Annotated in this window: 109 protein-coding genes, 3 tRNA genes, 1 other RNA gene, 1 pseudogene and 1 riboswitch (1 of these 115 only partly in view); of the genes and pseudogenes, 58 read left to right on the forward strand and 56 right to left on the reverse strand. The window is 64.7% G+C overall.

Annotation, left to right across the window (positions count from 1 at the left end; translation table 11 throughout):
- Positions 1–999: hypothetical protein (locus tag AOP74_RS12205; protein ID WP_236683713.1), on the reverse strand; the 999-nt coding region annotated here is incomplete at its 3' end.
- 605 nt (positions 1,000–1,604) lie between these two features.
- Here AOP74_RS12205 and AOP74_RS04205 point away from each other — a divergent pair.
- The gene (locus tag AOP74_RS04205) at positions 1,605–2,492 is read left to right on the forward strand and encodes a hypothetical protein (RefSeq protein WP_061961087.1); all 888 of its coding nucleotides are present in this window, start codon (positions 1,605–1,607) and stop codon (positions 2,490–2,492) included.
- 673 nt (positions 2,493–3,165) lie between these two features.
- Here the strand turns inward: AOP74_RS04205 and AOP74_RS04210 are convergent.
- The 4 genes and pseudogenes from AOP74_RS04210 to AOP74_RS04220 form a co-directional block, all read right to left on the reverse strand.
- Complete coding sequence (locus AOP74_RS04210; RefSeq protein ID WP_061961089.1) at positions 3,166–4,290, reverse strand: variant leucine-rich repeat-containing protein; 1,125 nt, start codon at positions 4,288–4,290, stop codon at positions 3,166–3,168.
- A gap of 60 nt (positions 4,291–4,350) precedes the next feature.
- Positions 4,351–4,575 (reverse strand): annotated as a pseudogene (locus AOP74_RS12415) (hypothetical protein); the annotation flags it as partial.
- A 164-nt stretch (positions 4,576–4,739) separates the two neighbouring features.
- Positions 4,740–5,351, reverse strand: coding sequence for a helix-turn-helix domain-containing protein (locus AOP74_RS04215; protein WP_236683714.1), 612 nt, complete (start codon positions 5,349–5,351; stop codon positions 4,740–4,742).
- A gap of 7 nt (positions 5,352–5,358) precedes the next feature.
- On the reverse strand, positions 5,359–5,955 hold the full coding sequence (locus AOP74_RS04220; protein ID WP_010534181.1) for a recombinase family protein: 597 nt from the start codon (positions 5,953–5,955) through the stop codon (positions 5,359–5,361).
- Positions 5,956–6,148: 193 nt separating this feature from the next.
- Here AOP74_RS04220 and cmtR point away from each other — a divergent pair, with 193 nt between their 5' ends.
- From cmtR to AOP74_RS04250, 6 genes are all read left to right on the forward strand, one after another.
- Positions 6,149–6,508: a Cd(II)/Pb(II)-sensing metalloregulatory transcriptional regulator CmtR gene (cmtR, locus tag AOP74_RS04225; RefSeq protein ID WP_061961091.1), complete on the forward strand. Its 360-nt coding sequence runs from the start codon at positions 6,149–6,151 to the stop codon at positions 6,506–6,508.
- Positions 6,505–7,107, forward strand: a complete 603-nt coding sequence (locus AOP74_RS04230; RefSeq protein WP_061961093.1) for a cadmium resistance transporter — start codon at positions 6,505–6,507, stop codon at positions 7,105–7,107. The genes cmtR and AOP74_RS04230 overlap by 4 nt, the downstream gene beginning before the upstream one ends.
- A 213-nt stretch (positions 7,108–7,320) precedes the next feature.
- A complete protein-coding gene (locus AOP74_RS04235; RefSeq protein ID WP_061961095.1) occupies positions 7,321–7,917 on the forward strand; it encodes a recombinase family protein in 597 nt (198 codons plus the stop codon).
- Positions 7,918–8,240: 323 nt separating this feature from the next.
- On the forward strand, positions 8,241–13,058 hold the full coding sequence (locus AOP74_RS04240; RefSeq protein ID WP_061961097.1) for a DEAD/DEAH box helicase: 4,818 nt from the start codon (positions 8,241–8,243) through the stop codon (positions 13,056–13,058).
- Between the two features lie 3 nt (positions 13,059–13,061).
- Entirely contained in the window at positions 13,062–13,733 is a 672-nt protein-coding gene (locus tag AOP74_RS04245) for a DUF6308 family protein (protein ID WP_061961099.1), read from the forward strand.
- A 49-nt stretch (positions 13,734–13,782) separates the two neighbouring features.
- Positions 13,783–14,421 (forward strand): hypothetical protein, encoded by a 639-nt coding sequence (locus AOP74_RS04250; protein WP_152649159.1) that lies wholly within the window; start codon positions 13,783–13,785, stop codon positions 14,419–14,421.
- 34 nt (positions 14,422–14,455) lie between these two features.
- Here AOP74_RS04250 and AOP74_RS04255 read toward each other — a convergent pair whose 3' ends face one another.
- From AOP74_RS04255 to AOP74_RS04265, 3 genes are all read right to left on the reverse strand, one after another.
- On the reverse strand, positions 14,456–14,635 hold the full coding sequence (locus AOP74_RS04255) for a hypothetical protein (RefSeq protein ID WP_061961103.1): 180 nt from the start codon (positions 14,633–14,635) through the stop codon (positions 14,456–14,458).
- A complete protein-coding gene (locus AOP74_RS12125; protein WP_152649160.1) occupies positions 14,635–15,288 on the reverse strand; it encodes a hypothetical protein in 654 nt (217 codons plus the stop codon). The genes AOP74_RS04255 and AOP74_RS12125 overlap by 1 nt, the downstream gene beginning before the upstream one ends.
- A 541-nt stretch (positions 15,289–15,829) precedes the next feature.
- Positions 15,830–16,015, reverse strand: a complete 186-nt coding sequence (locus tag AOP74_RS04265; RefSeq protein ID WP_061961107.1) for a helix-turn-helix transcriptional regulator — start codon at positions 16,013–16,015, stop codon at positions 15,830–15,832.
- Between the two features lie 437 nt (positions 16,016–16,452).
- Between AOP74_RS04265 and AOP74_RS04270 the strand changes: the two genes are divergently transcribed.
- The 3 genes from AOP74_RS04270 (at position 16,453) to AOP74_RS04280 (ending at position 18,879) form a co-directional block, all read left to right on the forward strand.
- Positions 16,453–17,259 carry a hypothetical protein gene (locus tag AOP74_RS04270; protein ID WP_061961108.1) on the forward strand — a complete coding sequence of 269 codons (807 nt, stop codon included), beginning with the start codon at positions 16,453–16,455 and terminating at the stop codon, positions 17,257–17,259.
- Positions 17,260–17,329: 70 nt separating this feature from the next.
- Complete coding sequence (locus AOP74_RS04275) at positions 17,330–18,067, forward strand: hypothetical protein (RefSeq protein WP_152649161.1); 738 nt, start codon at positions 17,330–17,332, stop codon at positions 18,065–18,067.
- Between the two features lie 8 nt (positions 18,068–18,075).
- Entirely contained in the window at positions 18,076–18,879 is an 804-nt protein-coding gene (locus AOP74_RS04280; protein WP_061961112.1) for a hypothetical protein, read from the forward strand.
- Here the strand turns inward: AOP74_RS04280 and AOP74_RS04285 are convergent.
- The 4 genes from AOP74_RS04285 to AOP74_RS04295 all read right to left on the reverse strand — a co-directional run bounded on the left by AOP74_RS04285 (position 18,870) and on the right by AOP74_RS04295 (position 21,364).
- Positions 18,870–20,006: a MarR family transcriptional regulator gene (locus AOP74_RS04285; protein ID WP_061961114.1), complete on the reverse strand. Its 1,137-nt coding sequence runs from the start codon at positions 20,004–20,006 to the stop codon at positions 18,870–18,872. The genes AOP74_RS04280 and AOP74_RS04285 overlap by 10 nt on opposite strands.
- A 92-nt stretch (positions 20,007–20,098) precedes the next feature.
- A complete protein-coding gene (locus AOP74_RS04290; protein ID WP_061961116.1) occupies positions 20,099–20,593 on the reverse strand; it encodes a helix-turn-helix domain-containing protein in 495 nt (164 codons plus the stop codon).
- Between the two features lie 363 nt (positions 20,594–20,956).
- Entirely contained in the window at positions 20,957–21,055 is a 99-nt protein-coding gene (locus AOP74_RS12025) for a 30S ribosomal protein bS22 (protein WP_005504750.1), read from the reverse strand.
- A 69-nt stretch (positions 21,056–21,124) separates the two neighbouring features.
- Positions 21,125–21,364, reverse strand: coding sequence for a helix-turn-helix domain-containing protein (locus AOP74_RS04295; RefSeq protein WP_061961118.1), 240 nt, complete (start codon positions 21,362–21,364; stop codon positions 21,125–21,127).
- Between the two features lie 183 nt (positions 21,365–21,547).
- On the opposite strand from AOP74_RS04295, the gene AOP74_RS04300 reads away from it, so the two are divergent.
- Together AOP74_RS04300 and AOP74_RS04305 are read left to right on the forward strand one after the other, a co-directional pair.
- A complete protein-coding gene (locus AOP74_RS04300; protein ID WP_061961120.1) occupies positions 21,548–22,921 on the forward strand; it encodes a TrkH family potassium uptake protein in 1,374 nt (457 codons plus the stop codon).
- Positions 22,914–23,579 (forward strand): potassium channel family protein, encoded by a 666-nt coding sequence (locus AOP74_RS04305; protein WP_061961122.1) that lies wholly within the window; start codon positions 22,914–22,916, stop codon positions 23,577–23,579. Before AOP74_RS04300 ends, AOP74_RS04305 begins: the two co-directional genes overlap by 8 nt.
- A 46-nt stretch (positions 23,580–23,625) precedes the next feature.
- Here the strand turns inward: AOP74_RS04305 and AOP74_RS04310 are convergent, their stop codons facing one another.
- From AOP74_RS04310 to AOP74_RS04335, 6 genes are all read right to left on the reverse strand, one after another.
- Positions 23,626–24,378, reverse strand: coding sequence for an anti-sigma factor (locus AOP74_RS04310; RefSeq protein WP_061961124.1), 753 nt, complete (start codon positions 24,376–24,378; stop codon positions 23,626–23,628).
- Positions 24,365–24,955 carry an RNA polymerase sigma factor gene (locus AOP74_RS04315; RefSeq protein WP_236683715.1) on the reverse strand — a complete coding sequence of 197 codons (591 nt, stop codon included), beginning with the start codon at positions 24,953–24,955 and terminating at the stop codon, positions 24,365–24,367. Before AOP74_RS04315 ends, AOP74_RS04310 begins: the two co-directional genes overlap by 14 nt.
- Positions 24,952–25,674, reverse strand: coding sequence for a class F sortase (locus AOP74_RS04320; protein WP_082095982.1), 723 nt, complete (start codon positions 25,672–25,674; stop codon positions 24,952–24,954). The genes AOP74_RS04315 and AOP74_RS04320 overlap by 4 nt, the downstream gene beginning before the upstream one ends.
- An 87-nt stretch (positions 25,675–25,761) precedes the next feature.
- Positions 25,762–26,565: a DUF4397 domain-containing protein gene (locus AOP74_RS04325; RefSeq protein ID WP_061961126.1), complete on the reverse strand. Its 804-nt coding sequence runs from the start codon at positions 26,563–26,565 to the stop codon at positions 25,762–25,764.
- A 126-nt stretch (positions 26,566–26,691) separates the two neighbouring features.
- Positions 26,692–28,035 (reverse strand): NADP-specific glutamate dehydrogenase, encoded by a 1,344-nt coding sequence (gene gdhA, locus AOP74_RS04330; RefSeq protein ID WP_061961127.1) that lies wholly within the window; start codon positions 28,033–28,035, stop codon positions 26,692–26,694.
- 78 nt (positions 28,036–28,113) lie between these two features.
- On the reverse strand, positions 28,114–28,524 hold the full coding sequence (locus AOP74_RS04335; protein ID WP_061961128.1) for a GreA/GreB family elongation factor: 411 nt from the start codon (positions 28,522–28,524) through the stop codon (positions 28,114–28,116).
- Between the two features lie 162 nt (positions 28,525–28,686).
- Here AOP74_RS04335 and AOP74_RS04340 point away from each other — a divergent pair, with 162 nt between their 5' ends.
- Positions 28,687–29,682, forward strand: a complete 996-nt coding sequence (locus AOP74_RS04340; RefSeq protein WP_061961129.1) for a DUF4349 domain-containing protein — start codon at positions 28,687–28,689, stop codon at positions 29,680–29,682.
- Positions 29,683–29,764: 82 nt separating this feature from the next.
- On the opposite strand, the gene AOP74_RS04345 is transcribed toward AOP74_RS04340, so the two are convergent.
- Positions 29,765–32,188, reverse strand: a complete 2,424-nt coding sequence (locus tag AOP74_RS04345; RefSeq protein ID WP_061961130.1) for a glycoside hydrolase family 94 protein — start codon at positions 32,186–32,188, stop codon at positions 29,765–29,767.
- A 327-nt stretch (positions 32,189–32,515) separates the two neighbouring features.
- Between AOP74_RS04345 and dcd the strand changes: the two genes are divergently transcribed.
- Positions 32,516–33,091 carry a dCTP deaminase gene (dcd, locus tag AOP74_RS04350; protein ID WP_061961131.1) on the forward strand — a complete coding sequence of 192 codons (576 nt, stop codon included), beginning with the start codon at positions 32,516–32,518 and terminating at the stop codon, positions 33,089–33,091.
- Between the two features lie 137 nt (positions 33,092–33,228).
- Here dcd and AOP74_RS04355 read toward each other — a convergent pair whose 3' ends face one another.
- Positions 33,229–33,783 carry a TetR/AcrR family transcriptional regulator gene (locus AOP74_RS04355; protein WP_061961132.1) on the reverse strand — a complete coding sequence of 185 codons (555 nt, stop codon included), beginning with the start codon at positions 33,781–33,783 and terminating at the stop codon, positions 33,229–33,231.
- A 76-nt stretch (positions 33,784–33,859) separates the two neighbouring features.
- Here AOP74_RS04355 and AOP74_RS04360 point away from each other — a divergent pair, with 76 nt between their 5' ends.
- The 4 genes from AOP74_RS04360 (at position 33,860) to AOP74_RS04375 (ending at position 37,941) form a co-directional block, all read left to right on the forward strand.
- Entirely contained in the window at positions 33,860–34,216 is a 357-nt protein-coding gene (locus tag AOP74_RS04360; protein WP_061961133.1) for a DsrE family protein, read from the forward strand.
- A 136-nt stretch (positions 34,217–34,352) separates the two neighbouring features.
- Positions 34,353–34,492: riboswitch (TPP riboswitch) on the forward strand.
- A 25-nt stretch (positions 34,493–34,517) separates the two neighbouring features.
- Complete coding sequence (locus AOP74_RS04365; RefSeq protein WP_061961134.1) at positions 34,518–35,627, forward strand: thiamine ABC transporter substrate-binding protein; 1,110 nt, start codon at positions 34,518–34,520, stop codon at positions 35,625–35,627.
- 29 nt (positions 35,628–35,656) lie between these two features.
- On the forward strand, positions 35,657–37,294 hold the full coding sequence (locus AOP74_RS04370) for an ABC transporter permease (protein WP_061961135.1): 1,638 nt from the start codon (positions 35,657–35,659) through the stop codon (positions 37,292–37,294).
- Positions 37,291–37,941: an ABC transporter ATP-binding protein gene (locus AOP74_RS04375; RefSeq protein WP_061961136.1), complete on the forward strand. Its 651-nt coding sequence runs from the start codon at positions 37,291–37,293 to the stop codon at positions 37,939–37,941. The genes AOP74_RS04370 and AOP74_RS04375 overlap by 4 nt, the downstream gene beginning before the upstream one ends.
- Before the next feature lie 98 nt (positions 37,942–38,039).
- Here the strand turns inward: AOP74_RS04375 and AOP74_RS04380 are convergent, their stop codons facing one another.
- Positions 38,040–38,507 (reverse strand): rhodanese-like domain-containing protein, encoded by a 468-nt coding sequence (locus AOP74_RS04380; protein ID WP_061961137.1) that lies wholly within the window; start codon positions 38,505–38,507, stop codon positions 38,040–38,042.
- A gap of 381 nt (positions 38,508–38,888) precedes the next feature.
- Between AOP74_RS04380 and dnaK the strand changes: the two genes are divergently transcribed.
- The 5 genes from dnaK (at position 38,889) to AOP74_RS04405 (ending at position 43,271) form a co-directional block, all read left to right on the forward strand.
- The gene (dnaK, locus tag AOP74_RS04385; RefSeq protein WP_061961138.1) at positions 38,889–40,760 is read left to right on the forward strand and encodes a molecular chaperone DnaK; all 1,872 of its coding nucleotides are present in this window, start codon (positions 38,889–38,891) and stop codon (positions 40,758–40,760) included.
- Positions 40,761–40,827: 67 nt separating this feature from the next.
- Positions 40,828–41,430, forward strand: a complete 603-nt coding sequence (locus AOP74_RS04390) for a nucleotide exchange factor GrpE (protein WP_061961139.1) — start codon at positions 40,828–40,830, stop codon at positions 41,428–41,430.
- Positions 41,431–41,448: 18 nt separating this feature from the next.
- Entirely contained in the window at positions 41,449–42,417 is a 969-nt protein-coding gene (locus AOP74_RS04395) for a DnaJ C-terminal domain-containing protein (RefSeq protein ID WP_061961140.1), read from the forward strand.
- A gap of 34 nt (positions 42,418–42,451) precedes the next feature.
- Positions 42,452–42,871, forward strand: coding sequence for a heat shock protein transcriptional repressor HspR (locus tag AOP74_RS04400; protein WP_061961141.1), 420 nt, complete (start codon positions 42,452–42,454; stop codon positions 42,869–42,871).
- Positions 42,872–42,902: 31 nt separating this feature from the next.
- The gene (locus tag AOP74_RS04405; RefSeq protein WP_061961142.1) at positions 42,903–43,271 is read left to right on the forward strand and encodes a VOC family protein; all 369 of its coding nucleotides are present in this window, start codon (positions 42,903–42,905) and stop codon (positions 43,269–43,271) included.
- Positions 43,272–43,454: 183 nt separating this feature from the next.
- Here the strand turns inward: AOP74_RS04405 and AOP74_RS04410 are convergent, their stop codons facing one another.
- Positions 43,455–44,216, reverse strand: a complete 762-nt coding sequence (locus tag AOP74_RS04410; RefSeq protein ID WP_061961143.1) for a hypothetical protein — start codon at positions 44,214–44,216, stop codon at positions 43,455–43,457.
- Positions 44,217–44,393: 177 nt separating this feature from the next.
- Between AOP74_RS04410 and AOP74_RS12030 the strand changes: the two genes are divergently transcribed.
- On the forward strand, positions 44,394–47,540 hold the full coding sequence (locus AOP74_RS12030; RefSeq protein WP_082095984.1) for a sigma-70 family RNA polymerase sigma factor: 3,147 nt from the start codon (positions 44,394–44,396) through the stop codon (positions 47,538–47,540).
- Positions 47,541–47,623: 83 nt separating this feature from the next.
- Here AOP74_RS12030 and AOP74_RS04420 read toward each other — a convergent pair whose 3' ends face one another.
- The 5 genes from AOP74_RS04420 to AOP74_RS04440 form a co-directional block, all read right to left on the reverse strand.
- A complete protein-coding gene (locus tag AOP74_RS04420; protein ID WP_061961144.1) occupies positions 47,624–48,229 on the reverse strand; it encodes a DJ-1/PfpI family protein in 606 nt (201 codons plus the stop codon).
- Between the two features lie 63 nt (positions 48,230–48,292).
- On the reverse strand, positions 48,293–49,549 hold the full coding sequence (locus tag AOP74_RS04425) for a multidrug effflux MFS transporter (RefSeq protein WP_236683716.1): 1,257 nt from the start codon (positions 49,547–49,549) through the stop codon (positions 48,293–48,295).
- Positions 49,550–49,756: 207 nt separating this feature from the next.
- The gene (locus AOP74_RS04430) at positions 49,757–50,743 is read right to left on the reverse strand and encodes a ribonucleotide-diphosphate reductase subunit beta (RefSeq protein WP_061961145.1); all 987 of its coding nucleotides are present in this window, start codon (positions 50,741–50,743) and stop codon (positions 49,757–49,759) included.
- 33 nt (positions 50,744–50,776) lie between these two features.
- Positions 50,777–53,656, reverse strand: a complete 2,880-nt coding sequence (locus AOP74_RS04435) for a ribonucleoside-diphosphate reductase subunit alpha (protein WP_061961899.1) — start codon at positions 53,654–53,656, stop codon at positions 50,777–50,779.
- Between the two features lie 537 nt (positions 53,657–54,193).
- Complete coding sequence (locus AOP74_RS04440) at positions 54,194–55,819, reverse strand: sulfatase family protein (RefSeq protein WP_061961146.1); 1,626 nt, start codon at positions 55,817–55,819, stop codon at positions 54,194–54,196.
- A 213-nt stretch (positions 55,820–56,032) separates the two neighbouring features.
- Between AOP74_RS04440 and AOP74_RS04445 the strand changes: the two genes are divergently transcribed.
- Complete coding sequence (locus AOP74_RS04445; RefSeq protein ID WP_061961147.1) at positions 56,033–56,701, forward strand: TetR/AcrR family transcriptional regulator; 669 nt, start codon at positions 56,033–56,035, stop codon at positions 56,699–56,701.
- Here AOP74_RS04445 and upp read toward each other — a convergent pair.
- Positions 56,698–57,339 (reverse strand): uracil phosphoribosyltransferase, encoded by a 642-nt coding sequence (gene upp / locus AOP74_RS04450; RefSeq protein WP_061961148.1) that lies wholly within the window; start codon positions 57,337–57,339, stop codon positions 56,698–56,700. The two genes, AOP74_RS04445 and upp, sit on opposite strands and share 4 nt — an antisense overlap.
- Positions 57,340–57,438: 99 nt before the next feature.
- Between upp and tadA the strand changes: the two genes are divergently transcribed.
- The 5 genes from tadA to AOP74_RS04475 all read left to right on the forward strand — a co-directional run bounded on the left by tadA (position 57,439) and on the right by AOP74_RS04475 (position 60,786).
- Positions 57,439–57,870, forward strand: coding sequence for a tRNA adenosine(34) deaminase TadA (gene tadA, locus AOP74_RS04455; protein ID WP_061961149.1), 432 nt, complete (start codon positions 57,439–57,441; stop codon positions 57,868–57,870).
- Positions 57,867–58,970 carry an FUSC family protein gene (locus AOP74_RS04460; protein WP_061961150.1) on the forward strand — a complete coding sequence of 368 codons (1,104 nt, stop codon included), beginning with the start codon at positions 57,867–57,869 and terminating at the stop codon, positions 58,968–58,970. Before tadA ends, AOP74_RS04460 begins: the two co-directional genes overlap by 4 nt.
- A 33-nt stretch (positions 58,971–59,003) precedes the next feature.
- Positions 59,004–59,094: transfer RNA gene (locus AOP74_RS04465), tRNA-Ser, on the forward strand.
- 106 nt (positions 59,095–59,200) lie between these two features.
- On the forward strand, positions 59,201–60,202 hold the full coding sequence (locus tag AOP74_RS04470) for a DUF2804 domain-containing protein (protein ID WP_061961151.1): 1,002 nt from the start codon (positions 59,201–59,203) through the stop codon (positions 60,200–60,202).
- Between the two features lie 71 nt (positions 60,203–60,273).
- Positions 60,274–60,786: an LURP-one-related/scramblase family protein gene (locus AOP74_RS04475; RefSeq protein ID WP_061961152.1), complete on the forward strand. Its 513-nt coding sequence runs from the start codon at positions 60,274–60,276 to the stop codon at positions 60,784–60,786.
- Between the two features lie 12 nt (positions 60,787–60,798).
- Here the strand turns inward: AOP74_RS04475 and AOP74_RS04480 are convergent, their stop codons facing one another.
- From AOP74_RS04480 to AOP74_RS04535, 12 genes are all read right to left on the reverse strand, one after another.
- The gene (locus AOP74_RS04480) at positions 60,799–62,223 is read right to left on the reverse strand and encodes an aldehyde dehydrogenase family protein (RefSeq protein ID WP_061961153.1); all 1,425 of its coding nucleotides are present in this window, start codon (positions 62,221–62,223) and stop codon (positions 60,799–60,801) included.
- Between the two features lie 60 nt (positions 62,224–62,283).
- Positions 62,284–63,144 carry an SDR family oxidoreductase gene (locus AOP74_RS04485; RefSeq protein ID WP_061961154.1) on the reverse strand — a complete coding sequence of 287 codons (861 nt, stop codon included), beginning with the start codon at positions 63,142–63,144 and terminating at the stop codon, positions 62,284–62,286.
- Positions 63,141–63,572: a MarR family winged helix-turn-helix transcriptional regulator gene (locus AOP74_RS04490; protein WP_061961155.1), complete on the reverse strand. Its 432-nt coding sequence runs from the start codon at positions 63,570–63,572 to the stop codon at positions 63,141–63,143. The genes AOP74_RS04485 and AOP74_RS04490 overlap by 4 nt, the downstream gene beginning before the upstream one ends.
- 1 nt (position 63,573) lies before the next feature.
- Positions 63,574–64,203, reverse strand: coding sequence for an NAD(P)-dependent oxidoreductase (locus AOP74_RS04495; RefSeq protein ID WP_061961156.1), 630 nt, complete (start codon positions 64,201–64,203; stop codon positions 63,574–63,576).
- A 44-nt stretch (positions 64,204–64,247) separates the two neighbouring features.
- Positions 64,248–65,438, reverse strand: coding sequence for an MFS transporter (locus tag AOP74_RS04500; protein WP_061961157.1), 1,191 nt, complete (start codon positions 65,436–65,438; stop codon positions 64,248–64,250).
- The gene (locus tag AOP74_RS04505) at positions 65,431–66,060 is read right to left on the reverse strand and encodes a DUF624 domain-containing protein (protein ID WP_061961158.1); all 630 of its coding nucleotides are present in this window, start codon (positions 66,058–66,060) and stop codon (positions 65,431–65,433) included. Before AOP74_RS04505 ends, AOP74_RS04500 begins: the two co-directional genes overlap by 8 nt.
- Complete coding sequence (locus AOP74_RS04510) at positions 66,057–68,024, reverse strand: DUF4962 domain-containing protein (RefSeq protein WP_152649164.1); 1,968 nt, start codon at positions 68,022–68,024, stop codon at positions 66,057–66,059. The genes AOP74_RS04505 and AOP74_RS04510 overlap by 4 nt, the downstream gene beginning before the upstream one ends.
- Positions 68,021–69,814 (reverse strand): heparinase II/III domain-containing protein, encoded by a 1,794-nt coding sequence (locus AOP74_RS04515; RefSeq protein WP_061961159.1) that lies wholly within the window; start codon positions 69,812–69,814, stop codon positions 68,021–68,023. The genes AOP74_RS04510 and AOP74_RS04515 overlap by 4 nt, the downstream gene beginning before the upstream one ends.
- Positions 69,811–70,575, reverse strand: a complete 765-nt coding sequence (locus AOP74_RS04520) for an SDR family NAD(P)-dependent oxidoreductase (protein ID WP_061961160.1) — start codon at positions 70,573–70,575, stop codon at positions 69,811–69,813. Before AOP74_RS04520 ends, AOP74_RS04515 begins: the two co-directional genes overlap by 4 nt.
- 43 nt (positions 70,576–70,618) lie before the next feature.
- Positions 70,619–71,554: a carbohydrate ABC transporter permease gene (locus AOP74_RS04525; RefSeq protein WP_082095985.1), complete on the reverse strand. Its 936-nt coding sequence runs from the start codon at positions 71,552–71,554 to the stop codon at positions 70,619–70,621.
- 3 nt (positions 71,555–71,557) lie between these two features.
- On the reverse strand, positions 71,558–72,514 hold the full coding sequence (locus AOP74_RS04530) for a carbohydrate ABC transporter permease (RefSeq protein WP_061961161.1): 957 nt from the start codon (positions 72,512–72,514) through the stop codon (positions 71,558–71,560).
- A 63-nt stretch (positions 72,515–72,577) separates the two neighbouring features.
- A complete protein-coding gene (locus AOP74_RS04535; protein WP_160297452.1) occupies positions 72,578–73,900 on the reverse strand; it encodes an extracellular solute-binding protein in 1,323 nt (440 codons plus the stop codon).
- A gap of 273 nt (positions 73,901–74,173) precedes the next feature.
- Here AOP74_RS04535 and AOP74_RS04540 point away from each other — a divergent pair, with 273 nt between their 5' ends.
- On the forward strand, positions 74,174–75,277 hold the full coding sequence (locus AOP74_RS04540; protein WP_082095987.1) for a LacI family DNA-binding transcriptional regulator: 1,104 nt from the start codon (positions 74,174–74,176) through the stop codon (positions 75,275–75,277).
- Between the two features lie 79 nt (positions 75,278–75,356).
- Here AOP74_RS04540 and AOP74_RS04545 read toward each other — a convergent pair whose 3' ends face one another.
- Together AOP74_RS04545 and AOP74_RS04550 are read right to left on the reverse strand one after the other, a co-directional pair.
- Positions 75,357–76,049: a LytR C-terminal domain-containing protein gene (locus AOP74_RS04545; protein ID WP_061961163.1), complete on the reverse strand. Its 693-nt coding sequence runs from the start codon at positions 76,047–76,049 to the stop codon at positions 75,357–75,359.
- Positions 76,050–76,088: 39 nt separating this feature from the next.
- Positions 76,089–76,178, reverse strand: a tRNA-Ser gene (locus tag AOP74_RS04550).
- Positions 76,179–76,250: 72 nt separating this feature from the next.
- Between AOP74_RS04550 and ffs the strand changes: the two genes are divergently transcribed.
- The 8 genes from ffs (at position 76,251) to AOP74_RS04590 (ending at position 84,486) form a co-directional block, all read left to right on the forward strand.
- Positions 76,251–76,347, forward strand: an RNA gene (gene ffs / locus AOP74_RS04555) — signal recognition particle sRNA small type.
- 183 nt (positions 76,348–76,530) lie between these two features.
- Entirely contained in the window at positions 76,531–77,562 is a 1,032-nt protein-coding gene (gene adhP / locus AOP74_RS04560; RefSeq protein ID WP_061961901.1) for an alcohol dehydrogenase AdhP, read from the forward strand.
- A gap of 103 nt (positions 77,563–77,665) precedes the next feature.
- On the forward strand, positions 77,666–79,822 hold the full coding sequence (locus tag AOP74_RS04565) for a DNA polymerase III subunit gamma and tau (protein ID WP_061961164.1): 2,157 nt from the start codon (positions 77,666–77,668) through the stop codon (positions 79,820–79,822).
- Positions 79,823–79,874: 52 nt separating this feature from the next.
- Entirely contained in the window at positions 79,875–80,498 is a 624-nt protein-coding gene (locus AOP74_RS04570) for a TetR/AcrR family transcriptional regulator (RefSeq protein ID WP_152649165.1), read from the forward strand.
- A gap of 60 nt (positions 80,499–80,558) precedes the next feature.
- Positions 80,559–81,155, forward strand: coding sequence for a recombination mediator RecR (gene recR, locus AOP74_RS04575; RefSeq protein WP_061961166.1), 597 nt, complete (start codon positions 80,559–80,561; stop codon positions 81,153–81,155).
- A gap of 363 nt (positions 81,156–81,518) precedes the next feature.
- Positions 81,519–82,061: a TetR/AcrR family transcriptional regulator gene (locus tag AOP74_RS04580; RefSeq protein WP_061961167.1), complete on the forward strand. Its 543-nt coding sequence runs from the start codon at positions 81,519–81,521 to the stop codon at positions 82,059–82,061.
- 119 nt (positions 82,062–82,180) lie between these two features.
- Complete coding sequence (locus AOP74_RS04585) at positions 82,181–83,452, forward strand: aspartate kinase (RefSeq protein WP_061961168.1); 1,272 nt, start codon at positions 82,181–82,183, stop codon at positions 83,450–83,452.
- Positions 83,449–84,486: an aspartate-semialdehyde dehydrogenase gene (locus AOP74_RS04590; RefSeq protein WP_061961169.1), complete on the forward strand. Its 1,038-nt coding sequence runs from the start codon at positions 83,449–83,451 to the stop codon at positions 84,484–84,486. Before AOP74_RS04585 ends, AOP74_RS04590 begins: the two co-directional genes overlap by 4 nt.
- Positions 84,487–84,566: 80 nt before the next feature.
- Here the strand turns inward: AOP74_RS04590 and AOP74_RS04595 are convergent, their stop codons facing one another.
- Complete coding sequence (locus AOP74_RS04595; protein WP_061961170.1) at positions 84,567–85,760, reverse strand: ROK family transcriptional regulator; 1,194 nt, start codon at positions 85,758–85,760, stop codon at positions 84,567–84,569.
- Between the two features lie 123 nt (positions 85,761–85,883).
- Between AOP74_RS04595 and xylA the strand changes: the two genes are divergently transcribed.
- A complete protein-coding gene (xylA, locus tag AOP74_RS04600) occupies positions 85,884–87,077 on the forward strand; it encodes a xylose isomerase (protein ID WP_061961171.1) in 1,194 nt (397 codons plus the stop codon).
- A 3-nt stretch (positions 87,078–87,080) separates the two neighbouring features.
- Entirely contained in the window at positions 87,081–88,505 is a 1,425-nt protein-coding gene (gene xylB / locus AOP74_RS04605) for a xylulokinase (protein WP_061961172.1), read from the forward strand.
- A gap of 93 nt (positions 88,506–88,598) precedes the next feature.
- Here xylB and AOP74_RS04610 read toward each other — a convergent pair whose 3' ends face one another.
- From AOP74_RS04610 to AOP74_RS04625, 4 genes are all read right to left on the reverse strand, one after another.
- Positions 88,599–88,982: a hypothetical protein gene (locus AOP74_RS04610; RefSeq protein WP_061961173.1), complete on the reverse strand. Its 384-nt coding sequence runs from the start codon at positions 88,980–88,982 to the stop codon at positions 88,599–88,601.
- Positions 88,983–89,106: 124 nt separating this feature from the next.
- Positions 89,107–89,183: transfer RNA gene (locus AOP74_RS04615), tRNA-Pro, on the reverse strand.
- A gap of 41 nt (positions 89,184–89,224) precedes the next feature.
- Positions 89,225–90,127 (reverse strand): metallophosphoesterase, encoded by a 903-nt coding sequence (locus AOP74_RS04620; RefSeq protein ID WP_061961174.1) that lies wholly within the window; start codon positions 90,125–90,127, stop codon positions 89,225–89,227.
- A 45-nt stretch (positions 90,128–90,172) separates the two neighbouring features.
- A complete protein-coding gene (locus AOP74_RS04625) occupies positions 90,173–92,791 on the reverse strand; it encodes a transglycosylase domain-containing protein (protein ID WP_160297453.1) in 2,619 nt (872 codons plus the stop codon).
- Between the two features lie 118 nt (positions 92,792–92,909).
- Between AOP74_RS04625 and sp36 the strand changes: the two genes are divergently transcribed.
- The gene (sp36, locus tag AOP74_RS12130) at positions 92,910–93,062 is read left to right on the forward strand and encodes a Sp36 family protein (RefSeq protein ID WP_152649166.1); all 153 of its coding nucleotides are present in this window, start codon (positions 92,910–92,912) and stop codon (positions 93,060–93,062) included.
- Positions 93,059–93,535 (forward strand): RidA family protein, encoded by a 477-nt coding sequence (locus AOP74_RS04630; RefSeq protein WP_061961176.1) that lies wholly within the window; start codon positions 93,059–93,061, stop codon positions 93,533–93,535. The genes sp36 and AOP74_RS04630 overlap by 4 nt, the downstream gene beginning before the upstream one ends.
- Before the next feature lie 49 nt (positions 93,536–93,584).
- On the opposite strand, the gene AOP74_RS04635 is transcribed toward AOP74_RS04630, so the two are convergent.
- Positions 93,585–94,313 (reverse strand): Crp/Fnr family transcriptional regulator, encoded by a 729-nt coding sequence (locus AOP74_RS04635; protein WP_236683717.1) that lies wholly within the window; start codon positions 94,311–94,313, stop codon positions 93,585–93,587.
- Positions 94,270–94,671 (reverse strand): hypothetical protein, encoded by a 402-nt coding sequence (locus AOP74_RS04640; RefSeq protein ID WP_152649167.1) that lies wholly within the window; start codon positions 94,669–94,671, stop codon positions 94,270–94,272. Before AOP74_RS04640 ends, AOP74_RS04635 begins: the two co-directional genes overlap by 44 nt.
- 98 nt (positions 94,672–94,769) lie before the next feature.
- Between AOP74_RS04640 and nth the strand changes: the two genes are divergently transcribed.
- The gene (gene nth, locus AOP74_RS04645; protein ID WP_061961903.1) at positions 94,770–95,468 is read left to right on the forward strand and encodes an endonuclease III; all 699 of its coding nucleotides are present in this window, start codon (positions 94,770–94,772) and stop codon (positions 95,466–95,468) included.
- A 143-nt stretch (positions 95,469–95,611) separates the two neighbouring features.
- Here the strand turns inward: nth and nhaA are convergent, their stop codons facing one another.
- Positions 95,612–96,994, reverse strand: a complete 1,383-nt coding sequence (gene nhaA, locus AOP74_RS04650) for a Na+/H+ antiporter NhaA (protein ID WP_082095990.1) — start codon at positions 96,992–96,994, stop codon at positions 95,612–95,614.
- A gap of 46 nt (positions 96,995–97,040) precedes the next feature.
- Positions 97,041–97,772 carry a winged helix-turn-helix transcriptional regulator gene (locus tag AOP74_RS04655; protein ID WP_061961178.1) on the reverse strand — a complete coding sequence of 244 codons (732 nt, stop codon included), beginning with the start codon at positions 97,770–97,772 and terminating at the stop codon, positions 97,041–97,043.
- A gap of 59 nt (positions 97,773–97,831) precedes the next feature.
- On the opposite strand from AOP74_RS04655, the gene AOP74_RS04660 reads away from it, so the two are divergent.
- From AOP74_RS04660 to dtd, 9 genes are all read left to right on the forward strand, one after another.
- Positions 97,832–98,566, forward strand: coding sequence for a hypothetical protein (locus AOP74_RS04660; protein ID WP_061961179.1), 735 nt, complete (start codon positions 97,832–97,834; stop codon positions 98,564–98,566).
- A gap of 12 nt (positions 98,567–98,578) precedes the next feature.
- Positions 98,579–99,013: a thioredoxin family protein gene (locus tag AOP74_RS12035; protein ID WP_082095991.1), complete on the forward strand. Its 435-nt coding sequence runs from the start codon at positions 98,579–98,581 to the stop codon at positions 99,011–99,013.
- A gap of 14 nt (positions 99,014–99,027) precedes the next feature.
- The gene (locus tag AOP74_RS04670) at positions 99,028–99,486 is read left to right on the forward strand and encodes a DUF4395 domain-containing protein (protein ID WP_061961180.1); all 459 of its coding nucleotides are present in this window, start codon (positions 99,028–99,030) and stop codon (positions 99,484–99,486) included.
- Positions 99,487–99,615: 129 nt separating this feature from the next.
- On the forward strand, positions 99,616–100,176 hold the full coding sequence (locus AOP74_RS04675) for a heme-binding beta-barrel domain-containing protein (RefSeq protein ID WP_236683718.1): 561 nt from the start codon (positions 99,616–99,618) through the stop codon (positions 100,174–100,176).
- 57 nt (positions 100,177–100,233) lie between these two features.
- Positions 100,234–101,376 (forward strand): CAF17-like 4Fe-4S cluster assembly/insertion protein YgfZ, encoded by a 1,143-nt coding sequence (ygfZ, locus tag AOP74_RS04680; RefSeq protein WP_061961181.1) that lies wholly within the window; start codon positions 100,234–100,236, stop codon positions 101,374–101,376.
- Between the two features lie 165 nt (positions 101,377–101,541).
- Entirely contained in the window at positions 101,542–101,802 is a 261-nt protein-coding gene (locus tag AOP74_RS04685; RefSeq protein WP_061961182.1) for a type II toxin-antitoxin system Phd/YefM family antitoxin, read from the forward strand.
- Between the two features lie 3 nt (positions 101,803–101,805).
- On the forward strand, positions 101,806–102,237 hold the full coding sequence (locus tag AOP74_RS04690; RefSeq protein ID WP_061961183.1) for a type II toxin-antitoxin system VapC family toxin: 432 nt from the start codon (positions 101,806–101,808) through the stop codon (positions 102,235–102,237).
- A gap of 30 nt (positions 102,238–102,267) precedes the next feature.
- Positions 102,268–102,609, forward strand: coding sequence for a DUF2516 family protein (locus AOP74_RS04695; protein ID WP_061961184.1), 342 nt, complete (start codon positions 102,268–102,270; stop codon positions 102,607–102,609).
- A 5-nt stretch (positions 102,610–102,614) separates the two neighbouring features.
- On the forward strand, positions 102,615–103,040 hold the full coding sequence (gene dtd / locus AOP74_RS04700) for a D-aminoacyl-tRNA deacylase (protein WP_061961185.1): 426 nt from the start codon (positions 102,615–102,617) through the stop codon (positions 103,038–103,040).
- Positions 103,041–103,112: 72 nt separating this feature from the next.
- Here dtd and AOP74_RS04705 read toward each other — a convergent pair whose 3' ends face one another.
- Positions 103,113–104,078, reverse strand: coding sequence for a DUF4190 domain-containing protein (locus AOP74_RS04705; protein WP_061961186.1), 966 nt, complete (start codon positions 104,076–104,078; stop codon positions 103,113–103,115).
- A 187-nt stretch (positions 104,079–104,265) separates the two neighbouring features.
- Here AOP74_RS04705 and AOP74_RS04710 point away from each other — a divergent pair, with 187 nt between their 5' ends.
- Together AOP74_RS04710 and AOP74_RS04715 are read left to right on the forward strand one after the other, a co-directional pair.
- The gene (locus AOP74_RS04710) at positions 104,266–105,528 is read left to right on the forward strand and encodes a sensor histidine kinase (protein ID WP_061961187.1); all 1,263 of its coding nucleotides are present in this window, start codon (positions 104,266–104,268) and stop codon (positions 105,526–105,528) included.
- Positions 105,525–106,187: a response regulator gene (locus AOP74_RS04715; protein WP_061961188.1), complete on the forward strand. Its 663-nt coding sequence runs from the start codon at positions 105,525–105,527 to the stop codon at positions 106,185–106,187. The genes AOP74_RS04710 and AOP74_RS04715 overlap by 4 nt, the downstream gene beginning before the upstream one ends.
- On the opposite strand, the gene AOP74_RS04720 is transcribed toward AOP74_RS04715, so the two are convergent.
- Both AOP74_RS04720 and AOP74_RS04725 read right to left on the reverse strand, forming a co-directional pair.
- Complete coding sequence (locus AOP74_RS04720; protein ID WP_061961189.1) at positions 106,184–106,417, reverse strand: helix-turn-helix domain-containing protein; 234 nt, start codon at positions 106,415–106,417, stop codon at positions 106,184–106,186. The genes AOP74_RS04715 and AOP74_RS04720 overlap by 4 nt on opposite strands.
- Entirely contained in the window at positions 106,414–107,025 is a 612-nt protein-coding gene (locus AOP74_RS04725; RefSeq protein WP_061961190.1) for a hypothetical protein, read from the reverse strand. Before AOP74_RS04725 ends, AOP74_RS04720 begins: the two co-directional genes overlap by 4 nt.
- 218 nt (positions 107,026–107,243) lie before the next feature.
- Here AOP74_RS04725 and AOP74_RS04730 point away from each other — a divergent pair, with 218 nt between their 5' ends.
- Positions 107,244–109,823: an ATP-dependent Clp protease ATP-binding subunit gene (locus AOP74_RS04730; RefSeq protein WP_061961191.1), complete on the forward strand. Its 2,580-nt coding sequence runs from the start codon at positions 107,244–107,246 to the stop codon at positions 109,821–109,823.
- Between the two features lie 150 nt (positions 109,824–109,973).
- Here the strand turns inward: AOP74_RS04730 and AOP74_RS04735 are convergent, their stop codons facing one another.
- Positions 109,974–110,357 (reverse strand): DoxX family protein, encoded by a 384-nt coding sequence (locus AOP74_RS04735; RefSeq protein WP_061961192.1) that lies wholly within the window; start codon positions 110,355–110,357, stop codon positions 109,974–109,976.
- Positions 110,358–110,546: 189 nt separating this feature from the next.
- Here AOP74_RS04735 and AOP74_RS04740 point away from each other — a divergent pair, with 189 nt between their 5' ends.
- Positions 110,547–111,560: an aldo/keto reductase gene (locus AOP74_RS04740; protein WP_061961193.1), complete on the forward strand. Its 1,014-nt coding sequence runs from the start codon at positions 110,547–110,549 to the stop codon at positions 111,558–111,560.
- 92 nt (positions 111,561–111,652) lie between these two features.
- On the opposite strand, the gene AOP74_RS04745 is transcribed toward AOP74_RS04740, so the two are convergent.
- Positions 111,653–112,561 carry an iron-sulfur binding domain-containing protein gene (locus AOP74_RS04745; RefSeq protein WP_439645050.1) on the reverse strand — a complete coding sequence of 303 codons (909 nt, stop codon included), beginning with the start codon at positions 112,559–112,561 and terminating at the stop codon, positions 111,653–111,655.
- Positions 112,562–112,623: 62 nt separating this feature from the next.
- Between AOP74_RS04745 and AOP74_RS04750 the strand changes: the two genes are divergently transcribed.
- Positions 112,624–113,111 carry the 5' portion of a hypothetical protein gene (locus AOP74_RS04750; RefSeq protein WP_061961194.1) on the forward strand. Its footprint extends 139 nt past the window's final position, so 488 of the gene's 627 nt are visible here — the first part of the coding sequence; its start codon is at positions 112,624–112,626; the stop codon falls past the right edge of the window.

Here is a 113,111-nt window from a genome sequence, read left to right on the forward strand (position 1 = left end):
GGTATTGCCGACATTCGGAGCTGGAAGTAGTGGTAAGCAGAGCTGAGCGCCTGCAAGCTCAGTTGTGATCTGTACTAGAGCCTCTTTGTGACGGTGGCGCGGAGCAGTTGGCCGCCTGTAATTCCCCTGGCCGAAACAGTCAAAAACCACCACCTCGGCTCGGTCCGCAAGCAGGTCGGGAACCGCCCGCGCAAAGGTGCTCTTCCCAGCGCCACCTTCAGCTGTCACTACCATCGGCACCGATGACTCCATGATTGCGTCCGCCAGGTCGCGGTAGGACTCGCGAGGTGAGTAAGGAGTGCTCTCTAGCATGTTCGGGGCGGGATGAAGGTCTTCATGCTGAGCGCCAAACGCCGCCAGTACGTCCGCAACGACGATCACACCATCTCTCTCAGTGCTCGCCCGTTCCGCGACGAGTTCGATCAAGTTTGCGCCGACTCGAACATCGGCGTCGACCGCAAGACTTCGCGCAACAATGTCGAGTTTGGGCCGCAACTCCGCGAGGCCTTCCACCTCTCCGCGCACCTCAGTGCGCTTGCAAAGTTCGACGGCGGCGGCACGCTGACCACCGATGCGTCTGAGCAAGTCTGCGGCACGTGAGCCTTTTGGCAGCTGGTCTCCCGCGGCGATGAGTTCCACAGCCTCGATCACGTCGCTGGCGATGGGACGGTTAGTCAGCACTGAGAACTCAAGTTCGGCGCCAACGTAACGAGAACGGAGTGTGCCGTCCACGGCGTCCAGCAGAGCGAATTTCGAAAGGATCCTTCCGGCTTCAGCGATCGTGATGTTGTCGCCAGCATTCATCGTCGAATGCTTGAACTGCCTAATGAGCACTTTTGAAGGTGGCTCATCTTCATGACCGTAGTACTCAACGAGATCGATGACTTCGGATCCATCAGGCTCAGGCTCACCAGGGTTGGCTGCGTCGCCTTCAACCGCAATTCCTCGAAGCCCAGTCGCGGGACTCAACATCCCTAGCAAGCGGGTCGCGGCCCACACATAGTGGAAGCGATCACCGTCCCTTGACGCACGTACCCGCCGTGAGGAGTTCGAACTCCCAGTCTCTGAGTCAGACACGAAAGCACTCCCCGACGCACGTCGCAGCTGCGGCAAATTGTCGCTCAGGGAGGCGCATCTGACGAAGCAGCATTTCAAGCGCGCCCCCGTAGCAACTTCCCGGGGACGGCATTAGAACCCTAGCTGCCGCGCGCGAGACGTGCTAGCGAACCGCCGACGAGTGGACTCAAACTCGTCGCCACACTCGACGAGATGGCGCCCCAGTTCGCAGTGGAACTCACGGAACTGATGAGCTAGCCCGCCCTCTCGCGCGAACAGCTCGAGAACACCAAGCCCACGGCCGTGACCGTCAGGCCGCGGCCGTGGGCTCGTCGCGTGATCGCAAAATTTTCTATGAGTCCACGTCGACTTTCTGGCACACTACGTAGGTAGGCGCCCTGGAGCGCCACTCTCCGAGTCTGCCCACCACGCGGGTCGGACAACGAGGACAACGGCTGCCGATCCAGGAATCAGTACCTGTAGGACCCCCGTCTGTCGACACCACGGTCCCGCGGGCGTGGACGCGCGACCGGAGAGTGAAGACTGACATGTACGACAACAACCGCGACGATCGCGGGATTCAGCAGGACGCCCGGGCCTGGGCAAAATACACAGGCATCAACTACACCCAAGCTCTGCGCCTCATGCGACACCCGCTCGCGCAGGGGGTTCTCGGTCCGAGGATCAGCGCGCGCAGTCTGATCGCGGTGCTCGATGAGCATCCTGTGGTGGGACATGCCGCCGGCGTGACTCTCAGCCCGTCGGGCCTCGACCGTTCTGACTCGTTCGCCGATCAGCCAGAACGCTTCATTGACGTGGTTCTGGCCGCCGAGGTGCAGCGGATGTTCCGTCCCGTCGAGATCACAAACGTCGGCAGCTACGGCATGAAGCACCGGGCCGAGGACTTCCTCGGAGGCGAGCACTCATACATCTCCAACGGAGAGACGATTTGGGCCGCCGCAGTCCTGGGACTCAAGCTCAAACGTGAAGATCCCGAGAGCCTGAACGTGCTGATCGGCGTCGACGAGCACGAGGTTGGCTATCTCCGTCGCCTCCAGCAGAACCCGCACGCATTGGTGGACTCGCACCACCGCCCCCCAGGCTGGGAGCACCTTCAGGCCGCGCTTGACGCCTACAACGCCGAGGGCACGACACCAACGCAGTGGGACGAATCTGCACCGGACAAGCGCACCAGCGACTTCCACGAATGGATGCTCGAGCAGGTGGGCGACGATGGCGCGGTGGGCAACTTCGCGAGGTTGGCGCACGACTACGAGTACGGCGTCTCTGTTGGCGACCACGGCATCGCCATGTCTCCCGAGGACCTAACCGCGATCCTCGAGAGCGCAGCGGCGGACGAAGCGTTCTTCGAGGCCGCCTATGAAGCGGGGGTAGCGTTCCGGTCACTCGAGGGGGAGCGTCGCCGCGCCGGTTAATGGAACCTGAGACAAGGCCCCGCGCCGGCGCCCGCGAAACGGGACCGGCGCGGGGCCCTCGTAGGCCAGGCGTGGTCAGCGCCGTGGAAACAGGAGCCGGTCATGACACCAAGCGAAGTCAAGTGCAGCCAGGGGCACTTGTCTGCACAGTTAGTAGGTCACGAACGAGAGACGCCAGGCAGTTCTGACGGCGATTTCCCGGTACGCCGCATCGTTGGATTCCGCCGTAGTCTGTCACCGCCTGGGATGAGACGCGCTCTTGACGGGACATCTGGCCCGGGCAAGAGTTTGGCACCAAGCAACAATCGAACGTGGCTAGTTCCTACGCCCCTGTGCATTATTAGCCGAGATGCCCCTCGAGTACTGCGGACAAGAGCCGGCCTTCTCGCTCTGAGATCAATTCTTGCGATACCGATCGACCCCAATAGGCCCCCGTAAGAGACAATCATGACCACCAACGTGGCAACTGCCGCTTGTCTAGCCGCTGTCCCCTATCGGTCCAGCAGAACCGTTCCCGATGCCGTGTGGATGGAGTCGCGAGTGGCGTCGTCGCCCGGGGCCATCCGCCCCAAGCACCCCCAGCGCTCACGCCCAGTACGGCGACGAGCACACCACGCGAGCACCCACTCGGACCTCACGAACGACGCGCCCCAAGATCGGCCGCAAGGTTGAGTCACAAAGATGTGCCGAAGCGCATGTACGCGGGAGACATCCTGTTAGCTTGCACGGCTTCGCGGACCTTGAAATCAGCGTCACGGGTAAGTTGCTCGAGCACGTCGACTGGCGTTGACTCGTTTTGTGCAACAGCGGCACGGACAATGGGTTCTGGGTCATTCGCCAAGCCGGCCAGCAAACTCGCAGGAGCGCGGAGATGCCAGGCGATGTCGTGTCGCACTGCGGAACTCGCGTCGCGGGCGAGCACCTCCAAGGTTGCGATGGATGCCGACGAGTTGGCACCGACCGCTGTCCTTACAGTCGCGTCCGCGTCGAATGCGAGCCGGTGAAGCGTTGGGGCGGGCAGTGCAGGGTTCCACGCGGCGTCTTGCCTAACGAAACGAGATGGATCCGCCGAGAGTCGTTCAATCACCGTCACGAGCACATGCGGGCAGCCCGCCACTGCGGAGCGGACTAACTCATGGGCATCTGCTGCCAGCGCTTCGACTATGTCCTCACTGGCGGTGGGGTTGCCAGCTACTTTCGCCCGTACGTGCCACTCGTCGTCGAGCGAGAGGTACTCGATGAGCTCTTGACTACATGCTGGGTTCGCCGCGACTCCCGCGCGCACTTCATCCGCGTCGTCAACCGCAAGCTGCTCGAGTGTCTCTTGCGGGGTACTCAGGTTGGATGCGACTTCGCTCCGGACGAGATCGGAACGGCTGTGGGCAAGCCTCTCCAAGAGCACCGGCGGTGCTGAGGGATTACTTGCCACCGAACCCTGCTCCAGCTCGCCGGGGTCAAGCCAACCGAGGTTTGGCAACGCAAACTTCTCGAGTACCTTGATCGGCGTATGGGGATTTGCCGCAACCGCTTGATCAACGCCCTTGCCCACTAGCCGTTCTAATAGGTCGGCGGGACTCGAAGGATGGGTGGCGACTCTCCAACGCGTGTCGATGTCGTGTGAGTCCGCCAAGTTCTCCAGAACGTCCACCGGGGCTTGTGGATTCTCAGCAACCCGACGCGCGACGCTGGTGTCGCTGTCCTGGCCCAACCGCCTGAGCACAGAAGCTGGACTCGCCTCGTTGCGTGCGACGATGTACCGGACGCCAACATCTGCGTCCTCAGCCAGTTCGGCAAGCACCTCTTCCGGACAAAGCGCCCGCACCGCCAAACCGCGCCGTACCTGGCGATTCGAATCATGAACAAGTGTGCGGAGGGCCCCATACGGCGTCGAAGGATTACGGGCTACGTAAGCGCGAACAGCCGGATCATGGTCCCCAGCCAACTCCGCGAGTAAATAAGTCGATGCTGCGGCGTCACAGGCGAGCAATAGCCGACCACTCGGGTTCGTGGAAGTAGCCCCTTCGGGCTGCCCGTCGCCGACGAAACTCTCGTCAAACGCATCCGCGCACACAATGCCCCTCACAGACTGGTGGCTCTCGAAGAGCCATGAAGGTTGCCCCAACCGGCTTGAGCCAGGACTGCCTCAACCCTGCCACTCTAGCCGTCGTCCCCTATCCAAGCGACGTCTGACCGCACGACTGCGAAGACTTGCGAGAACGGGATTGGCATACCGCAACTCCCCACTAGTCAAGGAGTCCGCAGGTTGGGTAGCGTGCCCGCCTTCCGGACGGGCACAGCACCGCGACCAGTTGCTCGTGCCCCCCCGGACTCACACCGCCGATGAGCGTGCGTGAACCCCCGTGAGGCCGTGATGTGCCTCGCCACGTTTGACGTGTAACAGAGCGTGTGATCGGATTGCCACATCGCGTTGGGTAGCTCTGCTTGCCGGCGGAGCACCAGCTCGTGCTTGTCGCGGTAGGACGCTGCACCCTCCAGGGCGAGGGTGACCATGCCGGGATCCAGGGTCCGCACGATGTCCCACACCACCGAGTAGGAGGGGACCGGCCATCTCCGGGTGGCGCAGATGCCGGTGACTTTGCGATGGATCGTAGCGATGGCCGGCCGCGGCTTGCTCAGTGCCAGGCCCTCGATCAGGTCGACGAGGTCGGGCGGAAGGCGGCGGGTCCCGGTGTCCGCCCGTGAGGCTGTCTCCAGTCCGGCGTAGCCGTCAGCGCGGTAGCGGGCGTGCCAGCGCTCCAGGGTCCGTAGCCCAACTTCGGTCTCGCGAGCTAAGCGCGCGAGGGGCACCTGGTCCTCGACGTGGAGCCTGAGGATTCGCCACCGCGCTCGAGCGTCCACGATGCACCTACTGCAAGGCGTTCTCGCGCCCGCGCTCGGCGCGCTGAAGGGCGCGGTAGACCGTGGAGCGGCCCACGCTGAACAGCTCTGCCAGCTCGCCCACGGTGTGCTCGTCGGCGGCATGTAGCTGGACGAGGTGAGCTTCTTGCCGGGGGGTGAGCTTCGGTGACTTCCCGCGCAGCCGGCCCTTGGCCTTGGCGACCTTCATCCCCTCGCGGGTGCGGGCACGGATGAGGTCTGCTTCGAACTCGGCGACCATTGCCAGCACGTTGAACAACAGTTTCCCCATCGGGTCGGTCGGGTCATACACCGATCCGGCGATGCTCAGCTTCACTTCCCGCGCCGCGAGGTCGTCGGCGATCTGGTGGGCATCACGGACCGAACGCGCCAGCCGATCGAGCTTGGTGACCACGAACGTATCGCCGTCCCGACAGGCAGCCAGCGCCTGCCGCAGGCCCTCACGGTCGGCGTTGCGGCCCGTGAGCCCGTGATCGACGTAGATGCGCTTGGGATCGACGCCGAACGCCGCGAGTCCGTCACGCTGCGCGGTTAGGTCCTGCTCGTCTGTGGAGACTCGGGCATAGCCGACCTTCAAGGGGGACATGCTCCCCAGTGTGTCACATAGCCTCCCTTCACCGGACAGTTCACCGGACGGGTCTTACGGGACAGGCCGCCAGGCGTGCCGTCGTGCCTCTCGATGAGTAACGGTGGTGTCCGGTGAGGGATCCCCTTGCGGGCATGCGGTCTGGCCTGGCGCCTGCGCGAGAGTGTTCAGTGCCTGCTGTATAGTTCAGTCCATGCTGACTATTGCTTCGCGTCTCGACGTGATGAACCGCCTGGGTCGCGCACTGGCCGACCCCACTCGATCCCGGATCATCCTGACCCTGCTCGACCATCCCGCTTACCCGGCGGAACTGGCCCGAGATCTGGACCTGACACGCCCGAACGTGTCCAACCACCTGGCATGCCTGCGCGATTGCGGGATCGTCGTCTCCGAGCCCGAGGGTCGCCGGACACGGTATGAGATCGCCGATTCGCACCTGGCGCAGGCGCTGACGGCGCTGGTCGATGCCACCCTGGCAGTGGACGAAGACGCCCCGTGCATCGATCCCGCCTGCTCGCTTCCCGGATGCGACGCAACTGGGGAGGGCGCATGATCCTCACCTCGGTCTTGCAGGCGATGGGCCTGTTCGTAGCGACCAACATCGACGACATCATCGTGCTCTCCCTCTTCTTCGCTCGAGGGGCCGGCCAGCGCGGCACCACCGCCCGTATTCTGGCCGGGCAGTACCTCGGGTTCGCCGGCATCCTCGGTGCCGCGGTCCTGGTGACCATCGGCGCCGGAGCGTTCCTGCCCTCGGAAGCGATCCCATACTTCGGTCTCATCCCTCTGGGCCTTGGCCTATGGGCCGCATGGCAGGCCTGGCGCGGAGACGATGACGACGATGACGACGAGGCCAAGGTTGCCGGCAAAAAGGTCGGCGTGTGGACAGTCGCCGGCGTCACCCTTGCCAACGGCGGCGACAACATCGGGGTCTACACCCCTGTCTTCCTCAGCGTGGAACCTCTCGCAGTGGCCGCCTACTGCATCGTCTTCCTCGCCCTCGTCGCGGCCCTGGTAGTCCTGGCAAAGTTCGTCGCCACCCGCCAACCGATCGCCGAAGTGCTCGAACGCTGGGAGCACATCCTCTTCCCCATCGTTCTCATCGGCCTCGGTGTCGTGATCCTCGTCAGCGGCGGAGCCTTCGGACTCTGACGTAGCGGCAGCGACCCAAACGGCCCCGACCGGGCACACCCCTCTCGGTTCAGATCGCGACACCTGCCCGCAGCCAGTCCGGTGTGATCGCGGCGACCAGGCCGCCACGGAGCGCTGCAAAGATCCCGCCACCAAGCGAACGAAGTCACAGCCTCCAACGTAAACGAGGGTCTGTCAGACCCTCCTTGTACAAATCTGTTGGGAGGTCTTGAGATGACTGGACGGTTTGGCCAAGTAGTCGGATATTGCCGTGTGAGTACGGTCGATCAGAATGAAGCTAGGCAGGTCGCCGCGCTTGGAAAGGTCGATCGGCTGTTCGTGGACAAGGCAAGTGGAAGTAGCACTGACAGGGCAGAGTTGAACGCAATGCTCGCCTACGTGCGCGATGGCGACACTGTGCGCGTGAAATCGCCGGACAGGTTGGCGAGATCCACAACGGATCTTTTGGCTTTGATCAAGTCCCTCAGGTCCGAGGGAGTTGAAGTTGAATTCACGGATAGTCCGGGCCTGAGCACTACCTCCGACCAGGGGGAGTTCATGCTGACGATTCTGGCCGCCGTGGCGCAGCTTGAGCGGGCGACGATCCGCGAACGTCAGATGGAAGGCATCGCGCTTGCGAAGGCTCGCGGCGTCTATCAGCGCCAACCGAAGCTCACCGCAGAACAGGTGGCAACAGCACGCGACAAAATCGACCGTGATGGCGTGCCAGTGGCGCGCGTCGCGCGAGATCTCGGAGTTTCGCGGCAGACGGTCTACTCCGCGCTGAGAGGCGAAGGTCCGTACGCCCGCACGGGAGGCAGCCCCCAATGATTCAGGGCGGCCTGGTCCGACACGCGCTCGCGGGCGAGGCGCCGGACTAACTCATGCGACCGTTGGGACGGTATGACGATGGCGATCCCTGAGGTCCGCGCTTAGCTCGGGCTGCGAAGCTCTCACCGGCTTCAACCCTGCCTTTGTTCCGTTGCATGTCTCGCTGTGCACGCTCGATCTCTCTGGCCCAGTCAGGCGCGGCCGACGCTTTCGCGGCATTCTTGTTTCGTTTCCCTGCCATGCGCTTCACCGTATCTAGTGGGGCCGCCGCGCGCGGTGAGGCACACGGCAGAAGTCCCGCCACATACGGCAGACTACGGGGCATGGCTTCTACGGTTGAAGATCTTCTGGATAAGTTTCTGTTTGAGTCGCAGTCGACTGCCGAGCAGGGCAGCAAGTTTGAGCGGTTGATTAAGGCGTTTCTCCTCAATGATGTGGAGTGGTCTGCGCGTTTTGATGCGGTGTGGGAGTGGATGGAGTGGCCTGGCCGCGACGGCAAGCGTGACACCGGTATCGATCTGGTAGCCCGCTATCGCGAGTCTGGTGATCTGGTCGCGGTCCAGTGCAAGTTTTATGACCCCGAGACTCTGCTGCAGAAGCAGCACATTGACTCCTTTCTGTCCGACAGCGGTAAGGATCCGTTTGCTGAGCGTCTGGTGGTGTCGACGGCGCTGCGGTGGGGTCCCAATGCTGAGGCTGCGATTAAGGGGCAGTCCAAGCCTGTGCACCGTATCGGTCTGCACGACCTGGTGGAGTCCTCGATTGACTGGGAGCAGTTCGATATCTCCACCCCGGAGATCTTGGAACTGAAGGAACGCAAGCAGCTGCGTGCCCATCAGCGTGAGGCTCTGGATAAGGTGCGTGCCGGGTTCGAGACACACGATCGCGGCAAGTTGATCATGGCGTGTGGCACCGGCAAGACGTTCACGTCTCTCAAGATTGTCGAGGAACAGGTGCCGCTGGGTGGGACGGTGTTGTTCCTGGTCCCCTCGATCGCGCTGTTGTCGCAGACTTTGCGTGAGTGGTCGATCGAGGCTGAGCATTCGCTGCGCACGTTCGCTGTGTGTTCAGACACCAAAGTTGGTCGCAACGACGACTCCCCTGAAATCTCTGTCGTTGACCTGTCGATTCCGGCCACGACCGATCCGGTCAAGCTTGCCGCGGAAGTGGCCAATCCTGATGTGGCGCAGAGCCGGATCACGGTGGTGTTCTCGACGTATCAGTCCATCGATGTCGTAGCGAAGGCTCAAAAGGATGCGGGCCTTCCTGCGTTCGACATGATCATCTGTGATGAGGCTCACCGCACCACGGGTGCGACGTTGGCGAACACCGATGAGTCGGCGTTCGTGAAGGTCCACGATGACTCGTTCATCAAGGCCGCCAAGCGCCTCTATATGACGGCCACCCCAAGGATTTACGACGACAACTCCAAGGCCAAGGCCGGACAGTCCAACGCCGTCATCGCCTCCATGGACGACGAAGAACTGTATGGACCGGAGTTTCATCGCCTCGGCTTCGGTGAAGCAGTCTCACTGAACCTGCTGACCGACTACAAGGTGCTGGTGCTTGCCGTCGATGAGGGCTCAGTGTCGCGCACGTTCCAAGGCACGATGGAGGCCAACTCTGAACTCAAACTCGACGATGTTGCCCGCATCGTCGGGTGTTGGAATGGGTTGGCGAAGATTGGTCAGGCTGAGCACGACTTCTCTGTCGACCCTGAACCGATGACGCGTGCGGTCGCGTTCTCCCGCGACATCAAGGCATCCAAGCAGTTCGCAGCCATGTTTGATGAAGTCATCGGTGACTACGTGCGCAACCAAGGCATTGGTGAGAACGACGAACGCGCACCGTTGGATGCGTCGGTGCATCACGTTGACGGCACGATGAACATCCTCACCCGCAATGAGGAACTGGACTGGCTCAAGACCGACCCCGGTGCCGACGCGTGCCGGATCCTCACCAACGCCAAATGCCTGTCCGAAGGTGTCGACGTTCCCGCGCTGGATGCGGTCATGTTCCTCAACCCCCGCAAGTCCGTCGTCGACGTCGTCCAGTCGGTGGGGCGTGTCATGCGACGTGCACCGGGCAAGAAGTATGGCTACATCATCCTGCCTATCGGCATCCCCGCCGGGATGAGCCCCGAAGAAGCACTGCGCGACAACGACCGCTACCGCGTCGTGTGGGATGTCCTGCAGGCCTTGCGTGCGCATGATGAGCGCTTCAACGCGATGGTCAACAAGATCGAGCTCAACAAGACCCGTGACAAGCGCATCAACGTCATCGGTATCGGCGGTGGCAAAGACGACGACAGCGACAACGACGACTCGACGCCGTCGGACAAGCCCACCGAGACTCAGCTCGCTTTCGACCTGACTGCACTCGAGGAGTGGCGTGACGCGATCTACGCCCGCATCGTGCAAAAGGTCGGCACCCGTCGCTACTGGGAAGACTGGGCCAAAGACGTTGCCGAGATCGCCGAGAATCACCGCACGCGCCTGATCGCGATCCTCGAGTCCGGGCACGCCGCGGACGAGTTTGAAGCGTTCCACACGGCTTTGAAGGCGAACCTGAACGAGTCGATCAGCCGCGACGACGCCGTCGACATGCTCTCGCAGCACATGATCACCAAACCCGTGTTCGACGCACTGTTCTCCGACTACGCGTTCGCTGAACACAACGCGGTGTCCAAGGTCATGCAGACCATGCTCGAGACCCTTGAAGGGGCGAATCTCGAGGCCGAGACCGAGCCGCTGGAGAAGTTCTACGAGTCCGTGCGCCTGCGCGCGGCAGGGATCGACAACGCTGAAGGCAAGCAGCGCATCATCACCGAACTGTACGAACGGTTCTTCAAACTCGCCTTCCCCCGCGCAGCCGACGCCCTCGGCATCGTTTACACCCCCACCGAGATTGTCGACTTCATCATCCGCTCGGTGGACCACCTGAGCCGTGAACACTTCGGCAAGGGACTCACGGATGAAGGCGTCCATGTCCTGGACCCGTTCACCGGCACCGGCACCTTCATCACCCGCCTCATTGCCTCCGGACTGATCGAACCGCATGACCTGGCACGCAAGTATGCATCCGAGCTCCATGCCAACGAGATCATGCTGTTGGCGTACTACATCGCCGCCATCAATATCGAAACGACCTTCCAACAGCAGATGGCCGATGCCGGTGTTCAGGCTCCGTACAAGGCGTTCGATGGCATCGTGCTCACCGACACGTTCCAAATGACCGAGAAGGACGACATCGACGATCTGATCGTCTTCACCAACAACAACGCACGCGTCGAAGCCCAACGAGCCCTCGACATCCGCGTGATTCTCGGAAACCCTCCCTACTCCGTCGGGCAAACCAGCGGCAACGACAACAACGCCAACGTCAAGTACCCGCACCTGGACACGTCCATCGAGACCACGTTCGCCGCGAAATCAACCGCGACCAACAAGAACAGCCTCTACGACTCCTACATCCGTGCCATCCGATGGTCCGCCAACCGCATCGGGGACGCCGGCCTCATTGGATTCGTCACCAACGGCGGCTTCATCGACGCCAACACCACCGACGGCCTACGCAAAACCCTCGCCGACGAATTCACCGACATCTACATCTACAACCTCCGCGGCAATGCACGCACCGCAGGCGAACAGCGCCAGAAGGAACGCGGCAACGTGTTCGGTGGTGGAGCCCGCACGACAGTCGCCGTCACCTTCCTGGTCAAGAACCCCACTAGCTCGCGCGACCGCGCCGTCGTCCACTACCAAGACATCGGCGACTACCTCACCCGCGAAGACAAACTCACCATCATCAACGACGCACACATCGACGCTCTTGAGTGGGAATCGATTGAACCCAACGACGCCGGAGACTGGATCAACCAACGCTCCGACCAATTCGAAACCTGGCAACCCATCGGCGGAGAGCGTGACGGGGTCTTTCGTACATACTCAGGTGGGCTCAAGACCAACCGCGACGCCTGGGTCTACAACTACTCCGCCACCGCGCTCGAAGCCAACGTCACACGCATGGTCGACTTCTACAACTCACAAGTCGACGACTTCGCTACGCACCTAGCCGCGAACCCCGGCAGCGACGCCAAGAAGACCGTCGACGACTTCATCGACTACGACACCAAGAAAATCAGCTGGAACCGTGCCGACAAAGCCAACGTCGCCCGCGGACGCAAGTACCAGCACGACCCGGCGCGCACCTTCGTCAGCGCATACCGTCCATTCACCAAGCAGGCCGTCCAGTTCCAGCCGGAACTCAACGACATGGTCTACCGGATGCCGTCGACGTTCCCCACCCCCGACCACCCCAACTACGGGTTCATGGTCATGGCGCCACGAACCGGAGTGAACTTTGGGGCGCTCGCTGTCGACTCGTTGCCCGACTTGTCCTATTTCACGTATACAGGCCAGTTCTTCGCTCGCTACACCTACGAGCCAGTCGAGGACGACACGCTCGAACTGTCTGACGACGTCATCGACGGCTACCGCCGCATCGACAACATCACTGACGCCACGCTCAAGCAATACCGTCACTGGTACGGCGATGACGTCACGAAGGACGACATCTTCGCCTTCATCTACGGCTTCCTGCACTCCCCCGACTACCGGACCCGCTTCGCAGCGGACCTGAAGCGTTCGTTGCCACGCATCCCGCGCATCGGCGCTACACAGTTCCCTGCCTTCCGTGACGCGGGCGAGCAGCTGCTGGACTTGCACATCCGCTACGAGGACGTCGACCCCTACCCGCTAGTCATCGAAGGTCTGCCAGAGGGACTCGAAGGAGACGGGCTCTACGAAGCGCTGCGAGTGCAAAAGATGAAGTACGGCAAGCAGGGGAAGACGCAAGACAAGACGGTTATCCACTACTCACCAGCAATCACGGTGTCAGGCATCCCAGCGGAAGCTCAGCGCTACATGCTCGGCTCGCGCTCAGGGTTGGACTGGATCATCGACCGCTACCAAGTCAAAACCGACAAGGCATCCGGCATCGTCAACGACCCCAACGACTGGTCCCGCGAAGTCGGCAACCCTCGCTACATCCTCGACCTCATTGCGAAGGTCACGACTGTGTCAGTTGAGACGATGAAGGTTGTCGACTCGTTGCCCGACCTAGAGATCGTGGACGGCTAGAGCGTGGATGACGTGATTCGAGCTGGAGGCGCAGTCGTCGACATCGAGGTCGCCGAACACTGGGTAAGCCGGTACACGGACCCGAGTGCCCGCACCAGTGCGTCGCCGTTCTCGTATCCCGCGTACGACTTGTTTGAGCGTGATGCCGATCCGTTCAAGCTCTCGGACGCGGATTTGCTTGCTCCGGGACTTCTCAACGTGCCAGTCAAGTTACGCGCCTACTACGTACTTCAAGACATGCGCCCATCCCTTGAGAAAGCACTCGCGGGCATCCCTCGAGATGCAGACGCATGCCGCATGGACTCGCAGCATGTTGAGGACCTTGTGGCCGCTGTGTACAGCCCTCTCGACGAACCGCGGTTCCAGGACCGCGGAGTGCGCCGCACAACATTGTCGAAGGTCCTGCACCGTAAGCGCCCCGCTCTCTTTGCGTTGCACGATGAAAAAGTCAACAAGTGTTACTTCCGCGACGACGTGATCCCTAAGGACACATCCCGCTCGTGGGCTCGTTCAATGGCGGTGTTCAACGCCCGGGTGGCGAGTGATGTGCGCGAGCAGCCGTCTCAGCTAGAGCGCTTGGCGGCTGCGGTGGCTGGGAAGGCTCAACTTTCGCACCTCCGTCTCCTTGACATAGTGGCGTGGCATGCGGCTGGGAAGTCACACCGCCGGGCCTGAGTGGTTTCCCGGCGTTGGCCGTGTCAGATGCCGGAGATAACGTCCGAGTATGGCGTTAGAGACTTGGCAGTATCCGGAGTGGCTGGGAAGCCTTCGTGTCGCATACCGAAGCGACCCCGAGAATATGGTCTTGCCGCTGGTGCGAGCACTCAACGCCGCTGGCCTCGACAAGCTCGCGACCGATGGACCGAACATCCCGTTTGACGAGGCTGAAGCGCTGCTCGAGGAGGTCATCGAGAACTTCGGTGCCACACCCCCGCGCGTGCACCATCTGGTGATGATCTTGATCAACGACGCACAGACCAACGCATTCAGTTCTGGACCTTGGGATCCAGACCTGGGCCGTGCGCTCGACTGCGCCGAACGGGCAGTCACGTCGCAACTCGAGTTCCAGGCCTACGCCCGATCGGTCGCGCCCGACTATCTCGAATCACCGGTCACGTCCGGCCTGGTGAACGCCTATCTCACCCTGGCGCGCACACAGGCCGCGTGTGCACTACAAGACGAAGCAGAGCAGTCACTTGCTACCGCCTGGGGACACTTCTCGGCCGACGACCACGAAGACGAGTGGGGCTCCGTGCTCCGCGGTGTCGAGCGCGAGATCCGCCCGCGAACAGAACACGCGAGCAAGCGCACCGACGACGACCGCGTTGACATGTGGCTTTGGTACGGCCCGAGCCACCAATAACGCGACTGCGCCAGGAAAGCACAAGCGCCTCGACTCACAGTGCCTGCACTGCCACACGCACGCCGAGGCCGTCGCAAATAGCCCTAGCCTCGCGTTGGTCGTGTGCATCTAAGAGCAGCTGCTCCAGGAGCGCCTGGACCTCGGGCCGCCGGGCGATGTCGTCCTCGAAGTGCGTGAAGTACAGGTCCTCGGCCAATGGCTGACGTGAGCTCATCAACGGCTTCCCTCCGCTTCTCCGGTGCATCTGTCGTTGCCGCGAGCATCGGTCGCGCGTCTCAGCTTCTCGATGAGGGCGCGTGGGATGTGGGTGGATTGGCGCTTGGTGTGAATCATGACCCTGAGCCACTCCTGGAGGGGTTTGGCGGCCGAGGGGTCCTCTCGTAGTGCGTAGTCCTCGATCAGTTGCCAGCCTGACCGGCTTCCGTCGTGGTCTGCTCTGCAACGCAGAATCTCCTCGTCTACTGTCGTGCCGAGCTCGATCTCTTCGAGTGCTTTGGTGAAATACCGGGCCACGCGCTCGCGGTCGTCTTGGGCGCGTTCAACGAGTCGGTGGACCTGCGCCATCGGGACGGCCTTGCAGTTGTGCTTGTCAGCGATTTCTTGCCAGACGGATTCCTCAACCCGTGCGAGTTCGTCGACTTCCGTCCGGGCGACACTACGGTCTAGGACGTAGAGCAGGTGAAGATGGGCGTGCCAGCCGCTGCGTCCGTGGACGAGGTGGAGGAACTTCACTTGGCCGGCCTTGCCGACGCGCTTGCGTGCCGTGGCGGCCCGCTTGCTCTTCGATAGCGCTGTGAGCATCGCCGCCAGAGTGTCCCAGCGTTCCATCAGGGAACTCGCGGAGAACTTCACCGATAGCGACACCATGATCGCGTCTCCCCCGGTTGCGTGAGCACCGCGCAAGAGCTCGGTGATGTCTGAGCGTTGTTCGCGGAGCTTGGCTCGTGCACATCGGGGACAGAACCGGTGGCGGCGGCATTCGGCCACACCAGTCAAGATCACTCGTCCTGCACGTCGCAAGAAGCCCACGCGCTGACCAGGGCGTGGTGTGATCCCACAGTTCTTGGCAGCGTGTGGTGCGAGTTGACCAATCGCCTGGGTCATCGTGAACAGTCGGGTCAACAGAGCAGCGCGAGGACCTGTTTCGTCCGAAGGGCTGTCGGGGTCGTCGGCGGCGATCGGCTCTGTTGAGAAAGGGGAGAAAAGTGATGTGGTACCTAGATCGAGAGTGGATCGGGCGCGCAGGCGGCGGCGGGACGCGCGTGCGCGGTTGACGGCTTTCATGGGCTCGGTTGACATTGGGGTCCTCTCTAGGGCGTGCGGGCAGGCGTGAGTACCCGCCCGGACAGGCGGGGTGAAACAAGGTGTGAGGCTGGCCGCTACGGGTTTCTAGCGGCGGTACGTGGCGCTACTCGATGCGCTGGGGCTCTGTGTGAGCGTCAAGCCAAGCGGTGACATCGCTGCGAAGGAACAGCAGCCTTCTCGAAAGCTTGATGGCACGCGGGCCGCGCCCTTCGGCGCGCAGGTGGTAGATCGTTGACGGGCTTGTGCGCAGCAGTGTCGCGAGTTCGTCGATGGTCATCAGGTCAGACACGACTTCTCCCTGGCGGGTCGGCGTGAGGACCGCGGGTGCGGCGCTCTGCCTTCCCCATCGACTGCAGTCTCACGGTTGTTAGCCGTTTGCCCCGAGAACTTTCAGAAATCTACGACTGTCCCTAGCACTCATCCAGTCTTGCCATTCGAAGAGCGGGCGTCGGTCCGGTCGTCGCGGCCTGGCGTCGGCGCCATATATAGGACCCATGGCGGTGGTATGCGGGACGCCTGGATGAGACGCCAGCACTGTCGTGCTGGGCGCGAAACAGACCATCCCTATGGGAGGGGCGCACCCCGGCACAGTGGGCAGAGTTGACCCAACTCCCGCACAAAACCTGTCGATTCCACCTGTAGCTGGCGTGAGAGAACTTTCAGCGGCCCCCATGGCTGTCAGACCGGGCCGGTAGGTTCCCCACAAGGGCCTGGGAGGGGATCACGATGCAGGAGTTTGTCGAGTTGTGGCGACGGATGCCAGGGTGCGAGCGGCTCGACGACAGCAGCTGGTATCAAGGGTCGCTCGAGGTGACGTTCTGGTGCGATGAGGACGGCTTCCTTCATCGCGACAGCGATCTCCCGGCGGTGGTTCACGACGACGGGCTTCAGGAGTGGCACCGGCATGGGGTACTTCATCGTGACGGGGCACCAGCCTTGGTGGCGCCGATGCCGAGCCGGATCGCGTACGCGACACCCAACGACAACGGTGCCGCGAACGCGGGTGACGATATGCGGGCCGTCAGGCGCTTGCGTCCCAGGTCCTGGTCGATGCCGGCAACCGCTCACGGGCAGCTTGTCGAGGCTTGGTACACCGATGGTGTGCTGACACGCGAGGACGGACCGGCGATGACGTGGGCCGATGGCGCTCAGGAGTTCTGGGTCGATGGACGGCTTCACCGTGACGGCGGGCCTGCAGTTCAATACCCGCAGCCCTACGGCGGCTATGACGAGGGGCCCGACGAGTATTGGGTGCAGGGGCGACTTCACCGCACGGACGGACCCGCGCGTACCGCGTTTCGCAGTTCGAAGGATCCGGCCCTAGGGCACGGGGAGTACTTTTTCGACGGACGCAGGGCAGGCGCGCATTGGCCGGTGTTGCGGCATCACTGTGCCGACTCGCCGCGCGGCCACATCAGCCCCGACAACGCCGATCTGTGGGATGCGCTCGAGGCCGCAGGAGCCATCGACCACAAACACGAGACTGTCGATCCGGACGCTCTTGCCGTCATGGCGCGCCTGTACCCGAACTAAACCGACCCAGTGCGTATCGGATGCCGTTGGGTCGCGATACACAACACCTGGGAGCCGAGTGAGGAGAACGATGAGACGCACAGTGAGGACTGCGTGGGAGCCGCAAACGGACGCCGATCGGTTCCTGACTCCTCTGACCAGTGATCCGATCTACGACTACTTTGGCTGCACTGCGGCGGGATTCCACGCCGATGACGCCGAAGCTACAGCGTGCAAGCGATGCTCCTACACGCCCGACACTGCACAAGCAGAGGCTGTCCCGTTTACTGGTGACCGCTTTCACCGCGGGTCGTGGTTCCGCAAAGGGGCGCCGGACCGGGTACACACTCGCTGGCTGGACCCACACGGGCGCCTGCACCGCGATGAGCGGGACCTACCCGCAATCGAGTCTGACGACCTTCAGGTGTGGGCAACGAACGGATTGGTGCGTCGCCGAACAGATAGGCCCTCTGTCGTGCGGGGTGACGACTGGGCATACACAGATGAGCACGGCGTTTTGCACCGCGAGGGTGGTCCGGCAGCCCACTGGAATGGCTTTGACGAGTACTGGCAACACGGCAAACTCACGCGCCGCGACGGACCGGCCTTCAGCAATGAGTGGGTCTCGCATTACTTTCTTGATGGCCGCCGCACCACACGCGAGGAACTGTGGGCGGCATGGCTAGAGCCGCTGGGCGTCGCGATCGACAACGTCGACGCACACGAGCACCTGTACACCGTCTGCCAAGTCTCCGACGATGAGCGCGATCCTTTCCCCACTCCAATGCCGGCAGAGCTGATGCTCGCTCTCGCGGTGTGCCGTAACTAGGAGCAACCATGATCACCACGACAGTTCCTGCCGCTACTGACCGCTCTGCGACGACAACAGCGAGCCCCGGTTCGTCACAGGTTTTGCCGGCATGGTTTGACCCCCGCCAGGTGCTTCCATCAACGCCGTTGCCCACGGTGCGTTACGACGTTCGTACAGTCAGACGACACCTCGGCCGCAGCGGCATCGCCCCCGCTCGCTTTCTTGTCGACGAGGTCGTGCGTGACCTGTGGGCACCCGACCTGCAAGTCCGCACCTGGTGGCATGCCCCCGGACACGCACACATCGACGCCGACCTAAGGCTTGACCCGACGGCACTGGCTTTTGCGGTCCAAGGCCCCGGTTTCGAGATCCTTGAAGGGCGCAACACTGCCCTGGACCCGTATGACGTGGTGCAGCGGCGCGCAGAGTGGATCCGTGCGGTCCACCGGGCCGGCATTGTCATGACAGTCGCGCATCACAGCACCGGTGGCGTGCCCGCCATGGCATGCCGCACCACCCCTGATGCGTCGATTGAATGCGTCTATGAGCGCGCCTTCGGGTTTGCGGCACGTGCCATCGCTGGCGGTGTCGATGACGTCGTGGCTCGCACATGGGCCCACTCCATCATCGTCGCGCACGGCCTACCCCGGCCGCCATGGACACTGGCCTCGGCACGCGCTTGCGATCCCGGCGACTCTCATGGCCTGTATCCCCCGCAAACCCACCTTGTGGGTTTCTACGAGCGTGCTCTCGAAGATCTGCGAGTGCGCGGTGACGGCACGCGCTTCATGACACTGGCCGCACGTGTGGCAGCCGAGTCCTACTCGTAAGTTTCGGGCTCACCCGGCAGCGAATACCAATACACGGCTTCAGGCCAAAACTTCGGGCCACGTCGGCACACCCAATAGTCAGTGCCCGAGCGCGTGCGGCGCTGTTGAAGCGCCCCACCATCCACAAGAGCTTTTAGGCAGCGGCGTACGCCCCTCGGTGTGAGGCCCCCAAACCGTGCGGCCTGCACCGCGTTGACACCGGGCAGACCAACGCAGGCATCGAGGATCCGGCGCTGAGCACGCGTGTAGTCCCCCTTCCACCGCCCTCCGGCCTCTTGGAAAGCGGTCCGTCCCGCAGACTCCACAAAATACGCAGTCGTGATGGCAGCGTGTCCAGTCGCGACAAAGATCAATCGCAGAGCGTCATCGACCGCGGCCGGGTCCGGCTCCCCCTCGACCGCCAGCGCCGACGAGACAACATCCCACGACTCAGGGTGACGCAAAAAACCCCACGAGATCGGTGGTGCGGACCACCAGTCCACGCCACGGGAATCCTCAAGGACCCGCATGAAAATCTGTCTAGCGACGATCCCCACATCAACACCACCGGGCACGACCGCGGCAATCGACATCATCGCAAGCGCAGCCTGTACCAACGCGGGTTCGGTGCTGGATTCGCGCCATGCCGCGGTATCCCGAGGCCACTCGTCGGTGAAACGATCTGGCACCACGGACGGCTCAAAATCCAGAGGCGACGGCCACCCGCGCAAGATCGACGCATAGTGCGAAGACGCCGACCATCCAGGCACACCATAGCCAGGCACGAGCCCGGCGTAACTACGCATCAAAGCCGCCGTGCGCACCGCACGGCCCCCATCTGGATCGAGCTCTCCCTCGCGGACGAAGGCATCCCGAACCGCAGCATGTCGTGCTGGCTCCCCCGACATCGCCATCGAAGCTTGAGCTTCGATACTCAACGAGGCAAAGATCCCCGCGTTCGAGCCGGCCACATCGCGGTAGGCACCCTCGAGACGCCCCAGCGCCCGCGAAGCCTTCTCCAGCGCAGTGAGTGTTGCCCCTGAGCGCTGGGACCAACGCACCTGCGACGGAAGTTGCGGCACGAGCACGCTTACCCCCGACCAGTCACCATCAACCGGACTCGGCGCCGCCGTCAACAACGTCCCCATGCCACACTCCCTCGCCTCATACACCGACCATGCCCCACACCACCGACATCAAACGGACCGGCGGCATCGTGCGGAGCGCTCAGCACTGCGCTTCAGTCCGTCTCGAGCGCGCGAGCGCCCAACACGTGAAGCGCAGGAGCGTCACAGTGGCCGAGAGCCTCTGAGCGGCCGTGTTCGGCCTGTAGGACGAGCTCCCCCACCGTGTGAGCAATCGAGTCACGACAGGGGCGCGTAGATCGCTTGTTGCCGCGGGTGCGCTGAAGCGCAACCACTCCGCCCTCAATGAAGGCGACGATGCGGCGTCGGACAGTTTCAGTCGCGACCCCCAACTGACGGGCGGCCTCAACACGGGTGATCTCTCCACTCATCGTCCGCACGATCACAGCAACCTCAGGGTCCGCGCTCGACGCCTGTGAGATCGAGCCGCGATTCCGGGCGCGCGTCGCTGTCGACTTGCCGCTGCCCTTCGATGCGGGTGAAGAAAGAGCCGGGATGGTCTCGGACTGCTGGGGCGATGGAGGGACCCTTGGCTCCTCGCCGGGAGCTAGTGCGTGTGTGCGTTGAACGTTGGTGGCCGCGTGACTCATGTGCTCTCCAAGTAGCATGCAGCCGCGGAGTTGCGGCCGACGCGGGCACAGTATCCACGCACCCCAAATCGCAGGCGGCAACAACCTTCTATCGCGAGTTTGCACGTTGTGCCGGTCGCCCGAGGCGTCCATTGCGCGCCCGCACGCCCACGCTATTGAGGTGCGCGGCCCACCAACTCGACACCAAACCCTCTCGAATCATGTCTTCGAGCGTGCCGCGGGGCCTGCGCGTTCGCGCGGCGCGATCTGAGCCTCATGTGGCAATATTGCAGGTCCAGACGCACTGAAGCGGGCCGCTGGATTGCATGCCAATTGCACGCACCCTACGACCCGCTTCAGCGGCTGGGGATAAAACCCCTGGTATTACTTCTTGTTGCGGCGCTGGTGGCGCGTCTTACGAAGAAGCTTGCGGTGCTTCTTCTTCGACATACGCTTGCGGCGCTTCTTGATGACGGATCCCATGGAACCTACCTCGAATCGATCAGGGTGCTTTCGAACGTCCAGTACGCGCTGGACGCGACAGACAAGGATCTATCCTACCGTGCCTGAGCGGCGACCCTCGTCCTCGGCCCCAAAACCACCCTGGAAGCCGGCCTCTTCCATGAACTGATCGACTGCCGTGCGGGGCACGCGATACGAGCGTCCGAACTGGACTGCGGGGATCTCACCGGCATGGATCCAGCGATACACGGTCATGCGAGACACACGCAGAAGTTGCGCCACCTCAGCTACCGTGAGGAACGTGGTACGTGAACCGCCGTTGTCTGCCATGAAGTCATTCTCCCTCGGAATTGCCCATCCGGCAGGTCTATCGGCCGAACACTCCCTTTACTGTAGAGGCAGAAGTGACAGTTGTGAAGAGTGTGAAACCTGCCGATGATGTCTAAGGCAGGTCTTTCACTGTCCCTAGAGCCCAGCTAGCGCCGCACCCGGACGGCGCTTCTAAGGAGTTGCATGGACACGCTGCGTGAGACGCGTGCCGCCTTTGGCGAGTGGTTCAGCCACGTCGCCTTGCGCTCCCCCGCACGCCTGGCGCTCCTGTCATTCGGACTCGTGATCTTCCTGTTCACGGCGCTCCTATCGTTGCCGGCGGCCACCAGCTCCGGCACTCGCGCCCCCTTCATCGACGCACTCTTCACGGCGACTTCCGCAGTGTGCGTGACGGGCCTCGTCACCGTCGACACGGGCACCTACTGGTCCGCATGGGGCCTGACGATCATCGCCGTCGCCATCAAGGTGGGCGGCCTCGGCATCATGACCCTGGCCTCACTCATTGGCCTGGCGGTCTCCCGGCGCCTCGGACTCACCCAGCGTCTACTCGCCGCTGGCGAGGCGCGCGCGACCGGCCTGGGCGACCTTCGCTCGCTCCTGCGCACCGTGCTGATCGTGTCCTTCTCGGTCGAGGCCGTGATCGCCGCAATACTGCTGCCGCGCTACATCATGCTCGACTACGGTTTCTTGAAGTCGCTCGGCTACTCCGTCTTCTACGGAATCTCCGCGTTCAACAACGCAGGCTTCACGCCGGACCCTGTGGGGCTGTATCCGTACTCCAAAGACTTCTGGATCCTGATTCCCATCGGCCTCGGCGTCTTCATTGGCGGGCTGGGCTACCCGGTCTACCTCAACCTCATCCGCCACTGGCGCCGTCCACGCACCTGGTCATTGCACACCAAGCTCACGCTCGTCACGGTGTCCGTACTCGCTGTGGCCTCTGCCGGGCTGCTGGCCATCTTTGAATGGTCCAACCCCAACACGCTCGGCGACCATAATGCTGCGGAAACGGCCGGCAATCTATTCTTCCAATCGATCAATCAGCGCTCTGGCGGCTTTGCGTCCTTCGACATTGGCGAAGCCCGCGAGCAGACATGGCTCATGGAAGATGTCCTGATGTTCATCGGTGGTGGATCCGGCTCAACCGCGGGCGGCATTCGCGTCACGACACTGGCAGTCCTTCTCCTCGCCATTTGGGCCGAGGCGCGTGGTCGGCGCGACATGGAGGCCTACGGCAAGCGCATCGGCACCGAGGTTCTGCGCGGCGCGGTCGCGATCACCATGATCGGAATCGCCATCGTGATCGTCGGCACCGGCGTCTTCATGGCCCAAACAGGTATCCCCTTGGACCGTGCGCTCTACGAGGTCATCTCCGCGTACGCGACGTGCGGACTGTCGACCGGCATCACGCAAGACCTGCCAGACAGCGCCAAGACCACCCTCATCGTCCTCATGTACGTGGGGCGTGTGGGATCGATGACCATTGCCGCCGCGCTAGCGTTGAACAAGCAGCGCCGCGTTATCCGTTACCCGTCAGAGAGGCCGATCATTGGCTAACAACGACTCCACAGCATCGGGCGTCCTCGTCATTGGCCTGGGCCGCTTCGGCTCCGCCCTCGCCGACAACCTGGACGCCATGGACGTCGAGGTCCTCGCCGTCGAGCGCGATGCCGACCTCGTCGAGCGCTTCTCCAAGCGCATCCCCGTGGTCGAGGCCGATGCTGCCGACCCGCGAGCGCTCGAACAATTGGGCGCCAAGGACTTCAGTGCCGCAGTCGTGGGCGTGGGCACCTCGCTTGAGGCCTCCGTGCTCATCACGGGAAACCTGGTCGACATCGGCATGAAGGAGATTTGGGCCAAGGCCATCTCCGACGAACACGCACGCATCCTGCGCCGCATTGGCGCACACCACATCGTGCTGCCCGAGTCCGACGCGGGTGTCCGCGTCGCGCACTCCGTAGGCGGCCGCATGCTCGACTACATCGAGATCGACGAGGGCTTCACGATCGTCAAGATGAGCCCGCCCAAGGAGACGCACAACTTCTCCCTCGCGGAACTCAACTTGCGAGAGAAGTACGGCATCCAGGTGATCGGCGTCATGAGCCCCGGCGAGGACTTCGAGTACGGCTCAAAGCAGACCGTGATTCACGCCGACGACCTGCTGGTCATTGGCGGCGACGGTGACCTCGTGGAACGGTTCGCCCAGCGTCCGTGAGCCCCCCACGGGCCGTTTCAGCGGGGAAGCATCTCGCGGTACGCGTTTACAGGTCCAGGATCCCTCGCGTCACCGAGTCACCCGAGTGGGTCGGGATTCCATCCACGGGCTCGATCGAGATGTCCACGATCGGGAACACGGTGATGTCGAAGCCTTCGGGCAACGTGAACTCCGTGGTATCACCCGTGAGGTGGCCCAAGCTGACCATGCCTTCGATGTTCTCGTCGATGAGCCACACCTCGTAGTAGGCGTCCACGAGCTCGTCGTAATCCGTCTCGACCACGAGAACGCGCGTGCCGTCATCCAGCACCTCGACGTCGGCCGTACCTGCGGAGCTCTCCGTCTGCAGTTGCGACAGCGGCGCACTCGCGACCACTTCTGCCGAACGCTCATCGCCACCGGACACGGCGGAGACACCCACGCCGCCGATCACCACGCCGGCAGCAGCGGCCGCGGTCAGCGCCCACCAGGATGGGCGAGAAGAACGGCGCTCGCGACGCGCTGCAAGCTCGTCACCACCGGAATCCCCGGCACCGGCCTCACCCACAGTGTCAGGCGCACCGGCAGCGTTACTCAACCGAGCATCGGCCGCTGTCTCCGAGGCAATCGCGGCCCAGACGTACGCGGGCGGAGTCTCCATGCGCGGCGCCTGGTCGATCGAGCCCAAAGACTCGGTCAGACGGGTGTACTCAGCCAAGGCGTCAGCACACACCCCACACTCAGCGACATGGGCGGCGTCGTCCTGCGTGCCGTCCCCAAGCGCGAGCGCGGCGAGCGCAGCGTCATCAAGATGCGACATCAGACACCTCCCATCGGTGGCGCAGTTCTTGGAGACTGCGGCGTACGTGACTCTTGACGGTACCGAGTGGCATGTCCAGCCTCGCGGCAATCTGTTCGTGTGTAGCGCCTTCGTAGTACGCGAGGGCGATGATGGTCTTGCGGGGATCGCCGAGCGCTTCGACCTCATAGGCCAGCAGCACCGAGTCGGCGTCGTCTCCGCGAATCGACGTAACGTTCTCTTGGGCTGCTTCTGCACGGCGGACTTCCCGAGCACGCGCGGCGAGAGCATCAGCAATGCGCCGCTTCGCGATCCCGACAGTCCAACCGCGCAGGTCACCCTTGTCGGGGTCAAAGCTCTCGCGAGCCTTCCAAGCGGACACAAACGTCTGCTGAGTGACATCGTCGGCATCAGCGGACGAGCCCAGGGACCGCACCGCCATCGTGTAAATCAGCGAGGACACGTTCTTATACAGATCTTCGAGCGCGCCGTGGTCTCCGGCTGCGAAGGCGTGCGCGAGCGCGGCGTCATGCACTGGGGGTGAGCCAGCACTCATCGATGCGCCTCCAGGAATCGTCGCCACAGCCGTGGCAGTCACGGTACGTCATCTACCACGGTAGCCGTCACCACGACGTTGTCATCGTAATGACCCCGGCCAGCGTCCCAGTTTCCTCCGCACGTCACCAGGATCAGTTGGGCGGGGCCATCTTCGGCGAAGACTGCTGACAGGTCGACCTCGTTCTTGTCCGTCTGCTCGACGTCCGTCACCTCGTAGGTGAGGCTGCCGCCCCCGGCCGATGCCACGGTCACAACGGCCCCAACGGTCACCCCAGGGAGGCGCCCGAATGGGCCGAGGCCCTGAGGCGAGTCCACGTGAGCGGCGATCACGGCATTGCCCTGAAGCTCGGATGGTGCAGGACCAAACTTGTACCAACCTGCATCGCCAGCATCCTCGGGGATCTCCATCGCGCCGTCCGGCTCCACGCCGACCGGCACGACCGGCATGTCGATATTGAGACTTGGCACCGCGACCGAGACCGGCTCGTCGACCTCGATTTTCTCTTGGTCGTCCGGAGCGGAGGAGCGGATGGGCACCTCATCGACCACGGGGCGGGCCGATGCTGACACAGCTGGGAGCGGCGAAGAAACGCTTGGGGAAGTGGTCGGGACGGGCGCGGCGTCCACGTCGGAGGCCCCGGCTCCTGACATCCCGCCGGCGACGCACCCACTGACCACCAGCCCCGAGGTGACGACGAAGCCAAGCATGCGCCGCCAAGGCGAGCGAGCATCGGGCCGATGCTGTGGCTTGGCATTCATGACGGCTCCCGTCGATCTGGAGTTGCAAATGGAAAGTGCGGGGAGGGCGCGTAGCGACAACGCACCCTCCCCGCGGGTCAGGGACAGTTAGCGGCGCGCGAAGCGCAGTCCGAGTCCGGCGAGGCCCAGGAGGGCGAGGGCGCCGGCAACGGCAGTTAGCGGCGACGTACCTTCGTCAGCGAAGCCGTACTGGCCGGCCTCGACGGCGGTGGGAGCGGCCGAGTGGATGTCGACCATCTGCATGGCGAGCGCGAGGTTGTCGTCCTCGGCGGAGCCCCAGGCGTACACGATGGTGTTCACGCCTTCGGAGACGTCAACGTCTGTGGGGCCAAGCACCGGGTCGGTTTCGCCGGTCAGCGACACGGCGGCCTCGTAGGTGCCTGCGGGCACGTCACCCATCATCTCGTCAGGGTTGGCGAGGTTCTCGAACAGGACCGAGCCATCGGCCCAAATGTCCACTGCGGGGGCAGCTGCCACGTGACGGACGGTCAGGCGTCCTTCGCCGGCTGCGGCCTCGGAGATGTCGTTCGTGAACAGATTGGCGGTGGCCATCCCGTCGGCGTCGAGATGAGCGACGGCCGTGTAGCTCATGTCGGCCTCGAGGGTGAGGTCGATGGGTCCGAGTACTGGCTCCGAGTCGTCCTCGGCGTCCGCTGCGGTCAGCGCGACCGAGTAGGTGCCGGGCTCGAGGTCGAGGGGGCCGGCCAGGTCGCCGGGCTCGAAGTCGTCGATGGTGTTCTCACCGTTGACGTATACGTCGACGGGAGTGTCGGGGATGCCGTGCAGGACGGATAGCTCCGACATTCCGTCCTCAACAGCGAGGGCGGGGGCCGCGAGTCCGGCCGCGAGGAGCGTTCCGGCTGCGGCGCCGGCGATCAGTGACTTGCGCATGATGCTCTCCTTCTTGTGGTTCAGTCCGAGGCCGCGGTTGCGACCTCTCATGAACCACTTCCGACGGAAGGATGCGTTTGGATGCAGCGATTGTCAGATTATGCTCACAGCGAACGCACGCCCTCGCTAGATCACCCCAAACGCGAGCATGGCGTCCGCCACTCGAGTGAAGCCAGCAATGTTGGCTCCCGCGACGTAGTCGCCCGGAACGTCGTAGTCATCAGCGGTAGCGACACAGCGGTCGTGAATCTCGGTCATAGTGGCCCGCAGTCGCTCGTCCGTATGCGCGAACGTCCAGGAGTCGCGGGATGCGTTCTGCTGCATCTCCAGCGAGCTCGTCACGACGCCACCAGCGTTTGCCGCCTTGCCCGGCGCGAATGCCACACCCGCGTCGCGGAACACCTTCACCGCGTCTGGCGTGCACGGCATGTTCGCACCCTCTGCGACAACTTCGACACCGTGGGTGACCAACGTTTTCGCTTCAGCGTCGCGGATCTCGTTCTGCGTCGCACACGGAAGCGCAACATCACACGGCACGTCCCAGACAGAACCGCCATCGACGTATCGAGCTTCACGCTCGCGCGCGTATTCCGAGATGCGCGCGCGCCGGACAGTCTTGACGTCTTTGAGGAGGTCAATGTCTAGACCGCGCTCGTCCACAACGTAGCCACCCGAATCGGAACATGCCACTACGAGCGCGCCCAGCTCCTGGGCCTTCTGCGCCGCATGGATCGCGACGTTGCCCGACCCTGACACCACAACGCGCTTGCCTTCAAGGTCCTTTCCCTTGGTCGCCAACATGCTCTCCACGAAATAGACGGCGCCAAAGCCGGTCGCCTCGGTGCGCACCTGCGAGCCGCCCCAGGTCAGTCCTTTACCCGTGAGGACACCCGACTCGTAACGGTTGGTCAGGCGCTTGTACTGACCGAACAGGTAGCCAAGCTCCCGCGCCCCCACCCCAGTGTCGCCAGCGGGCACATCGGTGTACTCCCCAATATGACGGTGGAGTTCCGTCATAAACGACTGGCAAAACCGCATCACTTCACCATCGGAGCGGCCCTTGGGGTCAAAGTCGGAGCCACCCTTGCCCCCACCCAGCGGCATCCCGGTGAGCGAGTTCTTGAAGATCTGCTCGAACCCCAAAAATTTCACGATTCCCAGGTACACGCTGGGATGGAAGCGCAGTCCGCCCTTGTAGGGACCCAGCACAGAGGAATACTCGACGCGGAAGCCACGGTTAACCTGCACCTGTCCGGCATCATCCACCCACGGCACACGGAAGATGATCTGCCGCTCGGGTTCGCACAGCCGCTGCAGCACCTGTGCATCGGCGTATTCGGGATGCTTCGCTACGACCGGGCTCAGAGTCTCGAAGACCTCTTTGACGGCTTGGTGAAACTCAGCCTCGGCGGGGTTGCGCTTGATGACCTCGTCGTACACGGGGGCCAAGCGGGGGTGTAACGCAGTCATGCGGGGGAACCTCTTCCGGTGGTACCGGGGTGGGGTTCCTGGCGAGGTGTGCCGGGTCCCAACCCCGGCGAGTGGGGATCAGGTGGCGGGGAACGCCTTCACGATGGTGAAGGCGCGCGGTCCGCTGGGCGCAGTGAAGGTGCCGGTATCACCCGGGAACATACCGGTGATAGCGGTGCCCAGGGGCGAGGAGGGAGAGAACACAGGGAGGTCAATCGAGGGGTCGAGCGCGAGCATGGCACGGTCACCAAGAATGAACTCTGACGTTGAGCCATCGTCATCAAATCGAACTGTGACGCACATACCCGGTTCAACCAAACCGTCGTCGGGCATCTGAGAAACCTCGACACGCGACAGCACGTCACGCAACTCCGCCACTCGGACTTTGTCGGCCGCGCTCAACTCGCGCCCTTCCCGCGTCAGACCCTCGAGTTCGTCCACCAGCCGCTGGTGCGCGGCGCCTGTCATCCACACCACGTCCGTGGTCATGGGGCATCAGTCTTTCTCCTCGAACCTCCGCCCTCTTGGCGGGAGGTAATCCGGAGAATCCTACGCACCCTGCCAGCGAATGGCCACCACAACCCTTAGATGCGCTCCACCGCGCCCGGCTCACCCACCCAACGCTTTGGCTCCGTAGTGCGTCGTACTTGTATGAATACCTTCAGCCCCGCCCTCACGGTCCAGCGCCCAGCACAAGGACGTGCCCGCCTTTTCGCCGCCGTCGTCGCGATCTTCGCGCTGGGATGGCTGCTGGCCGGCTGTTCGTCATCGGACGCTTCCGACTCCGCAGGCGAGGCCGACTATGGCGGCCGGGAGGAGGCTGCCTACGACCAGGCCATCGACTCGGAGGAAGCCATCGCCTACGAGGACGGAGACGCTGCAACGACCTCGGGCGAAGCCCCCGCCCCCACCGCCGACCGGTCCGTCATCATCACCGGATCCGTCTACATGACAGTCGACGACCCCGTCGCGGCAGCGGACCAGGCGGCGAGCATCGTCAACGGCGCTGGCGGCCGCATCGACGCACGGAGCGAGACCGCACCCACCGAGTACGACGGCGGCTCCGCGTGGCTGACGCTGCGCATTCCGTCCGACCGCCTGGATGCGGTTGTGGAGGATCTTCGCGAACTGGGCACCGTGGACGAATTCAATACGAGTTCGCAGGATGTCACCCGCGAAGTCACCGACTTGGATGCCCAGATCTCCACCCTGCAAGCCTCCACGGAGCGCATCGAAGGATTGCTTGATCAGGCCGAGGACATGGAAGACATCATCGCGCTTGAGAACGAGCTCGACCGCCGCCGCGCGGAGCTGGAGAGCCTCGAAGCCCGCCAGCGCGCACTGGACGACCAGGTGTCGATGTCCACGATCGACCTGTCACTGACGACAGAGCCGGTCGTGATCGTCGACGACGAGCCCACAAACTTCCTCAGCGGCCTCGAGACTGGCTGGAACGCGCTCACCGGCTTCCTGTCAGGCGTGCTCGTTGCGACCGGAGTGGTCCTGCCCTGGCTCGCAGTCGGCGCCGTGATTGCGCTCGTCGTCATTGCCGTGGTGCGCAGCCGTCGCTCACAGCGCACCGCACCCGCGAGCGCTCAGGAGCCGGCAGCGGACGAGACCGCGCAGGCACCGCAGTCTCGCGACTGACGCCGTATGACAGAGGGCCGATGCCCGCCTTACGTGAGGCGGGCATCGGCCCTCTGTGCGTGTCGTCTTGGAGCGGGTGGGGTCAGACGGTGACGTCCACTTTCACGATGCTTCCGGCGGGCGCATAGGGGACCTCAGTGCCGTCGATGGGGGTGCCATCAACGACGAGCGAGGCCTCGGAGCCACCCGAGTTCGTCACGGAGATCTCGTAGGTTGCGCCGCGGATCACGCGGGTCACGGTGTACGAGCCGATCTCGGCGCCAATACGCGGGTCGACGATCAGGCCGTCGTAGCCCGGACGCACGCCCAGGAGGTACTGGGAAACGGCCACGAAGTTCCACGACGCGGTTCCGGTCAGCCAGGAGTTCTTGGCCTCGCCGTGACGGACCGCGTCCTTGCCGGCGATCATCTGCGCGTAGACATAGGGCTCCGTGCGGTGGACCTCGGACTGTTCCTCGCGGAACGCGGGGGCGATCTGCTTCCAGTACTCCCACGCGTACTCGGTGCGGCCCAGCATGGCCTCGCCGATGATCACCCACGGGTTGTTGTGGCAGAAGATTCCTGCGTTCTCCTTGTACCCCGGCGGGTAGGTCGTGACCTCGCCCAGCTCCACGTGGTACTCGGTGTAAGCGGGGTTCAGCAGCACGATGCCGTGAGGGGTGTTGAGGCGCTCGCGCACCGAGTCCAACGCGGCCACGGCCTTGCCGTCCTCGACACCAACGCCACCCATGACGGCCCAGCCCTGCGGCTCGATCCAGATCTGACCTTCGGCGGTCTCGTGGGTTCCGACCTTGTCGCCAAAGTAGTCGTAGGCCCGCAGGAACCACTCGCCGTCCCAGCCGTGCTCGGCGGTGACCTGCTGCATCGCGGTGACCGCAGCATCGGCCCTATCCGCCTCTTGCGTCTCGCCACGGCGACGCGCAAGCGCGGCGTACTCGGGACCGATCGCGCAGAACATCGCGGCGATCATGATCGACTCAGCTGCGCCACCCGTGCGGTTGCCGGTGGTCTGGAAGGACTCGCCAGGCTCGGTCGAGAAGCAGTTGAGGTTGAGGCAGTCGTTCCAGTCCGCGCGGCCAATCAGCGGCAGTCCGTGAGGTCCGGCCTTCTCGAGCGGGTGGTTGAACGAGCGGCGCAGGTGCTCCATGAGGGTGTCTGCCTGCGACTCGTCGTTGTCGAACGGGACCATCTCATCGAGGATCGACTCGTCGCCGGTCTCCTTGATGTAGGCCGCAACGCCAAGAATGAGCCACAGCGGGTCGTCGTTGAAGCCCGAGCCCAGCGTGTGATTTCCGCGCTTGGTCAGCGGCTGGTACTGGTGATACGCGCTGCCGTCGGGGAACTGCGTGGCCGCGATGTCGAGGATGCGCTCGCGGGCGCGCTCGGGCACGAGGTGCACGAATCCGAGCAGGTCCTGGCTCGAGTCGCGGAAGCCCATGCCGCGCCCCATGCCGGTCTCGAAGTAGGACGCCGAGCGCGACATGTTGTAGGTCACCATGCACTGGTACTGGTTCCAGATGTTGACCGAGCGGTCCAGGCGCTCCTCGCTCGAGGTCACCGTGTAGGACCCAAGCAGCCCGTCCCAGTACTCCTGGAGCTTGGCGAACTCGGCGTCGGTGGCCTCCGAGGTGGAGAAGCGGTCCAGGAGTTCGCGTGCGCCGGTCTTGTTGACCACGCCGGGCGACTCCCACTTGTCTTCGCGGTCGTTCTCGAGGTAGCCGAGCGTAAAGACAAACTGCTTGGATTCGCCGGGCGCGAGCTCGACCTCAAGGTGGTGCGAGCCGACCGGGTACCAACCGGACGCGACCGAGTCACCGCTCTTGCCCAGGTGTGGCACGGCGGCCTCGTGGAAGCCGTTGCCGAATCCGAGGAACGTGTCGCGGTCGGTGTCGAAACCTGCGACAGGGGCGTTCACGCCGTAGACCGCGTAGTGATCGCGGCGCTCGCGGTATTCGGTCACGTGATAGATCGCGGAACCGTCGACCTCAACCTCGCCGATCGAGAGATTGCGCTGGTAGTTGATCTGGTCGTCCTCGGCGTTCCACAGGCAGAACTCGACGAAGGAGAACAGCGAGATGTTCTTCGCCGCGTCCGAGGTGTTGGTCAGCGTGACGTGGTGGATCTCCGCGTGTGTGTCGACCGGAACAAACATGAGGACCGATGCTTCAAGGCCTCCGCGTTCACCGGTGATCCGCGTGTAACCAAGCCCGTGACGGGTCTCGAAGCGGTCAAGTTCCGTCTTGTAGGGACGGTAAGAGGGGCTCCAGACATCGCCGCCATCGTTGATGGAGAAGATGCGGCCGCCGTCGTCGACGGGGGTGTTGTTGTAGCGGTAGCGCGTGAGGCGGCGTAGCTTGGCGTCGCGGTAGAAGGCGTAGCCGCCGCCGGTGTGCGAGACCAGCGAGAAGAAGTCCTGCGTACCGAGGTAGTTAATCCAGGGGTACGGAGTGTGGGGTGTCGTGACCACGTACTCGCGCGCTTGGTCGTCGAAGTGACCGAACTTCATGGGGCTGCCTTCCGAAAATGAGCTGAATGTGCCCATAGTAGCCACGGAATCGAAACGTTGCGAGTTGCGCTTCGGAACGTTTCGAGGAAGCGTGGCGGGACGTGGTGCCCATTGTCACCCGGTCGCCTCCTGCTCGCAGTCCGAACGCGGCCGGGGTGTGGCCTGATGGCGCCAGAACTTCGCGCCCCTTCGTGCGGCTCCTCCTTGCACCCCGCGGCGCGGAATGCTCATTCTTGGATTTCCAAGAATGAGCAGATCAACCACATACCCCCGGAACTTAAACGGCCACCACTAGGCAGCATCGGCCCTCCCCGGTAGCGTGTCCCCATGCTGCTCTCCGACGGTGATATCCGCGCTGAAATCGACAACGGCCGTGTGGCCCTCGATCCGTACGAGGAGAACATGATCCAGCCGTCGTCCATCGACGTGCGCTTGGACAAGTTTTTTCGCGTGTTCGACAACCACAAGTACGCGGCGATTGACCCCGCAGCCGAGCAGCCAGAGCTCACACGCCTGGTTGAGGTCGAGGGCGACGGTCCGTTCGTGCTGCACCCCGGAGAGTTCGTGCTGGGATCGACCTACGAGTCCGTGACTCTCCCCGACGACATCGCAGCGCGCCTTGAGGGTAAGTCCTCGCTAGGGCGCCTGGGACTCCTGACCCACTCCACCGCCGGATTCATCGACCCCGGCTTCGAGGGCAACGTCACGCTGGAACTATCCAACATGGCAACGCTGCCCATCAACCTGTGGCCGGGCATGAAAATTGGGCAGTTGTGCTTCTTCCGCCTGTCCTCGCCCGCCGAGCACCCCTACGGATCTGACAAGTACGGCTCTCGGTATCGCGGCCAGCGCGGCCCCACCGCGTCCAAGAGCTTCCAGAACTTCCACCGCACGGACGTGTAGGCGCCCGCGTCAAACGCCTGCGGTCACCCGGATCAGGTTTGTGGATCCTCGCACGACGTCACGCACCCGGTACGTCTGACCGCAGGGTTTTAACGGGCGCCCAGAGCGGAGTTCGTCCGCGCCGGCGCTCACGCGACTTAGCTGGCGATCAGTCGTAGTGCCGCGGCCTTGGCGCGTGCCATCGGCTCCGCGGTCCCAGACGCCTTTGCCGCGAGCATGCCGCCGTCGTAGATCATCGCGATGGTCTCGGCAGTCGTGCGGTCACCCGTGACATCTGTGAAGTGGGCGATTACGTCCGCGTAGTGCTCCTGTACCACCACCATCGCCTCCGCGTTCCCGGGGACCTCTACGGCGGCCTTCGAGTACGGGCAACCATGGAATGTGCCGTTCGCGATGGCGTGTTCAACCTCTTCGAAGAAAGCAGCGACCCGCCCAGCCGGCGCTTGCGCGGGGTCGTCGAATCGCGCGCGGTTGCGGCGCGAGGACTCAAGCCTGCCGCGAAGGTACTCCGCGACCAACTGGTCCTTGGACCGGAAGTTGTTGTACAGAGTCGCTTTGGTCACGCCCGCGCGCGCCGCGATGGCCTCGACCCCGCTCGTGTTGATGCCCTCGCTGTAGAACAGTTCACCGGCCGCCACGAGGAGCCGTTCACGGGCGGTGCCGCGGCGGGCAGGGGCAGGTGCGTCAGTCATGGATTTGATTATACCGACCGGTTCAGTTACTGTCACTTCTATACCGACCGGTATGGCAAACAACGGAAGGAACACCATGTCTGACAACAAGATTGCAGTTGTGATTTACGAGCCCGCCTCCGGCGACCTCTCGCGCGTCTTCCGCGGCCTGCGCGTCGCAGCAGAGTTCAAGGCAGCCGGCGACGACGTCGCCATCGTGTTCGACGGCTCGGGCGTCGAGTCGCTCGCCGAACTCAGCTCGAGCGACCACAAGCTCAACTCTCTCCTCGAGTCGCTGCGCGACAACGTTCGCGGTGCATGCGACTACTGCGCCAACGGCCACGGCGCCAAGGACGCGATCGAGGCCGCCGGCTTCGCCCTGAAGGCTGACGCTGACGGCGAGATCTCGATCCGCGAGCTCGCACTCGAGGGTCGCCAGATCCTCAACTACTAAGCGCTTGTGCGCTCGGACTGCACCAGCAGGGCCGAGTACCAAGTAGACCGAAAGCGGGTCGGCTACCTTCCCCGGGGCCGGCCCGCTTTCGTGCGCCTGGCCGTTCCAGACCGCTGGTGCAGCGCGCTATGCTGGCCGGACACGACAGGGGAGCGCTTCCCGTCGGCCGGTTTTCGGACAGGCCACAAGGACAAGAGCGCTGAGAGTGCGGATCCGCCGCAGACCCTCGAACCTGATCCGGGTGATACCGGCGTAGGGAGTCGAGTCTCGTCCCCTCCTTTGCACCACGGGAGGAATCCTTATGCGCGCAATGCGCACCGTCGCCGTCACCACGGCAACCGTCACGGCCCTCACCCTCGCGGCCTGCTCCACCGATGCAGACAGCGACTCCGAGGACACCACCTCGGCCGCGAGCACCACCACCGAGTCCAGTCCTGCCGCTAGCGAGTCGACTGACTTGGACGGCCGGGAAGTCACCGTCGTCACCCACGACTCCTTCAACGTCCCGGACGAGGTTCTCGCCTCCTTTGAGGAAGAGACCGGCCTGACCGTTGAGTTCGTCGCTCCCGGCGACGCGGGCAGCCTCGTCAACCAGCTCGTCCTTACCAAGGACGCTCCCCTGGGCGACGTCGTCTTCGGCGTCGACAACACCTTCGCCTCGCGCGCTATTGAGGAGGGCGTGTTCACGGACTACACCTCCGAAGCCCCCGCGGCAGCCGACGCCGCCGCCTACGCAGTCCCAGGTTCCGGCGCGCTCACCGCGATCGACTACTCGGACGTGTGCCTCAATTACGACATCGCCACGTTCGACGGCGACGTTGAGCTGCCCGAAGAGCTCTCCGACCTCACTGACCCCGCCTACGCAGGCATGCTGTCGGTCTCTAACCCGGCGACGTCCTCGCCCGGACTCGCCTTCCTGCTGGCCACTGTCTCTGAATTCGGCTACGACTGGGAGCAGTACTGGAGCGACCTGACCGCTAACGACCTCCGCGTCACGGCGTCCTGGTCGGACACCTATTACACGGACTTCGCAGCCCCGAACTACGGCGGCGATTACCCCATCGTCCTGTCCTACGCGTCATCCCCGCCGTTCGAGGTCATTGACGGCGAGCCCACCACCGCCGCACTTCTCGACACCTGCTTCCGCCAGGTCGAGTACGCAGGCGTCCTGGAGGGTGCACTCAACCCCGAGGCCGGCCAAGCCGTGGTCGACTGGATGCTCTCCGACGAGTTCCAGGCCGCACTGCCGACCAACATGTACGTCTACCCGGTCTCCGAGCAGGTAGAGGTCCCCGCCGAGTGGGCCGAGTACGCACCTCTCGCCGAGGACCCCCACTCCCTCACCCCCGAGGAAATCACCGAGGGCCGTGACGAGTGGATCGAAACCTGGAACAGCATCGTCCTGGGTTAACCCCTCAGGACGACAGCCGGGGAACGCCAGTGACCAGCCGCACGCGCCTCCACCTTGGGTGGTGGGCCGCCGCAGCGCTGCCACTGGCGTTCCTCGGCTTCTTCTTTTTGTGGCCCTTGGCGACCGTGCTGGTGCGGGGCCTATGGGATGGCGGTTTCGACTGGGCAGGCACCTGGGCCGTGGTCGTCGATCCGCGCACGGTCGATGCCTTTGTCACCACGGCGGGTCTCGCCACCTTGGGAATGGTGGGGTCGCTGGCACTCGGGATCCCGTGTGCGTACGTGCTGTATCGCCTGCGGTGGCGCGGCCAGGTCACGGTGCGCGGGATTGCAGCCGTGCCATTCGTGCTGCCGACGATCGTGGTCGCCACCGCGTTCACCGCGCTGCTGGGCCGCTCCGGCCCCCTCGGCTTTCTGGGCTGGGACCAGACCGTGTGGGCGATCGGCTTGGCGATGGTCTTCTACAACACCTCGGTCGTGACACGCATCGTGGGTGGCAGCTGGGCGTCGCTTGATCCGCGCACGGCCGATGCTGCCCGCACCTTGGGCGCCAATCGTCGCCAAGCATGGCGCCACGTGACCCTTCCGGCGCTCATGCCAGCCATCGCATCGGCCGCCTCTGTCGTCTTTCTCTTCTGCGCCACGTCTTTTGGCGTGGTGCTCGTGATGGGCGGCACCCGCATCAACACCCTTGAGACCGAGATCTGGTTGCAGGTCAATCAGTTCCTGGACATGCGTGCGGCCGCGGTGCTGTCGATCCTGCAGCTCGTGTTCGTGGCGGGCATCCTGGCAGTCTCCGCGTGGGCGCGACGCCGCCGCGAGCGCGTCCTGGGCAACCGCACGGTCGACGGCACGCGCCCCATCAACCGCCGGGACCTGTGGGTGACGGTACCGACCATGACCGTGTTGGGCCTGCTCCTTGCGGCCCCCATGTTCACGCTCGTGTCGCGCTCGCTGCGGATCCCCGGCGGCTGGGGATTCGACAACTACGCCGCGCTCTTCACCGATCCCCCGCGCTCCGTGCTTCCGGTGAGCGTGTGGCAAGCGACCCTGAACTCTCTGGTCACCGCGGTGATCGCTGCGACCATCGCGACCGGGCTAGGGCTGATCGTCGCATCGCTCCTCGCGCGTCGCGGCAAGCGAGCGGCCGTGCTCGATGGGTTCGTCATGCTGCCACTTGGAGTCAGCGCTGTCGTCGTGGGCCTCGGCATGCTGCTCACGCTGAACCGCACTGTGCTTGGCGTGGACCTGCGCGGGTCGTGGTGGCTGGTCGCGATGGCGCAGGCTGTTGTTGCGTTGCCCCTCGTGGTGCGCACGCTCGTGCCACCCGCGAAGGCGATTGACCCGCGCATGAAGGCGGCGGCGGGGACGCTGGGTGCGGGCCCGCTGCGAGTCTGGACTCAGGTGGAATGGCCGATGCTGCGGCGACCCTTCGGACTGGCCCTCGGCTTCGCGTTCGCGATCTCGTTGGGCGAGTTTGGTGCGACGTCGTTCGTCGCGCGGCCGGACCGCCCCACGCTCCCGACCGCGATCTACCGACTGCTGGGGCGCCCCGGCGCTGAGAACTTGGGCATGGCGTTCGCGGCCGCGGTGCTCCTTGCTGTGTTGACCGCGTCCGTGATGATGGTGTCCGAGCGCATGAGAACTCCCTTGGGAGGAGACCTATGAGTGGCTTGCAGGTAACTGACCTCGTGGTGAAGTACGGGGGCGCGCATCCCGTGACTGCGGTCGATAGCGTGTCTCTGTCCGTGGCTCCGGGTGAGACCGTCGCGCTCCTGGGACCGTCCGGATGCGGCAAGTCGTCGCTGCTGGGAGCCGTGGTCGGCATTGTCGACGTCGACTCCGGGTCCATCTCGTGGGACGGCGACCACATGACCGGGGTGCCCGTGCACCAGCGCGGATTTGGGCTCGTGTTCCAGGACGGCCAGCTCTTTCCCCACCGCTCCGTAGCGCGCAACGTCGCATTCGGGCTCGAGATGGCTGGCGTGCCCGAGCCCGAGCGCCGCGAGCGCGTCGACGAACTGCTGGAGTTGGTCGGCCTGGCCGGGCTGGGATCTCGGCCAGTGACGGACCTGTCGGGCGGTCAGCGTCAGCGCGTCGCGCTAGCGCGGTCCCTGGCGCCCAGACCACGCCTGCTCGCACTCGACGAGCCGCTGTCCGCGCTGGATGCCGAATTGCGCGGCCGCCTCGCAGTCGAGGTCCGCGACATCCTCGCCGCTTCCGACACCGCCGCCCTCGTCGTCACCCACGACCCCGCGGAGGCGGAAGTCATGGCCTCGCGGGTCCTGCGAATGCGCGAAGGCCAACTCGTCTAACTCCCCTGGCCGTACATACACGGCGGGGATTTGGACTCGCCAACCTCAGGGCCGTACATCTGCGGGGTTGTCGACGCGAGCCAGCGCCGTAGCGGCGGTCAGCAAGCGCAGGAAACTGGCCCCCCGGCGCTTGGCAGCGGAGAAGTCAACGGGTCCGGCGAGCGCGTGGCGTCAACTGTGACCGCACGCTCCTCGGAATCCGTGGTCACGACGTCGACGGGCAATCCCTCGCGAGCCCAGTACTCGAAGCCGCCAATCATCTCTTTCACGGCATACCCAAGCTCGGAAATGATGAGCCCCGCACGGGTCGCGCCGTTGCAGCCCGGACCCCAGCAGTACACAACGAACTGGGTGTCCGCGGGATACGCGGGGATACGTTCGGGCATGTCCGGCTTGGGAATATGCACGGCGCCGCGTGCGTGTCCCTGATTCCACGCGCGCTCGTCACGGGTGTCGATCAGCACAAAGTCAGCCGTGCCGTCCGCGAGCGCGGGGGCAACGTCGGAAGGGTCCGTCTCGAAGGCGAGCTTGGAGCGGAAGTGCGCGGCGGCGTCGTGAATGCTCATGGGGCCAATGTAGGGGCACGCCCAGCAGCCACGCGCTTGCCGATTGGCACCTCACTGCACGCTGGCAGGTGCTGAGTGCTCAAAATCGCCCGATTTGGGCACAGAGCACCTGCTGGGGCGCGGCAAGGGCCACCAGGCAGGCGCCGGAGGTCAAGTCGGGCCGATGCCGGGGTGACGATCCGTACGAAACGCCCCCGAGCATCGGCCCGTCGCCAACACCTAAACTCAAGAGTTGAGTAAGTGTCACTCAAGTTTCACCGTTTGGACTTGACAGCGCGACGCCGGCGTGGATACTTGAGTGTAGGCGGCTCAACTCTTAAGGAGCCGGCAGCAACGCAAGGTGAGGGCGCTAGCCCCGCCCCCGTACACAAGGAGGAACGCATGTCGCGTGCAGTTGGAATTGACTTGGGAACCACGAACTCCGTGGTCACCGTTCTTGAAGGTGGCGAGCCCACCGTCATCGCTAACGCCGAGGGTGCCCGCACCACCCCGTCGGTGGTCGCGTTCTCGAAGACTGGTGAAGTTCTGGTGGGCGAGATCGCCAAGCGCCAGGCCGTCACCAACGTCGACCGCACCATCACCTCTGTGAAGCGCCACATGGGCACCGAGTGGTCGCAGGAGATCGACGACAAGAAGTACACCGCTCAGGAAATTTCCGCTCGCGTTCTGGGCAAGCTCAAGCGCGACGCCGAGGACTACCTGGGCGAGAAGGTCACCGAGGCCGTCATCACGGTTCCCGCGTACTTCAACGACGCTGAGCGCCAGGCCACCAAGGACGCCGGTGAGATCGCAGGCCTCAAGGTCCAGCGCATCGTCAACGAGCCCACCGCTGCCGCACTGGCATACGGCCTGGACAAGGGCAAGGAAGACGAGCTCATCCTGGTCTTCGACCTCGGTGGCGGTACGTTCGACGTCTCGCTGCTCGAAGTGGGCAAGGACGAGGACGACTTCTCGACTATTCAGGTCCGCGCAACCGCCGGTGACAACCGCCTCGGTGGTGACGACTGGGACCAGCGCGTCGTCGAGCACCTCATCAAGGAAGTCAAGAACACCGAGGGTGTCGACCTGTCCAAGGACAAGGCCGCCGTCCAGCGCCTCCGTGAGGCTGCTGAGCAGGCCAAGAAGGAACTGTCCTCGGCCACCAGCACCAACATCTCGCTGCAGTACCTGTCGATCGGTGAAAACGGCCCCGTCCACATGGACACCCGCCTCACCCGCGCACAGTTCCAGCAGATGACCTCCGACCTGATCGAGCGCACCAAGGCTCCCTTCCAGCAGGTCATCAAGGACGCCGGCATCCAGCTGTCGCAGATTGACCACGTGGTTCTCGTTGGTGGCTCGACCCGCATGCCTGCGGTGTCCGAGGTCGTCAAGGAACTCACCGGCGGCAAGGACGCGAACAAGGGCGTCAACCCCGATGAGGTCGTCGCCGTGGGCGCTGCCCTGCAGGCAGGTGTCATCTCCGGTGAGCGCAAGGACGTGCTGCTCATCGACGTGACCCCGCTGAGCCTGGGTATCGAGACCAAGGGCGGCGTCATGACCACCCTGATCGAGCGCAACACCGCCATCCCGACCAAGTCGTCGGAGGTCTTCTCGACCGCCGAGGACAACCAGCCTTCCGTGCTGGTGCAGGTCTACCAGGGTGAGCGTCAGTTCGCCCGCGACAACAAGCTGCTCGGCACCTTCGAGCTCAGCGGAATCGCCCCGGCACCCCGTGGCGTCCCGCAGGTCGAGGTCACGTTCGACATCGACGCCAACGGCATTGTGCACGTCGGCGCGAAGGACCGTGGCACCGGCAAGGAGCAGTCGATCACCGTGACCGGCGGCTCGGCACTGTCGAAGGACGACATCGAGCAGATGGTCAAGGACGCCGCGGAGCACGAGGCTGAGGACAAGGCTCGTCGCGAGGCTCAGGAAACCCGCAACAACGCGGAGACCTTCGCCTACTCGACCGAGAAGATCCTGGCCGAGAACGAAGACAAGGTTCCTGCCGAGGTTGCCGAGGACGTGAAGTCCGCGATCGCCGAGGTCAAGACCGCGCTCGAGGGCGACGACGACGAGGCCGTGAAGACTGCACACGACTCCCTGGTGGAGAAGGCGCAGAAGATCGGCGAGGCCGTCTACGCCGCACAGCAGGCCGAGGGCGCTGAGGGCGCACCGGAGGGCGAGCAGCCCACCGACGCTCCTCAGGACGCCGAAGACGACGACGTCGTTGACGCCGAGATCGTCGACGACGAAGACGACAAGAAGTAGCAATCCGATAGCGCCGGGCCGGTGACACCACCGGCCCGGCGCTTCGGCCGCTCACGGAAGGCAGGCCATGACTGACACGAACCCCACCCCCGAGCCCGAGGACAACGGCGAGGTCAACGACAACGCCGAGACCAACGGTGAGGACCGCGACGCCCTCGCTGACGCAGAGGCCATCCTGAACGAGGAAGCCGCGCGCGCCCAGAACGAAGAAGGCGTCCCCGAGGCCGACCCCAACGACCCGTTGGGCCAGGCCGAGCAAAAGGCCGCCGAGCACCTCGCAGACCTGCAGCGCCTCCAGGCGGAGTACATCAACTACCGCAAGCGCGTGGACCGTGACCGTGAGGCCGCTGGTGAGCAGGCAACGATCAAGCTCGTCGAAGGCCTCATCCCGGTTCTCGACGACATCTCCGCTGCCCGTGAACACGGCGACCTCGAGGACGGCCCGTTCGCCTCGATCGCAACCAAGCTCGAAGAGGCCCTGTCCCGTTTGGGCTGGGGCACCTACGGCGCGGTCGGCGAAGAGTTCGACCCGCAGGTTCACGAGGCCCTGACCTCACAGCCTTCAACAGAGGTCGAGGTCCCCACGATTCAGCTGGTGGCCCAGCCCGGCCACCGCATTGGCGATCGCGTCGTGCGTGCCGCGCGCGTCATCGTCGCTCAGCCCGAATAGTCCTGAAAGGAGACGCTCATGAGCAGCCAAGATTGGTTCACGAAGGACTTCTACGCGACCTTGGGCGTCTCCAAGGACGCCTCGCAAGACGAGATTAAGAAGGCGTACCGGCGCCTCGCGCGCGACCTGCACCCCGACCGCAATCCGGGAGACGCCGCTTCCGAGCAGCGCTTCAAGAGTGTGGGCGAGGCGTACGGAGTGCTGTCCGACCAGGAGCAGCGCAAGCAGTACGACGCCATTCGCACCATGGGTGGCGGCGGACCCCGTTTCCAGGCTGGCGCGCAGGGCGGCGCTGGATTCGAGGACGTGTTCTCCAACATGTTCGGTGGCGGCGGCCAGCCCGGCGCCCAGGGCGGTGCTGGACAGCAGTACCGCGCGCAGGGCTTCGAGGACATTCTGTCCAACATGTTTGGTGGCGGCGGATACCGCCAGGGACCCCAGAAGGGGGCCGATGTTGGCGCAACCACCGAGGTCAGCTTCCGTCAGGCGGCGCTCGGCGACACGATCTCGCTGCGCACATCGACAGGCACCGTCAACACGCGCTTGCCGGCAGGCGTCAAGGACGGACAGAAGATCCGCATCGCGGGCAAGGGGCGTGCGGGCACCAACGGCGGCCCTGCCGGTGACCTGCTGTTGACCATCCGAGTCGCCAAGCACCCCGTCTTCACGATGGACGGCAAGAACCTCAAGATGAACCTGCCGGTGTCCTACGACGAGGCTGCGCTCGGCGCACACGTCGACGTGCCGACTCTCGAGGGCGACCGCGTGAAGGTGAAGATCGCCGGTGGCACCTCATCGGGCACCACATTGCGTGTCAAAGGTCGCGGCATCCAGACCAAGTCAGGCACCGGCGACCTCCTGGTGACGATCCAGGTCGACGTTCCAAGCAAGCTGGGCCGCAAGGCGAAGGAAGCCCTCAAGGCCTTCGCTCTGACTGCCGCCACGCACGACCCGCGCGCACGCCTGTACGACGACGCCGCGAAGTAGATCTACGCTCACGGTTAAGGGAAGGAGGCCAGCGATGGAGCAGCCCGATGTTGATGAGCCGGTCTTCCTGATCTCTGCTGCCGCGGAGCTCGCGGGCATGCACGCGCAGACCTTGCGCCAATACGACCGCCTCGGCCTCGTTATCCCCCGCCGCCGCGCCGGTGGCGGGCGCCGCTACTCGCTCCGCGACGTGGCCGTGCTGCGGGAGATCCAGCGCATGAGCCAGGACGAGGGCATCAACCTCGCCGGCATCAAGCGCATCCTGTCTCTTCAGAACCACGTTGAGCGCCTCCAAAGCGAAGTCGAGAAACTCCGCCCACGCGCGGACACCGGCTCGCGCATCTTCGCGTCCGGACCCTCCGGCCATGTGGTGATCGTGGAGCGAGGCCGCCGCGCCAACCGCGATGAGGGCCGCTCGCTCGTGCTGTGGCGGGACGCACGCGACATCTCTTGACGTTGGGCGGGCGCAGGGCCACTCTGAGAGCATGGCCGACGCTGACCACCCCCACGTTCATCACGCCCCCGACTACATCGAGATCCCCGCGACGGATATCGAAGCATCTGGGCAGTTCTATCAGGCGGCGTTCGGCTGGGAGCTGACCGCCTACGGCCCGGGCTACCGCGGCATAGTCGCGGCCGATGGTCGCGAACACGGCGGCATTTCCGAGGTCGAGTCCGTCACCCCTGGTGGCGCGCTCATCGTGATGTACTCCGACGATCTCAGGGCCACACGCCAGGCGGTGCTCGACGCCGGCGGGCTGATCTCCCACGACATCTTCGATTTCCCCGGCGGCCAGCGCTTTCACTTCATCGATCCCTGCGGGCTCGAAATGGCGGTCTGGGCACTTCCGTAGGGCGCCAGCCTTCTCGGCAGCGCACCACAGCTCTCTGGTGACGGGCCGATGCTTGGGTGACCCCAGCATCGGCCCTCCCCATGCTTTTGGGTTGCCTTCGCGGGGTCGATCCCCTGGGACGGACAGTGAGGGGCTGGCACCGCCCTCAGCTCGGTGCCAACCCCTCTCCCCGGTCGTCCCGGTCTATCGCTGCAGCGACTCCACTAGAGCGCTCGCGTAGTCATGTGATGCGGGCAGAGTCTCAATCCACACCCGCGGTGGTTGGCGCATCAGGTTGTCCACCTTCATGGCCACAGCTCGTTCGGCCACGTGGTCGCGCAGGCCAGCAATTCCCGCTCCCAGGCCCGCGTCGCGGCGCACCAGGACGGCGTAGAGACCCTCGCCCAGACGGGCCATCGGGTGACCCTCGCCGTACGCGCCGCGCAAGGCCTCGCCAATAGCCGCGTTGCGCGCCATCCGCTGCCACGGATCGGAGGCCTCGACGGAGACATCAACCATGACGAGCGCATGCGTCTCGCACACGCATTCCCCGCTTCGCGAAGCGTCCCCATAGACCTCAGCGAGGCGCTGAATCAGGTAGTCCGGGGTGCCCAGACCCGACTCGGGGTCCTTCATGGTGGGCACGTGAGTGAGATCGGGGCCGCCCTCGGTCCAGCCCTGGCACAGCGCCCGGATAGTGCGAATAGGCGTGGCCTCAAAACCTGCGGAGCGGAACAACAGACCCATGTCGTCGATCGCTTCGGTGATGCCGACGCCTGCGGTCGAACGCGCTTGACCTAGTCGGTAGGCGGCGGGTGCGGTGTCGAGCCGGGCCTCGAGCGCTTCGGCGAGCGCCTCTGCCGCGGGGGTGTACCAATCGCCGGGGCGCAGCCACACCTGCTGGACGCTCGCCGACTCCCACCGGCGCAGCAGCGCGGTGTCAGGGGCGGATCCAAGCTCGGTCATACCCCATGAGAGGGAGGGGCATGATGGCTATGACGCGGTTTCTCAAGAAAATTTCTTGGACTTAGTTCAGGCGCCAGGTGTGACCAATTCCCCTGCCTGTTTCCTTGCTTATGTCACACGGAGCGGGGACGATAGAGCATCGAGTAGACGGATGGTCATAAAGGAGGCTCGGGCACGGTGAGTCCCGACGCGATCGCAATGTGGACGGAGACGTCCAGCGATCCAGAGCTGATTGCCGGGGTGCGCGCAGGCGACCCCGGTGCCTTTGGCGTGCTCTACGAGCGTCACGTGGACGCTGCGCGCAAGGTCGCGACGCAGTACACGAACTCCCACTCCGACGTCGACGACGTTGTTTCCGAGTCTTTCTCCCGCGTGCTCCGCGCCCTGCAGCGCGGCGACGGTCCGGACTTGGCCTTCCGCGCGTATCTCTTCACGATTGTCCGCCGCACCGGCATGGACGTCATCAACAAGGGAATCCGCACCAAGCCCCGCGATGACATGTCGCCGTACGAGTCCGCGATGGGCTACGAAGCCTCCTCCGACGAGCCCGCCCTTGAGGGCTTCGAGCACTCCATGGTGTCCGAGGCCTACACCTCGCTTCCCGAGCGCTGGCAGGCAGTCCTTTGGTACACCGAGGTCGAGAAGAAGTCTCCTAAGGACATCGCACCGTTGCTGGGCCTGAGCGCCAACGGCGTGGCCGCGCTCGCATATCGTGCCCGCGAAGCGCTCCGCCAGGCCTACCTGCAGCAGCACCTCAACACTTCTGAGGAAGTCAGCTGCATGGAGGCGAACTCCCAGCTGGGCGCCTACGTGCGCGGCGGGCTCGCCAAGCGAGAGCACGCCAAGATCGACGGGCACGTACAGAACTGCGCGCGGTGCACCGCGCTGGTGATCGAACTGCAAGACGTCAACCGCGGCATGCGCGCGATCATCGCGCCGCTCGTGCTCGGAACACTCGGCATTGGCGCTCTCCAAGGCGGGATGCCGATCGGTGGCGCGCTCGGCCCCGGTGCTGCGACCGGTGGTGCTGGCAGTGCTGGTGGTGCAGCCGGAGGTAGTGGCGCGGCTGCTGGTGGTGCGGGTGCTGCTGGTGCCGGTGGAGCTGGCGGTGGTTTGCTCAGCGGCCTCGGAGCGGGGGCCTTGGGCACCATCGCCCAGTTTGCTCTTCCCGCGGCGGCCGTAGTCGGCACCGCAACCCTGGTGGTCGGCGGCATCACGCTGGTATCGAACTTCTCGGAAAACGGCAGCGCCGATGCCGACAGCGCCCAGGTCCGGGTCAGCGAACCCGTCCAGGGCTTCGGCAAGCCACCGCGCTCTGAAGGCAGCGGTGAGTCGTCCGGTGACGCCGACGGCACCCTCGCGCTGGGCGCCACCGATGGTGACGGCTCTGCTGCTGGAGACCCTGACAGCAGCGGCGACACCGGTGACGGCTCACTGGACCCATCGAATACGGATCTAGGTGCGGTGACCGGCGGCACGACACTCGCTGGCGGAGCCGGTGGCGCTGCGGCCGGGACGGGCTCGCTCGGCACCGGACCGGGGTCGTCGTTCTCCAGTGGTGCGGGTTCTTCCGGTGACTCGGATAGCGCCAGTGGTTCCGGCGGCACAGCGTCCGGTTCTGGAAGCACCGACGGCTCTTCGACCGGTTCGGGAAGTACCGGTGGTTCCTCGACGGGCTCCGGATCGAGCTCGAGCGGAAGCGCCGGGACCGGTGGCACGTCTCCGAGCACTCCGGACGGTAGCGATCCCGGCGCAAACAGCCCGAGCACCGTCGACCCCGCACCGCCGACGGACCCGACGGACCCAGTCGATCCGACCTCGCCTGACCCTGGAACCGACGACGGCTCTGACAGCGGCGACACCGAGCCAGACGACGTCACCGATCCTCCGGATGTCACGGACCCTGTCATCGATCCTGTTGCGCCTGCCGGGTCGCTGCGCATCGGCCGCTCAAGCCTGCAGGTCCTCGAGGTCTCGTCCGACGACCCTTCGATCGACATGAATGTCTCCAACGCGTCGGACATCGCGATCCCTGATGTCACCGCGTCCATCACCCTGCCGGACGGACTGACGTTCGCCCTACCAGGCGGCATTGGTGGGTCCGCGGCGGCTCCCGCCGACGCGCTCGCGCGGTTCACCGCGGCGCACAGCGATGCCGAGTTCTCGGTCTCCGGCTGGGACTGTGGCCTCAGCGCCGACTCTTCAGTGCTCACCTGCGAACTCGTTGAGCTCGGCGGTGGCGGCATGGCGGAATTGGGACTCAACATCGACGTGGTTGCCGACTCCCTTGCCGATGACGCGGTCACGAACTTCGAGGTGAATGCAGGAGATCTCCACGACTCCTACGCGCTCCCCACAACGCTGCAGACCACAGACGACGACCTCACCGACGGCTACGAGGATCAGGGCGGACTCGCAGTCGCCCAGTTCGGCGCGCCGCTGTTGGGTTGCGACGCCAGTGAATCGCGCTGTGGAGACATCATGGGCTCCGGCCTCAATCCAGATTCGGTGCTGAACACCCCCACCGACAACAACGCGGTCAGCATGGTCGCGCTTGTTGAAGAGGATGGGCAGCGCAATGGCGGCACCACCCAGGTATCGCTACCCGATGGCGCGGTCGTGACGCACGCGCTGCTCGAGTGGTCGGCGAACCGTTCCGCACGTTTCTTCGGTTCAGACGAGTGGGACGGCGAGCCGAGCTCAGCGTCGTTGCGCGTCCCAGGAACCGACTTTGCCTCGGTCACCGATGTCGACCTCGAGACCTTCTCAGAGGGCAACCGCGAGTACTACCTCGCGCGCGCAGACATCACTGAACTGGTGAAGTCCGCGGGCGCCGGCGCCTACTCACTCCAGGACATCGCAACGGCTGCGTCGCGCAACGACTGGGACCCCACCTACTACGGCGGATTCACGTTGACGGTGGTCTACGAGGACCCCGCGGTGGACGAGGGCACATCGGTGAAGTTGCTGCACGGCCCCCACTGGGTCTCGTCCAACGCGCCCGCGACTCGCGTGTTCGCCACCGAGAACGACGCGACGGTGACGCTGTCGTGGACCGCTTTCGAGACCGACCTGGCCAACCGCGGGGACTCCGCTCAGGTCAATGGAACCAAGGTCGCCCCAATGCGCGGCGACACCGTGGGCAACGCCAACAATGCTGGTGACTCGTTCGCCAATGGCTCGGCCTTCGCTAACTCGCTCGGCACCGATGCCAAGCCATTCGCTCCCGTGCAGGTGGGACCCGGTCAGCACAACATCACGGTCTCCACCAACGGAGACAACTTCTTTGTCGGCACCTTCGCCGTCACCGTCGCTCCCGAATAGCCTCCAACGGCTACGACGGCCTGAGTAGGCAGATCGGGTCACTTCGGGGCACGGATATGGCACAGACGTCCCACTGGAAATGACTAGCGTGCGGGGTCTGGGCTCCAGTCCAGATCCAGCTGACGAGCAGTGGCCTCAGCGAGTTCGCGGTCGGCAAGCCGCTCCACGACGTGCAGGGCCATGTGCATGCCCGAGGTCAGGCCACCGGAGGTCACCACGTCGCCCGCATCGACCCATCGGACCCCATCCACTGCCTCTGCGACTCGCTCGGAACGCAAGCCTGAGACATCTTCCCAATGGGTGGTCGCGGGGAGTCCGGTCAGTAGCCCGGCCCGCGCGAGCAGGAACGACCCGGTGCACACGGACGTCGGCAACGTTGTCACGCCTGCGAGGTGACTGACCGCAGCGACCAGCGCCTCGTTGTTTGCGGCGGCATCGATATCGATCGTGCCCGGCACCACGGCGACGTCATAGGTGCCAGGGGCCTGAGCATCGGCCAGACCTGTCAGACGCATGCCGCCAAACGCCGTGACGTCGTGCCCACTAGGGCTCAGCATTTCAACGGTGCACCAGGCGGGCTCACCTGCGCGCTCTCGCAATCGTGACGCGGTCAGGAAGACCTCGTAGGGACCTCCGGCATCGATCACGTCGAAGCCGTCAAAGACCAGGATTCCGATGCGCAGCGTCATGCTGGCAATCCTATGGTCAACGCTCGCGCACGGAGGCGCGAACGGGAACCCGGATCCTAGTCGCTAGGAGATCACCGTGTTGGTCGTGGTGGGCCACACAATGAATCGCAGCGAAGCCACCGCAATCGCGAGCGAACCCAGCATCACGATCGCCATGGACAACGCCGACATCCCGAGGATGCCGATCAGCGGCGTCACGGCGCCAGCGACGATGTTGTTGCCGGCGCCAATCAGCGATGCCGCGGTGCCGGCTTCAGCACCGTGACCGTTGAGCGCCATCACCTGCACGGACGGCATGACCAGTCCGAGCGGCGGAACAATGATCATGAGCGGCACAATCACGCCGATGATGCCAACGTCGAGGATGGCGCACACGGCCATCGCGATCGCACCAGTCGACATCAGAGCCACACCAATCGTGGCGACCGTACGCGGTGCCATGAAGCGCATCAGGCGTCCGGCAACCTGCACGCACACGATCTGGCCCACGGCGTTGATTCCGAAGATGAATCCGAACTGCTGCGCTGTCACGCCGTACTGGTCCTGCAACACGAAGGAGGAGGACGACAGGTAGGCGAACAGAGCGGTGAAGCCCATTGCGCCGACGATCATGATGCCAACGAACGAGCCGTCGCCAAGCAGTCGCTTGTAGCGGCGCGCGACCATCCCCATGGACTGCTTGCCGCGCATGTGGGCCGGGCGGGTCTCGTGCAACGCAAACTTCGCGACGAGGAACATCAGCACGCCATAGGCGGCGAGGACCACGAAGATCTCGCGCCAGTCCACGACGCGCAGCAACTGCGATCCGATGACCGGAGCGATGACCGGAGCGACGCCCGTGACGAGCGCCATGTTGGCAAGCATCTTGATAAGTGCCTGGCCGTGGAACATGTCGCGCACCATGGCCATGGCGACAACAGCGCCACCTGCGGCGCCGATGCCCTGGAACACGCGTGCGACCATCACCCACTCGACTGTGGGCGCGATGACGATCGCGAGGGACGCCACGACGTGCACGGCGGTGGCGATCAGGAGTGGGCGCTTGCGTCCCACCGCGTCGGACAGCGGGCCCACAATGAGCTGGCCCAAGCCAAACCCGATCATGGTCGCGGTCAGCGTCATCTGGATCGCCGCGTCGGATGCCTGCAAGTCCGCGGCGACCGTGGGGAATGCGGGCAGGTAGAGGTCGACCGTGAAGGGACCCAGGGCAATGAGGGAGCCCAGGATCAGGACGTACGCGAGCCTGCGGCGGCTCGTGATGGTCGATACCTCGGGCACCTGGGCGTTGCGCTCAGGTGCAACCTGCGTGGGGGCAGACAAAAGTGCACACTCTTTCGAGTTGTAGGGATGGTGACGTCGGAGACGGACGCCGGTGGAGTCACGGCGTAGTGACTTCACGGTCAACGCGGATTGCCCTCATTCTAATCCCGACCAAACGGTAAAAGTGACCTTGACCTGGCGTTGACTGGAGGCATGCAAAAGGGGTCCCGGCACTTGGCCGGGACCCCTTTGCGCGGGTGCGCGCTGTTACTTCTTGGTGGCCTGCGCGTTGACCTCGTACGAGGTGTTGGTGGCCTCGAAGAAGTTCACCAGCTGCAAGGTGTCGTTCGCGGTGGCCATCCACTTGGCGGGGTTCGACACGTTGTAGTGCGGGTCGAAGCCGAGCTCCTCGAGGCGACGGTCAGCCAGGTACTTCACGTACTGGTTCACGTAGTCGGCGTTGAGACCAAGGATGCCCTTGGGGAGGAGGTCGTGGTTGTAGGCCTCTTCCATCTCGACGGCGTTGAGGATCATCTGACGGATCTCTTCAGCGAACTCGGCGTCCTGCAGGTCCTCGTTCTCTTCGAGAACCGTCAGGATCAGGTTGATACCGAACTGGAGGTGCAGCGACTCGTCGCGAATGACCCAGTCCATGAGCGAGCCGAAGTTGCGCAGCAGGTTCCGCTGACGGAACGACAGCGCGACCATGAAGCCCGAGTAGAACCAAATGCCCTCGAGGATGACGTTGTAGGCCACGAGGTTGCGAACAAAGTCCTTCTTGCCCTCGGTGGTCGAGATGTCGAGGGTCTCTTCCGTCATGCGACGGATGAAGTTGACCTCGAACTCCTCCTTGGCCGCCATCGACGGCACGGACACGTGCGACTCGTAAGCGGCCTCACGGTCCAGCGGGAACGTCTCGAGGACGTACTCGAAGGACATGCAGTGGTTGGCCTCTTCCCACATCTGCTTCGCGAGATACAGGTGGCACTCGGGAGCGTTGATGTACGGGTACACGCCAAAGGCCAGGGCCTTGTTGACGAGCAACTCGTTGGGGTTGAAGTAGGACATGAGGAAGGTGACGGCGTGCTTCTCCTCGTCCGTCATCTTCTTGAAGTCCGCGAGGTCCTCACCGAGCTGGATCTCATTGGGGAACCAGGTGTTTGCTACTGCCTGGTTGTAGAGGTCGTAGGCCCAGGGGTAGGTGATGGGCTTGAGCAGCAGTCCGTCTTGGATGCCGGTACCGAGAATTGCCATTGCTAGATCTCTTCCTTCTCTTCGACGTGCCTGCTACTGGCAGGACTCACACTGGAGGGCTTCCATGGGGTCTACGGGGCAGGCGACTCCGTCGACTACATCCGTGTCCCCACCGGGAACCGCAGACTGGACGGCGTTGAGGATCGGAGCGCCAGCCGGTGCCGATACGAACGCATCAGCGGTGGGCTCGGGCTGCGCCTCGGGCAGTGAGGTCGGGGGGACCTCAGGCTGCTGGGAAGGTGCACTCGACAGGCCCTCAGGAGCGGAAGCGGCCACGGGTGCAGCCGCGGGAGCAGCTACAGCGCCAAAGCCCTTCTTAGCCGGAGCCGCGGCGGGTGCCGGGGCTGCAGCGGGTGCGGACGGGGCCGCCTGGGGAGCAGCCGCCACAGGTGCGGTTGCCTCAGGCGCAACCGCCTCGGGGGCCGAGGCCGCGGCTTCGGCCACGGGGGCCTCCACAGCGGTCGCGACGGTGGGAGCCGACGCCTTAGCCGAGCCGAAGCCCTTGCGAGCACCGAATCCGCGACGCGAAGGACCACCGGTAGCGCCGCCGCCTCCGGTCGAGCCGGAGCCGGACGTCTTGTTCATCTTCTCGGTCTTGTTGACGCGCACGGTGGACTGCTCCGCTGTGTGGCGGGGCTTCATGTGCAGGTAGTACGTGGTCTTGACGCCACGCTCCCACGCTGCCGTGTAGAGGTCCATCATGTTGTCCACGTCGCGGTCAGCGAGGTAGATGTTGCGGCTAATGGCCTGGTCGATCCACTTCTGAGCGCGGGCCGCCACCTCGATGAAGGCGTAAGGCGACAGCTGGAAGGAGGTCTTGTAGACCTCCTGCAGGTGTGCCGGAACGTCCTCAAGCTGCGACAGGTCGCCCTGTGCCTCGAGAAGCTGGTCGCGGGTGTCTTCCCAGATGCCGAGCTCCTGGAGGTCACGAACCAGGTTGCGGTTGACCTCGAGGAACTTACCCGAGGAGGTGGCGCGCGAGAAGATCTGCGAGAACTGAGGGTCGAAGCCAGGCGTGGTGCCGGCAACGAGGCCGATCGAGGCGGTGGGTGCGACGGCCATCAGCGTGGCGTTGCGGATACCGCCCTTGACCTTCTCGCGCAGCGAGTCCCAGTCCAGACGCGTGGTGCGGTCGACCTTGATCTCGACTCCACGGTCGGCCTCGGTGGTCGCAATGGTGTCGAACGGCACCATGCCCTTGGACCAGCCGGAACCCTCGAAGTTGCTGTACGAGCCGCGCTCACGAGCGAGGTCAGCGGAGGCGTCGATCGCGTGGAACGACACGAACTCCATGATCTCATCGATCAGGGCGTAGCCCTCTTCGGACTCGTACGCCATTCCGAGGCGCTCGGTGAGGTCGGTGTAGCCCATGACGCCTAGGCCCACGGCGCGGTTCTCGCGGTTCGCGAATTCCGACTCGGGGACCGAGGACAGAGTGATGTCGACCAGGTTGTCGAGCTGACGCACGGCCAGGCGCACCGACTTCTCCATGCGGTCCCAGTCCAGCTTGCCGTCGACCAGGTGGGTCGACAGGTTCACCGACGCCAGGTTGCACACTGCGATGTTCTCGCGGTCCTGCGGGAGGCAGATCTCGGTGCACAGGTTGGACAGGTGGATGGTTCCGGTGTTGGTGTTCAGGGCACGGTTGTTGATCGTGTCCTTCCACGTGAGCCAGGGGTGCGAGGTGGTCTGCAGCATGATCAGGATCGACTTGTACTGCTCGCGTGCCTTCATCTTCTTGAAGGAGCGGATCTTGCCGGCCTCTGCAAGGGCGACGTACTCGGCGTACCGGGCGGAGAACTCCGAGCCGGTGAGCTCGACGAGGTCGGGAGCCTCAGCGGGGTCAAACAGGTACCAGTCGTCGTTGGCCTGAACGCGCTTCATGAACTCGTCCGAGATCCACACGGCGGTGTTCGCGGTGCGGGTACGGCGGTAGGGGTCACCGGAGTTCTGGCGCAGGTCGAGGAACTGCGCGAAGTCCATGTGCCAGTTCTCCATGTAGAAGCACAGAGCACCGAACTTCTTGCCACCACGGGACACGGCGCGCAGCGTCGAGTCGATGGTGTGCATGAAAGGGATGGGACCGGTCGAGGTGGTGTTGTTCGACTTGATCGGCGAACCCTCGGAACGCAGCTTGGTCACCGACAGACCGATGCCGCCAGTTCCCTTGGTCAGCCACATGACGTCGCGCACGGACTTAGCGATGTGCTCGATGTCGTCTTCCATCTGCATCACGAAGCAGTTGGACAGCTGCGGGTAGGACGTTCCGGCGTTGACCAGCGTGGAACCTGCGGGGAGGTAGTCCAGGCGCGAGATCTTCTCGTAGAAGCTGATTGCGGCCTCAGTGGGGTTCGCCTCGTTGAGCGACAGGCCCATGGAGACGCGCATCCAGAAGTACTGGGGAACCTCGAGCGACTTTCCGTGACGGTCGGTGATCATGTAGCGGTTGCGCATGGTCACGTTGCCGATGTACTTCAGCAGGTCGTCACGCTCGTGGTCGAGGGCGGCAGCCAGCGCGTCGAGGTCGAAGATGGTCTCGAGGCGCGGGTCCAGGAGGCCCTCTTCAACAGCGTCACGGATGTAGCCCGGGAAGCGTGCCTGGTGCAGCAGCGACAGTTCGAGGTTGGTCTCGTAACCGCCGAGGACGCGCTTGTAGATCACCTTGCGCAGCAGGCGCGCAGCAATGACATCGAAGTCAGGGTCGTCCTTGACGTTCTGCACGGCCACGCCGATGGCAGCCTCATCGAGCTGCTCCGTCGTGATGCCGTCGAACAAAGTAATTGCGAGCTCGGACGCCACCTGGGTGACCTTCGAGATCTGGTCGTCGAGGCCCTCTGCGGCGCGCTCGATGGCCTGGTTAATGCGGTCTGCGTTGTACGGCTCGTGAGTGCCGTCGCGCTTGGTGACGTGAATACCCGTGCGTGTCGGGTTCGCCTCTGCTGCCGCCTCTGCGACTGCGTCGCCGTTGACGCTGTCCTGGGCGGTGTTTTCGGTGATCGTCACGATTCTCCCCTCGCGTGTGAGCGATGCTGCTTGGCCCGAAATGGGCCCTGATGTGTGGTCCTACGTGTGGCGCTGGGGCCGGTGCACGGACACCCTCGAGGGGCGGTCGATGCGAGCGCGAAGCGTGTAACGACCCTAACGCGAATTACACCGGTGTGCAACAAGATATAGGGGTGTTTCTGGCTAACCAACCCTAGATGTTGTGGTCCTGTGGACAGACCTGTGTAAATCCTGTGGACAGTACGGCGTGTCGTCCACACCCTCGCACGAGGATCTGGGGACACTGGAAATTCGCCTGCCTTGACCACCCCCTTACTGTCTCACCGGGGTGTGACACGACCCGAGCATCGGCTCGACAAAAGGCCGCGAGGCGCGCCGCGCCGGCCCCCAAGAAGGACCAACGCCACGCACCCCGCGGCTCTATGCGGATTCCCGCTCGGAATCAGGTCACGATCCGGCTACCGTCACCCAACCTCGCGTGTTCTCTTCCATCTCAGCATCGCGACGCTCGAGCTCGGCTTCCAGCTCCTCGGCAATCTCCGGGAACTGCATCGTCAGGTTGTACGACTCGCTCTGATCGATAGAGAGGTCAAAGAGCCACGGCCCCTGCTTGGACGGCGCACCGAATGACGAACCACTCAACGGTTGGACGTACGCCTGGCGCGGGTAGTACTTGTACTGACCATCACTGACCGCGAGCAACTGCTTGCCCGAGTAGAAGTAGTAGTAGTCGCCCACCTTCTCCGCCTCACCTGCGAGCAGCGGCGCCATCGAGACACCGTCGATGATGCGGTCGTCGGGCTCGGGCAGGTCCAGCCAGTCGAGCAGCGTGGGCAGGATGTCTGTTCCCATCGCCATCGCGTCGCTCTCCTGGCCGGGCTCAATGCCCTCGGGCCAGTGCGCGACGAAGGGCACGCGCGTTCCGCCTTCACCGATGTCGCCCTTGCGGCCGCGGTGATCGCCGGGGTCACCCTCGTGCCACGGCCCGTTGTCGCTGGTCAGCATGATGACGGTGTTGTCGAGTTCGCCTGCTGCCTCGAGTTCGTCGACAATCCGGCCGATGCCGTCGTCCAGTGCCTCGACCACGTCGCCGTACAGACCCGCGTCAGAGCGGCCCTCGTTCTCTTCCGACACAAACAGGGGCTCGTGCGGGAAGTTGTGGGCGAAGTAGAGGAAGAACGGGTCGTCGCTCTCGGCGGAGGTGCTGATGAAGTCAACGGCCGCGTCGGTGTACAGGTCATCGAGCATGGTCTGATCGACCGGCTCGGGAATGATGACCTCGTCGTTCTCGTAGATCTCAAACGGGTTGATGTCGTTGGAGTACAGGGCGCCCAGGAACTGGTCGAACCCGAAGTCGTTGGGGACCGAGCCCTCGGTGTCGCCGATGTGCCACTTGCCCACCATTCCGGTCGTGTAGCCGGAGGCCTGGAGGACATCGGGAATGGTGAGCTCGGACTGCGTGAGGCCAAAGTCGCCCATGACCTTGTTCAGGAGTCCCGTGGCCTCGTCGGAGGGGAACAGCACGCTCGAGACGCCTGCTCGGGGTGCGAGGCGTCCCGTGAGCATTGCCGCGCGCGACGGAGTGCAGACCGGGGAGGGCGCGTGATAGTTCGACAGCACCATGCCGTTCGCCGCAAGTTCGTCGATGTTCGGCGTCTCGATGGGACCTTCGCCTGTGAAGCCGAGGTCGCCATAGCCGAGGTCGTCGTAGTAAACGATGACGACGTTCGGGTTCTCGGTCGCCCCGCTGGTCTCCTCGCGGCTGATCGCCGCCAGGTAGTCGCGCTTGGCCTCTTCGTGCTCTTCGGGACTGTCGGGCCGGTTCGTCAGGGTTTCGAACGCGACGTAGCCCAGGCCACCAATCACTGCCGCAATGGGCAGAGCGAAGACGAGGGCAGTGCCCTTGAGGACCCGCTTGCACTTTCCGTGCTTGCGCGGCTCAGGCTCGGCAACACCGGTGGCGGTGGATTCGGCCGATGCTGGGGTGGGTGAGTCTGAGGCGGCACCTTCGGACGCGGTGCGTGGCTCGTCCGGGCTGTCTGGGCTGCCGGGAGTCGGGGGCTGTGAGGACATCGTTGTCGTACCTTTCGGGACCGCTCGCACCGAAGTGCAGGCGAACGTGCAATGGGCGCCGGAGGTGTCCCGCTGGTTCACACCGTTGTTAAACCTACTGGCCGGTCAGATTATGAGTGACACGGCCAGCGATGTCAACGTAGGGTGTCCTCCAGGTGGGCACCGCGCCCGCCAAAGACCAGGGCAGCGTCGCCGAGCGAAGAGGGGAATCCGATGACCGCCATGCAGGAGAACTCGCCGGTCCGCACTCGCCGCAGCCCCAAGGGAGAGGCACGCCGCACAGCGATCGTCGCCTCCGCCACCCGGCTGTTCGCCCAGGGAGGGCTCGACTCCGTGAGCCTCACCGACATCGCAGAGGACGTCGGTATCACCAAGGCCGGCCTACTGCACCACTTCCCCACCAAGAACGACCTGCTCCTGGGCGTCCTGCGCAAGCGCGACAGGGTCGGCGAAGTTGAGCTACCCGACGATCCGGTCGAGGCGCTGATGGGGTTTATCGACGTATTGCGCGCCAACGAGGCCGACCCCAGCGAGATGCAATTCTTCGCCATGATGTCGACGCAGAGCATCGCGACAGACCACCCGGCGCACGGACACTTTCAACAACGACAGGCCATGATGCGGGACGGCATGACTGCGATGCTCGCCGAGCTCTTCGACGAATCCCGCTTGGCCGGTCAGACGCAACTCAGCGACGTCGCGGACTGGATTGTGGCGCTGGCCGATGGCCTGCGCAACGAGTGGCTACGCGCCCCGGATCGCATAAACCGCACGGAGTCGCTCTTCCGGTTCCTCGAATCCATGGCCGATGCCATGCACAATGACGTCCGGACACGCCTAGTTGAACAGATCGCGCAACGGCGATCCGCGGGCGTCGCTTAGTCGCCGATGATCCCGTAGAGGCGGTCGCCCGCGTCACCCAGACCAGGCACGATGTAGCCCTGCTCGTTGAGCTTCTCGTCGACGTGCGCCACTACGACCTTGACGTCGCCACGATCGCCGATCTCCTGCTGAACCTTCTCGATACCCTCCGGCGCAGCCAGCAAGCACACGCACGTGACATCGGTGGCGCCGCGCTCGAGCGTGTACTCAATGGCGGCAATGAGCGATCCACCCGTTGCGAGCATCGGGTCAATCAGGAAGACCTGGCGTCCGGTGAGGTCATCAGGGAGGCGGTTCGCGTACGTGACGGCTTCGAGGGTCTCCTCGTCGCGCTTAAGCCCCAAGAAGCCGACCTCGGCACTCGGGATCAGGCGCGTCATGCCGTCGAGCATGCCCAATCCGGCACGCAGAATCGGCACAATGATGGGTGCCGGATCCGCAATCTTGGTACCGATCGCGGTCGTCAGCGGCGTCTCCACCTCGTGTTCCACGACGCGCACCTGACGCGTGGCCTCATAGGCCAGCAGCGTCACGAGCTCGTCGACAAGCAGTCGGAACGTAGGCGACGGGGTCGTCTTGTCCCGCAGCACCGTGACTTTGTGGCGGATGAGCGGGTGGTCGGCAACGTGCAGCTCCATGCCTCAACGGTACTCGGTGACAGGCAAGCGTGGGTCCGATGCCGGGGTTGCGCGGACCTGGCCCGCTAACCTGGCGAGGTGGGCACCTATGACCAGCCGATGCGCGAGGCCCTTGCGCTCGCACGTGCGGCCGGGCAGGCCGGGGACGTGCCCGTCGGCGCTGTTGTGCTCGGACCCGAGGGCGACATCGTCGGATCGGGACGCAATCTCCGCGAAGCGGAAGGTGACCCCACTGCCCACGCAGAGGTGGTCGCGTTACGTGCCGCAGCATCGGCCCTCCACCGGTGGCGGCTCGAGGACTGCACCCTGGTCGTCACCCTTGAACCCTGCCTCATGTGTGCCGGCGCAATCCTCGCGGCCCGCATTCCGCGCATTGTGATTGGCGCGTGGGACGCGAAGGCCGGCGCCACGGGATCCCAGTGGGATGTGGTCCGGGACGCGCGCATTGGGTCCAAAGTGGAAGTGATCTCCGGAGTGCTCAGCCACGACTGCGCGGCCGTGCTCACTGACTTCTTCGAGGAACGTCGGTGAGCAGGCAGCCGCACCGGAATCGCCGCGCCGAGTACGCGCGCGGCGCCGGGCGCACGGTCAAGTCGCTAGGTCAGTTTCACGGCACGGCGGGTCCGCGCTGGCCCATGGGACTGCAAGCCGGCATGGCGTACGTCATCCCTGTCCTGCTCGGCGCAGCGATCGGCAAGGACCACTTAGGTCTTCTTGCGGCATCAGGGGCCTTCACGATCCTGCACGTGCCGTGGCTGCCGGCCCGCGAACGTATCAAGGTGCTCCCACTGGTCTCGGTGGTGCTGCTGATCTGCACGGCGCTGGGCACCGCCACCTCCGCGTGCCCGATAGTGAACACGGCGCTGTTGACACTGTTGGCCATCGGGGTCGGCGCTCTGTACCTGGCCTTTCACATGGGCCCACCGGGGCCCATCTTCGCCGTGATGACGTTTGGGCTCGGGTCACACGCGACCGCGCCGGTGGACGGCGTGCGGCCCATGGAGCCAGGCACCGTGATCGCCTCGATCGCCGTCGGTTGCCTGATCTCGTGCGCCATCGCAGCCGCCCCGCTGGTGCGCAAGAACCAGCGGCGGGTGAAAGCGCGCAGTTTGCGGCAGATTCAGCCCGGCCCCGACTTTGACCGGGAAGCGCGCGAGCTGATCATGCGCATCACGATCGTTGCCGTCGTGGGATCGGCGATCAGCATGACGTTTGTGGACCCGGAACGCGTCTACTGGACCGTGGGCGCGGGCATCGGCGTGGTGGGCATGCGCGCCGCCCGCGGCGAGGCTGCTCGCAGGGGCCTGCACCGCATTGTGGGCACGCTCCTGGGGATTGGGCTCTTCGCCGTCCTGGTTCAGGTCCACTGGACCACGGTCGCGCTCGCCTTCATTTTAGGCAGCCTCCAGTTCGCCACCCAGGTTGTGATCGTGCGCAACTACGCCGCGGGCCTGGTGTTCATCACCCCGCTTGCGCTGCTCATCGTCACCACCTCTACCGGGGCCGCGACCTTGCCCACTGTCACCGAGCGCGTCTACGACACCATCGTTGGCGCGCTCCTGGGTGCCGCGACGGGCCTGCTTCACAAGCATCGGCCGGTCTCGCCTGCCCCTCCCACTACAGCCGATTAGGTTCGCGGCGGCCAAACGGGTATTCTCTTTCGCGGTGACGTGTCCGAGCGGCCGAAGGTGCAGCACTCGAAATGCTGTGTACGGCAACCCCGTACCGTGGGTTCAAATCCCACCGTCACCGCCACGGAAGAGGGCCTGTTCCTCCTGGTAAACCCAGGGGAACGGGCCCTTTTTGCATTTCTCGCGATAGTGTCGCGGCACTGCGATCTCAACGCTGAGAGGGAATCACGATGATCGAGCGCGAATTGACGGAGCGAACGTCCCTCACTGGCCCCCACGGAAGGCTCAACCGCGATGCGGTGGGGTGGATGCGCGGACCCGGGATCGACACATCTGGCATCGACGGGCGTCGGTCGTGGGGCCGCAACAAGCGCTGGGAGTACTGGAACGTCATGACTGCCACGCACATCGTGGGCCTGACCATCTCGTCGCTGGACTACGCCGCGGTTCACGAAGTCTGGATCTTCGACCGAGCCACGGAGACCGCGAAGCATCACTCCGTCACCGGAATCCTCGGCGGCAGCGCAACCTTGCCCGCCGCCTTAGGCGACGGGCCGGCCCGCGCAAAAGGACGAAACCTCCGCATCGACATTGCAGAGGTCGACGGAGGAACCCGCCTGCGGGCAAAGATCCCAGGCGCTTCGCTCGACATTGTCGCGGCGCACCCCAACGGACACGAGTCGCTCGCCGTCGTTGTCCCGTGGAGCGACCGGCGCTTCCAGTACACGGTCAAGGACATCGCGCGCCCCGCGAGCGGCACCATCACGGTTGACGGCGCTGAGCACACGGTCCCCGACGGGAGTTCGTGGGCAGTGCTCGATCACGGACGCGGCCGCTGGCCGTACAACATGAGGTGGAACTGGGGCGCCGGCTCGGGGATCTCGGATGGCCACGTGATCGGGGTTCAAGTCGGCGGCCAATGGACTGACGGCACCGGCTCAACGGAGAACGCGATCTTCGTGGATGGTCGGCTCCACAAGATCAGCGAAGAGGTCGCATGGGACTACGACACCTCCGACTACATGGGCCCGTGGACCGTCTCTGGCGAGCGCCTCAACCTCACCTTCACACCCTTCTTCAACAAGGTCACGCGAACCAACCTGGGGCTCCTGTCGGGAAGCACAGACCAATGCTTCGGGACGTGGTCAGGGACCTTCACGTCGGACACGGGCGACGTGTTTCACATTGACGGCATCGAAGGCTGGGCTGAGGACGTCCACAATCGCTGGTGAAAACACCGCGGGCATCGCGCGCGCTCACGCCTGCCGCCGCTAACCTGGCACTGACGACTCGAGAGGAAACAATGGCGATCCCCGACGCACCCGAAGGCTTCACGCGCTACATCATGAAGAGCAAGTTCGGCGCAGGCCGCGACTTCCAGGTGCTGCACCCCGAGACCGAGGAACAGCTGCTGTTTGTTGACGGCAAGATGGGGCCGCGCCCCAAGGCCGAGGTCCTGGATAACGACCAGACCGTGCTGTTCAGCGTCACGGGGAAGATGTTCGGTATCCCCAAGCGCATCGACGTGACGAACGCGGCTGGCGAGCAGGTCGCACACCTGCACTCCCCCGCCTTCAACTTCATCAAAGACAAGATCGAGATCACGATGGCCTCGGGCGAGGAGCTGCTCCTCAAGGGCAACATCCGCGAGAAGGACTACGCGGTCCACGACGCCGAGGGCAAGCTTCGCGTTCAGATCACCCAGAAGTGGCTGACAGTGCGCGACCGCTACACGGTCGACGTCGACTCAACGGTGGAACCCGCACTCGCCTTTGCGCTCGTGTGGGCGATCGACCGCTGGGTTGAACGCGACTAAGAAGGGCCGATGTCAGGGTGACTTCACGGTCGTGAGCACCTTGGTCTTGCGCGCACCATAGGGCGGGCGGACAAACCGAGTGAAGTCCAGTCCGCGCGTCTTGTGGAGCACCGAGCGTTCATGGGTGAACGTCTGAATGCTGCGCTCACCGTGATAGGCGCCCATGCCGCTGGCTCCAACGCCGCCGAAGGGCAGGTCGGGCACGCTCAGTTGCACCACGGACGTGTTGAACGTGAGGCCACCTGACGTGGTGCGCGCAGCGAACTCCTTGCGCACCGTGCGCCGCTTTGTGTACGCATAGAGCGCGAGCGGATGCGGTCGCTCATTGATGATCTCGATCGCCTCGTCGAGGTCGTCGACAATCACGATGGGCAAGATGGGCCCAAAGATCTCGTCCTGCATCACGGGATCATCAAGGTCGACGTCGAGCAAGACCGTCGGCGCCACATAGCGCTGAGCGACATCGACATCGCCACCGGTGACCAGCGTCCCCGCGCCAAGCAGGCCAGATAGTCGTTCGGTGTGGCGGTCATTGACGATCCGCCCATAGTCCTTGGACTGCCGCGGCTCGCGCCCGTAAAACTCCTCAATTGCCAGGGTCACTTCACGTGCCAACTGGTCCGCAACATCGGCCGTCGTCAGGACAAAATCTGGCGCAACGCAGGTTTGGCCGCAGTTGGTGAACTTGCCCCATGCAATGCTGCGGGCTGCCTTCTTGATCGATACCGAGTCATCGATCCACAGCGGAGACTTGCCGCCGAGCTCTAGGGTCACGGGGGTGAGGTGCTTCGCGGCGGCCGTCATCACGATCGAGCCGACCGTTCCGTTGCCGGTGTAGAAAATGTGACCCCACGGGTGGCCCAGCAGTGCCGTGGTCTCATCGACGGCACCTTCGACAACGCGAATGGCATCGCTGTCGAGGTACTGGGGAATCAGCTCGGCGAGGAGTCGGGAACACTCCGGCGCAAGTTCACTGGGCTTGATCACCGCCGAGTTTCCCGCCGCGATCGCGCCCGCCAGTGGCATGAGGACCAGGTGGATCGGGTAGTTCCACGGCCCAATGATGAGCACGGGGCCAAGTGGCTGCCGCTGAACCCATGCACGCGAGGTTCCAATGATCGGCGTCGACCGCCGGCGACGGTCCTTGGTCCAGCGCTTGAGGTTCCTGGATAGGTGACTGATCTCCTCGAGGACCGAGGTGACCTCGGTGATGTGCGCCTCGGCGGTGGTCTTTCCGAGGTCGGCCTTCATCGCTTCGTGGATGAGCGGGGCGGACTCCGTGAGCATCGCCTCGAGCGCCTTAAGTTGTGCGCGCCTCCACTTCAGGGACCGGGTCACGCCAGCGTCGAAGGCGTTCCTGGTTCCCTCGGCCGCGTCGGTCGCTGCGGCGACCGCGTCCGGCGCGGATGTGGCGTTGTCCTCGTGCGTTTGCGTCACGTGCGCTCCTCGATCGGTAGAAGCACCACTGTGCCACTGGGAACGCTCAGTCGAAAGCCCCTACTGCGAATCCCACACGTCCTTGTAGTCGCGGACAAACTCGGCCATGGTGCCCGCCGGCTCACCCGTGAGTTCGCGAATCTTCTTATTTGGGAACGCGGAGACGTTCAGGCGCACCACCTTGTGGATCATGCGCTGCACGGCCACGTAGTCCTCGGGGTATCCGCGGCGGCGTAGATCGTCGAGGAACTCGTCCTCCTTGGGCCGCGTGTACGTGATCTCACGGCCCAGCTGCTCGGACATGATCTTCGCGACGTTTTTGTACGACAAAGACTGCTCACCAGAGAGCGTGTACGCCTTGCGGGTGTGCCCGTCCCCGGTCAGCACTGCGCCTGCCACCTTGCCGATGTCGCGCGCATCAATGAACGCTGTGCGCGAGCGCCCGGCTGGCACAAAGATCTCGTCGCGTTCGCGAATCGCCTCAACGTACGCGCTGGAAAGGTTCTGCATGAAGAAGTTGGGGCGCAGCATTGTGTACGGCGCGTCGACCTCCTTCAGGTAGGCCTCGACGGCGTGGTGTGGAGTGCTGCGATTGCCCTGAACGCCTTGGAGCGAGAGGAAAGCAATCTGCTTGAGTCCGCGGCGTTGGGCCGCATCAATCAGGGGAAACAGATACGTCTTCACGTCCTCGATGGCGGGCGGACGCATGAGGAATAAGCTGTCGCTTCCCTCGAGCGCGGCGTCCATCTGGGCCGGGGTGTACGCGAAGTCGAACTCCCGCGCCTCGACGCCCTCCGGAAGGGCCGCGGCATCGGCCTCCTGACGCACGGCGCCCACCACTGAGGCGCCACGAGCGAGCAGGTTCGTCACGGTGGGCATGCCAACCGTCCCGGTGGCTCCGGTCACGAATACTGTGGTCATGGCGTCTCCTCAATCGTGCGCCCAAGCAGGTCTGCCAACGCGTGCATCTCGGAATCGTCGAGCGCCTCAAAGAAGGGGGTCATGCGCGTCGCAGCAGCCGATTCAAAGTCAGCGACTACGCCGCGCGCGCTGTCGGTCAGGCGAATCAGGCGCGAGCGCGCATCATGGGGATGCTGTACTTGCTCCGCCAGACCCTCCGCGACCAACGGCTCCAGCAACTGCGAGACCGCCCCGCGGGTCACGCCCAGCTGAGTGGCAAGCACGCCGGGCGTCACGTCCGCCGGGCCGTGGGCAAGCATGAACAGCACGTCCACCTGCGCCCGGCTGAGTTTGGCCTCGGCAAATGGAGGCGCGGGCAGCGACGCCAGCCGGCGTTGCCACATCACGAGGGACTCGAGAACCGAGCCCACTTGTGCGGCGCGTGTCATGTCACGCACTCACGAACGGCATCTGGTGCACAAATGAACGGTCGTCGATTTGCTTGACGATGAAGTCGGCAAGGTCATCGCGGCTGATCTGCGTGGAGGCTTCGACGCCTACCCAGCTCACGCGATACGACCCCACCCCCGGGTTTTCGGTGAGCCTGGGTGCACGCACCACGGTCCAGTCAAGGCCGGAAGCCTCAAGGACTTCCACGTGGCCCTCGGCGTCTGAGAGGAGATGCCCCGACAGGAGCTTGAGGAGCGCGCGGATGATCTTGTCGGGGACACCTGGCTGGTCCTTGTCCGCACCCAAGCCTCCTCCGGACAACGTCACAATCCTGCTAATGCCTTGGGCCTTCATCGCCTCGACGATGTGCCGGGTGCCGTCGGTCTGGAGCGTGTGCGAGGACCCCTTGACATGGCCAAACAAACTCAAGACAGCATCGGCCCCTGCGACCGTCTCGGAAACGGTAGTCGCGTCCTGGACATCTCCCTGAACGGACGTCAAACCCTCGCGGGAGGGTAGCTTCGACGCGTCGCGCGCGAGGGCACGCACCTCATACCCGGCGTCGAGCAGGCGAGTGAGAACACGTGATCCAGTCTTGCCGGTGGCACCAAAGAGAGCAATTGTGGTCATGGAACTAGTTTAGCACCTAAACCATATCACTCGCCCCGGGGGGTTCATACCTGTGGGTTGATCTGCCTGCCACCTGGTGCGATGACGACGAACAGGACCGCGACAAAGGCGCCCCACGCCGGAAAGAACCACCACATGTATGTGGCGCCGCCACCGCCTGCTGCCGAATAGATCACGCCGCCAATGGTCGACCCCGTCACGGACCCGATCGCCGTCGCAAGCCCCTGCAGCCCAAAGTAGGACGCAATCGATGTCGATGGCGCGAACGTGGAGACCACGGCGTTCATCACCGGCTGCGCGAGCATCTGCCCTGTCACAAACACGGCCACGCCCACAAGCATGGTCGCGGTCACAGGCGCTGAGCCAATGACGGCCACCCCACAGCCCATCAACGCCACAGCGAGCGCAAGGATCACGGGACGGGACAGGCGCGTGTTGACGAAGCCTGTGAGCGGCAACATCGTGATGACCATGACGACTGCCGCGGCGCTGTAGACCACGCCGACGCCGACGGAGCCGGGCAGCAACTCACCCGCGCGGAACGGAATCACCAAATAGAACTGCGACACCAGGACCGCCACCCCGGCCACAAGCAGGCAGTACCGCACAAAGGGTGCATCGAGGAATGCCGTGCGTAACCTCGGCGGCGCCACGCCTTCGGGCCGGTGCATGGAAGGCAGGCCAAAGAAGCTGATGACGAACGCGAGCATGAAGAGCGCAGCAGAGGCCAGGGTCACCAGCTGGAAGTCGACCCCGGACAGCAGGCCACCCAGTACCGGGCCTACAACGAAGCCGACATTGCTGATGACCTCGCGCTTTGAGTACACGCGCACCCGGTCGCCCGAACTCGCCAAGGCCGCGTAGGCACCGTAGCTCGCGGGGTGGAACAGGGCGCCCCCGAGTCCGGTCAGCAGCGACGCCACCACCAGCACCTCAACGACATCTGAGACGCCAAGTAGCGCAAAGCCCGAGGCCCGGATCACGACGCCCAGGAGGATCGCGCGGCGGAAGTTGATGCGGTCGGCGATCCAGCCCGCAATCGGCATTGTGCCGTTCTGGGCAGCGGTGCGCACGGCGGTCAACGCGGCGACCACGGCAATCGTCAGGCCGATGTCTTCGAGGAAGTGGTACGCCAACAGCGGCACCAGCATGTAGAAGCCCACGGCCATCGTGAAGGTGTCCGCGTAAAGAACCTTGAGCGCTGTTGCTCGCCCCTCGGGCAGCTCCCTAGTCACTGGCGGATGACGGCCATAGCCGGATGGCTGCGTAGACCGGAACCGACATGAAGATAAACGGCGCCAATGTCGGTAGCAGCCCGCACACCACGGCAGTCAGGCACATCGCCAACACGACCCCGAAGGACCGCGCGGGATAGCTCAGCATGATCTGCGTCGCCGCTCGCAGCCAGTCGTGAGTCGCCGCATCAGGCATCAGCGCGGACGCCGTGCACAGCGCAAGGCCGTACAGGCACACCATCACCGCGACGGGAACCATCGCAGCCGCGAATACCAAGCCAATGGTGGACTCGCCGGAGGTCAGTTGGCTCACCAGAAAGACGGCGTCGATGACCAATACAACGAGCACCACGGCCCCAACCAGGCCCGGGACCACCGTGCGGCGCCACGTCTGCCCAAAATGCCGGAAGGTGTTGCGAAAGACGTCATCGCGTTCGCCGACGTCCCACTGCCCAAAGCTGCGAGCCAAGGCCACACCTGCAGGCACCAGCGTCACGATGGGAAGCGCGAGAATCAGCCCCGCGAGCGCACCGAGGATGATGTTCGCCGGATAGGCCAAAGCATCGAGGATCCGCAGTTCCCACCGCGGCCCTCGACGCTTGGTCGCCGGCGCTCGTGTCACGCAGACTCCTCCCTGCGGGCTGCGAAGCCCTCGCCTGCCACATCGGCATCAGCCAGATGAGGCGTCTCATTGTCCCAACCCACGGACACGGACTCTGTCGCTGTGTCCGTCGTGATCTCGATGACGACTCCGTCAGCGTGATCGGTGCGTTGGACCGTGACTCGACCACCATCGTCCCATCGCCGCGGCGCCAGAACCGTCACAAAACGGGCATGCGCCTGGGGCGCACTGCGGCGAGTCAGCGTGTACTGGGGCTTGTCGATGGCCAGCGATGGTGTCGACGAGGTGGGGTTGGCGTGCACCATGGTGCGCTGCACCTGACCAGACCCGTGCTCATCCACCGGAATCACGGACATGATTGCGGAGCCTGCCGACGCCAACCACCGCCCGTCACCCTCGTCGACCGGCTCGTTATCGGTTTGAATCAGGACCGACCACTCACGATCCTGTTCCGCCGCCAGGTCGTCCACGACCACCAGGTTTCCCTCGGGGGTCAGGACAATGTGGCGCCGCACCTGCGTCACTCCAAGCGCCCGGTCATACATCGCGGACGTCTCACTGACCGCGTGGGTCCAGCCATCGGCAAGGGTGGTCCGCACAATCTCGGCTGTGTACTCCTCAGCGAGTTCCTCGAACACGTGATAGCGATCTTCGTTGACGAAGCCCTGCCCGTCCACCAGGACGGAGTTGTGATGCTCGGTGCGCTTGCGTGATGAGTAACCCTCATCGATCGCGAGGTAGCCACCGTGCGCGAGGAACTCGAAAGAACCAGAGTCAGGGTGGTGGTGTCCCGCGTTGAGGGTCACCCACCCGTTGTCACGGCGCTGCTGGTGCGACATGTCCCAGGCCTTGTGGCCGCCACCTGGCGAGGCCTTGAACGACACCATCGCCGCGTCACGGTCCCAACTCGTCCGGCCTACGACAAGACCCAGGTCAGGGAAGTAGCGCTGTGGGGGCAGCGCCGTCGGATCTTCTGCCTCCACCTCGGGGTCAAGCCACAACAACTCCTGATACGCCTCGGGGCGCACGCCCGGCTTCACGCCACTCTCGTACGCCTCGCGCCAGTAGAAGCGTTCGTCGACCACGTCCGCGAGCCACTGCGCCTGCGGGATCTTGTACTCCGCGGCGAGCTTGCGATACAGCGCCACCGGGTGGCCACTGCGGCGGTCATGGCAGTCACCGTGGTCAATGATGCGCTCCAGGTCCGGCGCTGCTTGATACAGGCGGTACCAGAACGTTTCCTTCAGGTAGGTGCCGCGATGGAACCAGTCGATACCCTCCTGATCGCGCAACACGTCGAGGTAACTCGCGATCCACGGCACGCCGTAGCGCCAATAGACCACGCCCTCGTTGTTGGAGCCGTCATCCGGCAGGTGATCGAGCACCAAGGCGAAGTTGGCCTTGGCTCGCTCGGTCCATTCACGCGCCTCGGGGTACCGGTCCTGGAGGGCGTAGCCCGCCGTCGCAAGTCCCGCGTAGCAAATCCAGTTGTGGTTCTGCCAGTAGGACGAGGACCACCAGCCGCCCTCCGTCTCCACCGCGAATGAGTAGAGTCGCTGGCCCTGCAAGAGCAGCTTGGCCTCAAGTCGTTCCCGCAGATCATCGGGGAGCGCGTCGCCGACCCACGAGTAGGTCAGCGACAGTCCGTGAAGGATCCACCCGGCGTCGAGATCGTGGTCCGGAAGGTTCGCCTTGCCCCAATGCGGGAAGGACAGGGGCGGCTCGAGCCACCGCTGAAGCTCGTCGAGGTAGTGCTGCTGACCTGTGAGTCGATACGCCAGCGCAAGGTTGGCTGAACCGGGGCCAAAGTACGTGATGGACGCCAGCGGGTGCTCCTGGGGCAAGGACATTCCCTTGGCGCGATCGCACTCCTCAAGGAGACGCCGGAACGCCGCCGCGCGCGGGCCATTGACCTCGCGGCGCAGGTCATCTTCGCGGCCGTGAAGCAGGATGGGGTCAGTCATAGGGGAACCTCGTGAGTCGTAGGAAAAGTGTCAGGTGTCGCGAGAGTGATCAGCACCGCACCGTCGACCTGGGTGGCGTCGGTGACGGTCACCGATGGCCTCCCCACAGTCCAGGCGGTGACGAAGAAGGCCGATGCTCCACGCACCAACCAATCAGCCCCCATGAGGGTGCGGGCCGGGTTGTCAGATGGGCCGCGGACGGGGCGGGCTTGCAAGGTAGCGCCGGCCGATGCGCGGTGACTGCCGCTCAGCAGCGTGCCTTCCGCGGTGGTCCAGTGTGTAGTCCAGCCGCCGTCGACGCAGCCGATCGCCAGGTCGCAGGCGGGCCTGAGCCCCAGTGCGATGTCGTGATCGTCTCCGTCCGCGCACTCCACCCGCAGCACGTCGATCAGCACGCCGTCGGCCAGCAACAGTGCGCGGCGCACGATCGCTCCCGCAATAGCATCGGCCGTCTCGGCGACCACGAGTCCGTCCTGGGGCCGCCAAGTCGTGACGCGGCCGGTACCCTCTTGCTGCTCTTGCCCATCGATGCGCACGGTGGGGTGAGCCTGGGACGAGGCGTAATAGCCGTGCCGGAGCGGGCTGCCATACGGAGGAACACCCGGCGCCGGCTGCCACGCGGCACCATCGCCGTAGAGATAGAGACTGAGCTTGTCGAAGTGTCCGTGAGCGCCGCCGTGAGGTCCGGCGTCGAGGACCGCGTGAAGCCCCGCCGCCTGGTCAGAAAGCACGACATAGCCCGCGTCGGCAAAGTGATGGAAACCGCGGGCCGCGGCAGCACCACCCCGGGGCTGCCCTGCGAACCATCCGTCCAGCATCGCCTCCAAGCCGTCGTCGCGGTCGCCGATCGCAGTGCGCGCGAAGCGTTCCACCGGCTCGAGTCCCGTCGAGTCCCAGAACTGGTTGGCCAGGGTCACGACCTCAAGTACCTCACGCTGCATCGGCAGCCGGTCGTACGGCCCGTCGTGAAGGACGGGAAGCCGGCCATCGGGGCCGGCAAGAACTGCGAACACGTCGACCATGCCCCGTAGCCGTCGCTCAACATCTGCGGGCAGGTCGGCAGGGTCGGTACCGCGCAGGGTCAACAGATAGGCGCGCAGCACAAACAGGTGGTAGTACGTCGATGCTTCCCATTCCCACCCGTCATCCATCACCGCCGCGTTGACGTGCTCGTAGAGAGCAGTGAGCGTGTGCCGCTCCGGCTCGGGCTCGCCCAACGCGTGCTGCGCGAGCGCGACCAAGCGGATCGCGGCATCGAGCCACGCGGTGTAGTTGTTGCGGTGGTCGCCGCGCTCAACGACCAAGGTGTGGCGCGCATCGACCATGGTCCGCATCACGCCAGCGAGCATCGCCCGAATAGATGTGGACTGCCCCACCTCCGGCACGCTTGCCAACTCAGCCACAGCATCGGCGATACCCACCGCCCACTGCGCCTCGGACAGCGCCTGCGCAAACAGCTTTCCGCGCAGCATCCACGGTTCGGAGCTTTCACTCCAGCCCTCGGCCTCGATTCGGGAGTAGAGCGCGCCGTACGTCCTGAGTATCTCGACCGCAGCGGCGCGATCGCCATGATCGCCGTGGGTCGTGAAACGTCGCGCATGATGACGCGCGGCTCGCGCAATCTCTTGGTGCTCAAGCGCGAGCCACGCGCCATGGAACTTCTGCCCCGTGAGCGTGCATCCGCACGCCCCGAAGAATGCCTCCCCATCCCGACCTGCCAGCTCCGTGCCGTGGGTCGGGCACACAAAGTCGTGCCACCAGCCGCCGGGTTCTTGGGGAACAGTCGTCATCGGAAGTTCAGGCCTCCGTTGATGTCGAGGACCTGACCGGTGACGTAGGACGACAGGTCCGAGGCCAGGAACTCCACGACGTCGGCGACATCCTGCGCCGTGCCTCCACGTCCCAGCGGAATACCGGAGACGATGCCCTTCTGGTTTTCAGCCGGCGTAAAGGTGTCGTGGAACGGGGTGCCGCCGATGAAGCCCGGTGCGACCGCATTGACCGTCACGGAGGTCGACGCTATCTCCTTCGCAAGCGCACGGGTGAAGCCGTTGATGGCCGCCTTGGACGTCGCGTAGATCACGGAACCTGCTCCACCGCCATTTTCCGCGGCCAGCGAGCTCATCATGACGATGCGGCCATGATCGGAGCCGGTGACGTGGGGCAATGCGCTGCGCGTCGTATAGAAGGCCGATGCCGTGTTGACGTCCATGATCTGGTCGTAACGCTCATCCGTGGTTTCTGCCACCGGTGCGCGGCCCACGAGGTGACCGGCGTTGTTGACGAGGATGTCGAGGCCACCGAGGAACTCCGCGGCCTTGTCGACGAACTCGGCGGCAGCTGCGGAGTCTGTGAGGTCGGCCTGGAGCGCGATAGCCCGCGTGCCACCTTCCTGGATTTCTGAGGCGACCGCTTCGGCACCGTCGGCCGACTTCGCGTAGTGGACCACAACATCGGCCCCAGCCTTGCCCAACGTCCGGGCGATCTGTGCGCCAATACCAACGCCGGCTCCGGTCACGATCGCGCGGCGGCCAGTCAGATCAATAGTCATGAGTGCATTTCCTTTTTCTCGTTGCGGTCAGTCACGCCGGTCATCACTTGATGCCTGCGTGGGTGAATCCCTGGATGAAGTACTTCTGCGCGAAGATGAACAGCAACACCATCGGCACCGTCGCCAGCGTGGTTCCGGCCATCAGGTACTGCCACTGGGTGTTATCCAGTTGCTGGAAGACAGCCAGTCCCACCTGGATCACACGCAGGTCCTCGCTTCGCGTCACCAGCAGCGGCCACAGGAAGTTATTCCAGCTCTCTTGGAAGGTGAGCAGACCCACCGTCGCGATGGCAGGCTTGATCAGCGGCGTGTAGATCTGCGCGAAGATGCGGAACTCATTGAGTCCATCCACGCGTGCCGCTTCTTCCAGTTCCTTGGGCAGCGACAGATAGAACTGCCGGAATAGGAAGATGGAGGCAGCGGAGAGGCCGCCGGGGATGATCAGTGCCCACCAGGTGTCGAGCCAGCCCGTGCCCCCTTGTCCCATGATGTCGTTGCCGCCAAACAGCGGCATGAACTTCACCATGAGGAACTGCGGCACGATCTTTGTGTACGTCGGAATCATCAACATTGCGACGAACGCAAGGAAGACGAACTCTCGGCCGCGGAAGTAGATGCGGGCCAGCGCATAGCCAGCCATCGCGCCCATCAGGATCGTGATGATCGTGTGAGACACCGCGATGATGAGGCTGTTGCGGAAGTACAGCCCGAACGGTGCGGCGTTGAGCGCCTCCGTGTAGTTGCTCCACACCCACTCCTCCGGCAGGAAGGTGGGCGGGAACTGGGCGAGCTCCGCGGGCGACTTAAGGCTCGTGAGCACCATCCACACGAACGGCGTCAGCATGGTGATGGCGCCGAGCATCAAGAAGGCGTTCAGGATGATCGAGTTGTGGGTGGAGCGCCGGCGGTACCAGGCGCCAGGTTTGCCTTCGCGGGCAGGGCCGCCAATGACGATTGCGCGCGCTGTAGGGATAGTCATGGGTCAGTCCTCTTCTCGCGTCGCACGACGGCTGATGAGCGTCATCACCAGGAGGAACGCAAACAGCACGACCGACTGCGCGGCCGCCATTCCCATACGGAATTCCTGGAACGCGGAACGGTAGACCTCGTACGTCATCATCGTCGTCGCGTTGGCGGGGCCACCGTCAGTCAGCACATAGATCTGGTCGAAGACCTGGAAGGCGCCAATGATCGAGATGATGAAGACAAAGAACGTGGCGGGCTTGAGCATCGGGAGCGTGATTGAGAAGAACTTTCGCACCGCGGAAGCTCCATCCAATGACGCAGCCTCGTACAGCGAGTTGTCGATGTTCTGCAATGCGGCGATGTAAATGAGCATCTTGATACCGATGCCCTGCCACGCGCCGACGATGATCACGGACCACATGGCCGTATCGGGGTCAACGAGCCATGCCTTGCCCGGGAGTCCAAAGAATTCCAAGATGCCGTTGAGCAGCCCGTACTGGGGGTTGAAGATCCACAGCCACACCATGGCGATGGCCACGGTTGCGGTGACCTGCGGCAGGAAGAAAGCGGTGCGATAGAAGCGCTGGAGGCGCAAGCCCTGATTCAGCGCGACGGCGACCACCACAGCGACAGCCATCGAGACCGGAACGGTCCAGAAGGTGTACCAGATCGTGTTCCAGATCGACTTAACGAACACCGGGTCCTGGAAGGTCTCGACGTAGTTGTCGAACCAGATCCAATTGGGCGAACTGAAGACGTCGTAGTCCGTGAAGGACAGGTAGAACGTGGCGATGACCGGGATCAGCGTCCAGATTCCGATGTGGAGCGCAGCCGGTGCGACCATCAGCCATCCGGCGCGGCGCTTGGAACGCTCAGCGGGGCTGAGGCCGCGGGTCTTGCGGGTCGTGGTCACGACCGTTGGCGGCTTCTCGGGTGGCGCAGGCGGTGATTCCGTGCGTTCGAAGATGCTCATGGTGCCTTCCGTGGGAGGCGTTGCGGCCCGGAGGAGGAGGTCACTCCGGGCCGCAACGTCGTACTACCGGTTGATTGCGTCCTGGACCAGTGCCGCGAGGTCGTCGAGCGACTCCTGCGGCGTCTTCTGCTCAAGGAGGGCCGCCTCAACCGCGGGCGCGAAGTCTCCGCGGACCTCGAGCCAGGTGGAGGGACCACCCTCGCGCTGTGCGTACTCGAGGTTTTCGAGCGCGAACTGCACGAACCGATTTGACTGCACGTACTCGGACTCCAGCAGCTCGGTGAGCGCGGGCACGTTGCCACGCTGCTCGTTAGCAGCCAGCGCGACGTCAGGGCTCGACAGGAACTCGAGGAGAGCAGTCGCAGCCTCAGGCGAGGACGAGTTGCTGGAGACCGTAGCGAGGGTTCCACCGAAGAACATTCCGGGAACCTCACCCTCGATGAGGAACGGCTCCATGTGCTCCAGTGCCGATTCGTCGGCCTCGAGCGCCTGGGTCCACAGGTTGTTGTGCGCGATACCCATGGCGGCGCGGCCGTTGATCAGCGGGTTCACGATGTCGTCAGGCGAAGCGAAGCCGATGTCCTCAACCTCATACGTGTTGACCATGTCGGTCATCAGCTCGAGAGCCGCGACACCCTGCTCGTTGTTGAACACGGGCTCGGTGACATCTTCGTTGAACAGTCCGCCGCCTGCGGAGAACAGCATGACTTCGAACGCCTGACGGGGGTCAAGCGACATCATGTCGAAGCCCGCACGGTCAAGGGAGCCGTTGTCGGCACGAACCGTCGTTGCTTCTGCAATCTCGACGAGTTCATCCCAGCTCGAGGGAGGCTCGGTGTAGCCGGCTTCCTCGAGGATGTCCATACGTGCCACGCCAAAGCGGGTGTCGAGCATGATCGGAACGGCGTAGACGTCGCCGTCCCACATTCCGGCCTCGACGATCGAGTCTGTGTAGACCTCCTTGAGCCCGTCCTCGGTCAGACCGAGCGGAGCGAGGTCAGCCAGGACGCCCTTGTCGGCGAAGCCTTCGATCCAGCCCACGCCCATCATCATCACGTCAGGCACGAGGCCCGAGGCGACGGCGGTGGTGAGCTTCTCATTCAGGTTTCCGTACGTCGTGTAGTCGACCTCGACCGTGACGTCCGGGTACATCTCGTAGAACTGGGGCAGCAGCTCGTCCTCGAGCAGTTCCTGTCCAGGCGTTCCCTCGAAGATCGGAGTCAGGAGGGAGATAGTGCCGGAGATTTCTGACGCTGCGGCGCTTGAGTCCCCGCCTGCTGTCGCGTCCGTGTCTTCTGATGCGGTCTCGCTTGAACACGCGGCCACGCTGACCACAAGGCCAGCCACCGCCGCTAGGCCCGTCCAGGACCTGATTCGTGGTGTCACTCGCATGAGTGTTGTCCTCTCGGATTGGTGAAGGGATGGCAACATTGCCTCACTGATCGACTTCGTTGTCGTCATCCATCCGGAACAGACTCCGCGGTTGCGGAATCTGGTGTAACGATGCACCAGATCTTCACCGTTTGCAAGCGCGACTTCGCCGAATGTTGCAGATTCGAGACATTTGCCCGGTTGTTCACGCTCACACACTTGCCAGATATTGGTAAATCGATACACTCGAAGCCTGAGGGTATCTATCGAGTCCAAAGGAGTGCTGCGATGGCACGGACGACTATTCAAGATGTGGCGCGTGCCGCCGGGGTGTCACCGAGTTCGGTGTCGAATCTTCTTAACGGGCGCACCGAGCGCATGGTGCCGGCTACGCGCGAACGCATTGAACGCGCGATTGAAGAGCTGGGCTACCGGCCCAACCGCGCGGCTCGGCAACTGCGCAGCGGCCACACCCAAACCATCGGCTTAGTTGTCCCCTCTGTGGGCAACCCCTTCTGGGGCGCGTTTGCCCGCGAAGTTGAGGTTGCAGCACAGGCCAAGGGCTGCAACGTACTTCTGTGCAACTCGGAGCGCGAACCTGATCGCGAGCGCCGCTACGTCGAGGAACTGTGGGAGGACGGCATCCGGGGCATCATTCTGTGCACCTCGCTGCCGTCGCTCGAGCATGTCGCTGGCTCCATCAAGGACGGCCTGCGCCTCGTGACGTTCGACCGCCCCGCCCAGCCAGACGACCCCTCCTCCGTCGTGAGCATTTCGATCGACAACGGCATCGGGGGGCGTCTGGCCACTTCACATCTCATCGAACTCGGGCACGAGCGCATCGCCTTCGTGTCCGCCTCGATCCGCTCCGTCAACCGCTCCGCCCGCTACCGCGGGTACTGCGAAGCGATTGAACAGGCAGGGATGTCCGTGGCCAGCATGCCGAGCTGGACGGGCGTCACCGCCGCAGAGTTCGGCGACGTCGAGGCGGCCGACGTAGGCCGCGCTGCGGCACACGCGCTCTTTGACGGATCAGGCCCCGCGCCCACCGCAGCAGTGGCCATCAACGACATCACCGCCCTGGGCTTCGCGCGCGGCTTGCGAGACATGGGACTGAAGGTTGGCGAGGACGTGTCAGTTATTGGCTTCGACGACATCATCCTGGCCGACCTCTACGACCCGCCGCTGACGACCGTGCGCCAGCCCATCGCGGACATGGCTCGCCTCGCAGTCGGCGAAGCTATTGAGCGCGCCGCCGCGGAGGATGAGCAAGCGGGCCGCTCGGTCCTCTTGCGCCCCGAGGTCGTCGTGCGCGAGTCGACTCAGCCCCCACGGAACGAGGGTCCCAAGCAACGCGCAAACGTGACAGCGCGAGAAGCCATCGGAAAGTAAGCGGAAGGGCCGGCCCACGGGCGCTCACCCACAGACTTTCGCGAAGCCAGATTCGCCCGCTAGCGGGCGGCGTTCAACGCTACTCGTCGTCCTCCGCGGACGGTGACGGCGATGGGCTTGCCTCGGCCAACGGGTTGTCCGGCAATTCTGCCGGGGCCAGCTGCGCCTCAATCAGATCCGCAGGCAGGCACTCGGCCTGGGCCGCAAGTTCAAGATCCGGATCAAGCTCGGTAGACAACGCCTCCCGCAGACCGGGGCTCTCCGCATACGCATCACCCAAGATGAGGTCCAGCGTGATGTCGTCACGGGTATCCAAGGTCAGCTCTGCGCCGTCGAACTGCACGGCGAGCGTGTATGCCTGGTGGACGCCATTTTCTCCAAAGAGAATCTCGACGGTGTCGGTATAGGTGCGCGGCCAGTTCTGAGTACCTGTGACCAGGAAGCCGCGCGATTCCAGCGCCGTGGCCGTCGTGCCTGCCAGGCCCTGGGCGTCGGTGGCGTTGTTGACGCGCACCACGACCTCTTCCGCAGGCAGCGGCGTCACACCAGCAGGAGGGCACACCAACTCGGTATCAACCTCGAACTCGCCCGCAGGGGTGTGAATGGCCGCCGTAAATGGTCCATCTGCGTCTCCGCGGTAGATCGCGAGAGCAGCAATGGTGAGGGCCGTGAGGAGAATCAGCGCAATGCCGAAGACGATCAGCTGCCGTTCCCGGCGACGACGACGCGTCACCGAGGCGCTCTTCGCGCCAGGCGTCGGTGCGTCGGTCACTGATCCCACCTCTGGACAGGCTTACGTCGTGGACGAAAGTGGCGGAGGATAGGGGATTCGAACCCCTGAGGGCTTTAACACCCAACACGCTTTCCAAGCGTGCGCACTAGGCCACTATGCGAATCCTCCAGGAGCCACGATGCTACCCGAGCATCGCCGGATGCTGAAATCACACCACCGCGCAAAGCCGCTAGACTATTCCCCGACCCCCCACGTGGCGATATCTCGCCCAACTCCCCCAGGGCAGGAATGCAGCAAGGGTAAGCGGGCTCTTTCGGGTGCGTGGGGGGTCCTTTTATGCCCTCTTGTAGGCACCCATGGTGAGCAGCGCCCACGCGCCTCCCAGCATCGGCCCGTGACCCAAGCATCGGCCCCTGTCTTTTCGCATGAACAGGGACTTACATCCCGCGCGCGCGCACGCGATGAGGCCTACCTTGGAATGAGTAGTCAAAGGAGACTGCACCAATTGAAGGGAACGATCATGGCCGACACATTCCGCGCAGCCGTCGTGACGAGTTTCGACGCGCCTCTCGACGTCAAGGACGTCGAGCTGCCCACCCCGGGCCCCTTCGAGGCCCTCGTCAAAGTCAAGTACTCGGGCGTATGCCACACAGACCTCCACGCTGCTGAGGGCGACTGGCCCGTCAAGCCCTCGCCCCCTTTCATTCCCGGCCACGAAGGCGTCGGTGAAGTCGTCGCAGTCGGCGACGCTGTCACCCGCGTGAGCGTCGGCGACACGGTCGGCAATGCCTGGCTGTGGAGCGCGTGCGGCGAATGCGAATTCTGCGAAGACGGCTGGGAGACCCTGTGCCTGCAGCAGAAGAACGGCGGCTACGCCGTGGACGGTTCGTTTGGCCAGTACATGCTGGTCGACTCGCGCTACTGCCCCGTCCTTCCCGAGGGCGTCGACCTCGCTGGCGCCGCCCCCATCCTGTGCGCCGGCGTCACGGTCTACAAGGGCCTCAAGCAAACCGACACCAAGCCCGGCGACTGGGTGCTGATCTCCGGCATTGGCGGCCTTGGCCACATTGCCGTCCAGTACGCCGTCGCAATGGGCCGCCGTGTGGTGGCCGTTGACGTCGACGACGCCAAGTTGGAACTGGCCAAGAAGCACGGCGCAGAGGTCGCGATCAATGCCGCGACTGCAACCGACGCCGTGGGTGAAATCCAGGCGGCTACCGGAGGCGGCGTGCACGGCGCGCTCGTCACGGCGGTCAACGGCAAGGCCTTCCCACAGGCGGTGAGCTCGCTGCGCCGCGGCGGCACCGTCTCTCTGGTGGGCCTTCCTCCCGAGCAGTTCCCCCTGGACATCTTCTCTGTGGTGCTCAACGGGTGGACCGTCCGCGGCTCGATCGTGGGAACCCGTCGCGACATGGACGAGGCCATCGGCTTCTTTGCCCGCGGCCAGATCAACCCCACCTACGCAGTGGAGCCACTGGACAACATCAACGACATTTTCTCGCGTATGCACGCCGGCAAGATCGACGGCCGCATCGTGATGGACATGAGCTGACCTTCTCTCTCAGTCAAGGCCGCGTCGAGCATTCGCTCGGTGCGGCCTTGATGCTTGTGGAGGGCCGATGCGTGTGTCACCGGGGACAGTTAGGCTCAGTCCCGTGAGCCAAGCCCTGTATCGCCGCTACCGTCCGGACGCTTTCGCCGATGTCGTGGGGCAGGAGCATGTCACGACGCCGTTGATGCAGGCGTTGCGCTCCGACAAGGTCAACCACGCGTACCTGTTCTCGGGACCGCGCGGATGCGGCAAGACAACCTCGGCGCGCATCCTGGCGCGTTGCTTGAACTGCGAGCAGGGACCCACCGATACGCCGTGTGGGACGTGCTCGTCCTGCGTCGAGTTGGCGCGCGGCGGTAGCGGGTCCGTCGACGTCGTCGAGATTGACGCCGCCTCGCATAACGGTGTCGACGACGCGCGAGAATTGCGCGAACGCGCGGCATTCGCGCCCGCCCGCGACCGCTACAAGATCTTCATCCTCGATGAGGCACACATGGTGACGACGCAGGGCTTCAACGCCTTGCTCAAGCTGGTCGAAGAGCCGCCTCCGCACGTGCGCTTCATCTTCGCCACGACAGAGCCGGACAAGGTCATCGGCACCATCCGCTCGCGCACCCACCACTATCCGTTCCGACTAGTGCCACCAAGCGTGCTGACCGAGTACCTCGAGACGCTGTGTGAGGCGGAGGGTGTGTCCGTGTCTGCAGGCGTGCTGCCGCTCGTGGTGCGCGCTGGAAGTGGCTCGGTGCGCGACACCTTGTCCGTGCTGGACCAGCTCATCGCGGGGTCCGACTCCGATGGCGTGACATACGAGCGGGCCATCGCACTGCTGGGATTCACCGACGCCACGCTGCTTGATGACGCCGTTGACGCGCTAGCCGCGTCCGACGGCGCTTCGCTGTTCCACGTGGTCGATCGCGTGATCTCGACCGGTCATGAGCCGCGCCGGTTCGTCGAGGACTTGCTCGAGCGCGTGCGGGACCTTCTGGTGCTGGCAGCGTCCGGCGCTGCGGGTGCAGGTGCGCTGGGCGAGGTGCCCGAGGACCAGCTGGAACGCATGCAGGACCAGAGCCGCCGCCTTGGACTTGCTCGGGCTTCGCGAGCCGGAGACCTCATCAATGACGCGCTGACCTCGATGGTTGGAGCAACATCACCGCGGCTTCACCTGGAGTTGCTGTGCGCTCGCCTCCTTGCGGCGGACTCTGCGCCTGCAGTGGAATCCAGCCGGGGCTCGGGTGCTGTTGCGCCGGCCGCGCCTGCTGCGGCACCATCCGACGGCGCGGGCCCTCAGGGCGGAGGCGCCCCGGCCGCACCGGCCGATGGCCTCACAGGCGCACAGCGCGCCAAGGCTGCTGTCGCAGCAGCTCGGCCCAAGGCCGGTGACGCACCGGGGGCAGCTCCCGCGGCCGCGGCGCCGTCGGTAGCCCCGGGGACTTCCTCCGGACCAGCCCCGTGGGACGAGCCCGACGAGGCGCCCCAGCCCGCCACGTCTTCACCAGCGGCGACTCAATCCGCGCCCTGGGACGACGAACCGGAGCCACCCCACGAGGACGCAACGCCTGCGGCACCGCAGCGCGCCACGCCGGACCCCCAGCCTGCGCCAGAACCGGTCGCCGAGCCTGCACCTGAGCCCGCGCCAGCCGCTGCTTCGGCCCCCGTCGGGGCGGCCCCGGCCACAGCATCGGCCGCAGCCATTCCTGCACCCAGCGGATCACCCTCCGGTGGCCCGGCAGGTGGCGCCGAAGACACCGAGCTCGTCCGCCGGCGCTGGAGTGAAGTCCTCGGGACCCTCGAGCGACGCCGCGTGACCTGGTCGATGGTGTCTCAGAGCGCGCAAGTAGCATCGGTCGAGGCGGGAGTCCTCACGCTCGCCTTCGACAACTCGGCGCTAGCGAATCGGTTTGGTGGTTCTCAGCACGCGGAGAACCTTGCCTTGGCCGTGCGCGAGACTCTCGGTCTCCAAGTCCGTGTCGAGGCGACCACCGGTCCCGTTGGCCGTTCAGCAGCCGCTGTTGCACCGGCGGCAGCCGCGAGCGCTCCTGCCGCGCCGAGCGCGAGTGGCGGCGCACGGGCTACAGTCGCCGCATCGGCGCCGGCTCCTGGCACGGCCCCTGAGCCGGAACCTGTGGAGCCTCCGCGGGACGAGCCACACTACGACGACGAGGTCGTCTCCGCGGACGACGAGGCCGCGCCGGACGCAACGCTGTCTGGCCAAGACGTTGTCGCGCAGATGCTGGGCGGAAGGGTCGTCGAGGACTAAAAGGACCGAAGGTCCGCGGTTTCTAATTTTTGTGGCTGATAGTTTTGGCGACATGAGCGCGCACGCATCCGGGGAGGGCACTAAGCCCCCCACTAAGTTCGAACTGCGCCGCAAGAAGACCCGTGCGGATCTCATTGTGTTGGGGCTGAACCGCTTCCCGCTCAAGGGTTACGGCTCCACCACCATCGAAGACATTGTGCGCGACTCCGGCTATACGCGCGGAGCCTTCTACTTCCACTTTGACTCCAAAGAAGAGTTCTTCATCGAGCTCCTGAGCAACCGGCCCCGCGAGCATGGCGACTGGCTGAGCGCGCTCGACAGCGACAACGTGACGGACTTGCGTTCCGCGCTCATCGCGATCGTCACGCACTTCGCGAAGTCCGAGTCGGACCAAGCAACGTGGACGCTCCTCACCGCAGAATTCGTCGACGCCAATCGCGACGACGCCGAACTCCTCGCCCCACTTCAAGGTCTGCACGAGGTGGCGGTGGCCCAGCTCGCACCCCTTGTAGAGGAGCTTGTTGATCGTGACTGGTGCCGAACCGACCTTTCAGCGAACAGTCTCGCATCACAGTTGCTGTCGATCACCGATGGGTTTACGTTGCGCCAGCGCCTCTTTGGCGCAGACATTGAGCCCATGCTCGACGTGTACGTCCGGGTGCTCGAGCCGCGCTAGCGCCCCAAGGTTGTGCGAGCCTGAACGCCGCTGTCACTAGGCACGCTTACGCTGGTGCCCATGTATGACGGCGCAGTGCAGGATCTGATCGACGAGCTGGGGCACCTTCCCGGCGTGGGCCCCAAGAGCGCCCAGCGCATTGCGTTCTATCTCTTGGCTGCGGACGGTGCCGATGTGAAGCGCCTCGCGGACTCCATCACGACCGTTAAAGAAAAGGTGCGCTTCTGTGACACCTGCGGCAACGTCGCTGAGTCCGAGCAATGCCGCATCTGCGCAGACCCTCGTCGCGCCGAAGACCTGTTGTGCGTCGTTGAGGAGCCCAAGGACGTGGTCGTCATTGAGCGCACCCGCGAATACCGGGGCCGCTATCACGTGCTTGGCGGGGCAATCGATCCGATGAATGGTGTGGGCCCGGATGATCTGCGCATCCGTGAACTGCTGACTCGCCTGAGTGACGGTGCGGTGCAGGAGATCATCATCGCGACCGACCCCAACATCGAGGGCGAAGCAACGGCGACCTACCTCACGCGGATGCTGGCGCCCATGGGCATCAAGGTGTCGCGTCTGGCCTCCGGTCTGCCTGTCGGCGGCGACCTGGAGTACGCCGACGAGGTCACCCTCGGCCGAGCCTTCGAAGGCCGCCGCACGGTCTCCTAACCCGCCACACCCACCCGTCCCTGCCCCCCGCTTCCCCTGGCCGTACATACACGGCGGGATTCCGGACTTACGGAGCTCACCGCCGTACTTTCTCGACGGTCTGCGGCCGGCGCGACGACAGCATCGGCCCTCCGCATGGCCCCCGGGCACGCGAAAGGCTCCCATGCCCTCCCGAAACCGTCGAAAACCGACGGCCAGGAGCGCGCAGGGGCCGATTCCCCGCCGAGTATGTACGGCCAGGCGGGAGGGCGCTGCGTTCGACGATCACGTGACCTTTCAGGCGTGTTGCCGGCTTAGGTCTCAACCACCGTGACATAGTGAGTAGACCGACTACATAGGCGTACCCGCACCCGAGGAGACACCATGCCCCGCAACCCGTCCGATAAGCGCGAGCGCCTCACAGCCGCCGCTATCCGCCTCGCCCGCACGCAGGGGCTCGAGGCGACCACCATCGCCGCGATCGCCGCTGAAGCGGACGTTCCGTCGGGAAGCGTCTACTACTACTTCAAGACCAAGGACGATGTGGCATCGGCCATCGTTGACGGGATTGCCGCAGCGCTAGCGAGCCAGGGCGCAGACCACGCCAACGGGTCCGATGCTCGCGACGCCCTCACAGCCTTCCTGTCGTCATACCTCGACGACACCGACACCACCGTCCAGTACGGCACGGTGCTGTCGGCTGCGGCACGGGTGGGGTCGGGCGCCGCGCACGCGCAGGTCTTGGGATGGCTCGCCGAGCGCTTCGAGGACCTCGGGTTCGCCGCCTCCGCCGCGTCCGCCAGGGCCCAGCACCTGCTCGCTGGAGTCGAAGGCGGGGCTGCGCTGGCATCGGCCCTGGGCGATGCCCAACCGCTCGAGCGCGAGGTCGCGCACCTCACTCGCTGGGTGGCCAACGCGAAGGCCTGAGGCGGCCGGCGAAAGCTCGTCTCGACCAGTGGAATAGGCCTACCTCCGCGTTATCACTACAATGGGGCGCGCGCCCGAGGCCGGGTGCGTCAACCCCTAAATCCCTACGGAGCTTTTCCATGCCGCTCGTGGTGCAAAAGTACGGCGGGTCCTCCGTGTCGGACGCCGAGGCGATCCAGCGCGTAGCCCGCCGCATCGTCGAGACCAAGCGCGCCGGCAACGATGTCGTCGTCGCCGTATCCGCCATGGGCGACACGACGGACGAGCTCCTCGACCTCGCGAACGCCGTCACATCAGACGCTGCGCCGCGCGAGATGGACATTCTGCTGACCGCGGGCGAGCGCATCTCCATGGCGTTGCTTGCCATGGCCATCCGCGAACTCGGCGTGGGCGCGCAGGCATTCACCGGCCCGCAGGCCGGCGTCATCACCACCGAACACCACGGCCGTGCCCGCATCATCGACGTCGCTCCAGGACGCCTCCAGAAGGCTGTCGCTGACGGCGACGTGGCGATCGTTGCCGGTTTCCAGGGTCTTCACCCAGAGACCCAGGACGTCACGACCCTTGGCCGCGGCGGCTCCGACACTACCGCCGTCGCCCTCGCTGCCGCCCTCAACGCGGATGTCTGTGAGATCTATACGGACGTCGACGGCGTGTTCACCGCGGACCCCCGCATCGTCCCGTCTGCCCGCAAACTTGACCGCGTCTCCTACGACGAGATGCTCGACCTGGCCGCCTCCGGCGCGAAGGTCCTCATGCCGCGTTGCGTCGAGTACGCGCGGCGGTTCGACGTTCCCATCCACGTGCGCTCCTCCTTCTCAGGTCTTGAAGGAACCTGGGTCACGGGAGACACTGCTGAAGGAGAAGACATGGAAGACCCGATCATCGCCGGCGTGGCGCACGACCGTTCCGAGGCCAAGATCACGGTCATCGGCGTTCCCGACGTGCCCGGCTCGGCCGCGCGCCTGTTCGAGGCCGTCGCCACCTCCGACGTCAACATCGACATGATCGTGCAGAACGTCTCCGCGACGGTCACCGGCGTGACGGACATTTCTTTCACGCTGCCTGCGGACTCGGTCCCGCGCGCGACGAAGGCCATCGAGGCGGACCGCGACGGCATCGGCTATGCCGACCTCACCACGGACGACACGATCGGCAAGATCTCCCTGGTAGGCGCCGGTATGCGCTCCAACTCCGGTGTCTCCGCGAAGTTCTTCACCGCGCTGCGCGACGCCGGTATCAACATCGAAATGATCACTACCTCTGACATCCGCATCTCCGTGGTCACCCGCGCTGAGAAGCTCGATGAAGCTGTGCGCGCCGTGCACAGCGCCTTTGACCTTGACTCGAATGACGGCGACGCCGTTGTGTACGGAGGAACTGGACGATGACCCTCACCATTGCAGTCGTCGGCGCGACCGGCATGGTCGGCACCGTCATGCGCTCCCTTGTGGCCGAGCGCTTACCCGACGCGAACATCCGCCTGTTCGCCTCATCGCGCTCCGCGGGCAAGAAGCTCGAGCACCTTGGCTCCGAAATCACCGTCGAGGACATCGCCTCGGGCGACTACGACGGCATCGACATCGCAATCTTCTCTGCCGGTGGCGGCCCCTCGAAGGAGTTTGCCCCCAAGTTCGCAGCTGCCGGCGCCATCGTCGTCGACAACTCGAGCGCCTGGCGCTCCGACCCAGACGTGCCGCTCGTGGTGTCCGAGGTCAACCCCGAGGCCCTGAACGACATCCCGAAGGGCATTGTCGCGAACCCCAACTGCACCACGATGGCCGCGATGCCGACCCTCAAGGCGCTTCACGCAGAGGCCGGCCTTCGCCGCCTCGTAGTGTCGACCTACCAGGCCGTTTCCGGCTCGGGCGTCGCTGGCGTCGAGGAACTCGCCACCCAGGCACGCGCGGTGATTGACGATGTCGAGGGCCTCGCCCGCGACGGCGGCGCCGCGGACTTCCCCGAGCCCGCCGTCTACACCGAGCCCATCGCCTTCAACGCACTGCCGCTCGCCGGTGGATACGTCGAGGACGACTCCAACGAGACGGTCGAGGAGCGCAAACTCGTCGACGAGTCGCGCAAGATCCTCGGCCTGCCCGACCTGCGCGTCTCCGGAACCTGCGTGCGCGTCCCCGTGTTCTCGGGTCACTCGCTTTCAGTCAACGCGGAATTCGACCGCCCGCTATCGCCAGCCCGCGCCTACGAGATCCTTGCTGAGGCGCCCGGCGTCGAGGTGGAGGAAGTGCCGACCCCGCTCAAGGGCGCAGGCCAGGACACCACGTATGTGGGCCGCATCCGTGCGGACCAGGGCGTCGACGACGGCCGCGGCCTCGCGCTGTTCATCGTGGGCGACAACCTGCGCAAGGGTGCCGCGCTCAACGCGATTCAGGTGGCCGAGCTGGTTGCCGCGAAGATCGCTGGCTAAACCCTCAAAACCACGTCTTCACAGCATCGGCCCTTATCCCTCGCGGGGTGAGGGCCGATGCTTTTCCCGCCGTGGCAGCGCTAGGAACCCAAGGGGTCGGTCAGCAGCGGCGTAAAGGCCAGCTCGGCAGCGCCGACCAGCATCAGGTCCTCGCCCAGCGAGTCACGAACCAGAATGAGGTCGTCGGCAAGCGGCGCGAACGCGAGGTCCTCAACGCGCTGCAGGAGCACCTCGGAGCGCAGCTCGAAAATCGCGGCGAGGAAGCCGCCAAGGATGACGGCCTGTGGGTTAAACACCGACATGTGGGACGCGATGGCGCCAGCAAGGTGTTCGATCTGCCGATCAATCTCCGTAGCAACGGCCCCGTCGTCGACGGCCGCGAGCGATGACGACACGTCAGAGAAGACGAGGCCTGTGGGAGCGGCGGCCTCTTGCAGGCGCGCGAAGCGGACCTCGGTTTCGAGACATCCGTGGCGCCCGCAGTGGCACAGCGGGCCCGCGGAGTCCACGACCGTGTGGCCGAGCTCGCCCGCGTAGCCGTCGGCCCCGCGCATCACGGCGCCCTCCGCGATGATCGCGCCACCAATACCGGAAGCGGATCCGTTTAAGTAGAAGTACGTCGACAGGTCGCGACCCGTTCCAAAGGCGGCCTCGGCGATGAGTCCCACCGTGGCGTCGTTGTCGATGAATGCCGGGACGCCAAACGCATCGGACAGGAGCCCCGCATAGTCAACCCCATGCCAGTCCAGGTGCGGCGACCGGGTGATCACACCATCGGCGGGCCGGACAAGACCGGGGACGGCTGCACCAACTCCAACGACGCGCTTCACTTCGGGGTGCTGGGCGCGCAGGTCGCGGACGGCCTCGACGGCGATCTGGACACTCTGCTCAGGCCCAGGAAGGCTGGGTACGGCGACGCGGCGACGCGCCAGAACGTGGCCGCCCATGCCTACGAGCGCCACCTGAACGGCGTCCACATCGGGGTTGACGGCAATGGCGGCGAGTCCGGGATCCGGGGTCACGCGCGGACTAGGACGGCCCACCGTTCCGGACAGAGCCTGGACTTCGCGGACCAGTCCGGCGTCAGCTAGATCGGTCACAAGCGCGCCCACCGTTGAGCGGTTCAGACGCGTCATGCGCGTGAGCTCGGCGCGCGAAATGCCTGGGTGGTGGTGGGTTAAGGACAACAGGAGCGACAGGTTGTGCTGTCGCGTCGACTCGTTGCGGCTGCCGCGCACAGCGGCGTACGTCGGTAGATCTTCTCGGGAGTCCATGTGCTCTCCTAGCGTTGCGATGTAGCCCACCCCATTTTGGTCAGTATCTCGCACTTGCATTTTGTTGCCATTCACAACCTATACTGGGCATGTCAACGTTGACCCCTACCGAGGAGCACACACATGTCACTCACCCCTACACCCGCCGACAAGTTCTCGTTTGGACTCTGGACCCTCGGCTGGGAAGCCCAGGACCCCTTCGGCGGCCCCACCCGTCCTCGCCTCGACACGGTGGAGGCCATTCACGGTCTCGCCGACGCCGGCGCATGGGGCATCACCTTCCACGATGACGACGTCTTCCCCTTCGGCGCCTCGGACGCCGAGCGCGACAAGGCGATCTCCGACCTCAAGGGTGCCTGCACCGACACCGGCCTGGTCGTCGAAATGGTCACCACCAACCTCTTCAGCCACCCAGTCTTCAAGGACGGCGGCTTCACCTCGAACGACCGCGGCGTGCGTCGCTTCGCACTTCGCAAGGTGCTGCGCAACATCGACCTGGCCGCAGAGCTGGGCGCAACCACGTTCGTGATGTGGGGCGGCCGCGAGGGCGCTGAGTACGACTCCGCCAAGGACATCAACGCCGCTCTTGAGCGCTACCGCGAGGCCGTCAACCTGCTCGGCGACTACGTCACCGATAAGGGCTACGACATCAAGTTCGCGATTGAGCCCAAGCCCAACGAGCCCCGCGGCGACATCCTGCTGCCCACGGTCGGCCACGCGCTTGCCTTCATTAACTCGCTCGAGCGCCCCGAGCTCGTCGGCCTGAACCCCGAGACCGGCCACGAGCAGATGGCGGGCCTGAACTTCACCGCCGGCATCGCCCAGGCGCTGTACCACGACAAGCTTTTCCACATCGACCTCAACGGTCAGCGCGGCATCAAGTATGACCAGGACCTCGTCTTCGGTCACGGTGACCTGCACAACGCGTTCTCGCTCGTGGACCTGCTTGAGCACGGCAGCCCCAACGGTGGCCCCGCATACGACGGCCCTCGCCACTTCGACTACAAGCCCTCGCGCACCGAGGACAGCAAGGGCGTGTGGGAGTCCGTGCGCGCCAACATGCAGATGTACTTGCTCCTCAAGGAGCGCGCTGCCGCATTCCGCGCGGACCCCGAGGTCCAGGAGGCACTGCAGGAGGCCAAGGTTCTCGAGCTCGGCCAGACCACGCTGGGCGAGGGCGAGTCCTATGACGACCTGCTCGCAGACCGCGGCTCCTTCGAGGACTTCAACGCTGACGCCTACTTCGGTGGCAACGGCTTTGGCTTTGTGCGCCTGCAGCAGCTGGCGTCCGAGCACCTCCTGGGCGCGCGGGGCTAACCGATGACTCTTGTTGCTGGCATCGATTCGTCGACGCAGAGCTGCAAGGTCGTAGTCCGTGACCTGGCCACCGGTGAGGTGGTCAGGTCCGGGCGCGCCTCGCACCCCGACGGCACGTCCGTTGACCCCTCCGCATGGTGGACCGCGCTCCAAGAGGCGGCCGATGCTGCTGGCGGCTTGAAGGACGTCGGCGCTGTCTCGATCGCGGGCCAACAGCACGGCATGGTTGCATTGGACGCGCACGGTCACGTGGTGCGCGACGCCCTGCTGTGGAACGACACCCGCTCGGCGGATGCGGCATCGGATCTCATCGAGGAATTTGGGGCCGATGCCCTGGTCACCCGGACGGGTTTGGTTCCGGTGGCATCGTTCACCTCGACCAAGCTCCGGTGGCTCCGCGATGCCGAGCCGGAAAATGCGGCACGGGTTGCCGCCGTTGCGTTGCCTCACGACTGGCTGACGTGGCGTCTGCGTGGCTATGGCCCGGCGGAAGAGTCGCCGTTTGGTCCCGACTTTGGGGAACTGACGACCGACCGGTCCGACGCTTCCGGCACCGGCTACTGGGACCCCGCCACGGGCGACTACGACCGCGACCTCCTCGTCGCGGCCCTCGGTCACGACGTGGCGCTCCCACGCGTGCTGGGTCCTGGCGAGGCTGCCGGTCGCGGCATTGCTGGGGTCGCTGCGGAGACGGCCGATGTTGTGGTTGGCCCTGGTGCCGGCGACAACGCGGGTGCCGCACTGGGCCTGGGAGCCGCTGAAGGTGACGTGGTCGTGTCGATTGGCACCTCAGGCACCGTCTTTGGTGTGTCACCCACAGTGGCGCAGGACGCTTCCGGAGCGGTGGCAGGTTTTGCCGACGCTTCGGGACAGTTCCTGCCGCTGGTCGCAACGCTCAATGCTGCTCGCGTGCTGGACTCCTTCACCCGGATTTTGGGCGTGGACCACGAGGAGCTCGGAACGCTCGCGCTTGCGGCTAACCCCGGTGCCGATGGCGCCGTGTTGACGCCGTACTTCGCGGGCGAACGCACTCCGAACCTGCCTGACGCGACAGCCAGCCTCACGGGCCTCACACTCGAGTCGACGACGCGTGAGAACCTCGCGCGTGCCGCCATCGAGGGCATGTTGTGCGGACTGGCCGACGGGCTGGATGCCGTACGCGCACAGGGCCTCACACCCAAGCGCCTGCTGTTGGTCGGCGGCGCTGCTCAGAATGAAGCAGTTCAGCAGATCGCCGCACAGGTGTTCGACGCACCCGTCGAGATCCCGGAGCCCGGCGAGTATGTCGCATTCGGCGCCTCGGTGCAGGCGGCCTGGGCACTGACCGGCGAGCGTCCCGCATGGGAGATCACCGTCACGGCGGCACCCCAGCAAGACACTCGCCCTGTGATCCGCGAGCAGTACGCCAAGGCGCGTCCGATCGGCTAATTGCATCGCCTTGAGCGCCACAATGGAGCAGGGGCCGCCACTTTCGAGAGAAGGTGACGGCCCCTGCTCCATGTCACGAGGGCGTCTTGGGTCTTAGCCCCGTGGCGGCTCGTACAAACTCCGCTCGGCGAACGCCGAGGCGTCGGGCCGCCCGTCGTCTTCGGCGGCGTCTACCTCGTCAACCGCCCCATCGGAGCCCGCACCGTCCGTATCTGCCCCGGGGAGACGCGGCCCCAGCACGTTGATCACGATTGCAGCGCCGACGAGCGCCGCGGCGACGTAGAGCGGGATCTGGACGACCGCGTAGAGCGCAGCGTGGACCGCCGTCACCCATCCGGGAATGCTCCCGAATATCTCGTCGGTCAGCCTCGAGTTGGTGAACGCGTTGAGGAGCGCATTCTGCGCAACGGCAGCAACCACGCTGACAACAACCAGCCCCCCGGCCCACCACAGGCATTTCTTCGCAGCCTGTTCCATCGTTCCTCCCCTATGAGTTGTGGCACGCCACTTCACTGTAAGGGACGTGAACAACAGCGCACTGCGGGAGGGGGAAAACAGAAGGGCCGATGCCGGGGTCACCCGGGCATCGGCCCTTCTGCATTGGTCGGGGTGACAGGATTTGAACCTGCGACCTCGTCGTCCCGAACGACGCGCGCTACCAAGCTGCGCCACACCCCGAAATTCAGCCGTGCCAGGATACCTGATGGCTGGCGTGCGGCCTAACTGGGCCGAGGCATCAACGTCAGCATCGTGGCCTCGGGCCTGCAGGCGAACCTGATGGGCGCATATGGCGACGTTCCCACGCCTGCGGATACGTGCAGCCATGCGCTGTCTTCGCCACCGGGAGCGTCAGGACGAGCTCCGGGCCAGCCGTGCAGACCGGAAGCCCTTGACGTGTCGAGATCGCAATTTGTGACGAGCGCACCCATGCCCGGCACGCAGACCTGTCCGCCGTGGGTGTGGCCGGCGATCAGGACCTCGGCGCCGTCGCCGCGCAGGGCACCGAGCGCGCGCAGGTACGGAGCGTGCGTGACGCCGATGCGCAGGTCGCCACGGTCTTTGTCGGGCGCGGGCATCGCGTCACGTTCGAGGTGCGGGTCGTCCAGCCCCACGAACGACAGCGTCGACCCCATGATCTCGAGCGATCCACGGTCGTTGTTGAGGTTCAGCCAACCAGCGTCCGCCATTCCTGCCGTGAGGGCCTCAATGTCGTGCTCGGCCTCGTCGCCGCGAACCTTCGTCGGCGACGAGAAGTACGTGAACGGATTCTTCGGTCGCGGCGCGTAGTAGTCATTCGAGCCGTGCACAAAGACACCGGGAAACTCGAGCAACGGCTCAAGGGCGTTGAGCACGGTCGGAACCGCGTCAATGTCAGCGAGGTTGTCACCGGTATTGATCACGAGGTCAGGGCGGAAGGATGCGAGCGAACGCACCCAGGCCGCCTTACGACCCTGACCTGGAGTCATGTGCAAGTCGGAAACGTGCAGGACCCGCACGGGCCGCGAGCCCGGCTTCAACACCGGCGCCGAGACCTGGCGAACGGTAAAGGCCTGCGCCTCCGCCAATCCCCATGCCAACGCTCCGGCTGCGACGACGCCCGCCGCTGTGACGACGCGCTTCATCGTTCAGCCTTCCTGTCTATGCAACGTTCGTGGGGCTTAAGCCCATCAGTCATCGTCGTTGCGACCGTTGCCGTTACCATTACCGCCGCCTTCGCCGTCAGGCAAAGGGCACGGCTCGTTGGAGTCTTCGTTCCACCAATCGCTGTCATCGGCACACTGCTCACCATTGTCCTTGTCGTCGTCCTTCTCCTGCTCGACCCAGCCGTTGGGCGGGTTGGAACTGAATTCAGACGGAGGCCAAGTGCTACCCCAGTAGTCGTCGGGCGCCTTGCTCTTGTCCCAACCCTCAGGCCAGTTGGTCCACCAGCCCGGGTACTCGTCAGTCGACAGCTGGATCGTAATGGTCGATCCGGGCGTCATCATGGAGCCAGCTGCGGGCGTCTGCGTCATGACGGTGCCGGCCTCGACGTTAGGCGCAATCACCTTGGAGTCGGAGACCTTCAACAGGAATCCGCCCTCGTTGGACTGCTGGCGCGCCCACCACTCAGTCGATCCGGTGACGGTCGGGACGCGGACGGGAACACCGTTGAGGATCTCGTCGGTGGGCTCGTCGAAGCCCTGAATCGCTTCGCCCTCGAGTGCGCGGCTCATGTAGTTCGACCAGGTCGGTCCTGCGATCGTGGAGCCGTACACGTAGTTGTACCAGCGGTCGTTGATCGTCACGAACTGCTGCTCAACGTCCTCATCGGGGTTGCCCAGCCAGAACACCGAGACCAGCTGCGGCGTGAAGCCCGCGAACCAGGTGTGGGTGTTGTTGTTCGCGGTTCCGGTCTTACCGGCGGAGGGACGGCCCCCGTCGAGCGGGAAGTACCGGCCCGAGCCCTCCGTCATGACGCCCTGCATCGCGTAGGAAACACCGGTAGCGGTCTCCTCGGAGATCGCCTGGCGGCAGTCCTGCTGCGGGACGGCAAGCTCGTTGCCCTCGGCGTCGGTGATCGACTTGATCGCCAGCGGCTCACAGTGCACGCCGTCGTTGGCGAAGGTCTGGTAGACCTCTGCCATCGTCAGCGGCGAGGAGTTCTGCACGCCCAGCACGGAGGACGGCACGAGCTCGAAGTCGGCGCCATCGGCACGCTCAAAGCCCAGGGCCTCGGCGGTGTCACGCACGTCGCACAGGTCCAACTGGCTAGCCATCGCTGCGTACGCGGTGTTGATGGAGTCTGCAGTGGCCTGCATGACTGTCATCTGGCCACGGTTGTCGGAGTCGACGTTGCCGGGCTTCCACTGCTGGTTGACGAGTACGGGGCCTTGGCAGGTCTCAGTCCAGTTCTCACTGGTCCATTCCTGCTGCTGACCAGAGACGTACTGGTTGAGTGAGTGGTCTGTTTCCAGCCACTCCGCGAGAATCACGGTCTTGAAGGTCGATCCTGGTGAGAAGCCCTTGGAGCCGCCCCACTCGCGGTCGACGGCGTAGTTGATCGACGTGGAGTTCTCCGCCTCGGCAGAGGGGTCAAAGACGCGGTTTTGCGCCATCGACACGATCTCACCGGTGGAAGGCTCGAGCGCCACCATCGCCATTGCGAAACCATTGGGGTCATCGGCGGGGAGCGAGGCATACAGTTCCTCGTTCGCGGCGCGCTGCTTATCGATGTCGAGGGTGGTGACGATGTCGAGGCCACCCTTGAGGAGCAGGTCGCGGCCGTTCAGTCCGTCCGAGTTAAAGACCTCGTCCTTAGCGATCACCTTGGTGACGTAGTCGCAGAAGAAGGGAGCGTCCTGCGAGGCTGCGCATGACGACAGCGGGCGCGAGACGTCGAGGGTGTCCGCAACGGGCACGGCCTCGTACTCGTCGAATTCTTCCTGCGTGATCATGTCCTGTTCGAGCATGGTGCCCAGCACGGTGTCGCGGCGGGTTTCCGACGCTTCGTAGTTGTCGGCGCCATCCTCAAACGTGCGCGTGGGGTCCCACTTCGAGGGGTTCTGGGTAATACCAGCGATCGTCGCGGCCTCGACAGCGTTGAGTTCCTTCGCCGGCTTCGAGAAGTAGTACTGGGCTGCGGCCTCGACGCCATAGATGTTGGGGCCGAACTGCGCGATGTTGAGGTACTGCGCGAGGATCTCTTCCTTCGCGCAGTCGACCTCCGGCGCGGCGGTGCACTCGTTGCCCAATGAGGCGGTGAGGTTCTCTTCGAGCCCGAGCGCCAGGCGCCACTCGCGAATCTTTCGCGAAAGCGACACCTCGGTAGCGGCTTCGGCCGCGTCATCGTCGTCCGCGTTCTCCGCGGCGGTGCGCAAGGTGTTCTTCACCAGTTGCTGGGTGAGGGTCGAAGCACCGGGAGAGGAGTCGGTCGTGAGGTTGGTCCGCACTGCGGAAACCAGGCCCTCGCCGTCAACCCCGTTGTGCTCCCAGAAGCGCTTGTCCTCAACCGCCACGATCGCCATCTGCATCCACGGCGAGATCTCCTCAAGCGGGACCACAATGCGGTTCTGGTCGTAGAACGTCGCGAGCAGGGTGGTGCCGTCGGAAGCGTAGATGTTGGACTGCTGAGGCAGGCTGACGTCCTGAAGTTCCGTCGGCAACTCTTCGAAGAGCTCTGCCGTGCCGGAAGCTGCGGAACTCGCGACCGTCGCTGCAGGCAGCGCGATACCAGCGAGCAAGAAGCCGCCGATGACCGAGAACGCGACGAACATCATCAGCGCGGTCACCAACTGCGTTACGGTCACGCGACCGTCTCGGCGCGCGTGATCAGACGTGAAAAAACCCATGAACCTACCTTACGTTGCCCGTGTAACGCTCCACAGCCCCCAAACGTTTCCCACTGGTGCGCGATACGCTCGTCACATGACGACCTGGGAATACGCGACTGTGCCGCTGATCGACCACGTGACCAAGCAGATCCTCGACCAATGGGGCGAGGACGGGTGGGAGCTCGTCCAGGTGATCTCAGGCCCCACGGGAGGCCTGGTGGCCTATCTTAAGCGACCCAAGGCATGAGCGCATCGGCCCGTCTTGAGGCCCTAGGGCTCACCCTGCCGGAGGTCGCTACGCCCGTCGGCACTTACGTGCCCGCAAAGGCGCATGGCGACCTCGTATACACGTCGGGTCAGTTACCGCTCGTCGATGGCGAACTGCTCGCGGTCGGAGTTGTGGGTCAGCGCTCGGGCGACGTGAGCCCTGAGCGAGCGCTCGAGTGCGCGCGCGCCTGCATCCTCAACGCTTTGGCCGCCGTCGCGAATGCATCTGGTGGTCTCGACTCGATCGTCTCCATCGTGAAGATCACGGGCTTTGTCGCCTCGGCACCGGGATTCACTGCTCAGCCCGCGGTCATCAACGGCGCGAGCGGAGTCCTCGCGGATGTGTTCGGTGAGTCGGGACGCCACGCGCGCTCCGCCGTGGGCGTCGCGTCACTTCCGTTGGGTGCACCCGTAGAGATTGAACTGATCGCACAGGTACGCACGCTGGCATAGGGCCGATGCTCGGCGCGGCAACGATCGTTGCCGCGCCTTTGGAGCAGGTCTAGCGGGCGCGGGCTCGCAGGCGATCGGGCTCGTAGACATCGACGGCACCAATGTGGACGTCGATCCAGCCACGGCTGGCGAAGTCTGCGAGAGCCTTGTTCACGGTTTCACGTGAAGCGCCCACGAGTTGAGCCAGCTCCTCCTGCGTCAGCCCGTGACGCACCGTCACGTGGCCACGCTCCATGCGTCCAAAGCGCTTGCCCAGGTCCAGAATCGCGTTCGCGACGCGCCCTGGGACGTCTGAGAAGACAAGGTCAGCCATCGCGTTCGACAACCGACGGATGCGCTGAGCCAAAGCCCTGTTGAGGTGGTGGCCCATCTCCAGGTGGTTCTCGAGCCAGTGATCGAGCCCGTCCTTGGGCAGCTCGTACAGCACCGAGTCCTCGACTGTGTGAGCGCGCGCAACAGTGGGGCCGGGGTCGAAGACCGTGAGCTCGCCGAGCATGTCGCCCACGCCAAGAAGGCCGAGCAAGTTTTCGCGGCCATCGCGGGCGGTGCGGGCCATCTTGACCTTGCCCTTGACGATGACGTACATCGTCGCGCCCTCTTCGTTCTCGTTGAAGATGATGGTGCCGCGCGGCATCTCACGCCGCGTCATCTCGCTGATCAGCGCCATCGCACTGGCAGGATCCATCGTGGCCATGAGCGGAGAGGACCGCAGCAGTTGCTCCTCGCGAGTCATCTCAACCATCGTGGCCGCTCCGTGCGTCCATGCGATGCTGCTCACCGAGAGCCTTCACCATCTGTGCTGTCACCGTCTCCACATTCCTCGCCACTCGCGTCTCGTACGACTCTAGCCGGGAGTCGAGCGCAGCGAGGGTCTCGACACTGCTCGGCGTGGCAGATGGCGGCTCAGGCCACACCGCATCGGACAACTCCCCAGAAGTCGGGGCGTCGGCTGCCAACGCTTCCCAAGCATCGGCCAGACCCAATCGATCAAGTTCCTCAGCATCGGTCAATTGCGCAACCTCGAGGCCCCGGCGCGCCTGCACCAGGCTCCTCCACCAGCGCACGCGCGCCAACTCGCGCCGCATCTCCTTGCGGCTGTGGCGTAGCTGCGCAACGACAGCATCGGGCGTGGCCAACAATCACCTCCGGGCGGGACTGGTGGAGCACAACGCTCCAACACAGGCGTTATCGGCCGATGCTGGGCGCCCCTTGAGCGGTCACCTAGGGTATGTGGATGGCTTCCCGCACCCCGCTGACTGTTGCGACAACAGACATGGAGGCGCCGCCGGTGGCGCTGACCCGCCGCGCACGGGCCATTAACCGCGCGCTCGCCGAGGTCTACCCCGATGCGCACTGCGAATTGGACTACGAGACGCCGTTCCAGCTCCTGGTTGCCACGGTGCTCAGCGCGCAGTGCACCGACGTGCGGGTGAACCAAGTCACGCCGGGCTTGTTCTCGGTGTATCCGGATGCGCCGTCCATGGCCGCAGCCGATCGCGACCGGCTCGAAGCGCTCATCAAGTCCACCGGGTTCTATCGCTCCAAGGCCGAGTCGCTGCTGGGGCTGTCGGGGGATCTCGTCGAGAAGTACAACGGTGAGGTGCCGGGGCGTTTGAAGGATCTCGTGACGCTGCGCGGCGTGGGACGCAAGACCGCGAACGTGGTGCTTGGCAACGCCTTCGATGTGCCCGGGATCACGGTGGATACGCACATGGGCCGGCTTGCGCGCCGGCTGGGGCTCACGGTCAACGAGGACCCCGTCGTTGTGGAACGCGAGCTGATGGCGCTCATTGAGCGTCGCGAGTGGACGCTGTTGTCGCACCGCGTGATCTTCCATGGGCGCAGGCGCTGCAAGGCACGCAAGCCCGAATGTGGCGCGTGCGAGATCGCGGCACTGTGCCCCAGCGCTCCGGGCGCCAAGGTTCGCGCCTAGCGCGCTTCGCGTGCACTTTCGCGCCCACGCCGGGCCTTCTCCCGCCGTCTGTGGGCCCTAGTAGGACATGAGGGCCACTCGAAGCGATACGAGTGGCCCTCATGTCCTACTAGGACGCACCGGAGGGGACCCCGAACGGGCGCCTAGGAGTCGGAGCCGCCCTTGGAGCCCTCAGCGTCCGTGGATTCGCCTGGGGCTTCACCGTGCTCTTCGCGGTGCAGCTCCTCAACGTCGATCACTTCTGCCTTGCGGCCGTGCTTGTTGGCGAGCTGGCGTGCATGCTCTTCCTTGATCGGAGTCGAGCGCTTCGCATACAGATTGCGGTAGTAGCGGTCACGCCAGACCAGGATGAGCACACCAATCAGTGCGGACGCGAGCGACGCGAACAGCACGGACATCTTTACTTCCTCGACCCGCTCGCCGCTGAATGCGAGCTCTCCGATCAGGAGCGACACGGTGAAGCCAATACCGGCAAGAGAGCCCATGCCGAGCACGTCCCACCACGACAGGCCTCGGTCGAGTTTGGCCTTCGTGAACGTTGCGACAAGGAAGGTCGCCAGGAAGATACCGAGCGGTTTACCAATCACCAGACCAGCGGCCACACCCTGTGCAACCGGGTCACTCACAGCGACGGAGATGGTCTCGGAGTTGATCGTGACACCCGCAGCGAACAGCGCGAACACCGGCACGGCGACACCGGCGGAGATGGGACGCCACATGTGCTCCCAGTGCTCGGCCATGCTGTGCTTCTCACCCTTGCGAGCAATCGCGGGCACCATGAGACCCAGCGCCACACCGGCAATCGTGGCGTGCACACCGGAGGCGTGCATCATCGCCCAGGCCACCACACCGAGCGGGATCATGATCCACCAGTGCGTAATGCCCTTACGAGCCAGGAAGCCGAACAGCAGGATTACGGCCGCGGAGGCCAGCAGCCACAGGAAGCTCACGTCATCGGTGAAGAACACGGCGATGATCATGATCGCCAGGAGGTCGTCCACGACTGCGAGGGTCAGCAGGAATGCACGCAGCGCGGCAGGGAGCCAACGGCCCACCACGGCGAGCACTGCGATTGCGAAGGCGATGTCGGTGGCGGTCGGAACTGCCCATCCGTCCATCGAGCCGCCGTCCTGCAGGTTCACCACGACGTACAGCGCCGCAGGCACCACCATGCCGCCAACAGCGGCGACGATCGGCACAACGGCCGTCGACGGCTTGCGGAGCTCTCCGGCGACAATTTCGCGCTTGAGTTCAAGTCCGATGACAAAGAAGAAGATCGCCAGCAGGCCGTCCTTGGCCCACGTGTCCACAGAGAGGTGGAGATGCGCCCACTCTGGACCGAACTGGAAGTCCTTGATATCCGTATAGGAGTCCGCCCACGCGGAGTTGGCCCACACGAGCGCGATCACGGTACCGATCAGCAGCAGGATTCCGCCGGCGCGCTCGGTGCGGAGGATGTCCGCGAGGTTGCGCTCGGTTGACGGTGTGAGTCGCGAGAAAAGTCGCGTGGGGCTGTTGCCGGCCATGGAGAACTGGTCCGTTCGCTCGGGGTGCGGGTGAACGGGGTCCAGACTACCTAGACGTGCGGTTGGGTGACGACTCTTTCTTGTCCGTCTTCGCCGCGGGCTTGGGCGGCGGTGGATCAAAGCGGTAGCCAACGTTGCGCACGGTGCCGATGAGCTGCTCGTGCTCAGCACCCAACTTTGCGCGCAGGCGTCGCACGTGCACGTCCACCGTGCGCGTGCCGCCGTAGTAATCGAAGCCCCACACTTCCTGGAGCAGCTGATCGCGCGTGTAAACGCGGCCAGGGTGCTGCATCAGGTACTTCAGGAGCTCGAACTCCTTGTAGGTGAGGTCGAGGGGGACACCCTTGAGGCGTGCGGTGTAGCCGCCCACGTCAACAGTGAGGTCGCCCTGAGAGAACTCGACTGCCTTCTCAAGCGGATCTTCCTGATTGGCCCGGCCCATCAGCAGCCGGATGCGCGCCTCAACCTCTGCGGGCACGGCATCTGACAAGACCACGTCATCGGCGCCCCAGTCGGCGTTCACGATCGACAGTCCGCCCTCACGCAGCACCAGCAACATCGGTGCGGTGACACCCGTCACCTGAACCAACTTGCAGTCGGAGCGAGCTTGGGCGAGATCGTGCCGGCCGTCCACGATCAAGACGTCAGCATCGAAGGCGTCAAGCATCGCGGTGGGGTCCGGCGGAAGCGCTCTCACGCGGTGCGCCAGCAATCCGAGCGCGGGCAGGACATCATCCGCCCCATCCGGGGATGGGGTCAGCACCAGTAGGTCTGCCATCACGTGCCCTCCGTCTTGGGGCTTACTGTAGCGGCAGGAACTCTGCGACACTAAACCCCATGAATCCCACGACACGTGCGTCGATCACCGCTGTCGCCGCCGCTGTCGTGGCTGGCGCAGGTGTCGCAGGCACCCGTTGGCTAGCCCTCGGAGTCGCCGTCATCATGGCTTTCATGGCCGTGGGTTGGCCCCGACTTCTCCGTGTCGCACACCCCAAGGTCAGTACCGGCGTGATCGCGCTCGGTTCGCTGATCTCCCTGGCAGCCGTCGCGCTCGGCCGTAATGAGCCCTTCCTGCGCTACATGGCGGTGGCCCTTGCCGCCATCACCATCGCGGCGCTTCTGACGGAGGTCTTCTACCCCAGCCCCCGCGGGCGCGCCGTCACCGCGATTAGCGCCACGGCGGCAGGCGGAGCGATCGCTGCGACCGGCGCCGCCTGGGTAGCCGTGAACCGCACGGCGGGCGCGGAGGACCTGGTCGTGGCAGCCGCAGCATCGCTGGCCGTCGCAGCCGTGGCATCGGTCCTGACCCGTAGCGGCAACGTCAACGGCATCCTTGCGCTCATCGCGGGCCTCATCACGGGATCCGCGCTCGGTTTCCTGTTCACCTCGATGCCTTGGTACGCGGGGGCACTCGTCGGCGTCGTCGCCGGCGGCGCGGTCGTCGTGATGAACGAACTATCGCGCCGTGAACCGCGCCCCATCGACGCATGGGCGGGAATAGCCTCGGGCGTCACCCCTGTTCTGGCTTCAGGAGTACTCGTCTATGTGGGCGGCGTCCTCCTCGTCGGATAGGTAGGACTCATCATGACCCTCAACATTGCGCTCGTCATCGGGCTGCTCGCTGCCGCGAGCGCCGGATACTGGTGGTGGCAGCGCCGCCAGGGCCGGGTTCAGCACGTCGCGAGGGCCGATGCTGTAACAAGCGAGCAGCTCGACGCCCAGCGGGGCTACTACGCCACTTTCGTACAGTTCTCGACTCCGATGTGCTCGAAGTGCCCTGGTACCGCGCGCCTGCTCACCACGATCGCGGGAGAGCAACCGCACGTCGCACATGTCGAGATTGATGCGTCCGTGCGGCTCGACCTTGCGCGTCGCTTCGACATCATGCGCACTCCGACCACACTCGTCCTGGACGGCGACGGGCTCGTTGTCGCTCGCATGGACGGCGCCCCCACCCCCGACCAGGCGCGCGAAGCGCTCGCCGAGGTGCACTCAGCCGGCACCGAATACACGATCTGACCGAAGGACCCACCATGACTGAGACAACTCCAGCCCCGCAGGACCACCAGGTTGACCCGCGCGGCGTGCGCTTCGGTGCATCGATCACGCTGGTGCTGGCGCTCGTCACCGTGCTCGCGGGTGACTCCACAGTCGGCCTGGCCGCAATGGCGATCCTCGTGATCCTGTTTGCGCCGGGCGCTTTCATTGGTCCCCAGGCAACCGCGCAGGCGTGGCTCTTTAAGCACCTGGTCCGCCCCCGCATCGGCCCTCCTTTAGAGACCGAGTCCTTCCGCCCGCCCCGCTTCGCCCAGCAGATGGGACTGGCGATGTCCGCGCTCGCATTGGTGCTCGGACTGCTCGGGGTCACGGTCGGGTTCTTCATCTTCGCCGCGATGGTCCTTGTCGCATCGTTCCTGAACGCGGTCTTCGACTTCTGCTTGGGCTGCGAGATCTACCTCGCGGTGCGCAAGGCGACCACGCGCGCTGCGTAACCCCGCCGCCTGACTACTCACGGCATCGGCCGTAGTAGCATCGGACGCTATGACTGCATTGGAAGCCGTCTTCACGGTCCTCGCCGTTCTCGCCTTTGGTGGCGCCGCCTGGACAACAGGTGTCGTCGGATGGCGCCTACTGAAGAGCCCCCAGCGTTGACTTTCGTCATCCCTGACGACATGTCCCCGGAGGTCTATCCTCTGGCGTGGCTCGTCGGTCACTGGCAGGGCCACGGAGAGATCGACTACCCAGGAATCCCTAAGGCGGAGATCCTGCAAGACGTCGAGTTCGACCACGACGGTGGCCCCTATCTGACCTACTCCTGCACCACGTGGTTGCGCGCCGAAGGCGACGAGGCTGGCCAGGTGTGGAGCGTCGAATCTGGATTTTGGCGCGTCGCACCGCAGGCACCCGAGGGCGTCACGCTTGAGGACTTCCAGCACCCGCTGGAGATCGTCCTGACAGAGGCCTCCGGAGTGCTCACCTGTTACATGGGCGCGGTCGGGAACGGTCGCATCGACATGGCAACGCGCTTCGCCGCCGCCACGGAGTCTGGCCCCGAAGTTCGCGGTGCAACCCGTATGTATGGGCATGTCGAGGGCGAGCTGATGTGGGCATGGGATCTCGCCGCATTCGGCCAGGAACTGCAGTCCTACATGAGCGCGCGACTCACCCGCGTCGAGGACTAACCCTCCCGGCACTTACCCTGGGTGGAATCTCTTCTCACCTGGAGGCGTTCACCCGCTATGACTTCACCATTGCTCACCCGTCACGGCGCCGTCGAGGCGTCCGGTCCCGATGCTGGCGTTGCCTGGCATTACGGCGATCCCACGGCGGAGCAACGCGCCCTCGAGGGCGGCCGCGCGGTCGTTGACCAGTCGCACCTCGGCATCGTGACCGTCTCTGGTCCCGACCGGTTGTCGTGGCTGGACTCGCTTACGACGCAGCAGGTCGGGTCTCTCACGCCCGGCGAATCGACGGAACTGATGATCCTGTCGCCGCAGGGTCGCATCGAGCACGTGGCGGGGATCGTGGACGACGGCGAGACCGCCTGGTTGATTTCCGAGACCGCCCCCGCGCTTGCCACCTTCCTTGACCGCATGAAGTTCATGCTCCGCGTCGAGGTGGCCGACGTCACCGAGTCCTGGGCCGCGCTCGGAGAGGCCGTCGCCTCCCCGGCAGCCGAGGGCGAACCCGTCACATGGGTCGACCCATGGCCGAACGTCAGCACCGGTGGCACCACCTACGCAGCGGACCCCTCAACCTCGCACCCGGGGTCGCAGCGCGCGTGGCGCCTCGTCTTGGTCCCGCGCGACACTCTCGAGTCCGAGGTCGACGAGCGCCTCGCGGCCGGATGGTCGCTCGCGGGCACGTGGGCATCGGAGGCAGAGCGCGTCGCGGCCTATCGCCCCCGCGCCGCCGCGGAGGTCGACGAGACCACCCTCCCCCACGAACTGGACTGGCTCCGCACCAGCGTGCACCTGCACAAGGGCTGCTACCGCGGTCAGGAAACGGTCGCGAAGGTTCACAACGTGGGCCGTCCGCCCCGCCGGCTCACGCTGCTGCACCTCGACGGCTCCGCTCACGTGGTGCCCGATGCCGGTGCGCCCGTGACCCAGGGCGAGGACGAGAAGGTCGTAGGCCGCGTCACCTCCGTCGCGCGCCACCACGAGTACGGGCCCATCGCGCTTGCTGTGCTGAAGCGCTCCGTGGACCCGTCTTCCGTCTTGACCGTGCCGTCCGACGGCGGGCAGCTTTCCGCGAATCAGGAACTGATCGTGAACGCCGACGGCTTCTCCGCCGACCGCCCCGACAAGCCCGGTCCCACGATGCGTGGACTCATGATGGGCAAGGGTTGCGGCGCTGACGGCGGCGACGTCCCGGCCTAGCCTCTCCCCTCCCTCCGCGCCACTCCCCGCACCTCCCCACCCCTCCCGGACATTGGGACATAGGGGCCCGTGTGAACGCTCAGGCGGGCACTCGTGTCCCATCGTCGCGGGGCCGATGGCGCGCCTGCCCGACTATTGACGCCCTCCCGCGTTACCGTGGGCTCTGTGGAACTCACAGTGACGCAGCTGCGAAAAGACCTGACCAAGGCGCTCGACGCCGTGAAGGCGGGCGACGAGGTGATTGTCACCGAGCGTGGCACCGCCATCGCGCGCCTCGGAGGAGTGGAATCGACGTCGCTCCTGGCCCAGCTCGAGGCCGACGGCGTCCTCACGCCGCCCGCACAATCACGCGCAGTTCCGCGCCTGCCTGAAGCCGAGGCGGCCAAGGACGCGCTGTCCAGCCTGCTCGGCCGGCTGCGGAGGTAACCGGTGGCGCTGGTCTATTTCGACACATCCGCCCTGGTGAAGTTGTGCGTTCTCGAGACGGGCTCACCGTTGGCGGTGGCGCTATGGCGCCGGGCCGATGCCGTGGTCACCTCCCGCATTGCCGACTCCGAGGTGCGTTCCGTGTTGGGAGCGGCCGAGCGCATCGGCCGTCTTGACGCGGCCCCCGCTGGCCAAGCTCGTGACCGTTGGAACGAGTTGTGGCCTTCGCTTTCCAAGGTCGAAGTCACCCCTGCCGTGGCCGACCTCTCCGGCGACCTCACGGACCGCCGTCCGCTACGCGCTGGGGATGCCATCCACCTCGCGAGCGCCATGCAACTGACTGACGCAGACATGGTCTTCGCTGCGTGGGATTCACGTCTCGCAGCTGCCGCGACTGCGGAGGGCCTTACGGTCGTTCCCCCTACACTGGCCTGAGTTCTTCAGCACTCGACCGCTAGGGAAGTCATGTTCGGCACCTTGCAGAATCTCATCGTGTTCGCCCTGTCGACCGCAGCCTTCATTGGCGCAATCTGGGGCCTCATCGACGCCTCGCGCCGCGCCGACTCCGCGTTTCAAGCCGCGGGCAAGCAGTCCAAGATGATCTGGCTGATCATCCTGGGCGCCGCCACCATCGTGTCGTTCCTCGCGCTGCCGTGGCCCCTAGGCACGGGCGGTGGCATCGGTGGAATCCTCGGCATCGCGGCGGTTGTGGCCGTGATGGTCTACTTCGTGGACGTGCGCCCCAAGGTCTCGCAGTTTGGCGGTCCGCCCTCGCGCGGCCGCAACCAGTCCTCCGGCGGCTGGTAGGGCCGATGCGCGCCGTACTTCAGCGTGCCAAGCGCGCCTCGGTCACGGTTGCGGGTGAGGTAACGGCCTCGTTTGACCGGCAGGGGATTGTGGCGCTCGTGGGCGCGACTCACGAGGACGGTCCCGAGCAGGTCGCCACGATTGCGCGCAAGATCGCGGAGCTGCGCATCCTGGACGACGAGAAGTCGGCCAGTGATGTCGACGCCCCCGTGATCGTGGTGTCCCAGTTCACGCTCTACGCGGATGTGAAGAAGGGCCGGCGGCCATCGTGGAACGGTGCAGCCCCTGGCGATGTCGCGGAGCCGCTCGTCGAGGCCGTCGTTGCGGCGCTTCGCGAGCGTGGCCTGACCGTTGGCACCGGCGTCTTCGGCGCGATGATGGATGTCGAGCTCGTCAACGATGGGCCCATGACAATTCTGGTCGAGGCCTAGCGCCGCGCACACGCGACAAAGCCGGGTGACGCCCCTCAGTCGCCACCCGGCCCGCTTCATTCGCCGCCGGTATTACTCAGTGGGCAGCGAGAAGAATGCGTCGTCACCGAACAGACCCGGCGTGACGCGCAGGAGGCCATCAACGCTGTCCGGCACGAGGTAGCCAATCTTGCCGGACTCGGTGCCGTCCTCGTACAGCTCCGCAAAGTTGTCGAAGTCTGGCTCAAGCCCGGATGCCATCGAGTCATACGCGCCAATGACCGTGCCATCGGCGGTCACGTAGTCGAAGCTCAGCTCCAAGGTGTTGCCGGTGTCCGCGCCGGTGTAGGTCGCGTCGACAGCGACGGTGATCCACTGAGTGCCGTCGGCGGCCTCGTCATTGAACTGGTTCGCGGCGGCGACCTCGTCGTTGGCATTGCCGTTGAAGTCCGTGAAGGCAATAGTCCAGTTGTCGTTCTGGACGGCGTCAGTGAAGGCGTGCGGGTTGTCCCGAGTACCGGCCTCGGCGACGTCTTCAGCCTCCGCGGCTTCGTCTTCTGCGGCCTCAGAGTCAGCAGCGGCGTCCGCGCCATCAGCGTCATCGGTGGCTTCTTCATCAGCGGCCTCAGAGTCAGCAGCGGCGTCCGCGCCATCAGCGTCATCGGTGGCTTCTTCATCAGCGGCCTCGTCCTCGGTCACGACGGTGGTGTCGCCGCCGCCGGCCTCGTCAAAGGCGTCGGACACGGCGCCCGCTGCGACGGCCATGAAGACGAAGACACCGACGATGGTGCCGACGATCGAGAGGATGAGAGCAGTGATGCCCATGCCCTTCTTTTGGCCGCTGCGCGTCAGGGCGACGACCGCGAGCACAAACGCCGTGGGCAGCAGGATCCATCCCATGATGAGCGCGCCGGGAATGCAGGCGAAGATGAAGCCGACGATCGCCGTGATCAGCGCGATCAGGCCGATGGTGTTCCTCTGCGCTGCGTCCTTGCTCGCGTCGGCGGGGGGCTGCGGAGCGCCAGCAGGGGGCGCGGGGGGTGTGGGGTTCTGAGTCATGATGTCCTCGTCCTTGATTGCACGACATCACGTGATGCCGCGTCCCCATCTCCGGGGCACTCTCACTGTCGCGAAACCAAGGTCACCGCCGCATCGGCCCTTTGGACACAGGCGGGTGTCCGATCGGACACAAGGTCTGGCCGATCGGCGGAGGACCACGTCACACCTGCCGCCTACAGTGACTGCTATGACCTCCGCTCCCACTGCACCCGCGCATCGGCCCTCCGCCGCGTTGCGCCTGTGGGACGTGGGGCTATACGTCATTGGATTCTTCGTCACCACGATCGCGGTGATGAACGTGCCCGCATCGTGGAACGGCGACGAGGCCACGGATACCGCCGCGCTCCTGTGGATCATCGGGCTCATCGCATGGGTGTCGGTCTTCTTCCGTCGCTCTCATCCGCTGATCGCCGTGATTGCAGGCGCTGTCTTGGCGCTTCTCGGTGCGGAGTACCTGCTCTTCTTGATCGGCGTTCACCACGTCATGGTCGCCGCGACGCCGCGACGGCGGATGGCGTGGGGTGCGGGCGCAGCCGGAGTCGTCGCGCTGTTTTGGGTGCGCGAGGCCCTGACCGTGTGGGGCGACCAAGCCGCATTGGAGACAGACGGCGGAAGCACCGGAGACGTGGTGTTGACGGGCGTCATAGCGCTAGGCAGTTTGGGTGCCTTGTATGCGCTCACTGCCGTTGTGGTCGGGCGTCGGACTACCGAGCAGCAACGGAAGAGGGCCGATGCCGAACACACCTTGGCAACAGAGCTTGGGGATGAGCTCGCTCGCCAGAGCGAACGCAGTGACCTCGCCCGCGAGATTCACGACGGCCTCACCAACAGACTGGCTCTCGTGTCGATGATGAGTGCCAATGTGGAGCGAGCAATCGCTCAGGGCGACCCACGCGCAGCCGAGCTCAATCGCGAACTGCAAGCGCAAGTGCGCAATGCGTTGACGGACGTGCGTGCCCTGGTTCAAGACCTGCGCACGGAGCCCGCCGCGCCCCCAGCACCGCGGATGTCCATGCGGTCAGTGGGCGAAATCATCAGCGCCACGCGAACTGCGGGCACGCCTGTCGATGCGATCGTGATTCTCGATGGCGCAGCCGATGCTCCCGACGTGCTCGACGCGACCGTCTATCGACTTGTCCAGGAGACGCTCACCAACGCCGTGAAGCACGCCCCCGGGCATGCCGTATCGCTCTACCTCGAAGCTGGCCCCACGACAGGTGTTCGCCTACGCGTCGCGAACCCGGTTTCACCTCGGGCCGATGCTTCGGCCGCCAAGGGCGCCGGTGCCGGCCTGGTGGGCATAAGGGAACGCGCCGCCGCGCTTCAGGGCACGGTGTGGGCTGGCGAACATGGGGGCGAATTCATCGTGGACGTGACCTTGCCGTGGCTGACCCACGGCGAACCTCAGGCAGCGGACGTGTCAGCGCCAGACCCTAACCTGGGCTCATGACCGAGACCTCCCCGACCACGCGCGTCCTCATTGTCGATGACGACCCCATGGTGCGCCAGCAAGTGCGGTTCATTCTGGACACCTGCCCGGGCGTCAGTGTCACTGGCGAGGCGGCAGACGGCGCAGCCGCCGTGGAGGCAGTGCGGACATCGCGTCCCGACATCGCGCTCATGGACGTCAGCATGCCGGGCATGACTGGAATCGAAGCCACTACTGCCATCGGGACGGTGAACGCTTCTACCCGCGTGATCGCGCTGACCGCCTTGGGACACGATGACGTCCTCATGGACATGCTGCGGGCCGGTGCCGCCGGTTTTGTGCCCAAGGAGTACGCCGTCGAGGACCTCGAGGCAGCCATTCGCCACGTTGCGCGCGGTGACAGCTACGTGTCGCCGCACTGTCAGCCTCTTCTTATCGCGCAACTCACCCAGGGGCGCGAAGTGTCCCGGCATGAAGAAGCTCAGGGTTTGCTCGAGCGCCTGAGCGAGCGCGAGCGAGAAGTCGCCGCTCACGTGGCTACCGGCGCCAAGACCGCCGATATCGCTGCAGCGATGTACGTGTCCGAGTCAACAGTGAAGAGCCAACTCGACTCCATTCGGACCAAGCTCGGCGTGGGTAGCCGCGAGGAGATTGCTGTCCTCGTGGAACGAGCGCGCTAGCGCGGGGTGCGCACCAATAGCTCCCCGACTTCACAGTCCAACGCGTCGCAGATGGCCGCGAGTGTCGAATAGCGGATCGCCTTGGCACGGTCGTTCTTGAGGACCGACAGGTTCACCACGGACACTCCCACCGCCTCGCTGAGCGCAGTGAGAGTCATACCTCGAGCCTCGAGCAACTCGTCGAGCTGGCAGTGAATGCCCGTATCCTCGGTGGGCTCAGCGGGACTCATACCAAGCCCTCGGTGTCACGCTGCAGTTTCTCGCCGATCTGAAATGCAGCGGCGAAGGCCCCGATCACGATGAAGACAAACAGCGGCAGGAGAGTCGTCTCGTAGATAACCGAGTTCTCGTAGGTGTAGTCACTCACCGCTGAGATGGCCCCGTTAGTCGTCATGTTTGTCAGCATGGCTCCGATGAACCATGCCACGAGCAGGACTCCAGTGCCGAAATAGATGAGACGCGACGTCCCGCGCTGGAATGCTCGTCCGCGGGCGAGTCGCAAGAACAGCATCACGGCGAATGCAGCACCTGTGAGGACCGTGAGGGCGTCCCAAATGGGCTCGGCATACAGCGCGAAGAGTGTGGCCGGCGCCGGATCGCCTACAACGACAGTCGCCGTATCGACGGTCACGCCCACCTCGGCACCGTCGGGCCCCAGAGGCAGCGTTGCCACCTCGTCGGTCAATGGCACCGTGACGGGCACGTTTGTCCCATCGCCCACCTCGATGAGGCGATCGACCGTGGGTGCGATTGCGAGGATCGCCCCCACGGCGACAACCACGATGGACAGGTACATGCCGAAGCGATCGGCCCGGTCGAGTTGAGGTGTGGCTTTCACGACGCGCTCCTTATCGTTTATCGTTATTATCGACAAACGATAAGCCCGCGTCGGCGTCCGCGCAAGCCAGCATCGGCCCTCATCACGCTCACGGCGTAGTGTTCATGCCCCTAGCGAACACGGCAATATCCGACCCCTCCCCCTGGTTAGCCTGGACAGCAGATACCAGTCCGGTGTGGCGACCCCGCGCATCGGCTGGCTGGTCTTAGGAGGCAGAAATGTTCGAACGGTTCACTGATCGGGCCCGGCGGGTTGTGGTGCTCGCGCAAGAAGAAGCGCGCATGCTCAACCACAACTACATCGGTACCGAGCACATCCTGCTGGGTCTTGTCCGCGAGGGCGAGGGAGTTGCCGCCAAGGCACTTGAGTCGATGGACATCTCCCTCAACGCCGTGCGTGAGCAGGTCCAGGAGATCATCGGCGAGGGCTCACACGCCCCGTCTGGCCACATCCCCTTCACGCCGCGCGCGAAGAAGGTGCTGGAGCTGTCGCTGCGCGAGGCTCTGCAGTTGGGCCACAACTACATCGGCACCGAGCACATCCTGCTGGGCCTCATCCGCGAGGGTGAAGGCGTCGCAGCCAAGGTTCTCGACAAGTTGGGCGCGGACCTCGGTTCGGTGCGCCAGCAGGTCATCCAGCTGCTGAGCGGCTACGAAGGCAAGGAGCCGGCCACCGCTGGCGCCGGTCCCGCCGAGGGCACGCCCGCTGGCTCGACCGTCCTGGACCAGTTCGGCCGTAACTACACGCAAGCAGCTCGCGAGGGCAAGCTTGACCCCGTCGTGGGCCGCGAGATGATTCAGGAACGCGTCATGCAGGTCCTGAGCCGCCGTACCAAGAACAACCCTGTCCTCATCGGTGAGCCCGGCGTCGGTAAGACTGCCGTGGTCGAGGGACTGGCCCAGGCGATCGTGCGCGGCGACGTGCCCGAGACCCTGAAGGACAAGCACCTCTACACCTTGGACCTCGGTTCGCTCGTGGCCGGTTCGCGCTACCGCGGTGACTTCGAGGAGCGCCTCAAGAAGGTCCTCAAGGAGATCCGCACTCGCGGTGACATCATCCTGTTCATCGATGAGATCCACACTCTCGTGGGTGCCGGTGCGGCCGAGGGCGCGATTGACGCGGCCTCGATCCTGAAGCCGATGCTCGCTCGTGGTGAGCTGCAGACCATTGGTGCCACCACGCTCGACGAGTACCGCAAGCACGTCGAGAAGGACCCCGCACTGGAGCGTCGCTTCCAGCCCATCCAGGTTCCTGAGCCCGAGTTGTCGCACGCGATCGAGATCCTCAAGGGTCTGCGCGACCGCTACGAGGCCTTCCACCGCGTCACAATCACGGACGAGGCCATCGTGGCCGCCGCCCAGATGGCCGACCGCTACATCTCCGACCGCTTCCTGCCGGACAAGGCGATTGACCTGATCGATGAGGCCGGTGCGCGACTGCGCATTCGCCGCATGACCAGCCCGCCTGAGCTGCGTGACCTCGACGAGAAGATCGCCGAGGTTCGCCGCGAGAAGGAATCTGCCATCGACGAGCAGCAGTTCGAGAAGGCCGCAAACCTCCGCGACGTGGAGCGCCGCCTGTCGGAAGAGCGCACGGAGAAGGAAGAGGCCTGGAAGTCCGGCGACCTCGACGTGGCCGCCGTTGTCGATGAGGAACTGATCGCTGAGGTGCTCGCGATGTCGACCGGCGTGCCGGTGACCCGCGTGTCCTCCGACGAGTCCTCGCGACTGCTGTCCATGGAGTCCGAGCTGCACAAGCGCGTCATCGGTCAGGAGCAGGCCATTAAGGTTCTCGCTCAGTCGATCCGCCGCACCCGTGCCGGCCTGAAGGACCCGAAGCGTCCTGGTGGTTCGTTCATCTTCGCCGGTCCCACCGGTGTCGGTAAGACCGAGCTCGCCAAGACCCTTGCCGAGTTCCTCTTCGGCGACGAGGACGCACTGATCTCGCTCGACATGTCCGAATACGGCGAGAAGCACACCGTTGCTCGCCTGTTCGGTGCCCCTCCCGGCTACGTCGGCTTCGAAGAGGGCGGCCAGCTCACCGAGAAGGTGCGCCGCAAGCCGTTCTCCGTTGTGCTGTTCGATGAGGTCGAGAAGGCCCACCCGGACATCTTCAACTCGCTGCTCCAGATCCTGGAAGACGGCAAGCTGACGGACTCGCAGGGCCGCGAGGTGAACTTCAAGAACACCATCGTGATCATGACGACCAACCTCGGTGCCGACACGATCTCGCGTCGTCAGGCGACTGGCTTCTCGGTGCAGTCCGAGACCGGCCACACCTACGACGAGATGACCAAGTTGGTGAACGGAAAGCTGAAGGAGCACTTCAAGCCTGAGTTCCTTAACCGTGTCGACAACGTCGTGGTCTTCCCGCAGCTCACGCAGGACGAGATCGTCGAGATCGTCGACCTGATGGTTGCCCGCCTCGACGAGCGCATGCGCGACAAGGACATGGCCATCGAGCTCACCGACGCGGCCAAGAAGCTGCTTGCGGAGAAGGGTTACGACCCGGTCCTGGGTGCACGACCACTGCGCCGTGCCCTGCAGCGTGAGATCGAGGACCCGCTGTCGGAGAAGATCCTCTTTGGCGAGGTCACCTCGGGCCAGCTGGTCCAGGTTGACGCCGAGGGCGAAGGAATCCTGGGCGAGTTCACGTTCACCGGCATCGACCGCGAGGACCTCCTGAGCGACGCCGACATCCCGGCCGAAGAGCGCGAAGTGCGCGTCGGTGGCCGTGAGGACGAGGCTGCGACCGATGAGGCTCCCGCTTCTGAGGACGACAAGAAGTCAGGCGAGTAACTCCGCCTAGCAACGTAAAAGGCCCGGTTCCCCTCAGTGGGAACCGGGCCTTTTACGTTGTCACCGCGGCGACAGTGAACCGTCAATGGGACATAGGTGCTCGCGTGAACGCTCACCCGTGCACTGGTGTCCCAGGGTCCGGGTGCGCGCTTAGTTGCCGAGCGAGAATTCTCCGATGCGGCCCACGAAGACGATCAGTGCAATCACCATGAGCAACGCCGGCACGGTGATGTTCGCCAGCGGATCTCCGCGGCGGATGTGAATGTACGTCGCGCCTCCACCGATGACCATGAGGCCCGCGGCCGCGACCGGAACGATCCACGGGATGAAGCCGATGATGGGGAACAGGACGACGGCGACGGAACCGACAATCTCGGCGGCACCGATCAACCGAATCTGCTTGTCATCGAAGTCGTTCGCCCACTCCTGACCGAGTTCAATCGAGCGCTTCTTTCCCCTAAAGGCGTGCACGAAGCCCGACGGAATGAACACGGCGGCAAGGGCAATGACAGCGACCCACAGCGCTGCATCCATGATGGTCCTCCTCAGTTGAAACCTGCTGTGATGGACACACTATTGCAGCCACCCCTTCTCTTTCCCCGCAAATGTCTCCATTTGGCTCATTGGCGACGCAGGAACAGAGGGATATCGCCACTGAAGACCCACCTAGGGAACGCCAAAACGATTCGACCGCGAACATCGGCCGGGCGTACGCTGGCGACCATGAGCCACAACCCCCACGTCGCCGCTGACGACCGCTACGAGACCATGCAGTACCGCCGCTCCGGCAAGTCCGGACTGAAGCTTCCGGGCGTCAGCCTTGGGCTGTGGCACAACTTCGGTGGTGCCAATGACACCGACACCATGCGCGAGACCATTCGCACCGCCTTCGACCTGGGTGTCACGCACTACGACCTCGCCAACAATTACGGTCCGCCGGCCGGTTCCGCAGAGGAGAACTTTGGGCGCATCTTTGCTCAGGACCTCGCGCCCTACCGTGACGAGATTCTCATCTCCTCGAAGGCTGGCTACTACATGTGGCCCGGCCCCTACGGCGAGTGGGGTTCGCGTAAGAACCTGCTGTCCTCGTTGGACCAGTCGCTGAATCGCATGCAGCTGGACTATGTGGACATCTTCTATTCGCACCGCTTTGACCCCGAGACGCCGCTTGAGGAGACCATCGGCGCGCTCGACACTGCGGTGCGGTCCGGGCGCGCGCTCTACGCCGGTATCTCGAACTACGGACCCGAGCAGACCCGCGAAGCGGTCCGCATTGCCCGCGAACTGGGCACCCCGATCCTGATCAACCAGTTCCCGTACTCGATGTTCGAGCGCACCCCAGAAGACGGCCTGCTCGACACCCTCGAGGATGAGGGCCTGGGCTCAATCGTCTTCTCCCCGCTCGCGCAGGGCATGCTGACCAACCGGTACCTCAACGGCGTTCCCGAGGGCTCGCGCGCCACGCACTCGCAGTTCCTGAGCGAAAACCAGCTCACGCCCACCTACATCGAGCGGGTCACCGCGCTCAACGAGATCGCCAAGGACCGCGGCCAGACACTGGCACAGCTCGCTATCCAGTGGGTCCTCCGTGGCGACCACGTCACGTCCGCGCTGGTGGGGGCGTCCTCTGCCAAGCAGTTGCGCGACACCGTCGCTTCGCTGGACTTCCCGGCGCTCACTGAGGATGAGATCTCGGCGATCGAACCGCACGCAGTCCACGGGACGCACCGCGCTTAGCAAATCGTCCGAAGCAACCGTCAGTAGGACATGAGTGCACGTTGAGGCACGGCCCCGTGCACTCATGTCCCACTAGCGCGACGAGGCGAGCGCTACAACTCGTACGTGCCGTCCCCACACGCACGCACGAGGCCGTCCGCCACCAACGACTCGGCGCATCGCCCTAACTGTTCAGGGGATACATCGTCCAAAGTGGGGTTCGCCGCGATGGCGACCGGAGCATCGGCCGCCCGCAACAAACCGACGATGCGGCCGCGCACCTGACGATCGGTGCCGTGCCAGGCCTGTGTCCGCCGCGGCGCCTCATCCAGGCCAAGAGAACCTGCCGCGACCCACGCGCAGTCATCGCGGAGCGGGCATTCGCCACACCGAGGCGCCCTCGCCGTGCAGACGAGCGCGCCCAGCTCCATCGACCCCGCGTTCCACTGAACGGCATCATGGGACGATGCTGGCACGAGCTCAGCCGCCGCCTCCCGCTCCGTACGGGTGAGGTGGGTGGCCGGGAGCGCTGTGGCGTGCCACGCGCGGCCAATGACGCGCCGGATGTTGGTGTCCAGGACGACGGAGCGCTCGCCGAAGGCAAAGGCCCTGATGGCGCTCGCGGTGTAGTCACCAATGCCCGGGAGTGCGAGGAGGTCGTCGTGGTCGCGCGGCACCTCGCCGTCGTGGCGCTCGACCAGCGCAGTCGCACACTGCCACAGGCGCTGCGCACGTCTCGGGTAGCCCAGGCGGTCCCAAGCGCGCACGGCATCGGTCTGGGTACCTGCGGCAAGCGCGGCGGGAGTGGGCCAACGCTCCATCCACCGTCGCCACACCGGCTCGACACGGACCACCGGGGTCTGTTGGAGCATGACCTCAGATACGAGGATGCCCCACGGTGAACAGTCCGCGTGCCGCCAGGGCAGATCGCGGGCGTTGCGTTCAAACCAGGAGATCACCTCGCGCACGCGCGGATCCATGTCGGCGTGCTCGCGCGAATCAATGGTGGCGACAGGCGGCATGGCTTCATTGTTCCAGGGCACAGCGGGGGTTACGGTTGCAACAAACCACCCGAGGAGGAGCGATGGGATCCCTCAAGCACCCGGTCGGCGATCAGCCGCCGCAGGTGTATTGGTTCCGACGCGTCCTCGTCATCGTTGTGATCGCCGCGATCGTGGTGGGCGGGTGGTTCATCGTGTCTGCGTTCTTGGGCGGTGACTCCGGCGACAGTGCATCGACGCCAGAGGTCTCCGGCAGCCCCGAACCGACGGTGACGACTTCTGCGGGCGAGGCGATCGCACTCGACGATCCCTCGCAACCGTGCACCGGTGACGACATCACCATCACCACGACTCCGTCACCTGAGTCCCCCACGATCGGGACCATGCCAGCCTTCGACCTCAGCATCGAGCACACGGGCATCACGCCGTGCACGCTCACCACAGATGCGGATGGCACGGAGCTCGCGATCAGTTCCGGAAGCGACCAGTACTACTCGACGTCATGGTGCCCTGAAGACCCCGGGTTCGAATCCAAGACCTGGATCTTGCAAGAGGGCGACAAGGAAGCACT

The organism is Demequina flava, assembly GCF_000975035.1.
Taxonomy (GTDB): Bacteria; Actinomycetota; Actinomycetes; order Actinomycetales; family Demequinaceae; genus Demequina; species Demequina flava.

What these genes read in the sequence shown, in the direction of transcription:
- AOP74_RS04735 (WP_061961192.1), bottom strand. Translation starts at nt 110,357, where the DNA reads ATGGATGCAGCGCTGTGGGTCGCTGTCATTGCCCTTGCCGCCGTGTTC.
- AOP74_RS04610 (WP_061961173.1), bottom strand. Translation starts at nt 88,982, where the DNA reads ATGGAACAGGCTGCGAAGAAATGCCTGTGGTGGGCCGGGGGGCTGGTT.
- dnaK (WP_061961138.1), top strand. Translation starts at nt 38,889, where the DNA reads ATGTCGCGTGCAGTTGGAATTGACTTGGGAACCACGAACTCCGTGGTC.
- AOP74_RS04285 (WP_061961114.1), bottom strand. Translation starts at nt 20,006, where the DNA reads ATGGGGACGTTGTTGACGGCGGCGCCGAGTCCGGTTGATGGTGACTGG.
- AOP74_RS04620 (WP_061961174.1), bottom strand. Translation starts at nt 90,127, where the DNA reads ATGAAGCGCGTCGTCACAGCGGCGGGCGTCGTCGCAGCCGGAGCGTTG.
- dcd (WP_061961131.1), top strand. Translation starts at nt 32,516, where the DNA reads ATGCTGCTCTCCGACGGTGATATCCGCGCTGAAATCGACAACGGCCGT.
- nhaA (WP_082095990.1), bottom strand. Translation starts at nt 96,994, where the DNA reads ATGGCCGGCAACAGCCCCACGCGACTTTTCTCGCGACTCACACCGTCA.
- nth (WP_061961903.1), top strand. Translation starts at nt 94,770, where the DNA reads ATGGCTTCCCGCACCCCGCTGACTGTTGCGACAACAGACATGGAGGCG.
- AOP74_RS04710 (WP_061961187.1), top strand. Translation starts at nt 104,266, where the DNA reads ATGACCTCCGCTCCCACTGCACCCGCGCATCGGCCCTCCGCCGCGTTG.
- AOP74_RS04405 (WP_061961142.1), top strand. Translation starts at nt 42,903, where the DNA reads ATGGCCGACGCTGACCACCCCCACGTTCATCACGCCCCCGACTACATC.
- AOP74_RS04570 (WP_152649165.1), top strand. Translation starts at nt 79,875, where the DNA reads ATGAGCGCGCACGCATCCGGGGAGGGCACTAAGCCCCCCACTAAGTTC.
- AOP74_RS04365 (WP_061961134.1), top strand. Translation starts at nt 34,518, where the DNA reads ATGCGCGCAATGCGCACCGTCGCCGTCACCACGGCAACCGTCACGGCC.
- AOP74_RS04310 (WP_061961124.1), bottom strand. Translation starts at nt 24,378, where the DNA reads ATGTCGCATCTTGATGACGCTGCGCTCGCCGCGCTCGCGCTTGGGGAC.
- AOP74_RS04655 (WP_061961178.1), bottom strand. Translation starts at nt 97,772, where the DNA reads ATGGCAGACCTACTGGTGCTGACCCCATCCCCGGATGGGGCGGATGAT.
- AOP74_RS04335 (WP_061961128.1), bottom strand. Translation starts at nt 28,524, where the DNA reads ATGACCACGGACGTGGTGTGGATGACAGGCGCCGCGCACCAGCGGCTG.
- tadA (WP_061961149.1), top strand. Translation starts at nt 57,439, where the DNA reads ATGCGCGAGGCCCTTGCGCTCGCACGTGCGGCCGGGCAGGCCGGGGAC.
- AOP74_RS04235 (WP_061961095.1), top strand. Translation starts at nt 7,321, where the DNA reads ATGACTGGACGGTTTGGCCAAGTAGTCGGATATTGCCGTGTGAGTACG.
- AOP74_RS04470 (WP_061961151.1), top strand. Translation starts at nt 59,201, where the DNA reads ATGATCGAGCGCGAATTGACGGAGCGAACGTCCCTCACTGGCCCCCAC.
- AOP74_RS04320 (WP_082095982.1), bottom strand. Translation starts at nt 25,674, where the DNA reads ATGAATGCCAAGCCACAGCATCGGCCCGATGCTCGCTCGCCTTGGCGG.
- adhP (WP_061961901.1), top strand. Translation starts at nt 76,531, where the DNA reads ATGGCCGACACATTCCGCGCAGCCGTCGTGACGAGTTTCGACGCGCCT.
- AOP74_RS04730 (WP_061961191.1), top strand. Translation starts at nt 107,244, where the DNA reads ATGTTCGAACGGTTCACTGATCGGGCCCGGCGGGTTGTGGTGCTCGCG.
- AOP74_RS04445 (WP_061961147.1), top strand. Translation starts at nt 56,033, where the DNA reads ATGACCGCCATGCAGGAGAACTCGCCGGTCCGCACTCGCCGCAGCCCC.
- AOP74_RS04440 (WP_061961146.1), bottom strand. Translation starts at nt 55,819, where the DNA reads ATGTCCTCACAGCCCCCGACTCCCGGCAGCCCAGACAGCCCGGACGAG.
- ygfZ (WP_061961181.1), top strand. Translation starts at nt 100,234, where the DNA reads ATGACTTCACCATTGCTCACCCGTCACGGCGCCGTCGAGGCGTCCGGT.
- sp36 (WP_152649166.1), top strand. Translation starts at nt 92,910, where the DNA reads ATGACGACCTGGGAATACGCGACTGTGCCGCTGATCGACCACGTGACC.
- AOP74_RS04340 (WP_061961129.1), top strand. Translation starts at nt 28,687, where the DNA reads ATGAATACCTTCAGCCCCGCCCTCACGGTCCAGCGCCCAGCACAAGGA.
- AOP74_RS04275 (WP_152649161.1), top strand. Translation starts at nt 17,330, where the DNA reads ATGAGACGCACAGTGAGGACTGCGTGGGAGCCGCAAACGGACGCCGAT.
- gdhA (WP_061961127.1), bottom strand. Translation starts at nt 28,035, where the DNA reads ATGACTGCGTTACACCCCCGCTTGGCCCCCGTGTACGACGAGGTCATC.
- AOP74_RS04670 (WP_061961180.1), top strand. Translation starts at nt 99,028, where the DNA reads ATGACTGAGACAACTCCAGCCCCGCAGGACCACCAGGTTGACCCGCGC.
- AOP74_RS04240 (WP_061961097.1), top strand. Translation starts at nt 8,241, where the DNA reads ATGGCTTCTACGGTTGAAGATCTTCTGGATAAGTTTCTGTTTGAGTCG.
- AOP74_RS04290 (WP_061961116.1), bottom strand. Translation starts at nt 20,593, where the DNA reads ATGAGTCACGCGGCCACCAACGTTCAACGCACACACGCACTAGCTCCC.
- upp (WP_061961148.1), bottom strand. Translation starts at nt 57,339, where the DNA reads ATGGAGCTGCACGTTGCCGACCACCCGCTCATCCGCCACAAAGTCACG.
- AOP74_RS04485 (WP_061961154.1), bottom strand. Translation starts at nt 63,144, where the DNA reads ATGACCACAGTATTCGTGACCGGAGCCACCGGGACGGTTGGCATGCCC.
- AOP74_RS04525 (WP_082095985.1), bottom strand. Translation starts at nt 71,554, where the DNA reads ATGACTATCCCTACAGCGCGCGCAATCGTCATTGGCGGCCCTGCCCGC.
- AOP74_RS04630 (WP_061961176.1), top strand. Translation starts at nt 93,059, where the DNA reads ATGAGCGCATCGGCCCGTCTTGAGGCCCTAGGGCTCACCCTGCCGGAG.
- AOP74_RS04595 (WP_061961170.1), bottom strand. Translation starts at nt 85,760, where the DNA reads ATGGACTCCCGAGAAGATCTACCGACGTACGCCGCTGTGCGCGGCAGC.
- AOP74_RS12035 (WP_082095991.1), top strand. Translation starts at nt 98,579, where the DNA reads ATGACCCTCAACATTGCGCTCGTCATCGGGCTGCTCGCTGCCGCGAGC.
- xylA (WP_061961171.1), top strand. Translation starts at nt 85,884, where the DNA reads ATGTCACTCACCCCTACACCCGCCGACAAGTTCTCGTTTGGACTCTGG.
- AOP74_RS04705 (WP_061961186.1), bottom strand. Translation starts at nt 104,078, where the DNA reads ATGACTCAGAACCCCACACCCCCCGCGCCCCCTGCTGGCGCTCCGCAG.
- AOP74_RS04230 (WP_061961093.1), top strand. Translation starts at nt 6,505, where the DNA reads ATGATCCTCACCTCGGTCTTGCAGGCGATGGGCCTGTTCGTAGCGACC.
- AOP74_RS04410 (WP_061961143.1), bottom strand. Translation starts at nt 44,216, where the DNA reads ATGACCGAGCTTGGATCCGCCCCTGACACCGCGCTGCTGCGCCGGTGG.
- AOP74_RS04745 (WP_439645050.1), bottom strand. Translation starts at nt 112,561, where the DNA reads ATGCCGCCTGTCGCCACCATTGATTCGCGCGAGCACGCCGACATGGAT.
- xylB (WP_061961172.1), top strand. Translation starts at nt 87,081, where the DNA reads ATGACTCTTGTTGCTGGCATCGATTCGTCGACGCAGAGCTGCAAGGTC.
- AOP74_RS04400 (WP_061961141.1), top strand. Translation starts at nt 42,452, where the DNA reads ATGGAGCAGCCCGATGTTGATGAGCCGGTCTTCCTGATCTCTGCTGCC.
- AOP74_RS04660 (WP_061961179.1), top strand. Translation starts at nt 97,832, where the DNA reads ATGAATCCCACGACACGTGCGTCGATCACCGCTGTCGCCGCCGCTGTC.
- AOP74_RS04205 (WP_061961087.1), top strand. Translation starts at nt 1,605, where the DNA reads ATGTACGACAACAACCGCGACGATCGCGGGATTCAGCAGGACGCCCGG.
- AOP74_RS04580 (WP_061961167.1), top strand. Translation starts at nt 81,519, where the DNA reads ATGCCCCGCAACCCGTCCGATAAGCGCGAGCGCCTCACAGCCGCCGCT.
- AOP74_RS04420 (WP_061961144.1), bottom strand. Translation starts at nt 48,229, where the DNA reads ATGACGCTGCGCATCGGAATCCTGGTCTTTGACGGCTTCGACGTGATC.
- AOP74_RS04520 (WP_061961160.1), bottom strand. Translation starts at nt 70,575, where the DNA reads ATGACTATTGATCTGACTGGCCGCCGCGCGATCGTGACCGGAGCCGGC.
- AOP74_RS04430 (WP_061961145.1), bottom strand. Translation starts at nt 50,743, where the DNA reads ATGGCAATTCTCGGTACCGGCATCCAAGACGGACTGCTGCTCAAGCCC.
- AOP74_RS04530 (WP_061961161.1), bottom strand. Translation starts at nt 72,514, where the DNA reads ATGAGCATCTTCGAACGCACGGAATCACCGCCTGCGCCACCCGAGAAG.
- dtd (WP_061961185.1), top strand. Translation starts at nt 102,615, where the DNA reads ATGCGCGCCGTACTTCAGCGTGCCAAGCGCGCCTCGGTCACGGTTGCG.
- AOP74_RS04345 (WP_061961130.1), bottom strand. Translation starts at nt 32,188, where the DNA reads ATGAAGTTCGGTCACTTCGACGACCAAGCGCGCGAGTACGTGGTCACG.
- AOP74_RS04380 (WP_061961137.1), bottom strand. Translation starts at nt 38,507, where the DNA reads ATGAGCATTCACGACGCCGCCGCGCACTTCCGCTCCAAGCTCGCCTTC.
- AOP74_RS04675 (WP_236683718.1), top strand. Translation starts at nt 99,616, where the DNA reads ATGGCGCCTACTGAAGAGCCCCCAGCGTTGACTTTCGTCATCCCTGAC.
- AOP74_RS04250 (WP_152649159.1), top strand. Translation starts at nt 13,783, where the DNA reads ATGGCGTTAGAGACTTGGCAGTATCCGGAGTGGCTGGGAAGCCTTCGT.
- AOP74_RS04515 (WP_061961159.1), bottom strand. Translation starts at nt 69,814, where the DNA reads ATGACGACTGTTCCCCAAGAACCCGGCGGCTGGTGGCACGACTTTGTG.
- AOP74_RS12125 (WP_152649160.1), bottom strand. Translation starts at nt 15,288, where the DNA reads ATGGTGTCGCTATCGGTGAAGTTCTCCGCGAGTTCCCTGATGGAACGC.
- AOP74_RS04540 (WP_082095987.1), top strand. Translation starts at nt 74,174, where the DNA reads ATGGCACGGACGACTATTCAAGATGTGGCGCGTGCCGCCGGGGTGTCA.
- AOP74_RS04300 (WP_061961120.1), top strand. Translation starts at nt 21,548, where the DNA reads ATGGACACGCTGCGTGAGACGCGTGCCGCCTTTGGCGAGTGGTTCAGC.
- AOP74_RS04360 (WP_061961133.1), top strand. Translation starts at nt 33,860, where the DNA reads ATGTCTGACAACAAGATTGCAGTTGTGATTTACGAGCCCGCCTCCGGC.
- AOP74_RS04490 (WP_061961155.1), bottom strand. Translation starts at nt 63,572, where the DNA reads ATGACACGCGCCGCACAAGTGGGCTCGGTTCTCGAGTCCCTCGTGATG.
- AOP74_RS12025 (WP_005504750.1), bottom strand. Translation starts at nt 21,055, where the DNA reads ATGGGATCCGTCATCAAGAAGCGCCGCAAGCGTATGTCGAAGAAGAAG.
- AOP74_RS04355 (WP_061961132.1), bottom strand. Translation starts at nt 33,783, where the DNA reads ATGACTGACGCACCTGCCCCTGCCCGCCGCGGCACCGCCCGTGAACGG.
- AOP74_RS04715 (WP_061961188.1), top strand. Translation starts at nt 105,525, where the DNA reads ATGACCGAGACCTCCCCGACCACGCGCGTCCTCATTGTCGATGACGAC.
- AOP74_RS04590 (WP_061961169.1), top strand. Translation starts at nt 83,449, where the DNA reads ATGACCCTCACCATTGCAGTCGTCGGCGCGACCGGCATGGTCGGCACC.
- AOP74_RS04510 (WP_152649164.1), bottom strand. Translation starts at nt 68,024, where the DNA reads ATGACTGACCCCATCCTGCTTCACGGCCGCGAAGATGACCTGCGCCGC.
- AOP74_RS04375 (WP_061961136.1), top strand. Translation starts at nt 37,291, where the DNA reads ATGAGTGGCTTGCAGGTAACTGACCTCGTGGTGAAGTACGGGGGCGCG.
- AOP74_RS04695 (WP_061961184.1), top strand. Translation starts at nt 102,268, where the DNA reads ATGTTCGGCACCTTGCAGAATCTCATCGTGTTCGCCCTGTCGACCGCA.
- recR (WP_061961166.1), top strand. Translation starts at nt 80,559, where the DNA reads ATGTATGACGGCGCAGTGCAGGATCTGATCGACGAGCTGGGGCACCTT.
- AOP74_RS04280 (WP_061961112.1), top strand. Translation starts at nt 18,076, where the DNA reads ATGATCACCACGACAGTTCCTGCCGCTACTGACCGCTCTGCGACGACA.
- AOP74_RS04395 (WP_061961140.1), top strand. Translation starts at nt 41,449, where the DNA reads ATGAGCAGCCAAGATTGGTTCACGAAGGACTTCTACGCGACCTTGGGC.
- cmtR (WP_061961091.1), top strand. Translation starts at nt 6,149, where the DNA reads ATGCTGACTATTGCTTCGCGTCTCGACGTGATGAACCGCCTGGGTCGC.
- AOP74_RS04390 (WP_061961139.1), top strand. Translation starts at nt 40,828, where the DNA reads ATGACTGACACGAACCCCACCCCCGAGCCCGAGGACAACGGCGAGGTC.
- AOP74_RS04220 (WP_010534181.1), bottom strand. Translation starts at nt 5,955, where the DNA reads ATGTCCCCCTTGAAGGTCGGCTATGCCCGAGTCTCCACAGACGAGCAG.
- AOP74_RS04325 (WP_061961126.1), bottom strand. Translation starts at nt 26,565, where the DNA reads ATGCGCAAGTCACTGATCGCCGGCGCCGCAGCCGGAACGCTCCTCGCG.
- AOP74_RS04720 (WP_061961189.1), bottom strand. Translation starts at nt 106,417, where the DNA reads ATGAGTCCCGCTGAGCCCACCGAGGATACGGGCATTCACTGCCAGCTC.
- AOP74_RS04475 (WP_061961152.1), top strand. Translation starts at nt 60,274, where the DNA reads ATGGCGATCCCCGACGCACCCGAAGGCTTCACGCGCTACATCATGAAG.
- AOP74_RS04585 (WP_061961168.1), top strand. Translation starts at nt 82,181, where the DNA reads ATGCCGCTCGTGGTGCAAAAGTACGGCGGGTCCTCCGTGTCGGACGCC.
- AOP74_RS04740 (WP_061961193.1), top strand. Translation starts at nt 110,547, where the DNA reads ATGAGCCACAACCCCCACGTCGCCGCTGACGACCGCTACGAGACCATG.
- AOP74_RS04270 (WP_061961108.1), top strand. Translation starts at nt 16,453, where the DNA reads ATGCAGGAGTTTGTCGAGTTGTGGCGACGGATGCCAGGGTGCGAGCGG.
- AOP74_RS04295 (WP_061961118.1), bottom strand. Translation starts at nt 21,364, where the DNA reads ATGGCAGACAACGGCGGTTCACGTACCACGTTCCTCACGGTAGCTGAG.
- AOP74_RS04255 (WP_061961103.1), bottom strand. Translation starts at nt 14,635, where the DNA reads ATGAGCTCACGTCAGCCATTGGCCGAGGACCTGTACTTCACGCACTTC.
- AOP74_RS04495 (WP_061961156.1), bottom strand. Translation starts at nt 64,203, where the DNA reads ATGACCACAATTGCTCTCTTTGGTGCCACCGGCAAGACTGGATCACGT.